This is a genomic window from Aliidongia dinghuensis, assembly GCF_014643535.1.
In the GTDB taxonomy this organism is placed as follows: Bacteria; Pseudomonadota; Alphaproteobacteria; order ATCC43930; family CGMCC-115725; genus Aliidongia; species Aliidongia dinghuensis.
The window spans coordinates 1-115,343 of the sequence record NZ_BMJQ01000015.1; the positions used below are offsets into that span (position 1 = coordinate 1).

At 65.7% G+C, this 115,343-nt stretch carries 86 protein-coding genes and 1 pseudogene (1 of these 87 running past the window's edge); 39 read left to right on the plus strand and 48 right to left on the minus strand.

Annotated features, from left to right (window positions below):
- From IEY58_RS24890 to IEY58_RS24905, 4 genes are all read right to left on the minus strand, one after another.
- The coding region (locus IEY58_RS24890) for a beta strand repeat-containing protein (protein ID WP_189050838.1) at window positions 1–4,721 on the minus strand (4,721 nt) is incomplete at its 3' end.
- Window positions 4,722–5,081: 360 nt separating this feature from the next.
- Entirely contained in the window at window positions 5,082–6,065 is a 984-nt protein-coding gene (locus IEY58_RS24895) for a FecR family protein (RefSeq protein WP_189050840.1), read from the minus strand.
- Between the two features lie 58 nt (window positions 6,066–6,123).
- Complete coding sequence (locus tag IEY58_RS24900) at window positions 6,124–6,675, minus strand: RNA polymerase sigma factor (RefSeq protein ID WP_189050842.1); 552 nt, start codon at window positions 6,673–6,675, stop codon at window positions 6,124–6,126.
- On the minus strand, window positions 6,672–7,418 hold the full coding sequence (locus tag IEY58_RS24905; RefSeq protein ID WP_189050844.1) for an STN domain-containing protein: 747 nt from the start codon (window positions 7,416–7,418) through the stop codon (window positions 6,672–6,674). Before IEY58_RS24905 ends, IEY58_RS24900 begins: the two co-directional genes overlap by 4 nt.
- Before the next feature lie 758 nt (window positions 7,419–8,176).
- Here IEY58_RS24905 and IEY58_RS24910 point away from each other — a divergent pair.
- Entirely contained in the window at window positions 8,177–8,644 is a 468-nt protein-coding gene (locus tag IEY58_RS24910; RefSeq protein ID WP_189050845.1) for a hypothetical protein, read from the plus strand.
- Window positions 8,645–8,976: 332 nt separating this feature from the next.
- Here IEY58_RS24910 and IEY58_RS24915 read toward each other — a convergent pair whose 3' ends face one another.
- The gene (locus IEY58_RS24915; protein WP_189050847.1) at window positions 8,977–12,735 is read right to left on the minus strand and encodes a tetratricopeptide repeat protein; all 3,759 of its coding nucleotides are present in this window, start codon (window positions 12,733–12,735) and stop codon (window positions 8,977–8,979) included.
- Window positions 12,736–12,934: 199 nt separating this feature from the next.
- Window positions 12,935–13,675: a lytic transglycosylase domain-containing protein gene (locus IEY58_RS24920; RefSeq protein ID WP_189050849.1), complete on the minus strand. Its 741-nt coding sequence runs from the start codon at window positions 13,673–13,675 to the stop codon at window positions 12,935–12,937.
- 208 nt (window positions 13,676–13,883) lie between these two features.
- On the opposite strand from IEY58_RS24920, the gene IEY58_RS24925 reads away from it, so the two are divergent.
- The 3 genes from IEY58_RS24925 to IEY58_RS24935 all read left to right on the plus strand — a co-directional run bounded on the left by IEY58_RS24925 (window position 13,884) and on the right by IEY58_RS24935 (window position 15,619).
- Window positions 13,884–14,216 (plus strand): MFS transporter, encoded by a 333-nt coding sequence (locus tag IEY58_RS24925; protein ID WP_189050851.1) that lies wholly within the window; start codon window positions 13,884–13,886, stop codon window positions 14,214–14,216.
- Window positions 14,217–14,286: 70 nt separating this feature from the next.
- Window positions 14,287–14,838: a DUF2867 domain-containing protein gene (locus IEY58_RS24930; protein WP_189050853.1), complete on the plus strand. Its 552-nt coding sequence runs from the start codon at window positions 14,287–14,289 to the stop codon at window positions 14,836–14,838.
- 187 nt (window positions 14,839–15,025) lie between these two features.
- The gene (locus IEY58_RS24935; protein ID WP_189050855.1) at window positions 15,026–15,619 is read left to right on the plus strand and encodes a hypothetical protein; all 594 of its coding nucleotides are present in this window, start codon (window positions 15,026–15,028) and stop codon (window positions 15,617–15,619) included.
- A gap of 46 nt (window positions 15,620–15,665) precedes the next feature.
- Here the strand turns inward: IEY58_RS24935 and pdxR are convergent, their stop codons facing one another.
- On the minus strand, window positions 15,666–17,078 hold the full coding sequence (pdxR, locus tag IEY58_RS24940) for a MocR-like pyridoxine biosynthesis transcription factor PdxR (protein WP_189050857.1): 1,413 nt from the start codon (window positions 17,076–17,078) through the stop codon (window positions 15,666–15,668).
- A 93-nt stretch (window positions 17,079–17,171) separates the two neighbouring features.
- On the opposite strand from pdxR, the gene IEY58_RS24945 reads away from it, so the two are divergent.
- From IEY58_RS24945 to IEY58_RS34900, 8 genes are all read left to right on the plus strand, one after another.
- A complete protein-coding gene (locus IEY58_RS24945; protein WP_189050859.1) occupies window positions 17,172–17,789 on the plus strand; it encodes a nitroreductase family protein in 618 nt (205 codons plus the stop codon).
- A 38-nt stretch (window positions 17,790–17,827) separates the two neighbouring features.
- Complete coding sequence (locus IEY58_RS24950) at window positions 17,828–18,376, plus strand: carboxymuconolactone decarboxylase family protein (RefSeq protein WP_229743936.1); 549 nt, start codon at window positions 17,828–17,830, stop codon at window positions 18,374–18,376.
- 60 nt (window positions 18,377–18,436) lie between these two features.
- On the plus strand, window positions 18,437–18,937 hold the full coding sequence (locus IEY58_RS24955) for a DUF4142 domain-containing protein (protein ID WP_229743937.1): 501 nt from the start codon (window positions 18,437–18,439) through the stop codon (window positions 18,935–18,937).
- A gap of 26 nt (window positions 18,938–18,963) precedes the next feature.
- A complete protein-coding gene (locus IEY58_RS24960; protein ID WP_189050861.1) occupies window positions 18,964–19,296 on the plus strand; it encodes a cupredoxin domain-containing protein in 333 nt (110 codons plus the stop codon).
- Between the two features lie 50 nt (window positions 19,297–19,346).
- Window positions 19,347–20,042 carry a glutathione S-transferase N-terminal domain-containing protein gene (locus tag IEY58_RS24965; RefSeq protein WP_189050863.1) on the plus strand — a complete coding sequence of 232 codons (696 nt, stop codon included), beginning with the start codon at window positions 19,347–19,349 and terminating at the stop codon, window positions 20,040–20,042.
- A 51-nt stretch (window positions 20,043–20,093) separates the two neighbouring features.
- Window positions 20,094–20,525, plus strand: coding sequence for a cupin domain-containing protein (locus IEY58_RS24970; RefSeq protein ID WP_189050865.1), 432 nt, complete (start codon window positions 20,094–20,096; stop codon window positions 20,523–20,525).
- A 129-nt stretch (window positions 20,526–20,654) separates the two neighbouring features.
- A complete protein-coding gene (locus tag IEY58_RS24975; RefSeq protein ID WP_189050867.1) occupies window positions 20,655–21,161 on the plus strand; it encodes a YkgB family protein in 507 nt (168 codons plus the stop codon).
- A gap of 276 nt (window positions 21,162–21,437) precedes the next feature.
- A complete protein-coding gene (locus tag IEY58_RS34900) occupies window positions 21,438–21,683 on the plus strand; it encodes a LysR family transcriptional regulator (protein ID WP_456057531.1) in 246 nt (81 codons plus the stop codon).
- A gap of 106 nt (window positions 21,684–21,789) precedes the next feature.
- Here the strand turns inward: IEY58_RS34900 and IEY58_RS24985 are convergent.
- The 6 genes and pseudogenes from IEY58_RS24985 to IEY58_RS25010 form a co-directional block, all read right to left on the minus strand.
- Window positions 21,790–22,390 (minus strand): annotated as a pseudogene (locus IEY58_RS24985) (transposase); the annotation flags it as partial.
- Between the two features lie 88 nt (window positions 22,391–22,478).
- A complete protein-coding gene (locus IEY58_RS24990) occupies window positions 22,479–23,705 on the minus strand; it encodes an MFS transporter (RefSeq protein ID WP_189050869.1) in 1,227 nt (408 codons plus the stop codon).
- 313 nt (window positions 23,706–24,018) lie between these two features.
- Window positions 24,019–24,399, minus strand: a complete 381-nt coding sequence (locus IEY58_RS24995) for a DUF427 domain-containing protein (protein ID WP_189050871.1) — start codon at window positions 24,397–24,399, stop codon at window positions 24,019–24,021.
- Window positions 24,400–24,425: 26 nt separating this feature from the next.
- A complete protein-coding gene (locus tag IEY58_RS25000; protein ID WP_189050873.1) occupies window positions 24,426–25,172 on the minus strand; it encodes an SDR family NAD(P)-dependent oxidoreductase in 747 nt (248 codons plus the stop codon).
- Window positions 25,173–25,286: 114 nt separating this feature from the next.
- Window positions 25,287–26,027, minus strand: a complete 741-nt coding sequence (locus IEY58_RS25005) for a 3-oxoacyl-ACP reductase family protein (protein WP_189050875.1) — start codon at window positions 26,025–26,027, stop codon at window positions 25,287–25,289.
- Window positions 26,028–26,098: 71 nt separating this feature from the next.
- Entirely contained in the window at window positions 26,099–26,998 is a 900-nt protein-coding gene (locus IEY58_RS25010; RefSeq protein WP_229743938.1) for an alpha/beta fold hydrolase, read from the minus strand.
- Between the two features lie 74 nt (window positions 26,999–27,072).
- Here IEY58_RS25010 and IEY58_RS25015 point away from each other — a divergent pair, with 74 nt between their 5' ends.
- Window positions 27,073–28,014, plus strand: a complete 942-nt coding sequence (locus IEY58_RS25015) for a LysR family transcriptional regulator (RefSeq protein ID WP_189051031.1) — start codon at window positions 27,073–27,075, stop codon at window positions 28,012–28,014.
- Window positions 28,015–28,232: 218 nt separating this feature from the next.
- Here IEY58_RS25015 and IEY58_RS25020 read toward each other — a convergent pair whose 3' ends face one another.
- Window positions 28,233–31,022 carry an ATP-binding protein gene (locus tag IEY58_RS25020; protein WP_189050877.1) on the minus strand — a complete coding sequence of 930 codons (2,790 nt, stop codon included), beginning with the start codon at window positions 31,020–31,022 and terminating at the stop codon, window positions 28,233–28,235.
- Between the two features lie 911 nt (window positions 31,023–31,933).
- Here IEY58_RS25020 and IEY58_RS25025 point away from each other — a divergent pair.
- Window positions 31,934–33,043: an alkene reductase gene (locus tag IEY58_RS25025; protein WP_189050879.1), complete on the plus strand. Its 1,110-nt coding sequence runs from the start codon at window positions 31,934–31,936 to the stop codon at window positions 33,041–33,043.
- 38 nt (window positions 33,044–33,081) lie between these two features.
- Entirely contained in the window at window positions 33,082–34,074 is a 993-nt protein-coding gene (locus IEY58_RS25030; protein WP_189050881.1) for a zinc-dependent alcohol dehydrogenase family protein, read from the plus strand.
- A gap of 93 nt (window positions 34,075–34,167) precedes the next feature.
- Here the strand turns inward: IEY58_RS25030 and IEY58_RS25035 are convergent, their stop codons facing one another.
- Window positions 34,168–35,067, minus strand: a complete 900-nt coding sequence (locus IEY58_RS25035) for a LysR family transcriptional regulator (RefSeq protein ID WP_189050883.1) — start codon at window positions 35,065–35,067, stop codon at window positions 34,168–34,170.
- A gap of 317 nt (window positions 35,068–35,384) precedes the next feature.
- Here IEY58_RS25035 and IEY58_RS25040 point away from each other — a divergent pair, with 317 nt between their 5' ends.
- The 3 genes from IEY58_RS25040 to IEY58_RS25050 all read left to right on the plus strand — a co-directional run bounded on the left by IEY58_RS25040 (window position 35,385) and on the right by IEY58_RS25050 (window position 39,071).
- On the plus strand, window positions 35,385–36,299 hold the full coding sequence (locus IEY58_RS25040) for a LysR family transcriptional regulator (RefSeq protein WP_189050885.1): 915 nt from the start codon (window positions 35,385–35,387) through the stop codon (window positions 36,297–36,299).
- A gap of 88 nt (window positions 36,300–36,387) precedes the next feature.
- A complete protein-coding gene (locus IEY58_RS25045) occupies window positions 36,388–37,944 on the plus strand; it encodes a M81 family metallopeptidase (protein ID WP_189050887.1) in 1,557 nt (518 codons plus the stop codon).
- Complete coding sequence (locus IEY58_RS25050; RefSeq protein ID WP_189050889.1) at window positions 37,941–39,071, plus strand: alanine racemase; 1,131 nt, start codon at window positions 37,941–37,943, stop codon at window positions 39,069–39,071. The genes IEY58_RS25045 and IEY58_RS25050 overlap by 4 nt, the downstream gene beginning before the upstream one ends.
- 21 nt (window positions 39,072–39,092) lie before the next feature.
- Here IEY58_RS25050 and IEY58_RS25055 read toward each other — a convergent pair whose 3' ends face one another.
- From IEY58_RS25055 to IEY58_RS25100, 10 genes are all read right to left on the minus strand, one after another.
- Window positions 39,093–40,064 (minus strand): ornithine cyclodeaminase family protein, encoded by a 972-nt coding sequence (locus IEY58_RS25055; RefSeq protein ID WP_189050891.1) that lies wholly within the window; start codon window positions 40,062–40,064, stop codon window positions 39,093–39,095.
- An 8-nt stretch (window positions 40,065–40,072) separates the two neighbouring features.
- A complete protein-coding gene (locus tag IEY58_RS25060; protein ID WP_189050893.1) occupies window positions 40,073–41,074 on the minus strand; it encodes an ABC transporter ATP-binding protein in 1,002 nt (333 codons plus the stop codon).
- Entirely contained in the window at window positions 41,071–42,072 is a 1,002-nt protein-coding gene (locus tag IEY58_RS25065) for an ABC transporter ATP-binding protein (RefSeq protein ID WP_189050895.1), read from the minus strand. The genes IEY58_RS25060 and IEY58_RS25065 overlap by 4 nt, the downstream gene beginning before the upstream one ends.
- Before the next feature lies 1 nt (window position 42,073).
- The gene (locus IEY58_RS25070) at window positions 42,074–42,970 is read right to left on the minus strand and encodes an ABC transporter permease (protein ID WP_189050896.1); all 897 of its coding nucleotides are present in this window, start codon (window positions 42,968–42,970) and stop codon (window positions 42,074–42,076) included.
- Window positions 42,960–43,907, minus strand: coding sequence for an ABC transporter permease (locus IEY58_RS25075; protein WP_189050897.1), 948 nt, complete (start codon window positions 43,905–43,907; stop codon window positions 42,960–42,962). The genes IEY58_RS25070 and IEY58_RS25075 overlap by 11 nt, the downstream gene beginning before the upstream one ends.
- Before the next feature lie 21 nt (window positions 43,908–43,928).
- Complete coding sequence (locus IEY58_RS25080; protein WP_189050898.1) at window positions 43,929–45,482, minus strand: ABC transporter substrate-binding protein; 1,554 nt, start codon at window positions 45,480–45,482, stop codon at window positions 43,929–43,931.
- 46 nt (window positions 45,483–45,528) lie between these two features.
- Entirely contained in the window at window positions 45,529–46,263 is a 735-nt protein-coding gene (locus IEY58_RS25085; protein ID WP_229743939.1) for a class II aldolase/adducin family protein, read from the minus strand.
- Between the two features lie 222 nt (window positions 46,264–46,485).
- The gene (locus IEY58_RS25090) at window positions 46,486–47,916 is read right to left on the minus strand and encodes an NAD-dependent succinate-semialdehyde dehydrogenase (protein WP_189050900.1); all 1,431 of its coding nucleotides are present in this window, start codon (window positions 47,914–47,916) and stop codon (window positions 46,486–46,488) included.
- A gap of 315 nt (window positions 47,917–48,231) precedes the next feature.
- Window positions 48,232–50,895, minus strand: coding sequence for a hypothetical protein (locus IEY58_RS25095; protein ID WP_189050901.1), 2,664 nt, complete (start codon window positions 50,893–50,895; stop codon window positions 48,232–48,234).
- An 872-nt stretch (window positions 50,896–51,767) separates the two neighbouring features.
- Window positions 51,768–52,787: a GlxA family transcriptional regulator gene (locus IEY58_RS25100; protein ID WP_189050902.1), complete on the minus strand. Its 1,020-nt coding sequence runs from the start codon at window positions 52,785–52,787 to the stop codon at window positions 51,768–51,770.
- A 455-nt stretch (window positions 52,788–53,242) separates the two neighbouring features.
- On the opposite strand from IEY58_RS25100, the gene IEY58_RS25105 reads away from it, so the two are divergent.
- From IEY58_RS25105 to IEY58_RS25145, 9 genes are all read left to right on the plus strand, one after another.
- Window positions 53,243–67,726 (plus strand): DUF4347 domain-containing protein, encoded by a 14,484-nt coding sequence (locus tag IEY58_RS25105; RefSeq protein WP_189050903.1) that lies wholly within the window; start codon window positions 53,243–53,245, stop codon window positions 67,724–67,726.
- Between the two features lie 28 nt (window positions 67,727–67,754).
- The gene (locus tag IEY58_RS25110; RefSeq protein WP_189050904.1) at window positions 67,755–69,407 is read left to right on the plus strand and encodes a TolC family protein; all 1,653 of its coding nucleotides are present in this window, start codon (window positions 67,755–67,757) and stop codon (window positions 69,405–69,407) included.
- A 41-nt stretch (window positions 69,408–69,448) separates the two neighbouring features.
- A complete protein-coding gene (locus IEY58_RS25115) occupies window positions 69,449–70,204 on the plus strand; it encodes an efflux RND transporter periplasmic adaptor subunit (protein ID WP_189050905.1) in 756 nt (251 codons plus the stop codon).
- Complete coding sequence (locus IEY58_RS25120) at window positions 70,201–71,556, plus strand: efflux RND transporter periplasmic adaptor subunit (RefSeq protein ID WP_189050906.1); 1,356 nt, start codon at window positions 70,201–70,203, stop codon at window positions 71,554–71,556. The genes IEY58_RS25115 and IEY58_RS25120 overlap by 4 nt, the downstream gene beginning before the upstream one ends.
- Window positions 71,541–73,706 carry an HlyD family efflux transporter periplasmic adaptor subunit gene (locus IEY58_RS25125; protein ID WP_189050907.1) on the plus strand — a complete coding sequence of 722 codons (2,166 nt, stop codon included), beginning with the start codon at window positions 71,541–71,543 and terminating at the stop codon, window positions 73,704–73,706. The genes IEY58_RS25120 and IEY58_RS25125 overlap by 16 nt, the downstream gene beginning before the upstream one ends.
- A 454-nt stretch (window positions 73,707–74,160) precedes the next feature.
- A complete protein-coding gene (locus IEY58_RS25130; RefSeq protein ID WP_229743940.1) occupies window positions 74,161–74,535 on the plus strand; it encodes an eCIS core domain-containing protein in 375 nt (124 codons plus the stop codon).
- A gap of 542 nt (window positions 74,536–75,077) precedes the next feature.
- Window positions 75,078–76,109, plus strand: coding sequence for a fatty acid desaturase (locus IEY58_RS25135; protein ID WP_189050909.1), 1,032 nt, complete (start codon window positions 75,078–75,080; stop codon window positions 76,107–76,109).
- Window positions 76,110–76,352: 243 nt separating this feature from the next.
- Window positions 76,353–76,562, plus strand: a complete 210-nt coding sequence (locus IEY58_RS25140; RefSeq protein WP_189050910.1) for a cold-shock protein — start codon at window positions 76,353–76,355, stop codon at window positions 76,560–76,562.
- Window positions 76,563–77,010: 448 nt separating this feature from the next.
- On the plus strand, window positions 77,011–77,217 hold the full coding sequence (locus tag IEY58_RS25145) for a DUF6494 family protein (RefSeq protein WP_189050911.1): 207 nt from the start codon (window positions 77,011–77,013) through the stop codon (window positions 77,215–77,217).
- Between the two features lie 438 nt (window positions 77,218–77,655).
- Here IEY58_RS25145 and IEY58_RS25150 read toward each other — a convergent pair whose 3' ends face one another.
- The 3 genes from IEY58_RS25150 to IEY58_RS25160 form a co-directional block, all read right to left on the minus strand.
- A complete protein-coding gene (locus IEY58_RS25150; RefSeq protein ID WP_189050912.1) occupies window positions 77,656–78,012 on the minus strand; it encodes an Mth938-like domain-containing protein in 357 nt (118 codons plus the stop codon).
- A 350-nt stretch (window positions 78,013–78,362) separates the two neighbouring features.
- A complete protein-coding gene (locus tag IEY58_RS25155; protein WP_189050913.1) occupies window positions 78,363–78,758 on the minus strand; it encodes a DUF6197 family protein in 396 nt (131 codons plus the stop codon).
- A gap of 274 nt (window positions 78,759–79,032) precedes the next feature.
- Window positions 79,033–79,179 (minus strand): hypothetical protein, encoded by a 147-nt coding sequence (locus IEY58_RS25160; RefSeq protein ID WP_189050914.1) that lies wholly within the window; start codon window positions 79,177–79,179, stop codon window positions 79,033–79,035.
- A gap of 529 nt (window positions 79,180–79,708) precedes the next feature.
- Here IEY58_RS25160 and IEY58_RS25165 point away from each other — a divergent pair.
- Window positions 79,709–81,184 (plus strand): DEAD/DEAH box helicase family protein, encoded by a 1,476-nt coding sequence (locus tag IEY58_RS25165; RefSeq protein ID WP_189050915.1) that lies wholly within the window; start codon window positions 79,709–79,711, stop codon window positions 81,182–81,184.
- Window positions 81,185–81,537: 353 nt separating this feature from the next.
- Here the strand turns inward: IEY58_RS25165 and IEY58_RS25170 are convergent, their stop codons facing one another.
- The 5 genes from IEY58_RS25170 to IEY58_RS25190 form a co-directional block, all read right to left on the minus strand.
- Complete coding sequence (locus IEY58_RS25170) at window positions 81,538–82,533, minus strand: substrate-binding domain-containing protein (RefSeq protein ID WP_189050916.1); 996 nt, start codon at window positions 82,531–82,533, stop codon at window positions 81,538–81,540.
- A 100-nt stretch (window positions 82,534–82,633) separates the two neighbouring features.
- Complete coding sequence (locus IEY58_RS25175) at window positions 82,634–83,689, minus strand: ABC transporter permease (RefSeq protein ID WP_189050917.1); 1,056 nt, start codon at window positions 83,687–83,689, stop codon at window positions 82,634–82,636.
- Window positions 83,689–85,236, minus strand: a complete 1,548-nt coding sequence (locus tag IEY58_RS25180; protein ID WP_229743941.1) for a sugar ABC transporter ATP-binding protein — start codon at window positions 85,234–85,236, stop codon at window positions 83,689–83,691. Before IEY58_RS25180 ends, IEY58_RS25175 begins: the two co-directional genes overlap by 1 nt.
- A complete protein-coding gene (locus tag IEY58_RS25185) occupies window positions 85,233–86,231 on the minus strand; it encodes a LacI family DNA-binding transcriptional regulator (protein WP_189050918.1) in 999 nt (332 codons plus the stop codon). The genes IEY58_RS25180 and IEY58_RS25185 overlap by 4 nt, the downstream gene beginning before the upstream one ends.
- A gap of 719 nt (window positions 86,232–86,950) precedes the next feature.
- Entirely contained in the window at window positions 86,951–88,363 is a 1,413-nt protein-coding gene (locus IEY58_RS25190) for an amidase (protein WP_189050919.1), read from the minus strand.
- A gap of 113 nt (window positions 88,364–88,476) precedes the next feature.
- Between IEY58_RS25190 and IEY58_RS25195 the strand changes: the two genes are divergently transcribed.
- Window positions 88,477–89,040 (plus strand): TetR/AcrR family transcriptional regulator, encoded by a 564-nt coding sequence (locus IEY58_RS25195; RefSeq protein ID WP_189050920.1) that lies wholly within the window; start codon window positions 88,477–88,479, stop codon window positions 89,038–89,040.
- Between the two features lie 264 nt (window positions 89,041–89,304).
- Here the strand turns inward: IEY58_RS25195 and gyrB are convergent, their stop codons facing one another.
- From gyrB to dnaN, 6 genes are all read right to left on the minus strand, one after another.
- Window positions 89,305–91,779 carry a DNA topoisomerase (ATP-hydrolyzing) subunit B gene (gyrB, locus tag IEY58_RS25200; RefSeq protein WP_189050921.1) on the minus strand — a complete coding sequence of 825 codons (2,475 nt, stop codon included), beginning with the start codon at window positions 91,777–91,779 and terminating at the stop codon, window positions 89,305–89,307.
- Between the two features lie 138 nt (window positions 91,780–91,917).
- Window positions 91,918–93,192: a DNA replication/repair protein RecF gene (recF, locus tag IEY58_RS25205; protein WP_189050922.1), complete on the minus strand. Its 1,275-nt coding sequence runs from the start codon at window positions 93,190–93,192 to the stop codon at window positions 91,918–91,920.
- Window positions 93,193–93,385: 193 nt separating this feature from the next.
- Window positions 93,386–94,120 (minus strand): TerC family protein, encoded by a 735-nt coding sequence (locus IEY58_RS25210; RefSeq protein ID WP_308422452.1) that lies wholly within the window; start codon window positions 94,118–94,120, stop codon window positions 93,386–93,388.
- An 11-nt stretch (window positions 94,121–94,131) separates the two neighbouring features.
- A complete protein-coding gene (locus IEY58_RS25215) occupies window positions 94,132–94,380 on the minus strand; it encodes a hypothetical protein (protein ID WP_189050923.1) in 249 nt (82 codons plus the stop codon).
- Between the two features lie 41 nt (window positions 94,381–94,421).
- Window positions 94,422–94,859 (minus strand): TerB family tellurite resistance protein, encoded by a 438-nt coding sequence (locus tag IEY58_RS25220; RefSeq protein ID WP_189050924.1) that lies wholly within the window; start codon window positions 94,857–94,859, stop codon window positions 94,422–94,424.
- Window positions 94,860–95,184: 325 nt separating this feature from the next.
- On the minus strand, window positions 95,185–96,303 hold the full coding sequence (dnaN, locus tag IEY58_RS25225; protein ID WP_189050925.1) for a DNA polymerase III subunit beta: 1,119 nt from the start codon (window positions 96,301–96,303) through the stop codon (window positions 95,185–95,187).
- Between the two features lie 329 nt (window positions 96,304–96,632).
- On the opposite strand from dnaN, the gene argC reads away from it, so the two are divergent.
- Complete coding sequence (gene argC / locus IEY58_RS25230) at window positions 96,633–97,580, plus strand: N-acetyl-gamma-glutamyl-phosphate reductase (protein WP_189050926.1); 948 nt, start codon at window positions 96,633–96,635, stop codon at window positions 97,578–97,580.
- Window positions 97,581–97,742: 162 nt separating this feature from the next.
- Here argC and dnaA read toward each other — a convergent pair whose 3' ends face one another.
- Complete coding sequence (gene dnaA / locus IEY58_RS25235) at window positions 97,743–99,203, minus strand: chromosomal replication initiator protein DnaA (RefSeq protein ID WP_229743942.1); 1,461 nt, start codon at window positions 99,201–99,203, stop codon at window positions 97,743–97,745.
- 866 nt (window positions 99,204–100,069) lie between these two features.
- Window positions 100,070–100,330: a 30S ribosomal protein S20 gene (rpsT, locus tag IEY58_RS25240; protein WP_189050927.1), complete on the minus strand. Its 261-nt coding sequence runs from the start codon at window positions 100,328–100,330 to the stop codon at window positions 100,070–100,072.
- 401 nt (window positions 100,331–100,731) lie between these two features.
- Between rpsT and IEY58_RS25245 the strand changes: the two genes are divergently transcribed.
- Entirely contained in the window at window positions 100,732–101,730 is a 999-nt protein-coding gene (locus IEY58_RS25245) for an NAD(P)H-quinone oxidoreductase (protein ID WP_229743943.1), read from the plus strand.
- Window positions 101,731–101,916: 186 nt separating this feature from the next.
- Window positions 101,917–102,489, plus strand: a complete 573-nt coding sequence (locus tag IEY58_RS25250; protein ID WP_189050928.1) for a DUF1013 domain-containing protein — start codon at window positions 101,917–101,919, stop codon at window positions 102,487–102,489.
- 146 nt (window positions 102,490–102,635) lie between these two features.
- On the opposite strand, the gene IEY58_RS25255 is transcribed toward IEY58_RS25250, so the two are convergent.
- Window positions 102,636–104,537, minus strand: a complete 1,902-nt coding sequence (locus IEY58_RS25255; RefSeq protein ID WP_189050929.1) for a propionyl-CoA synthetase — start codon at window positions 104,535–104,537, stop codon at window positions 102,636–102,638.
- 168 nt (window positions 104,538–104,705) lie between these two features.
- On the opposite strand from IEY58_RS25255, the gene IEY58_RS25260 reads away from it, so the two are divergent.
- Window positions 104,706–106,352 carry an acyl-CoA synthetase gene (locus IEY58_RS25260; protein WP_189050930.1) on the plus strand — a complete coding sequence of 549 codons (1,647 nt, stop codon included), beginning with the start codon at window positions 104,706–104,708 and terminating at the stop codon, window positions 106,350–106,352.
- Window positions 106,345–107,310, plus strand: a complete 966-nt coding sequence (locus IEY58_RS25265) for a phosphotransferase family protein (protein ID WP_189050931.1) — start codon at window positions 106,345–106,347, stop codon at window positions 107,308–107,310. The genes IEY58_RS25260 and IEY58_RS25265 overlap by 8 nt, the downstream gene beginning before the upstream one ends.
- An 82-nt stretch (window positions 107,311–107,392) precedes the next feature.
- On the opposite strand, the gene IEY58_RS25270 is transcribed toward IEY58_RS25265, so the two are convergent.
- The gene (locus IEY58_RS25270) at window positions 107,393–107,569 is read right to left on the minus strand and encodes a YdcH family protein (RefSeq protein ID WP_189050932.1); all 177 of its coding nucleotides are present in this window, start codon (window positions 107,567–107,569) and stop codon (window positions 107,393–107,395) included.
- Window positions 107,570–107,722: 153 nt separating this feature from the next.
- On the opposite strand from IEY58_RS25270, the gene IEY58_RS25275 reads away from it, so the two are divergent.
- Window positions 107,723–108,325 carry a UbiX family flavin prenyltransferase gene (locus IEY58_RS25275; protein ID WP_189050933.1) on the plus strand — a complete coding sequence of 201 codons (603 nt, stop codon included), beginning with the start codon at window positions 107,723–107,725 and terminating at the stop codon, window positions 108,323–108,325.
- Here the strand turns inward: IEY58_RS25275 and IEY58_RS25280 are convergent.
- Window positions 108,273–108,761 (minus strand): TIGR02444 family protein, encoded by a 489-nt coding sequence (locus IEY58_RS25280; protein WP_189050934.1) that lies wholly within the window; start codon window positions 108,759–108,761, stop codon window positions 108,273–108,275. The genes IEY58_RS25275 and IEY58_RS25280 overlap by 53 nt on opposite strands.
- Window positions 108,762–108,850: 89 nt before the next feature.
- Here IEY58_RS25280 and IEY58_RS25285 point away from each other — a divergent pair, with 89 nt between their 5' ends.
- Window positions 108,851–109,051, plus strand: coding sequence for a YdcH family protein (locus IEY58_RS25285; RefSeq protein ID WP_189050935.1), 201 nt, complete (start codon window positions 108,851–108,853; stop codon window positions 109,049–109,051).
- 254 nt (window positions 109,052–109,305) lie between these two features.
- Here the strand turns inward: IEY58_RS25285 and IEY58_RS25290 are convergent, their stop codons facing one another.
- Together IEY58_RS25290 and IEY58_RS25295 are read right to left on the minus strand one after the other, a co-directional pair.
- Window positions 109,306–109,923 carry a TerC family protein gene (locus tag IEY58_RS25290; RefSeq protein ID WP_189050936.1) on the minus strand — a complete coding sequence of 206 codons (618 nt, stop codon included), beginning with the start codon at window positions 109,921–109,923 and terminating at the stop codon, window positions 109,306–109,308.
- 55 nt (window positions 109,924–109,978) lie between these two features.
- Window positions 109,979–110,482 (minus strand): flavin reductase family protein, encoded by a 504-nt coding sequence (locus IEY58_RS25295; protein WP_189050937.1) that lies wholly within the window; start codon window positions 110,480–110,482, stop codon window positions 109,979–109,981.
- 287 nt (window positions 110,483–110,769) lie between these two features.
- Here IEY58_RS25295 and IEY58_RS25300 point away from each other — a divergent pair, with 287 nt between their 5' ends.
- Entirely contained in the window at window positions 110,770–111,681 is a 912-nt protein-coding gene (locus tag IEY58_RS25300) for a P-loop NTPase family protein (RefSeq protein WP_189050938.1), read from the plus strand.
- A gap of 18 nt (window positions 111,682–111,699) precedes the next feature.
- Here IEY58_RS25300 and IEY58_RS34825 read toward each other — a convergent pair whose 3' ends face one another.
- Both IEY58_RS34825 and IEY58_RS25310 read right to left on the minus strand, forming a co-directional pair.
- Window positions 111,700–111,948 (minus strand): cysteine-rich CWC family protein, encoded by a 249-nt coding sequence (locus tag IEY58_RS34825; protein ID WP_189050939.1) that lies wholly within the window; start codon window positions 111,946–111,948, stop codon window positions 111,700–111,702.
- An 18-nt stretch (window positions 111,949–111,966) separates the two neighbouring features.
- On the minus strand, window positions 111,967–112,575 hold the full coding sequence (locus tag IEY58_RS25310; RefSeq protein ID WP_189050940.1) for a DedA family protein: 609 nt from the start codon (window positions 112,573–112,575) through the stop codon (window positions 111,967–111,969).
- Window positions 112,576–112,884: 309 nt separating this feature from the next.
- Here IEY58_RS25310 and IEY58_RS25315 point away from each other — a divergent pair, with 309 nt between their 5' ends.
- Both IEY58_RS25315 and IEY58_RS25320 read left to right on the plus strand, forming a co-directional pair.
- Window positions 112,885–113,658: an aldolase gene (locus IEY58_RS25315; RefSeq protein WP_189050941.1), complete on the plus strand. Its 774-nt coding sequence runs from the start codon at window positions 112,885–112,887 to the stop codon at window positions 113,656–113,658.
- A 302-nt stretch (window positions 113,659–113,960) separates the two neighbouring features.
- Window positions 113,961–115,343, plus strand: partial view of a DegQ family serine endoprotease gene (locus tag IEY58_RS25320; RefSeq protein WP_229743944.1) — the 5' portion only. It continues 198 nt past the right edge of the window; 1,383 of the gene's 1,581 nt are visible here — the first part of the coding sequence; the start codon lies at window positions 113,961–113,963; its stop codon lies off the right edge, out of view.

Consider the following 115,343-nt stretch of genomic DNA (forward strand, 5'->3'; position numbering starts at 1 on the left):
GTCGGGATCGCGGTCTGGCTGTAGACGAGGCTGTAGAGCCGCGTATCGCCGGTGCTGGCGAAGGTCGCGGTGCCGAAGTTCGCGAGGCCGATCTGCCCGGTCAGGTCGAGCGTGCCGGCGCGGACCGCGAGCGTGCCGTCGGCCGTGGCCAGCACCGGGGTTGCCGACGCGGCGCCGCCGAAATCCACATACGGCGCCACGATCGACACGCGCGTGCCGCCGACGGAAGTCAGCCCCGCCGCCAGGGTCGGGATGGCCGTCGCGCCGGCCGGCAGCGCCACATATTCGGTCGCATCCGAGACGAAGGACCGGCCGAGGCCGATCGAGACGTTGCCGGCGAAGCCGACGGCGACCGCCACGTTCGTCGGACTTGACAGAGACGGGCCGAGCGAGGCGTCGGCCACGGCGACCGGATCGGCGCCGACCACCAGGCTCGCGATCCCCGAACCGTCGAGCCGGTCGACGGCGAACCGCTCGAAGCCGTACGGATTGCCCGCGATCGCCTGGCCGGGTCGGAGCCCGGCCGGCACGAAGGTGCCGGATTGCTGCAGGATGATCCCGCTGGCCCTGGGCGTCGCCGTCCCTTCCAGGTTCCTCTGGGTGTAAAGGGTTCCCATGTTCGCCGCGGACAGCGTCAAGGTGCCGCCACTCGCCTGCGCGGCACCGCCATGGGCGATGAGCGTGCCGTCATAGAGCAGGCCGCCGCCGCCACCGAGCGTGATCGAGCCCGCATTGCTCCAGACCGGCGTCGGTGCGTAAGCGTGTCCCTCGACCTCGCCGGGACTCCCGGCGAGGTCGAAGGTGCCGGCGGCGCCGGACACGTCGATCACCGAGCCGGCTTGGGCGATGACATAGCTCGAGCCATCGAGCACCGAGACGGACCCGCCCGCCAGCACCTTGCCGGTGCGCGGCACGATCTGCCCGGACGCGGTCCAGACGGGTGTCGCCGCAGGATCGAGCAAGGTCGTGCCCGAGGCGTCGAGCACGCTCGCGGCGCCGAGCCAGACCGAGCTCGTGGCCGGCGTGCTGTCGGCCGCGGCACCGGTCAAGGAGATGCTGCCGCCATGGGCGACGATCGTGCCGAGGTCGGTCAGCTGGTCATAGGAGGTGAGCGAGACGGCGGCCCCCGGATCGGCCAGGATGGCGGCGCCCTGACCGAGCAGGAGCGTTCCGGTCACGCCGGCATAGACGGGCGGGGAGATGGTGAAGTTGCCGCCGGCCCCGTTGGTTGTGCTCCAGCCCATGTATCCGGCGGCGGTCAACGAGAAATTGGCGGCCTGGCGATGATAGGGATCGAGCGACCCGACCGACACCAGCGAACCGTCGGGCCGCGCGCCGCCGGCGCCGTAGAGCTTGGTTCCGGTCGGTGCTGCCAGCAGCCCCGGGAGATTCGGGATGAGGTTCCGCTCGCTGACCGTGACGGTGGTGCCGGCCGTCACGGTCGCGTCATAGAGCGCCGTCAGGTTGTAGGCGCCGAAGCCCTGGCTCGAGAAGAAGCTCGCCGGCAGGACGAGCGCATAGGACGGGGCCGACGCCGGATCGCCGCCGATCTGGATGTCCAGCGTCTGCAGCGTCAGCGTGCCGCCGCCGGAAAAGCCGAAGCCGCGCAAGGCGCCACCGAGCGTAATCGTGCCGTGTGTCGGCTGGCTCTGCGGCAGAGGCGGGGTGCCGTAATTGCCGAAGCCGCCGCTGAAGACGTAGGTCTCGAGCGAGATGCTGCCGCCCTTGCCGACCGGGATGCCGTCCACCGCCTCGAGCACCCCGTTCGGCTGGACATAGCCGCCGCTCGACACATCGAGCACGCTGCCGGGCTTGAGATCGATCGCGCCGGTGACGTCGGAGGCCGGCAGCGAATCGACGCCCTGCGGCCCGTCCGAATTGCCCTGGGTGATGATCGAAATGCTGCCGCCGTTGATGGTCGCAGCGCCGGTCTGCTGGCTCAGGCCGAGGCCGGCATCGTTCACCCATTGCCCCGCCGCGCTGAGGGTGACGCCGGAGCCGACCGTGACGTCGCCGGGAAACAGCAGGTCAGGTGTGGCACCGGTGCTGCTTGTGCCAAGGATATAGCTCTTGCCGGTGATGCTGATCGTCCCGCCCGGTGCCGTCAGGTTGGCATTGACCTGCACGGCGCCGCCGGTGAGCGAGATCGAGCCGCCGGGCCGCACCTTGAGCGGGGCGTTGACCGCGAGATTGGTCGTGGCGTTGAAGCTCATCGCGGAGAACCCTGCCGCGTCGAGGATCGGCGCGGACAGGGTCGAGGTGTACAAAATGTTGCTCGGATCGCTCTGCGACAGGGCTTGATAGGCCGGCGTCAGGAGCGAGGTATCCGCGTTGAAACCGGGCGCAATGGCGTCGAGTTGCGTGCCTCGATCGGCGATGACGATGCTCTGTGTCGTGCTGGGTGCATTCCCCTGCACGGCAGCGAATGGATTGACGCCGCCCGCGAGTGAGGTATCGCCGACCGACAACGAGCCGCCCTTTGGCACATCGCCGCCTTGGACTTGATGCAGGCCGGCCTCGGATGACGCGAGAATCTCGCCGTCGAGGATCGTCGCTCCCGTTGTCTCAGCTGACGCGAAGACGTTGAGCGCGCCGCCACTGCCGCCTTGGATATAGTCCGGGACAGTAGTGGTGCCGCTCAGCAGCAGGTTGCCATAGGTCTCCTTGATGCCCCAATGCGCATGATCGACGGTGAACTGCCCGGCGATGCCGACGAAGGTATCGTTCGGATCGGCCTCGGCGATGTCGACCAGGTGGCCCGCGGCATCGACCAGGCGGGTCGTCGCGATGGCGCCGCCCAGATAATGGATATAGCCGCCCGTCAGATTCAGCACCGAGCCCGGCGCGGTGATGACCTCGCCGCCGGCCAGGTTCAGCGTCCCGCCATTGACCAGCATCTGGTCGATGGTGCGCGGCATCTCGTCGACATAGCCTTGCGCATTGATCAGCGGCGAGCCGACCCAGCGCTCGCCGTCCGCGCGCGTCCCGCTGATCGTGCTGTCGAGCACGACCTTCCTGGTGAACAGGAACCCGTTGCGCTGCAAGGGTGCATCGGCGAGGTCGTCGGCCGTCAGCGGCCCGATCGTGACCAGCGTGGCAGACACCGGCAATTGCACGTCCGGCAGACCGGAAACGTCGATCACCGCGCCGCGATCAACATAGACGCGGCCGACGACGTCCCCGTTGATGCTGACTGGCGACGAGACCGGCAATTGCGCCACCACGGATACACCGGCCCCCGGCGCCTCCACGAGCGAGCCATTCGTGAACGTGACCGCGCCGCCGATCAGCGAAATCGTCCCAGAATGGAATGAGGCGTTGGCCGCCTGGGTCGAGGTCGTCGTCTCGCCATCTTCGTCGGGCAGCACCGTCGTCACCGAACCGGGTGCCAGCACCAGCGGGCCGGTCCGAGCCGCGTATGTGATGCTGCCGCCAGTGCTCTCATCCACCGCGCTCAAGACGATGGCGCCGGGCCGCGCGATGCTGGTGGTGACCGCAATGACACCGGCCTGGGTCACGGTGGCACCCAGCATCGTGACGTTGCCGGTGGTGGCCTGGATCAGGCCGGTATTGGTCGCCGCGAAAACCGGGGTCTGGTCGGGCTGCCCAGGGCTATCAACAGCACCGAGGAGCACCGGGCTAAGCCAGGAGTTGCCTGAAACGCCGGTGGAAGCGACGAGTTGGACCCCCATGCCGGCGGCGAGAATGACCTGGCCGTCCGCCGCCTGGATCGTGCCGGCATTGGCAACGTTGGGCGCCGCGAACATCGCGTAGCCGAGGCTGCCCGCCTGGATCTGGGCGCCCGCATCGATGGTGATATTGCCGTAGCTCTGCACGTCCGAAAGCGACGCGCCGGCCACCGACACGCCGCCCGAGCCGAGAAACGGAGCCCCGTTGTTCCCGGGGCCGGTGATGCCGACGGTCAGAAACGCGTTGTTGCTCGCCTGCACGGCCGCGTCATAGGCGGCGCTGCCCGGCACCATCGACGCCAGGTTCACCGGCTCGCCCATGAACGGCAGCGAGGTGACCAGCAGCGTGTTCGTGTTGACCTGGCTGGACCCGCCGAAGATCACGCCGTTGCGGTTGAGGATGTAGACCGAGCCCTCGGCCTTGATTTGGCCCAGGATCTGGCTCGGCACGCCCGAGGGATCGACGATCCGGTTGAGCGCGATCCAGTTGTTGCCGGCCGAGGAATTACCGGCCGTCTGGTCGAAATGGACGGTCGTGTCCTTGCCGACGTTGAACTGAGCCCAGGTCAGGATCGCCTTCTGCGCGGTCTGCTTGACGGTGACGGTGGTCTGCCCGCCGCTCGTCGCCTGGGTCGGCAGGTTGGCATTCTGCCAGAGGCTCGGATCCGTCCCGACATTGGGCGCCACCTGCAGCCCGCCGGCGCCGAGCCCGTTCGGCACCGTGCTCGGCGCGCTCAAGGCCAGGTTGCGGGCAGCGCCCTGGGCCGCTTGCATGGCCTGGATCGCCTGGGTCGCGCGGGCGAGCGAGTTCATCGACTGCTGCGTCGCGGCCGCCGCCTGCTGCGCCGACATGACGGCGCCCGCCGCCGCGTTGGCCGCCGCCGAGGCGGCACCATCCGCCGCGAGAATGTTCCGCGCCTCCGCCGGGGCACCGGCGGCCAGCAGGGTCAGCGCGCTAACGCTCGCCAAAAGCGCCGTCTGGAAAGTGCGGCGAGGACGGAAGACACGCGAAGGCGAAAGAAAAACGGACATGCGGGCTCCTGCGAATGGCCTCGGCGGGCGTCTCATCGGACAATCAGGAATGAAGTATCGGGCAGCGCGGTCACGTCGGGGTCGAAACCGGTTTTGCTGGGAGCGACAGTGCCGAACACCAGAAACGGCACAAAAGGCGGCGAAGCCTTATGGGCGATCGGCCCAGCCACATTGATCCGCTGGCGTGGCGGAGCTCGCCCTCCAGCGATCTTGCTATGGGTCCTGCAACGCAGCTGACGGCAACCATCTCGTCCCCTCTCGTTAAGGTGACGGCATGGCGCGGCACGAGACTGACACGATCGGACAAAAAATTTCGAGCAGGCCGCCGGATGACGCCGGCACGCCCCTTCGGCGCACCGATCAGCTCAACAGAACGATGTCACCGGGAAGATTCGTCGTCCGCAGGCTGAAAGCAGCCTGCAATCTCGGCACGACCTCTTCGATCCGATCGATCCGGAAGTTCGCAAAGACCAGCCGATGCCCGAGCGCATCGTTCATCAGGATGATCCGCCCCCGCCGATAGCGATTGACCTCCGCAACGACATCGGCGAGGGGGGCATGACGGAAGATGAGCAGACCTTGCTGCCACGCCGTGACGACCGAAGCGTCGATCGCAACGACCTGGTCCAGACCTTCCGTGCTGTAGGAGACCTGTTGCAGCGGCTGGAGCGTGACGCTGCTCCCCCGGCGCTCGACCGTGACTTCCCCATCCTGGCACGTCACACAGGCCGACGCATCGAGATAGCGGATGTTGAAGGTCGCGCGGCGAGCGGTGACGCGTCCGTCGCCCGCCGTCACCACCAGCGGCCGTGGCAAGGACACCCCCGTCGCTATCGCCGCTTCGCCCGACACCAACTCGATATGGTCGGCACCAGGCATGGCAGAACCGAGGGAGAGGCTGGTACGGGTATTGAGCTGGACCGAGATACTATCGGCGAGGGCAATGCGTTTCTGCTCGCCCGTCCCCGTCCGATAGTCGCTGCTCAATTCCGCAACGGAAGACCACAGGCCGAGAGGCGGCCGCACGGCCAGGTACGCGACCGATGCCACGGAGGCAGCCGCCGCGCCGCCCAGAAAGGCCCGGCGATGCCATCGGTTCGTCCGGCCAAACGCCATGCCCGGAACCGCATCGCCGCGTTGGCTCATCGCCACTTCCGCGGCCGGCCGCATCACCTTCCAAAGCAGCTTGGCTTCGGAGAATGCCTCCCCATGCGCGGGACTCGTTGTCCGCCAGCGGTCGAACGCCGCCGCATCCGCCGCCGTGGCATCACCCGAGGTGAGGCGTGCCAGCCAGGCATAGGCCTCGCGCTTCAGCACTTCGGCCGTGGGCTCGGTACCGGTCATGTCGCGTCAGCCTTCATCGTGCGGGTCGTCATCGGAGGTCACTTGAAACGCGAGGCCTCTACTTTGATGACGGCTCGGCGGAGCGCGGACCGAACCTCCTGATCACTTTTCGGTCGAGCCGGCTACCGCAATGCTCCAGCGCCACCCGCAGTTCCCGTTCCACCATACGGGCGGAAATCCCAAATCTTTGTGCGATCACGCGATGCGGCAATTCCTGCACCCGTGCCAGAATGAAAATCTCGCGACGCCGAGGTGAAAGCTCATCCAACGCCCGCGCCAGTGCCGCAATTTCCGAACCGGCTTCGGCAATGCGTTCGGGATCGAGCTCGTCTTCTTCACATTGAATCAACCGCTCGACTTCGGAAAGGGTCAGTCGCCGATTTTCGGCGTCGCGACGATCGGCGGCGACATTGAGGGCTGTGCGCAGAAGATAGGCTTCGGGATTACGGATCGACCCGAGAGTGCCGGCGCGCTGAAGATGCAGCCAGGTTTCCTGCAAGGTTTCGGAGGCCAGATCGCTGGAGCCGAGCCGGCGCGAAAGGCGGTTTCTCAATCCCTCGTAACGCTCGATCAGCAGATCGCGCAGCGCCGCCCAACTCGTTTCGGTCATGGCGTCAGACTCGCGTTCCCGGCTGAAATGCAGTCGCCGGTCTGCTGCGGGGAGAGTGGCATGACGAGGATCGTGGCAGGTTGCGGCATGCCGGCAGGCGGCTCCCCGACGGTCAAACGACCAAGCAACCGCACAAGAGAGACGTCCCGTTTTCCATCGCCAGTGCCGCCAAGCAATGCCGATCGTTCGACGGCACCCGACGGACCGATCCAAAGCCGCACGGCCACCCGGTAATAGCCCGGCCTGGTATCGTCATAACGACAGAGGGCTTGCACGACGGCGAGTTGAAGCGCTGCGGAGTAGGGACCATAGCGATCATCCGGGAGATCATCCCCCACCGCAGGAGCCGCGGGCGGCGTGCTGGGAAACGTCGCCACGCGCGCGAGGGTGAGTGCAATGGCGCCCTTGTCCACAGGACGGACGGCAAGCCCCGTCGGCTCCAGCAAACGACGCAGGGCGGCTTCGGGGGCGTACTTGCCGGTGACGGCCGCAGAACGCTTGCCCGCGATCAGGGCGTCATCGGAGACGACCTCGATGCCGGTCGCAACACTAAAGGCATAAAGCGCATCGCCGAGGGATTCGGCCGGAATATCAAAGGATATGGGAACAGCCTGACCCGTTTCCGGGTTCGCCGATGCCGGCATGCCGACGCAGATAGCGACGCAAAAATACGCTGCCGCAAGCTCCCGGGGCCGCAAAGTCGCCGCTGAAATCATCGATCTTAGGATATGACCAAGGCGCATCGTGCTACTGCCGATCGGCCATCACCTGGAGCACCAACCGGGGACATTTGCTCGGCCCATGCAGGTTTCCGAGATGCTTAAGATAGTGAAGGCAAGGAAGCGAACATAGAAACGAAGTGTGACAGCTCTGCGTCCAGGCTCATGATGAATGTAGGTGGTTTAGAGCCAAATCGCGAACCGCGGCCGGTGGCGCAAGTAGTGTTGGTCCCGCTAGAGCGCCGTCGCATTGGCTGGAACCAGCCAGAGCGTGAGTCGCGCTCTCACTATTTGATTGGAGACGGATTCACCCCTCACACCGTCCGGCAGCCGGAAACGTCTGAACACTGCCGAGGAAGCCCCCCCAAATCTGGTGTTGGCGCATCGCGTCATTTCAGCGATTGAGCGAAATGGCCGCAGCCGAAGGGTACCGGGCCACCCGCGAAATCGGGAAGACACGAAAAAGCGCACCTTTAACCAAAGGCGCCTCGCGCTAAGAGATTTGTTTCGTTACAGCATCCGATGATCAAGCGAGGACGGCGCTGCTTTCGGCTGTAACGCGATCGGCCGTCGGTGAAATCAAGTCGCAAGGCCGCCGCCGGAGATTTCTGCGCCATCCAAAGCGCAGAAGGTCAAACCAAATGACATCGTTCGGCAGGTTCAGCGACGGTACGGACCGGCATCGGGTCCCAGCACGTTGTAGCGGTTCCGTACCGTCGGCGCCTGAACCCCAGCCTCCGTCGGACGGTCCGGCCAGTCGACCCGACCGTGTCGGCACAGCCTTGAAAGCGATTTTCCGAAGCTGCATCGACGGCCTCGCCACATACGGCGCGGCCCACCACAGCACTTCCGGAAGCGCCGAATCGGTGCAGGAGATGCTGTTGCGCGCCGAGGCGAAACCCGCCGAAGCCCCGGCAATTCGAATTCCGCCAGGGGCCAAGGGCGCAACAATAATCAGGTTCGACGCTCGATCATCCCCGACCTTGCGGCCGATGAACGCGCGCCCGCGAACCTCGCAAGGCGAGACAGCCCGGCTTCCGGCCCCGTCCCTGCCGCCAACCGCTCCGGCTGGCCGGCTCACAAGACTACGGTTGGTAGGCGCATTCATTCACGCGCGCCTACGCCGGCGGCCGCGCAACCGGCAGACGACGCTCGAATGGGAAGCCCTCGATGATCGAACCCTGAGGGATCTCGGCCTCTACCGGGTCGGCAGCGACCGCTTCGTCATAATCCGATACTACGATGATTGATGGCGCATCCTACTTGACGCGGTTGTAGGGGAACGAAATGCGTGTCCCCGCTCGCAACGGCATCCCGCAGGCTCACTGCCTTCAACTTCGAAATACGAGGCCCAGGCTGACACGGAAAGTGCCCCTAGCCGAGGTTGTTGCCGCAATTGGCGTCCCCAAACTACGAGGGCTTTCACGCTTGGATTGGATTTGGATCATGCACTGGCTTGATCCAACGCTCTACTGAACGGGGATTGAGTTCAGCGTGCCCGGAATCAGCCGGACGTTTTCGGGCACTGGAGCCGTCCCCGAAGTGATGAGTGGCAGAGCCGCGTCGTGCTGACCTTGGACAACTAGGTCAGCGTACGGTCATTCGACCTCCTGGCCTCGCCACCTTCCGCGCCCCCAAGACAAACCCCCAGCGCGCGGTCGGTAGCTTCCGCGACATCCAATGATCGACCCCTCGAATGCAACGAATGCTGCTCGTTTTCCGACATGGTCGAACCGACGGCAGCCAACTCCTTAGCTATCGTGGCTTCCAGCGGGGGCGCGCGCGGGGTCCCGATTGTTTCCCGGAGCGCATCGGCACAGCCGATCAGCTCGAACGCTGCGGGTGCGTCGTCCGTGAGCGCCGCGAGCATGCCGATATCTTCCAATAGAAACGCCAGCGCCCACCGATCGTCGTAGTTGCGATAGCTGCGAAGAGCGTCCGCGTAATGCTTCCGGGCGGATTCGTAATCACGCAGCCCACGCGCCGCGTTGCCCAGATTGTTATGGCAGAGTGCTACCATCCAGGCGTCGCCAACTTCCCGGCTGAAGCTCATTGACCGCTCAAACCAATCACGCGCTTCTTCAAATTGCTTCTGAAAGGCAGCGATCATTCCTAAATTGTTCATCGATATGGCGATCGCCCGGTGGTCGCCGAGTGCGGTCCTCAATTCCATCGCACGCTCATGGAATGCCCGCGATTCCTCGTAATCGCCTCGGTACTCGGCGATGATGCCGAGGTTGGACAGCAAGGCGCCCATGCTCACTTTATCCCCAAGCCGTTCGCGAATGCCCAGGCTCGACACATATTTTTCGACGGCCGTGTCATAGTCACCTCGCTGCGCTGCCACGGTGCCGAGGAGATGCTGAACCCTTCCGACACCGGCCAATTCCTTGGCAGCGTCGAATGAGATCGCGGCGCGCTCAAGTCGGGCAACGGCTTCTTCGAAGCGACCTTGCTTTCGTGCGACCTCCGCAAGCGCGGTTTCACACCATGCTGCCGCCACGGTGTTGCCGAGTCTTCCAGCCAAAACGAGAGCCTGGTTATCGACCTCCTCCGCTCGATGCCAATCGCCGATCAGCTCCAGCACGGAACCCAGCTTGAGCATGACCTCCACGCGCAAATTGTCCTCGAGCAGCGGGACCAGACGCTCGAAATAATCGATTGCCGCCGCATTCGCGTACGCGGCTTGCGCCGCAGCGCCGGCACGCCGAAGGTATTCTCGCTTCTTGGGAACGTTCTCCGTATGCCAATAATGGTGCGCCAGCAAGTCGAGCTGACGGTCGATCGCTTCAGGTCGCGTGCGCTCGATGTATCCGGCGGCACGCTCATGCAGTATCGACCGGAAGCCGAACGGCAGGCTCTCGTAGACGACCTCCTGCGTCATCGAGTGCTTGAAGACGTACGTCCGAGCGGCCTCGACATCCAGGTTCAGAAGGTTTGCTTCGAGCAGCGTCGCGAGTTGTTGTTCGACGTCTTCAAGTTCCCCCAGCTCCGGATAGACGCCAGGCAGCATGGCGGCGGGGAAAACTCGGCCAACGACGCTTGCCACCTTCAGTGCTCTACGGGGCACTTCGCCGACGGTGTCAATGCGACTGAGGATCAGGCTGTGCAGGCTATCGGGCAGTTCGAGCTTGTCCAACGCCGCGTCATCTTGCAGATCGATTCCTCGGCCGAGAATGAAGTTGATCAGTTCCTCGATGTAGAGGGGATTGCCCTGCGCACGGTCGGTGACGCGCTTCACGAGGTCGGCTGGCGGTCCGGAATCCGTTCCGACAATGCGGGAGACCGTCGAGCAAACGAACGCTGCGGCCTGATCCGCATCGAGTTCCCGTAGCGCAACTTCGGAAAAGTACGGCAACGACTCGATGCCAAGTCCCCCGCCTACACTGCCGGTCGGGCGGTACGCTAGAACAAAGAACACCCGAACGTCGTAACTTGCGCGCGCCAGCACCCCGAGCAGGTCTCTCGATAACGTGTCGATCCAGTGGCAATCCTCGAGCACGACGATCAAAGGCGTGTCGCGCGAACACGCGCGCAGGCATTCCAACAGGAGATTCTCGAGCGACGCCTTTCGCAGTTTGGCGTCGAAGCTCGCGGTAAGCTCATTGTCGCGAATCGGCAGGTCGAGAAGCCCGGAGAGCAGCGGCGAACGGGAGGCCAACGAAGGATCGATCGCGAAAAGGCGGCTCTCAAGCGAGCGTATCTGCTCGCGCGTGGGGCTGGCGACGTCAACGTCAAGAAGCGTCATCCAGACGCTGCGCCAAACGAAGTAGCTGATATTGGTGCCGTACGATTGGCACTCTCCCACCGCGACGCGCAGTCGACGCTCGTCCATCCTATGCACGAATTCGCGCAGTAGCCGCGACTTCCCCGCACCCGCTTCGGCAGAAATCCCGACCACCTGGCCACGTCCCTTGAGGCATTCATCGAATCGTGCCTCGAGAAAATCGAGTTCGTCGCGACGACCGACGAGCGGCAATTCGTGAACGGCGTGGGAGCGCGACACGGAACGTTTCGAACCGATCAGTGCAAAGATCGGCAGAGGGTCGGCTCGACCCTTGACGAGGATGGGGGCAAGCGATTTCCACGCAAACGCCTCGCCAGCAGCTGCACGGACTTGTTCGGAGGCATAGATCTCGCCGGGCGGCGCATGGGACATGAGCCGGGCGGCTGTGTTGACCGCGTCCCCGAGACATGTGAACGCCTGCCTCAGCTGATGCCCGTACATACCGCTGCGCAGTCGGCCATAGGTAAGGCCGATCTGGATGTCAGCCACCGCCGTCGTCGCGGACAGCTCCCGCAATTTCAGGGATGCCGCCGCGGCTCGCGCGGCATCATCCTCATGGGCAACCGGCGAACCGAACACCGCACAGAGGTAGGCACCCTTGTCGCCCAGGGAGAGATGAAGCAGGTTACCCCCGAACGACATGACAATGTGCTGCACAGCTCGAATAAAGGTGTCGAGCTTTGCTATTGCCTCCTCGTCGTTGTCGTAGTCGATGCCGCCGAATCGGACGAAGACGGGACAGGCGGGTCGCAGTTCCGCGATGAATTCACCTCGCCTTGCGCGCAGCCGCTCGTAGATTGCCGGCAGCAGCCACTGCCGGACGACCTCGTCGGGAAGCGTGACCAGCCCGGGCGGCTTCGATGACTGGCACACATCCACGCTCATCCGCCGCGCAACACCGAAAGTACTGCCGCTCGTGTGATCGGTCCGGACCTCGACAATCTCGACACGCCCAGCCAGAAGATCGAGCGTGGACTTGTCGAGTATGACTTCGCCCTTGCGAGCGTGATGCTCGGCCTCAGCGAGTGAATCGATCAAACGCCCAGCGAGAACGTCGATACGCTGCACGTCCGGGTCCCCGACGGCGAAGCGCCGCGCGTTTCCCGCCGCGACTGCGATCTTTATCGCCAGCGAAACCCGAGTACCGGATGGCGTGACGACTTCCTGCATGCCCCGCATCGTCTCCTGCATCGCGAGACCGCATGCGGTGGCGCGTGAACCGTCGTCGCCGTCGATCCAGCAGGTGATCGCATCGCCGCTGAAGTAAATGACCTCTCCGCCATACCGGTCGAGATCCGATATCACGGCGTGAAAAACGCCATTCAGGCTCGCGGTGATATGTTCGGCACCGCGTTGGGCGCCAAGCTCATTCGCCAGGGCTTCAGTGAGCGGCGTAAACCCTGAAATGTCGGCGAAGAGCGCCGCACCGTGAACGCGGTCCGGCATCTCGCGCCCGGCAGCAAGCGCACGCCGACGGTCTCCGGGAATGTACGCTTCGGGACTCTCTGCGGCGACCTGAATACCCGTAAGGTCGCTTGTCGGCGCCTTTTGCATGGGTTTCGCCCCGACTCGTCACGTGTTCGAGGCAAGCCCCCAAGGTGGGTCCTGCCCAAATGGGCGTGGGAGGGTAAGTTCCCGCACTCGCGACTGCGCCTCCATTCTGCGCCGATTTACAGACTGAGGTCACCCTGTTGGGCGCTTGGGCGACGGAAATCAACGTCGCCAATGAGGCGAACCGAGCCGCGCAAGGCGTTCAGCGCTCGCTCTGCTCATCGGCGGCGAGGCGCAGAAACTCCTTCGTCATCGCATGGACGCGAGCGAGATATGTCGCCGGATCGTGATCGCCGCAGCGTTCGCCCGGCGCCAGTCGAAATCCACGGTGCGCGAAGTCTGACGCGGGGCCTGCGCCGCAGAGATGGATGATGGCGGCGAGGTCCTGCTTCTGCTGCGAACTCGCGGACGGCATGCGCTCGCGTATGAGAATCGCCGAGGTGGCGCGGTCCAGAAATACGGCCGTGAGTTCGATCGCATGGCTGGGCACGACACGGGTATAGAGGCCGTTGAACCAGCACGAGCGCCAATCATTCCATGCGCCGCTCTCGACGACCGTGTGGCGGCGAATGCAATAGCGCCGCGCCTCGGCGAAGGCCGGGTCGGTCATCTGGTACAAGCCGACGGAGCTCGATGCGGGCTGGTATATCGCGAAAGGATTCGTGGTCAGTCGCCAGCGCCAATAGGTGCGAGCGACCGGATTGCCGGCGGCTTCGACCTGGGCCAGCGCCGCCAGCAGTTCGGGCGTGATGGCCGCAGTGGAATATTCACGGAAGAGCGGCGCGTACTGGCGCCAGGTCTCGGCAGGCATCTTGTTGAGCACGCCGCTCACCGGAAAAAACATTTCCGATGGCTTGCGTATCACCTGATAGACGAGATTCGTAGCCGAGAAGACGGCGAGGGCCACCAACCCGATGGCAATCATGCGCACCGCAGACGGCATGGCGTTCAGTATCCGCCAGGCTCGACGTGCGTCCCGGCGCCACCGTTGGAGCCGACGGCTGAAGGCGTTCCGGCTTCGACGGTTGCGCCCTTTACGGGATGGAACTCTGGACGCGGTCTTCGCCGAAGCTCTCGGCGCCGCCCGTGGTCGAGGTGTCGAGGTGCCCGCCATCCTTGACCAATAGCAGGAAAGCCAACGGTACCGTGTCGTGAATTTCTTGGGGTGCGGCGGCCTCGCGTTCACCGGCGTTGCCCTCGATTTCGCCGTCCAGATGAACCTCGTGCTCGGGCAGCGCGCCATCTATGGGCTCGAAGCGGCGAGCCGTGGCCGGCTCAATGCGCTCTACATGACGAGCATTTTCATCGGCGGCGCGGTCGGCTCGGCAGTGGCCAGCGAAATCCATGCCCTCGGCGGCTGGTTGGCCATCGCCGTCCTGGGCGCGACATTTCCCCTGATCCCGCTGATCTGGTTCGCGTTCCTTTCGCCGGGTGTGAATCGGCACCGAAGGGTAACTGCGGTAAGATTCCGGGCAAGCTCTTGATATACGGCACAAAACGCGTTGAAGTCCCAGGGGCGCAAGTGTCGTAATACTGATTTCGAAGAGAGACAGGATGCGTGCCCACCAAGTAGTCGCGGTTGCTCTGCCTCGCGAATGCGGCATCGCCGCCTGGTCCGATGATGCCGACTTGGCGGACGCTTTCGCGATTGAGCTTGATCCGGCCGATGCCGCGAAAGGCGTCGATCATCTTGCTCGATGCGTCATGGACGATCCGCCCCTTTGGCTTCGAACGCTTCTGCGTATGCGAGACACGTTTGTCGCAGTGTTTGGCATCAAGACCTCGGCTCAGCTCCGTCTCCGGGCGGCGGCCGAGGGGGCGGCTCATATCGATTTCTTTCGCGTCCATTCCCGATCCCAAAGCGAGGTGATCGTGGGCGAGGACGACCGGCATCTGGACTTCCGTGCTTCCATCATGATCCGCGATGGGCGGAATGGCCGCGCTGAACTCGTCGCGACAACTGTGGTCCACTGCCACAATGTATTGGGTCGCACCTACCTTGCCGTGATTGCGCCGTTTCACCGTTTCATTGTCCAGGCAAATCTGAGGCGGGCTTCGGAAAGCAAATGGAAATTGAGCGCTCCGACTATTGCTCCGCACGCGTGACGCATCAGCCTTGGTGGCGGTCTCGCAGGTCCGAGCCAAAAAGCGGTCGGTAAATCTGGTGTCCTGCCTTAGCTGTTTAGTCCCAGTGTGTGATTCCGGCGCAAGAAGTGGAGTTCGGTGATTGACGCTCCTTGGCAATGTCGCAGGTGACGACGGCTAGGCCGACTTCATCGAGGAGCGCTTCGTCATGGACACCATCACTGCCAACCGGCGCCTTGCGGATGCCGAGATGCTCGATATCGAGACCGTCACGGGGAGCCTCGTGCTTCCCTCCAACCAGAAATGGGCCATCCGCTTCAACACTGGCGGAACCGTAACGATCGTGCTCGGCATGAGAGATTACGGGCGCGGATGGTTTTCCGCCTTTTTTGCGAGCCTGGTGGCGGCGCGCCTCGGCATCCCGTTCGGGCGCATCCGCGTCTATTACAGCGCCAACCTCCCGGCCGTTCTGCGAACCCCGGTGCCGCCACCCGTCCGGTTCCGTCGCAGTAAGGTCGGCCCGGTCGCGGGGGCTGCCGCCGACATCATCGAACGGATGTGCGACCACGTGATCGGCAAAGGGCGTTCGGCCTTCGCCGCCATGGCCAGCATCGGCATCCGCGACATCGGCTTCGATCAGTCGACGGGCCGGTTCTTTGTCCTGGATAGAGAGCGGAGCGGCAACATCCTTGATGTGGCCCGGGCCGCTCCGCGCGGAGCGTCCAAATCGATCGAACTCCCGATGAAGTCTCAGGCAGGCGACAGGCGGTCGAACACGGAGACGATACCGTCGGCCGCGTGATTGGCCGCTCCGCGGGCGGGCCGCCCCTCGGTCAGACAGGCCCCGATCAGCTGAACCGACGGATTAATTCGAGGAGCTGATCACAGATTGGAACAAGGTTCCTCGTCGGCGTGGTCGCGACACCCAGCAGAAGCCCAGACTCGGCGCTGTCGGGCGACGCATACCAGGCCGAAAGCGGCGACGGAGACATGCCGAACGTCAACGCTTCGCGTGCCACGGCGACGTCCGGTGTTCCTTTCGGCAATTTCAGCAGCACGGCCAAACCGGAGGCAGCGAGATGATCAGCGCCGACGCGTGATTGAAGGCAATCCAGCAGCGCCTGTCGCTTGGCGGCATAGGCGCGCTTGGTGCGCCGGAGATGGCGCATATAGTGGCCCTCGCGCATGAACTCGGCGATCGCGAATTGCACCACAGGGCCCGGCGGCGGCGCGAGACACGCTGCCACCTCCGTGAACCGAGAGATCAGTTCGACCGGTGCCACCAGAAAGCCGAGCCGAACCGTCGGGCTGATCGTCTTGCTGAACGAGCCGATGTGAATGACGCGCCCATCCCGGTCGAGCGACGCGAGCGCTGGCGCGGCCCTGCCCACCAATTGCAGCTCGCTCAGATAGTCGTCTTCGATCACCCAGACCTGGTTCGCGGCTGCCCACTCGAGCAAACGAAGGCGCCGCTCAAGCGATAGGGTGGGACCAAGTGGCGCCTGCTGACCGGGCGTCACGAGGACGAGCTTGGCATCAGGATAATGGCGCAGCCCATGGTCGATATCGATCCCGTCGCCATCAACCGGGATCGGAGCGAGGGACAGGCGCGCGAGCTCGAGTCCCTTCCTGGACCAGGGGAAGCCCGGGTTCTCGACCCAGGCGGTATGTCCAGCCAGGCCAAGGACGCTGAGCGCCAGGCCGAGCCCTGCGCTGAACCCCCCGGTGACGATGACCTGAGATGGCGAGCAATTGATGCCGCGGGCGATGGCAAGATAGCCCGCGATTTCCCGCCTCAGCTCGAGCTCGCCGCGAGGGTCGGGATAGAAGGGAGGAGCGCTCGCCTCGGCACGGACTGCGTGCGCGCGAATGCGCGCGAATAAGCTTGCTGGAAAGGTTTCGGTCGCCGGGACACCCACTTTGAAGAACGCGGGTCTCCGCGTCATCTCCTGATAGGTCTCCATGAATGAGCCTGAATCCGGCGGCGGCTCGCTCCTTACGACGGTGCGAGGACGCTGTGCGACGCGCGTGCCAGTCGCCCGCGACGCCTCGATCAACTGGGCGGCGGCCAGCTTCTCATAAGCGATCCGCACGGTCCCGCGCGCGACACCGAGTTGGGCCGCGAGATCCTGCCATGAAGGCAAGCGCGCGCCGGGCTCCAGCACGCCGCCATCGATCGCCGCAGCCACCCCCGTTCTGATCTGCTCAGCCAAAGGTATCTTCGCGGTACGGTCGAGATTCAGGTTCAGCGGCTTTCTCATGGTCCAGTAGTACAGGATTTCTTCGCGTTCTTGGTGCTTTTTTCTGATCCAGAACAGGCCATCTTGGGGCTGGTAGGAAGGAGAAAGCCCACCATGACCAACGCCGTCATCGAATGTATCGTGAGCCGCAGCGCGGCCAAGTACTACGACCCTGCCGCCACCTTGAGCGACGACCAAATCCGCGAGCTGGTGCGAATCGGCACCACCGCGCCGACATCCTTTCACTTGCAGAACTGGCGCTTCATCGCCGTACGCACGCCGGAAGCCAAAGCTCGGCTGAGTCCGATCGCTTGGAATCAGCCCGCGATCACCGACGCAGCCGTCACCTTCATCGTCTGCGGCCAGCTGGTCGAGACCAGCGTGATACCACAGCGCCTGGCACCGCTGGTGGAAGCGGGCGTCATGCCGGCAGCGATGGTGCCGGAATGGGAAATCCCCGCACGCAATCTGTATATGGCGTACCCGCAGCGCCGGCGCGACGAGGCCGTGCGCACCGCCAGCTTCGGCGCGGCGGCGATGATCTATGCGGCCCGCTCCCTGGGCCTGGGTTCGACGCCGATGATCGGTTTCGATGCCGACGCAGTGCACCGCGAGTTCGGACTGGCCGAGGACGAAGTGCCGGTCCTGCTCTTGTCCATCGGGGCGGAGCGGCCGGGCAACTGGCCGCAGAAGCCGCGCCGCCCGGTGGCCGACGTGCTGGATCTCGTCTGATCCATATTTGTTTTCAAAACCAGTGACTTACGGAGATTATGATGCCAAGGACCACAGCTCTCAATCTGGAACAGGTGCCGGCCGAATCGCAACCGACTCTCGGTGCGTTCACCAAGAACATCGGGTTCACCCCAAATATGATGGCGACCTTCGCGCAGAGCCCGATCGCGTTCAACGCCTGGGCCACCCTGCTCGGCTCGTTGAGCAAGGCGCTCGACGTGAAGACGCGTGACAGCATCGGCCTCGCTGTCTCCGAAGTGAATGGCTGCAACTACTGCCTGACGGTTCACAGCTTTACGGCCGAGCATATGGCCAAGCTGCCCGCCGATGAAATCATTCTCGCTCGGAAGGGCCATGCCACCGACCGGAAGCGGGACGCCGCCGTCCAGTTTGCGCGCAAAGTCATCGAGACTCGAGGGCAGGTCAGCGACGCCGATCTGAAAGCCGTCCGCGATGCCGGCTACACGGATGCAAACGTGATGGAGATCGTCGCGCTGGTGGCCATGTACTCCCTGACGAACTTCTTCAATAACGTGTTCGATCCCGAGAAGGACTTTCCCGCCGTTACACCGGCCGGCTCGATCTGACCTCCATCAAATCTTTCCATCAGAGAAGCCCAAGCCATGTCTAAGCTTAAGACCGCCCTGTTGACCGCCATCGCGCTGGTTTCGGCCGCCGGCGTCGCCCATGCCCAGGCCGGGCTGAACGACCTCGAGATCGCGCACGCCGCCTACACGGCGGACACCATCGATATCGATTACGCCAAGATCGCGCTCGCCAAGACGAAGAACCCGGAGGTACGCCGCTTCGCCGAACTGATGATCCGCGACCACACGGCGGTGAACGAGGGGGCGGCCGCGCTTCTCGCCAAGCTGAAGGTTCAGCCTAAGGACAATGCGTTCAGCCAGTCGTTGATCTCAGGCGCCGCGGCCAAGAAAACCGAACTCAACGCCCTCGACGGCGTGGCGTTCGACCGCGCCTACGCCGCAAACGAGCTGGCCTACCACCAGGTCGTGAACAAAACCCTCAGCGAGACCTGGATCCCGACCGTCCAGAACGGAGAGGTCAAGGCCTTCCTGACTCAGGCGCTCGTCACTTTCCGCGTTCACGAAGAGCATGCCGGCCACATGGTCGGTGCGCTGAAGTAGCTTAACCTCGGCATCGGAGAGGCGTGATGCTCGACAGACGCCAATTCATGCTGGCGCTGGCGGTTGGGGCTTACGCCCCACCGCTTCGTGCCGAAACGGCCGCACGGCCGATCCACCGGGTTGAGATCAAAGGCTTCGCCTTCGAGCCAGCACGCATCGAAGTGCGCGCCGGCGACACCGTCGAATGGATCAATCGGGATTTCGCCCCGCATACGGCGACGGCGGACAATAACGGATGGGACACCGGCTTACTGAAGAAAGAGGCAACGGGTCGCCTGGTGACGACGCAGCCGGGCGTGCTCAGCTACCACTGCGCGTTCCATCCGCACATGGAAGGCGTGATTATCGTCGTGGCCTAGCGGTCGCGCCGGCGCGGGGTTCCCTCGCACTTCTAGGAAGAAGGAAGAAAGTGACGCTCGATCATCCAATTTTCGTGCGCTGGCCGGCGCAGTACCCCGATCGGCTCCAGCTCTTTTCCCTGCCGACGCCTAACGGAGTGAAGGTCGGCATCATGCTGGAGGAGACGGGCCTCACCTATGAGCCCCACCGGATCGACATCCTGGCGGATGAAAGCCACGACCCGGCCTTTCTGGCACTCAACCCCAACGGCAAGATTCCCGCAATCTACGACCCCGACGGGCCGAGCGGCCGGCCGCTGGCGTTGTTTGAATCGGGCGCGATCCTGATCTATCTCGCCGACAAGACGGGGCAGTTCCTCTCGACCGATCCCAACACGCGCTACGAAACGATCCAGTGGCTGATGTGGCAGATGGGCGGCGTCGGGCCGATGTTCGGCCAAGTCGGCTTCTTCAACAAATTCGCCGGCAAGGCCTATGAGGACAAGCGCCCGCGCGACCGCTACGCAACCGAGTCAGCGCGGCTGCTCGGTGTCCTCGACGAACGGCTCGCGGGCCGCGACTGGGTGATGGGCGCTGACTACAGCATCGCCGATATTTCGCTGCTCGGCTGGGTGCGCAACCTGATCGGCTTTTACGAAGCGCGCGAGCTCGTCGGCTTCGACCGCTTTCTTCATGTGCAGGCGTGGCTCGACCGCGGCCTCGCGCGTCCGGCGGTGCGGCGCGGGCTGGAAGTGACTGCGGGCTAGAGAGGGCCCGCGAAGAACGACGTTCACCCGATACCCAGCGGGGGAAAGCCCATGAAGATCCGAACCATCATCGCCGCCACCTGTGCCGCCCTCGCCTTCTCGATGGCCGGCTCGATGGCCGGCCCCGCCTCCGCCCATGACGGCGAAGCGGAAACCGTCACGAAGAACTTCGAGGCGGCCATTCCCAATATCTCTGGCAAATCGCTGATCGCCGTGGAGGTCGATTACGCGCCGGGCGCAGCCTCTCCGTCACACGCCCACGCGAAGTCGGCTTTCATCTACGCCTATGTGATCTCGGGTGCGATCGAGTCGAAGGTGAATGACGGCGAGACGCGCATCTATCGGGCAGGCGAGAGCTGGTCCGAATCACCGGGCGCGTTCCATTCGATCAGCCGCAATGCGAGCAAGACCGAGCCGGCGAAGCTGCTCGCCGTCTTCGTCCTCGACACCAATGACAAAGCGCTGACCACGCCCGCCAAATAAACCTTCAGACGCACGCGACAGCGCCAAGCATTGGACGCTTGCGCCGTGCTCGACCCGCGAGCGCCGCGGCGGACGGCGGTGAGTCTGCATTTCAGTCAGAGGCACATCCAGCTCAAGAAGAGACTGCAAATGACCAATCTTACAAACCTGACTCGTCTTCAAATCGCTGAACAGGGTGCTGGCTCTCTCAACTTCCTGGCTCTGCTTAGATGGGCTTTGGTCGCTATCTTTCTTTGGTTCGGCGGAATGAAGTTCACTGCATACGAAGCAGCCGGTATCGCTCCGTTTATCGAACACAGTCCGATCATGAGCTGGCTGCACACCCTATTCGGAATTCAAGGGGCAAGCTACGTTATTGGCGTGCTTGAGCTATCCACCGCTGCAGCTCTTATTCTTGGGGCCTTTCAGCCCATTTTTTCCGCATTGGGAGCGGCGATGTCCGCTGCGACCTATCTTATCACGCTCACCTTCTTCTTGAGCACGCCTGGCGTAGCAGAAGCGACGGCGGGCGGATTTCCGGCGATTTCGGCAGCACCGGGCCAGTTCCTTCTTAAGGACCTGGTTCTGTTGGCTGCATCGCTTTCCCTTCTCTTGGCATCTGTACAAGGCCCGTGGCTCAACGTTCAGAAATCATGAGACGGAAATCCTTGGTTTACCAATTGCATCTGCGACGCGGGCATCGGCTACTTCCATTCGTGAAGGGAGAGCCACGCCTCAAGCTTCGTCTGGCCCGAACTTCACGGTGCTGTGCACGAGCACCAGCCCTGGGGATTGCCGGGCCTCGAGCCGCCGGTGCGCGAGGTGCTCGCTGATCCGCTCATTCGGGCCGTCATGCGGAACGGCGGCGTGTCCCTCGCCGCGCTCGAATCGCTCGTCGACGACATCCGACGGCGTAGTCGCCACTGAGCGAAGGTGAACGCAATTACTGACAGGCATCTGATGGAGCCGCGGCATCTACGCTATTTCCTGGCTGTGGCGGAGGAGCTGAACTTCAGCCGTGCCGCTCAGCATCTGCACATCGCCCAGCCGCCTCTGAGCCAGCGGATCCGCCGGCTCGAGGACGAGCTCGGACTCCAGCCGTTCGAGCGCGGCACGGGCACCAAGATCTTCATGAGAGACCTCACTGTTGCGCCCAGATCGACTGCAGCAATGGTCTAGCAGGCCGTTGAACAACTCACGCGCGCCGTGCTGTGAGCGTGGCGTCGTCGCCGTTGTCAAAGGATAGCTCGAATTCGAGGGAGCTATCGTCCTGGAGTTCGGCGGAGGCCTCGCCGGAGACCCGCGTCAGCCGGGCATCGACGATCAGTCCGGAGCGGTTCTCCATCAACCCGTGGCCGATGTAGCGGAGCCTCGCCTCCATGCCCGGCCCCTTGCGGTAGAGCATGGCATCGGGATCGGTCGTGCTGCGATGCGTCTCGTTCGACCGCTTCTGGCCCTTGAAATCGGCTGCGGCGTTGCGGCCGCCTTCGCTCGGGGTGCCGCCCTCCGGCGGGTCCTTCGGCTTGAAGCTCTTCATCGACGCCCAGGCTTCGATCAGCGTGCCGTCCACCGAGAAGTGCTCGCTCGACAGGAGCCGCCTCATCCAGGGGCAAACATCAGGTCTTACACTTGAACAAAAGGTCGAACTCCAGCCGCTCCATCAGCTGGCGCTCGGAACGGATCGAATAGAACGCCTGCAGCAGCTTCTCCGGCGCGATCGACGGCCGGCCGGTGCCGGAATAGAGCGCCGTGAAATCCGCCGACAGCGCCCCCAGCGCCGCATCCGTCAGCACCCGGATCGCCCGCAGCGGATGGTCCGCCCGAACCCGCTGCTCCAGGTCGACATAGGAGAACAGCTCTCCAGACCGCCGATCCGATCCCCGCATCGCTTCCCCTCGACGAGCACCGCCCGTCGAGTGAATCATGGCCTAACTCGGTCGGCTACCGGTTTTTCAACGAGCTGCTAAAGGGCCGTTACCTGAGGGTTCGTTGCGTCTTCACGAAGAAGCCAACGCCAGCGGCGCCCATACTGGCGACTATGCCGGCAAGAACGAAGGCGGCATCGAAGCTGCCGCTATAGCGGATGATAAAGCCGGTGATCAGCGGCGCCAGGATGCCCGCGCAATTCGCGACGAAATGAACGAAGCCTGTGACAGCGCCCACATGCGGAGCGGGGATCAAGTCCAGCACGATCACGAAATACTGGCTTCCCGAAAGATACATGAAAAATACTGCGATCCCCATGATCGCGATCGCCGCCGCCGGGCTCGCAACCAGTCCAGCCAGGGCGACGCCGACCGCGGCGATCGCCAGGCTCGATACCAGAATGAGCTTGCGGGAAAACACTGGATCTCCAGTTCTACTTGCCAGCTTGTCCGAGAGGAGGCCGCCAGTCGCCAACCCTACGGAACCCAGCGCCCAGGGAATTGCGCTGACCAGGCTCATGTCCTGGATCGCCATGTGTTTGGCGGTCACCAAGTAGCTCGGAAACCAGGTGAGAAAGAAGAACAGAAGATAAGAATATCCGAAGAATGCGAAGGCGATCGAGATCATCGCGGATCGTCGGATGAGCCCGACGACAGCAGACGTCGAATGAGAGGAGATATTGGCTTCATCGACCGGCGCCATGGTTTTGCTTATCGGCGTGGTGGTAGAGTTCCACCTGGATGGGAAGCGATTGAAAATCGCCCAAGCGACGCTCCAGAGCAAGCCAAGCGCGGCTATTGCCACGAAGGCGACTTGCCAACTCGTCATCCCCGCTATGAACACGACGAGAGGGCCTGAAATCATCGCGCCGAGAGACGTTCCGGTCGCTCCGAGCGAGATCGCCGTCGCCTGCTGGTGCCGGGGGAACCACCGGCCGATGAGTTTCGTGCTCGTGGCCCCCAATCCACCTTCGCCCATACCGAATAAAACCCGGACCAGCAGGAGCGTCTCCAAGGTTCGGGCAACGGCCGTCAGTCCGCAAAACACCGACCAGACGACCACGCAAGCCAGCAACACCCATTGCGGTTTGAACTTATCGGCCGCCCAGCCGCCGACAAGGCAAAACGCGGCGTAGCCGACCGCGAAACTGCTGAAAACGATACCCAACTCGGCCGGGTCCAGCTTGAGGTCGCGCGCGATGAGAGGGGCCAAGACCGAGAGCGAGGCCCGGTCAAGGTAATTGAGGAGACCGGCCACGAACAAGAACGTCAGCATGAGCCATCGATCCCCTCTGGCGAGATCGAGCGGGCGGACTGAACATGTTTGTGCTTGCGCAGGTCGAGACAACAATGGCGCGTCCTCCACTACGGCGACCGGCGCGAGCGCGAGATGATATCGTTCGGGAAGTGGGAGCAGCAGGTCGATGGCGTTCGGATGTTAGGCCACAAGCACGCTCTCGACCATAGGCCGCCGCGATATCCACCGCGAGGCCAAGCCTTTGCGCCGTTGCCGTCGCGCCAAATGCCCAGGGGTATGACGCCCATCATGAGGTAGGCGCACAAACAAAGTGCGCCCGCCTCGTCGAACTCTAGGCGGCGCCTTCCTCGATCGCGTCGACGCGATCAGGATAGAAAGCGAGATGGTCTTTGATGGCGGAGACGCTGTCGTAGGGCTCCTCGTAGCTCCAGACCGCGTCGAGCGAACGCGTGCCACCCACCGGAATGCTGAAATAGGATGCCTCGCCCTTGTAGGGGCAATAGGTATGGCTCTCGGTTCGGCTGAGTGCCCCCATGTCCACGTCCTCGCGTGGCACATACTGCACCGCGGGATAGCTGGCCTCGCGCAAGGTGAGCGCATGCGTGGTGTCGGCGATGACCTTGCCGGCCAGCGTCACCACGACACGGTTGGGGTTGGGGGTGATCGAGATGGGATGATCAGGGCCGGGAATTTTGATCACGCGCTCGGGCATGATGGGTCCTCCTGCGTTGCGTCGGGTCAGAGCTTCGAACCGCCATCGACCCGCAGCGTGTCGCCAGAGACCCAGCGAGCCGCGTCGGAGGCGAGAAAGGCGATCGCGCCGGCAATGTCCTCCGGCTGGGCGACACGCTTCAGCGCCTGCATCGCCGTCGTCGCGTCGCGTCCTGCTTCGGTCTTGGCGAAGCTTGACATATCCGTCGCCACGACGCCGGGCGCCACGGCGTTGACACGGACGCCCCGGGGGCCCAGCACGGCCGCGAAGTGCTTCACCAGGGTATCTATGGCGCCCTTGGTGGCGGCATAAGCCGACAGTGTGCCAACCGCCGCATGCGCCGCCAGCGAAGAGATGAAGATCACGCTGGAATCCTCGCGCAAGATCGGCAGCAGCTGCTGCACCAGGAAGAACGGTGCGCGAACGTTTACGGCGAACAGGGCGTCGAAGTCCTCGACGGTGGTGTCCTCGATCGAGCTCATTTTGGCGATGCCGGCGTTGGCAACGAGAATGTCGAGCCGTTCGCCAACGATCGCTCGCACCTGGCGGGCCAGATTCGTCGGCCCCTCGGGCGAGGCCAGGTCGGCGCCGATAGCCTGAGCCCGGCCGCCGGCGGTGCGAATTTGCGTCACCACGGCCTCGGCCTCCGCAGCATTCTTGCCATAGTGGACGAGGACCTGGGCCCCGGCTTCGGCAAGGGCCAGGGCGGTCGCCCGACCGATGCCACGCGAGGCGCCGGTGACGAGGGCGGTCTTTCCGTTGCAATTGCTCATGGTCGTGCTCCTTGCGGCGCGAGAGGCTGAAGGTGTCGAGCCGGTCGCGCCCCTAAAGGTTCGAAGAAAAGCTTTTCTGGCGGGCCGGATGATCTCATCCGGCCCTGGCGTGCTCTAGGCGTTGGTGCCGCCATCGACGGTGAGGCTTGCGCCGGTGATGTAGCTGGCCTCGGGGCCGGCAACGAAGGCCACCATGGCAGCGATGTCGTCGACATGGCCGTAGCGCTTTAACGCCGTGTTCTCGGTCTGCGGCGTGGCCCAGTCTCCAGCCGCCGGATTCAGGTCTGTATCGATCGGGCCGGGCTGGATGTTGTTGACGGTAATCCCACGCGGGCCAACTTCACGCGACAGCCCTTGCGTGAACATCTTCACCGCGCCCTTGGTGGCGGAATAGGCGACCAGGCCCGGCGTCATCATCCGCTCGCCGACGCACGAGCCGATATTGATGATGCGGCCGCCAGCGCCCAAATGCTTCAGCGCGGCCTGGGTGGCGACGAACACGCCACGCAGGTTGAGATTGATCACCTGATCCATCTCTTCCAACGTCGCCTCCTCGAACGGCTTGGGGATGGCCGTGCCGGCGTTGTTGACCAGCACGTCGAGCCGACCGAAAGCGGCGACCGCCGCCTCGACCGCCGCGGCGACGGCCTTGGCATCAGTGGCGTCCGCCTGGATGGCGACCGCCTTGCCGCCGGACGCCTCGATGGCCTTGACCACCTCGGCTGCGGCAGCCGCGCCCCGGGCGTAGGTGATGGCTACGCTGGCGCCATCGGCGGCCAGCCGCTTGGCGATCGCCGCGCCGATACCACGCGAACCGCCGGTGACGAGCGCAGCCTTGTTGCTCAGGTTTGCCATGGGATGGCTCCTTTCAAAGGATCAGGGGTTTTCAGGAAGGGAAAGAAGAGGCCGTCGGTCGCGCCGATCGGCTAGCTCCCCAGGAACAAGGTGGCCTCGGCCACGAACAGCTCGGGGTACTGGTAGAAGGACCCGTGGTTGGAGTCCGGGTAGAGGATGAGCTGCGCGTTCGGCAGGGTCTGCTGGAGCACGAATGAATTGTAGGTCGGGATGATCACGTCGTTGCTGCCCTGCACCACCAGGGTCGGCTGACGGATGGTCTTCAGATAATCGAGGTAGCCGTCGACTTCTCGGTAGGCCAGGTACTCGCCGATCGCCGCGAGCTGGGCGTCGATGGTCTGCTGGCCGACCAGCGGATCGCGATCCTGGCGACGAAGCTTGCGCTCCAGGAACGCAAGACCGGCGGCTTGGCTGGCCTCAGATGGCGTGAAATGTACCTTTAGCCACAGGTGCTCGGCCGGCTCATAGGTCCTGCCGAAGATCGACGAGGACTGGCTGGTCGACATGTCCGCACCGCGCAGGCCCGTGCCGACGAGGATCAGCTTGCGCACGAGCTCGGGCGCCTGCACCGCGATCTCCTGCGAGATCATGCCGCCGATCGAGAAGCCCAGAATGTCGACCTCGCTCAGGCCGAGAGCGCGGATGAAGGCGATGGCATTGGCGCCCATCTCCTGAAAGGTGGAGGGCGTCTCACCAGAGCTGCTGGCGACGCCGGCATTATTGAACAGGATCACTTCGCGTGTCCTGGCCAAGCCGTTGGTCACCGCCGGATCCCAATGGTCCAGGGTTCCCTGAAAGTGCTGGTTGAAGACGATCGGCACGCTGCCGGCCTTGCCGAAGCGGCGATAGGCGAAGCGGATGCCATTGGCCTCGACATACTGGGTGGGAGCCGTTTCGTGGATATGTTCGGTCATGACCAGAATTCTTTCTGATGTGCCGCGGCGGGGATTAGCTTCGCCGTTCGCATGCATGAGGTAAGTCGTGCTCGCCTTTGTGAAAAAGACTTTGTAGGCTTCACCCCATACCTAGAAGGCATGGGGTGAACATGGAACTGAGGCATCTTCGGTACTTCATCGCGGTAGTCGAGGAAGGCGGATTGACCGCGGCGGCCGAACGCCGGCTGCATACCTCCCAGCCTTCGCTGAGCCGTCAGATCCGTGATCTGGAGTACGAGGTTGGCGCCCCGCTGCTGACGCGCACGACGCACGGGGTGGAACTCACGCCGGCGGGCCGCGCCTTCCTCGACCATGCACGGCTGGCGGTTGCCCAAGCCAGCACCGCCGTTGAGGCCGCCCGGCGGGCGGCGCGACCGGAGAAGCCAGCCTTCCGCATGGGTTTTCTCATCGGCGAGGAGGTCGATTGGCTGGCCAAGGTGACCCGCGCCTTGGGTGAGGATCTCTCCAGTCTCGAACTGCGTGTCTCGAGCGGCTACTCCCCACAACTTGCCGAGGAGGTGGAGCAGGGCAAGCTCGATGTGGCCATCATCCGCCGGGAGCCGAGGCCGGAACTCGCCTACCGGCTGCTTGGGCGCGAACCCATCGTGGTTGTTCTGCCCAGCGACCACGTTCTGGCGCAGCATTCCGAAATCGACGTGATCGACCTCAAGGCGGAGCCTTTCATAGGCTTCTCTGAGGTTCCCCACATTCTGCGCGATATCGTTGACGGCTATCTGGAGCGGCGCGGGGCGCCCATGACGCCGGCGCAGGTGATCGACAACTTCGCCGTTGGAATCTCGCATGTCGCCTCGACAAGAGGCTTCGCCCTGCTGCCCGCCTACGCGGCGAACTACCTGCCCTGGTCGGTGGTCAGCCGGCCGCTCAAGGGGGAGGCGCCGACTATTGACCTCGTTCTGGGGTATCACCGGGCCAATCGCTCGCCGGTATTGCGAGCGCTGTTGGAACGGCTGAATGAGATCGTTGGAATAGCCGAGAACACGGGGGGATTGCTTCGGACCGCGGACATGGCGGCGCGGCGGCATATGGGCTGAAGGACTCCTGCGCACGACCCTGTTTCCCCTTTTGCGGCTCTGGTCCGATCCATCCACGATGGATCGCGCGCCAGAGAGGCCGAGCACGCGCGGCCGCCCGATCGACCATCGATCGAGCGCAAGGCTCGCAGGTCGGTCGGCACCGGTCGCGTGAGGGATTGGGATATCTTGTGAGCGGGAGCCGCCCGGGCTCCGCTAGGATGTGGCCTGAGAAGCGATCAGGACCATTCAGCAATTAGCTGCCGCGCGACAATGAAATCGCCGGTGTCAAATCCCTCGGAGAAGCGATCGCACGTTGCCGCCAGGGAGTCGCGGGCCTCGGCGACACGACCGTTCCGATGCCATAACCGCGCCAGGCTGGTGGCCGCGCGCAGTTCCCACGACAGGGTCGAACGCTCCTGCGCGAGATCGAGTGAGCGAAGCAGCTTCGACTCGGCGGCGGCGGCCACATCCGCGCCCCCGTGCCAGAGCAGCAATTCGGCATTGACGCGCAGCACTTCGGGCAAGCTCCACAGAGCGTCACCCACATCGTCGTTCGGCTGCGGCATTGGGATTGTTGCAGCCGAGGCCAGTGCGATGATCTCCTGCGCCGTATTCAGGTCCACTCGTGGCTCGAGCGACGATGCGATCAATGCGCCGCGTTCACCGCTTTGCCGTAGTCGCAGGACAAGGGCCCAGCACCGTCTCCACCGGTCCGCCGCAGCGCGGTTCAAGGTCATATCCAGATAGTGCTGGGTCTGCGCGAGGTTGCCGATCCACAGCGATAGCGGGCAGCCCGCAAAGCAGAGAGTATAGTACATCGAGAACCAATGACCGGATTGCTCCGCCGCGGCGATTGCCTCCTGCAGCATGGCTGTCGCCTGATCGGGAAGGCCTTGGAGCCAGAGGATGCGGGTCAGCATGGTCGCCGCGGTGATCTCGTGGCTGACCTGGAATTCGCTATTCAACACATTCCCGGTACGGCGCCCGATCCTCAGCACTTGCTCGGACAGATCTCGGGCAGTCTCCTGGTCGCCGAGATAGTGATGGGTCAGACCCAGGATCCTGCCGCCCAGCAGCCTGGCAGCCTCATCGCCGGACGCGCGCGCGACCGTCGTATATTTTTCCGCAAACACCAACGCCTCGCGATACCGGCCACCGGCGCGCCGCGAAGCCCATAACCCCCAAAGCGCCTGCAACTGGATGGGCACATCGCCCACCTCGTCGGCCAGAACCAAAGCCCGGCCAAAGGCGCGCTCCAGCCGGTCCGCATCGCTCGCCGAGTACCACAGAGCGTGACCGAGCGCGGCCTGCAGTCGCATTTCCATCGCCACATCAGGCTTCGGCAAGCTCGACAGAAACTGTAGGGCCGCTTCGATCCGGTCGCGACACTCCAGGGTCAGCGACAGCCGAAACCAGAGCCGCGCGGAAGCTATCATCAGGTGCAACCCGATCAACAGGTCGCCGCCATCGGAAAAGCACCAATCGAGCGCGGCCCGAATGTCGTCGATCCGCCCAGCGTAGAGCCGCAACCACGCCTTGCCGGCATCCGATTCCCAGTCGGCGGCCGCAGCCTCGAGCAGTCTCAAGTGATGATCTGCGTGCCGCCTTGCCGTCTCCGCCTTGTCGCCGCTGGCCGCGAGCTTCTCGTTTGCGTAGATGCGCGTCGATTCCAGGAGACGGTACTGCACGACGTCACCGGTGCTGTCCGCGGTCAGCATCGACTTAGCGACCAGGTTCGCCATCGCGTCCACAGTGCTCTCTACCGCGGTCGGCGGTCGCAGTACGATCGCGAGAGCCGAATCCAAGGTGAACGTCGTCCGGAATATGGCAATGCCCTGCAGCACCGCCTGTTCGGTCGGCGACAGCAAGTGGTAGCTCCAGTCCAGCGCAGCACGCAGCGTCTGATGACGCGGCAAAGCCAATCGGCGCCCCTGCGTCAACAGGGCGAACATATCGTTCAAACCGCGCGCAAGACCGGGGAGCCCGAAGAATTCCACACGCGCCGCCGCCAGTTCGATGGCGAGCGGAATGCCGTCCAGGCGTCGGCAGATTTCGGCGGCTGTCGGCGCCAGCGCATCATTGAGCGAGAACCCGCCAAAGCCGGCAGTCGTGCGATCAACGAAGAGCTGTACCGCGGCATAACTCATTGCCTCCTCAGCCGACATGTCGTCGTTGACGGGTGGGCACGCCAGCGGCATCAGCCGATGCACGCGTTCTCCTTGTATCCGCAGCGTCTCCCGGCTTGTTACCAGCACATGCGTCCCGACGGTATTCTGGATGACGTGGTCGGCCAGGGCCGCTACCGCTTCGATGACCTGCTCGCAGTTGTCCAGAACGATCAGTAGTCGCCGGTCGCGCAGAAAATCGACGATGGCCGCCATCGGCTCATCGGCGCGCCGCACGATGCCCAGCGCCGATACGACTGCGCTCAAGACCAGCGCGGCATCCTCGACCGGCGCCAGCTCGACGAAGAACACCGCATCGCCAAAGCTCCGGCGCAAGGCTTCGGCCGTTGCCATCGCCAAGGTCGTTTTGCCGATACCGCCAGGCCCCGCAATCGTGACCAGACGTCCGCGCGAGAATTCACGCGATATGAGTTCTATGTTGTCCGTACGGCCGACAATGGCTCTTCCCCGTATCGGCAGATTGGGGCTGGCATCGAACGATGCTCCGTTCGATCCTTGCTCATCCATCCGATCCAATCGCTCGACGCGTGCGGCAAAACAATAGCCGCGGCCAGACACGTTGGTCACGTAAGGGGCGTCCCGCTGATCATCCGCAAGTGCCCTGCGGAGATTTTTGACATGAAATCGCAGGCTGTTTTCGTCGACCGTCACGCCATGCCAGACTCTCTCGAGAATAGCGCGGTTTGAGACGATCTCGCCGGCGTGCTCTACCAGAACAATCAAAAGGTCGAGCGCACGGCCGCCGAGACGTACGGGCTTGCCGTCCTTCTCAAGCCGGCGTTCCGCAGCGAACAGGCGGAACGGGCCGAACGCGAACGTCGAGAAACTGCCGTCGAGCATTCTGGGCCCTTCGCTGGCAAAATCGTGCTGTGGGTCCGTGCTTGGGCGATCCGACGGATCCCGCTGTTCCGCCACCGGGCATGCGACCCTAACATATTGGTGTTGCGGAATTTATCCCGGAGCCAGTACGCGCACCATCCTAAATGCCGTGCGAGCGTCTCGATTCCGATGACCGGAAAATCCAAACTCGGCGAGAGGTACAGTCACCCGGTGGCCAATCCGGCAGAGACTGATGCACGCGGCGATGACGCCGCTAGGCTCACGCCTTCCTCGCAACCCCATGCGGGGTTGGCTCCACCTGTTGCCGCCTCAAAGGAACCGAGGCGGGATCGGCCGGCACAGCGCCATTGTGAACCTTTCAGTTCACACAGCTTGCCGTGCAAGTCCGCTTATTCCAGGGACACGGGACATTAGATGTTGCAGCACGGCACGACGCTGTGATGCCGGGCCGTGGCAAACAATGACGCAGTCGAAAGGTCTTCAAGTGTCCACCAACAAGCCGAGAGTGCCAATCACCGGCGCAACACCTTGGACGACCAATTGACGTAGAGGTCGGGGAGCGGGCGGGCATCAAACGATGTCAGTCGGTCTGCGCTGGCCTGATGTCCCGCCCTGCTCATCGCAGGAATGTTAGCTGAACAAACGAGCCGTGGTGACCCGTCGGCACGCCGGGCTTGATCATCCCAGCGGCCGGCAGGCGGCCGGATGGACGGTCCGCGCATCATCGGCACGGTTGAAACGGCCGGTGGGCCGATCGCCACGCCATCGACGAAGGCGTGAAACGCCTACCGACACCGGAAATTCCCCGGTCGAGACGATGTCGGCGTCCGCCCCGCGGATGAAGGCCTCGATTGGAAAGGTACGTCCCCTCGATCGCTGCCCAGTTTTCTCTCAAGACCTCGGAGACAATCATGTCGAATCTGTTCACGCCGACCAAGGTCGGCCGCTACACCCTCTCTCATCGCGTCGTGCTGGCGCCGATGACCCGCCTGCGCACCATCCAGCCCGGCGACATCCCAAGCCCGATGATGGCCGACTTCTACGGCCAGCGCGCGTCCGAAGGCGGCCTCGAAGTCATCGAAGGCGTCAGCATCTCCATCCCTGCCCGCTCCTACCTGGGGGCGGCGAGCTTCTATCACGACGGGCAGATGGCGGGCTGGAAGGCGGTCGCCGATGCCGTCCACGCCAAGGGCGGCAGGGCCTTCATGCAGCTCATCCACGGCGGCCGGCAGAGCCATGTCGAGATGACCGGCGGCGTCGCCCCGCTCGCCCCCTCGGTCGTCCCGTTCGACGGCGTCGCCGTGACCAAGGACGGCTTCGTGCCGGCCTCGCCGCACCGCGCGATCGAGATCGAGGAGATCCCGGGCCTCATCGAGGAGTTCCGCGTCGCCGCCCAGCGGGCACTCGACGCCGGCTTCGACGGGGTCGAACTCCATGGCGCCAACGGCTACCTGGTCGACCAGTTCATCCAGGACGGCACCAACAAGCGAACGGACGCCTATGGCGGCCCAATCGAGAACCGGGTGCGCTTCCTCAAGGAAGCGGTCGAGGCGCTCATTTCGGTGTGGAGTGCCGACCGCGTCGGCGTGCGCATTTCACCATCGGGCGAATGGGGCGGCATCTCCGACAGCAATCCGGAAGCGACCTTCACTTACGTCGCCAAGCTGCTGAACCAGTACGGCCTCGCCTATCTGCATGTCATCGAGCCGCGCATCAAGGGTGACTCGACGCTGCACGAGGGCCATCCTCCCGTCGCGGTCAAGTATCTTCGCCCGCATTTCTCGGGCCCGATCATCGCCGCCGGCGGCTTCGATCGCGACAGCGCCATGGCGATCGTCGAGGCCGGGGATGCCGACCTGGTCGCCTTCGGCCGCCATTTCTCGTCGAACCCCGACCTGCCGTACCGCCTGAAGCACAACCTGCCGCTCACCCCGTACGTCCGTGACGCCTTCTGGGGCGGCGACGAGCGCGGCTACACGGATTTCCCGGCCTATCAGCAGGAGCTGGCCGAGGCGGTCTAGGCCCGCCTCGCCCCAGCCATTCAACCCAAGGAGCTATCATGTCGCGCACCATCAAGTTCACACGAGCCGGGGAACCGGACGTCCTCGAGTTCGTCGAGACCGTGGTCCCCGCACCCGGTCCGACCGAGGTCCGCATCAAGGTCAAGGCGATCGGCATCAACCGCGCCGAATCCATGTGGCGCCTGGACGATTACATCGAACCGGTCGCCCACTTCCCGGCCATCCTGGGCTACGAGGCCGCCGGCATCGTCGATGCCGTCGGCACGGAGGTTAAGGATTTCGCCGTCGGCGACGCGGTCAACGTCATGCCGTCCTTCTCGATGAACCAGTACGGCACCTATGGCGAGGTCGTCCTGGTGCCGGTCCACGCCGTGGTGAAGCATCCGAAGTCGCTCAGCTTCGCCGAGGCGGCGTCGATCTGGATGATGTTCGTCACCGCCTATGGCGCGCTGGTCGAGGATGCCAAGGTCGGCAAGGGCGATTTCGTGCTGATCCCCGCGGCCTCGAGCAGCGTTGGCCTGGCCGCGATCCAGATCGCCAGCTATGCTGGGGCGACGCCGATCGCGCTCACGCGCACCTCGGCGAAGCGGCAGCAGTTGCTCGACGCCGGCGCCGCCCACGTGATCGCCACGTCCGAGGTCGACCTGGTGCAGGAAGTGATGCGTATCACCGACGGCAAGGGCGCCCGCGTCGCCTTCGACCCGGTCGGCGGCCCGGACTTCCCGAAGCTGATCTCGGCGCTGACGTTCCAGGGCACCGTCTATCTCTACGGTGCGCTCGCCGAGGACGTCACCCCGCTGCCCGTGCTGCAGATGATCGCCAAGATGCCGATCATCAAAGGCCAAAACATCTGGCTGACCAGCGGCGACAAGACGCGCCGCGAGGCTGCCGTGGAATACGTGCTGAAGGGCTTCGAGGTCGGCGCGCTCAAGCCCGTCATCGATCGCACCTTCACGTTCGACGAAATGGTCGAGGTCCACCGCTATCTCGAAGCCAACGGCCAGTTCGGCAAGATCGTCGTCACGGTTTGATGGCTGGTAGCCGGCACCGGGCGCTCATCCCGCCCAGTGCCGGCGGATCGAAACATCGACGGCGCCGGGTAGCCCAGGCGCCGTCGTGCACCGCTACAGTGTCGGCAGGTAAGTGGGGAGATGATCCGCCATGAAATCGATGAACGCCCGCAATCTTGGGAGCGCTTGGCGTCCGGGCGGCCACATCAGGCGGAACACGTTCCGGTCGGTCAGGTAGCGATCCAGCACCGAGACCAGAGTGCCGTCTTCGAGCTGCCGCCGCACCGTAAAGGCCGATAGGCTGGTGAGCCCGATCCCCCGTTCGGCCAGGCCGATCAGCGGCTCCGTGGTGTTGGCGATGAACGACGTCGGCAATGCCAGATCCAGATAGACGCCGTCGCGCATGAGGCGCCAGCTCTCCAGCTTCCCCGCCGTCGACCAGCGATAATGCAGGCAGACATGGGACAGCAGATCCTCCGGCTCCTGCGGCGTGCCATGCTCGGCGAGATAGGCGGGCGAACCCACGATCACGTAGCCGTATTGACCGATGATCTTCGACATCAGCTGGGAGTTGGCCGCCGGCCCCGTCCGCACCACGACATCGAAGCCTTCCTCGATGACATCGACGAGCCGGTCGGAAAATTCGATATCCAGACTGATGTCCGGAAAGGCTTTCGCAAACGCGCTGATGACCGGGGTCAGGAGCATTCCGGCCAGAGGCATGCTGACCCGCAGCCGCCCCTTCGGCCCCTGGGTCACCTGAGCAATCTCGAGTTCCGCCGCCTCGAACTCTTCGACGATCTTCTGGCAGCGATGGAGGAAAATCTCGCCCTCGGTGGTGAGGGTGACGCTCCGCGTGCTGCGATGGAACAGGCGCGCGCCCAGTCCGTCCTCCAGTCTGGCGATCGTCTTGCCGACGGCGGAGGTGGAAACACCCAGCTTGCGCGCAGCAGCCGTGAAGCTGCGCAACTCGCTCACCAGCAGAAACGTGCTCAACGCGTCGAAGCGATCCATGCCTCAGTCCTGTCCAACACTCCTATCCCCCTGCACAGCTTCCCGTTCCGCTATATCCGGGACGGCTTCCCGGGGGTCGAGGAGGTCGTTAGCCACGGGGCTGAGCGCATCAAGTGAATGTGTTTGCCTGCGGGCTCCGGACTCTGCCTTAAACCACGCTGTCGGAACAGCATATGCCCCCGCGCGGAGGCGACCTCGCCCCGCTGGACGGCTGCTGCCCGCCGTCTCCCTTGCCGATGAAGCGTGGTCATACGGAATTTAGGTGCTTATTGTCGTGCGTGCTCGGCGCGGCGGCGCCCCTCGGCACCAGGACGCCTATGGTAGACATTCGCTGGCTCGATGATTTCTTGATGGTCGCGGAGACCCGCAACTTCTCCCGCTCAGCCGAGTTGCTGCATTCGACGCAACCCGCCGTCAGCCGTCGGATCCAATCGCTCGAGGACTGGCTTGGCGCCCGTTTGTTCGACCGCAATAGCCAACCGATTTCGCTGACACCCGAGGGTGAGTTGTTCCGGCCGGCCGCCGAGGAGATTCTCCGGCGCCTCAACCGAGCCCGCGAAGAGGTGCGCACGGCGCACGACCGGGCCCCCAAGATCCTGCGGTTCATCACGACGCACAGTCTCGCGACAACTTTCCTGCCGGCCTGGCTGCGCTCGGTCGAGGACCTGACGGGCGTTGTCGCCATGCGCCTCGAGACGGCCCGGCTCGACGACTGCGTCGCCGCGATGATCGGCGGCCAGAGCGACTTCATGCTGGCCTATACCCATCCGGCCACCCCCCTGCCCCTCGACGCCGAAGGCTTCAAGTCCACCGTGATCGGGCGCGATCGCCTGGTGCCCGTGTCGGCGCCCGACGCTGATGGGCGCCCGCTGCATCCGATCCCGGGCCAGGCGGCCGATCGCAAGAGCGGCTATCTCGCCTACACGCTCTCTTCCGGTTTCGGCCGGATGATCGACCTGTCGCTGCATGGCCGCGAAGGCGCGCTGCATCTGACACGCGTGTTCGAATCCCATCTGGCGGGCGTGCTCAAGATCATGGCGCGGCAAGGGCGCGGGCTCGCCTGGCTCGCCGCACAGGATGCGGCACCCGACATCGACGCCGGAACATTGGTCATCGCCGGCACCGACGACTGGACGATCGATCTCGACGTTCGGATCTTTCGAAACAGCTCGCGGATCTCGCCTGCGGCCGAGCATTTCTGGAAGCATGTCGCAGGGAGCACTATACGCTAACGTCATTGAGCAATCGGGAAAAGGAATTATACGCGCAAACCGCCCTTCCTTAGAGTTCGCATAGTCCAATTTTCTGCCGGTGGATTCTATGCGTGCTCCGCGAATTGCCATTCTGGGCTTCGCCATCGAATGCAACCGTTTTGCGCCGATCTCGACCCGCGAGGATTTCTTGGCTCGCGCGATACTGCCCGGTGATCTGTTGATTGCCGAGGCGCGGAAATCAGCGCCCGCCATGACCCCCGAGATCCCCGCTTTCGTTCGCAGGATGGACACGCTGCGCCCCTGGACGCCCGCCCCGATCCTGTTCGCAAACGCCGAGTCCGGCGGCCCGGTCGACCACGGCTTTTTCGTCGAGATTCTCGAGCGTTTCCGGCAGGACCTCACGGCGGCCTTGCCGCTCGACGGCGTCTACATCTGTGAACACGGCGCCGCCATCACGACGGAGGAGGACGATCCCGACGGCGCTGTGTTCGCGCTGGTCCGCGAGATCGTCGGCCCCGACGTACCGATCGTGGCCACGATCGACCTGCATTCCAACGTGTCGGAGCGCATGGTCGCGGCAGTCGACGCGCTCATCTCCTACCGGCGCAACCCGCACACGGACATGGCCGATCGAGGCGCAGACGCCGCCGCGGCACTCGCGGAGTTGCTGGATGGGGTAAAGACCGCTGTCGCCCACGTCCGCCTACCGATCTGCCCGCCGCCGACCGTGCTCTTGACCGCGCCCGGCGCCGGCCCCTATGCCGACCTGATCGCCGCGGCCGAGGCGACGGCCGCGGCCGACCCGCGACTGCTCAACATCTCGATCGTCGGCGGCTTCGCTTATGGCGACACACCCAAGAACGGCCTGACCGTGCTGGCGACGACCCGCGGCGATGCGGCCCTCGCCCGCCGCACTGCCGCGGGGCTCGCCGCCTACGCCTGGCGCGAGCGTGCGCGCTTCATCCCGCGCCTGACGCCGTTCGACGAGGCGGTGGCGCTCGCCAAGGCGACTGGCGAGCAGCGGGGTCGCCCGCCGGTGCTGCTCGCCGACGTTGCCGACAACCCAGGCGGTGGCGGCCGCGGCAACACGGTCTTCCTGCTGAGGGCCCTGCTCGACGCCGGCGCGCGCAACGTGCTCCTGGGCGTGCTGACCGATCCTGAGCTCGCCGCCGAGGCACATTCTTTGGGCGAGGGCGTCGCCTTCGCCGCCCGCTTCAACCGCGCGGAGCAGGCGACCTATTCGGAACCGTTCGAGGCGCAGGCGACCATCCTGCGGCTTAGCGACGGCAAGGGCGTCGGCCGGCGCGGCCAACTCGCCGGTTGTGCCTTCGACCTCGGCCCCTCGGTTGCACTAGCCATCGACGGCATCGTGCTCATCGTCATCACCCATCGTCACCAGTGCCACGAGCCGGCGTTTTTCGAGCTGTTCGGCCTGAACATCGGCGCCGCCCGCACGGTCGTCCTGAAGTCGCGCGGCCATTTCCGCGCCGCCTTCGACGAGTTCTTCACGCCCGAGCAGATCGTCGAGGTCGATGCCCCCGGCCTGACATCGCCATTGCTGTCGCGCTTCGATTTCAAGAAGCTGCCGCGGCCGGTCGTCCCGCTCGACAGGATCGACGACTGGACGCCCAACGTCCGACTGCTGCAGGGAGGCGCTCGATGAGCCTCGCCACGCTGGAAACGCCCTGCCTGATGCTCGAGACCGGGCGGCTCGACCACAACCTCGGGCGCATGGGCGAACGGGCCCGGGCGCTCGGCGTCCGCCTCCGTCCCCATCTCAAGACTGCGAAATCCTATGATGTCGCGCGCCTCGCCACCGCGGGCGAGTTCGGCGGCATCACCGTCTCGACGCTGGCCGAAGCGGAATATTTCCTGGCCGGCGGCATCACCGACCTGCTCTATGCCGTCGGCATCGTCCCGAGCAAGCTGCCGCGCGCCGCCCGCCTTGTTGAGGCCGGCGCGCACCTGACGCTGATCCTCGATTCCGTCGAGACGGCACGCGCGGTCGCGGCCTTTGCCGATCTGCGCCGGGTCGCCTTCGCGGTGCTGATCGAGATCGACACAGGTGAAGGCCGGTCAGGCGTACTGCCCGAGGCCGCCGACCTCGTCGAGATCGGCACGGCGCTCGAGCAGCCGCCCTATTGCCGGCTGCAGGGCGTCATTACCCATGCCGGCCATTCCTACGCGGCCCGCGATCTCGAGACGGTGGCGCGCATCGCCGAGGCCGAGCGGTCGGGTGCCGTCCGGGCGGCCGAGCGCCTGAGGGCGGCCGGCCTCAGCGTGCCGGTCGTGAGCGTCGGCTCGACCCCGACGGCACTCCATGCCCGGCACCTCAGCGGTGTCACCGAGCTCCGGGCCGGCGTCTATATGTTCGGCGATCTGTTCCAGGCCCAGATCGGCAGCTGCACGCTCGACGATCTCGCCGTCTCCGTGCTCGCCACCGTCACCGGTCATCATCGCGACGCCGGCCACCTGCTGATCGATGCCGGCGCGCTCGCACTCTCCAAGGACCGCAGCACCGCCGACGCGCCGCACGATTACGGCTTCGGCCTGCTCGTCCATGCCGACGGCACACCGTTTGCTCAGGAGCTGAGGATCTTCAAGGTCTACCAGGAGCACGGCCTGGTGCGCGCGGCCGACGGCGCGTTGCCGTTCGACGAGCTGCCGATCGGCGCCCAGGTGCGCGTGCTGCCGAACCATGTCTGCATGACGGCGGCCATGTACGACCGCTATCACCTCGTGAAGAACGGCGCGCTCGCGGGCGAATGGACGCGGACGAACGGCTGGTAGCGGCCGTCCACCCGTCCCGGATCAGGAGAAGGCGATCTCAGTGCCGCGGCCGCCCTCGCCTGCCCGGCGAACCGCCAGCGCCGCCACCGCCAGGTCCTGCAGCGCGATGCCGGTGCTGTCGAAGAGCGTAATGCTCTCTCCCTCCATTCGGCCGGGCAGCCGGCCGGACACGAGGCCGCCGAGCGTGCCGCAGATGTCCTCCGGCCTGAGCAAGCCCAGCCGGACCGCGGTCTGGCACTCGCCGATCGTGACGGCCTGCTCGAGACTGTCGACATAGACCGCGGCACGCGTGACCAGGGCGGAATCGAGTTCCTGCTTGCCGGCAGTATCCGCCCCCACGGCATTGACGTGGGTGCCGGGACGAACCCAGGCCGCGTCGACGAGCGGTGCCTGCCCCGGCGTCGCGGTGACCAGGATATCGGCCGCGCGTACCGTCTCCTCGAGGTCGGCGCCGCGCGCGGCGAGGCCGCGGGCGCGCACCGCTTCGAGGAAGGCTTCGAGCCGGGCCGGCGTCCGGTTCCAGGCGACAACCTCGTCGAGCGACCGCACGCAGCGGATGGCGTCGAGCTGGTAGAGCGCCTGGGTGCCGGTACCGACGATGCCGAGGACCCGCGCGTCGGGCCGCGCGAGATGGCGCGTCGCCAGCGCCGCCGCGGCACCCGTGCGCACGCCGGTCAGATAATTGGCGCCGACCAACGCCGACGGCTGCCCGGTCGCCGGATCGAACAGCAGCGTTGTCGACTGGTGATTAGTGAGATTGCGCTCGGCGTTGCCCTGCCAGTAGCCGCCCGCCTTGAGGCCGAGCGCGCCGGCGGCACGGTCGTAGCCGGTCTTGACGCCGAACACGGCCGAGGGGCTGCCCAGCTTCTCGCGCACCACCGGATAGCTCGCGGCCTCCCCCCGGTCTAGGGCGGCGAATGTTTCCGCGACCGCCTCGATCGCGTCCGACATGGTGACGAGGGCGCGCGCCTCGGACTCGGGGATGATCAGCATGCTTATTCCTAATTCATGAGCGACGAAGCCGCGAAATGGCACGCGGCCGAATGATCCGGACCGACGGCGACCGTCGGCGGCGGGGTCTGGCGGCAGATATCCTGCGCCATCGGGCAGCGCGTATGGAAGCGGCAGCCGGCGGGCGGCGCCAACGCGCTCGGCACGTCGCCCTTGAGCACGACGCGCGTCCGCGGCCGCTCCGGATCGGGCACCGGAATGGCCGACAGCAGCGCCTGCGTATAGGGATGACGCGGCGCCTCGAACAGCGCCTGCGTCGGACCGGATTCGACGACGCGGCCCAGGTACATTACGGCGACCCGATCGGCGACGTTCCTCACGACCGCCAAGTTGTGCGAGATGAACAGGAAGGTAAGCCCGAACTCGCGCTGCAGATCAGCCAGGAGTTGCAGGATCTGCGCCTGGACCGAGACGTCGAGCGCCGAGACCGCCTCGTCGAGCACGATGAAGCGCGGCTTCAAGCTCAGCGCACGGGCGATGCCGATGCGCTGGCGCTGCCCGCCCGAGAACTGGTGCGGATGCTTCTCCGCCGCCGAGGCCGGCAGGCCTACGACCTCGAGCAGCTCGGCGACCCGGCGGCGGCGCTCGGCACCGGCGGCGGCGCGATGGATGTCGAGGGGCTCGGCGATGATGTCGCGCACACGCATCCGCCCGTCGAGCGAGGCCCAGGGGTCCTGGAACACCATGCCGAGGTCGCGGCGGATCTCGGTGAGCGCGCGGCCCTTGAGCGTGAGGAGATCGATGCCGTCGAACTGGACCCGCCCGGCCGTCGCTTCCAGCAGGCGGACGAGCAGCCGCCCCATGGTCGACTTGCCGCAGCCGCTTTCGCCGACGATGCCCATCGTCTCGCCTTGCCGCACCTCGAGATCGACGCCGTCGACGGCGCGCAGCACGGGCCGATCGGCACCGAACAGGCCGGCCCCGAACCGGCTTGGCTGGCTGCCGAAATGCTTGGTCAGCCCCTCGGCCTTCAGCAGGACGGGTCGCATCATGCGGTTTCTCCGGCGGGCTCTCCGACGACCCTCGCTTCGGGAGCGGCGCGCCAGCACGCAGCTTCGTGGCCGGCGTCGAGCATGAAGAATGGCGGCGCCCCGGTGCAGCGGCTGGCAGCGACGGCGCAGCGCGGCTGGAACCGGCAGCCCTCCGGCATGTCGGCGAGTGCCGGGACCGTGCCCGGGATCGGCAGCGGCCGGCAAAGCGGCCCGTCAAGCGGTGGGATTGAGCCCAGGAGTCCTTGGGTATAGGGATGGAACGGCGCCCGGAACAGCGCCTTGACCGGCCCGGTCTCGGCGACCCGTCCGGCATAGAGCACGACGACCCGGTCGGCGAACTCGGCCACCACGCCCAGGTCGTGGGTGATGAGCATGATCGACATCGCGAGCTCCCGGCGCAGGCTGCGCAGCAGGTCGAGGATCTGCGCCTGGACCGTGACGTCGAGCGCGGTCGTCGGCTCGTCGGCGATGAGCAGCTTCGGCTCGCACGCGAGCGCGATCGCGATCATGACGCGCTGGCGCATGCCGCCCGAGAGCTGATGGGGATAATCGCCAAGCCGCTTCGCCGCGGCGGGGATCTCGACCAGCTCGAGAAGCTCGATCGCGCGCCGCTTTGCCTCGGCCCGGCCGGCGCCGCGATGGTGGACGAGCGTCTCGACGATCTGCTCGCCGATCGAGAGCACCGGGTTCAGCGAACTCATCGGCTCCTGAAAGATCATGGCGATCCGGTCGCCACGGATGCGACGCATCTCCGCCTCGCTGAGGGCCAGCAGGTCCGCACCCGCGAAGCGGACCGTACCCGCCGTCACACGGACGGTCTCGGGCAGAAGGCGCATCGTCGAGAGCGCGGTCATGCTCTTGCCCGAGCCGGACTCGCCGACGACGCCCACGACCTCGCCGGCGCCGATCGAGAAGGAGACGCGATCGAGAATCCGGAGGTGGCCCACCTCCGTCGTGAGCCCGTCGATTTCGAGCAGGGGCTTTACGGCTGCGGTCATATCAGCGGCCCTCGAGCTTGAGGCGCGGATCGAGCACGTCGCGCAGCCCGTCGCCGATCAGGTTCACGCCCAGCACGGTCACCGCGATCACGAGCCCAGGAAACAGCGAGATCCAGGGCGCCGACGGGATATAGTTGCGGCCGTCCGCAATGATATTGCCCCAGCTGGGCGTGGGCGGCGGTGGACCGACGCCGACGAAGCTCAGCACCGCCTCGGCCAGGATCGAGACGGCGAAAATGAAAGTCATCTGCACGATGAGCGGGGCCAGGCAGTTCGGCAGCACGTGACGCAGGATGATGCGCAGGTGGCCGGCGCCGGCGACACGCGCCGCATCGATATATTCCATGCGGCGCACGACCAGCACGGCGGCGCGCACGATGCGCGCCGTGCGCGGGGCATAGGTGACAGCGAGCGCGATCACGACGTCGCCGATCGACGGCCCCAGCACGGAGGCGAGCGCGATCGCGAGCAGTACGCCCGGGAAGGCCATGAGCGCGTCCATCGCCCGCATCAGCGGATTGTCGAGCCGGGAGAAATAGCCGGCGCCGACGCCGATGATCACGCCAAGCACTGTCGAGCTGAGCATGGCCAGCACGCCGATGGCGAGCGACGTGCGCCCGCCGTAGAGCACGCGGCTCAGCACATCGCGGCCGAAATTGTCGGTCCCCATCAGGTGAACGGCGTTGGGCGCGCCCAGGCGATAGTGGAAGTCGTTCTTGAGCGGCGAATAGGGTGCGATCAGGTCGGCCGCCACGGTCGCCAGCACCACGACCAGCAGCAGGACGGCGCCGGTCACGAACAGCCGGTGGCCCAAAAGCCGGCGGAGCATGGGATGGCGCCCGAGGAAGCCCAGCGGCTTCGCCGCCGCGGGGGCCGAGAGGACCGTTTCAACGCTCATGGGCCACCCGCGGGTCGAAGACGCCATAGAGCAGGTCGACGGCGATATTCACGAGCACCATGAACAATCCCACAATCAGGATGCCGCCCTGGATCACCGGCAGGTCGCGGCGCAGTACGGCATCGATGATCAGCCGCCCGACACCCGGAATCGCGAAAACGGATTCGATCACCACCGCGCCGCTGAACAGGATGCCGATGCTGATGCCGAGCACGGTCAGCACCGGCACGCCGATGTTGAGCAGCGCGTGCTTGAGGATGACGATGCGGCCGGGCAGCCCCTTGGCCCAAGCCGTGCGGATGTAGTCCTGGCTCAGCACCTCGAGCAGGCTGGACCGCGTCATGCGCGCGAGCAGGCCCACCTGGGTGATGGCGAGTGCCGCCGCCGGCAAGGTGGTCGTGTGCAGCCAGCCCATGGGGCTGTCGGTGAACGGCACGAAGCCGCCTGTCGGGAACCAGCCGAGCGCCACCGAGAACACGTAAATCGCGACCAGACCCAGCCAGAAGTCCGGCAGCGACAGGCCGACGAGCGCACTCGTCATGACCGCCTGGTCGATCCAGCTGTTGCGCTTCAGCGCTGCGACCGTGCCGCTGCCGACGCCGAGCAGCAGGGTCAGGACCAGGGCGAAGCCGGTCAGCGACAGGGTGATCGGCAGGCGCTCCAAGATCGCCGTGGCGACGCTGCGGTTGAGCAGGAGCGACTGGCCAAGATCGCCTGAGAGCAGGTTGCGGTACCAGTGCAGCGCCTGCATCCAGACCGGCTGGTCGAGCCCGAGGTCGGCGCGGATGTGGGCGAGCTCCTCCGGGCTGGCGCTCGGGCCGGCGAGCTCGGCCGCCGCATCGCCCGGCACCAGCCAGATCAGCACGAAGGCGATCAGCGACACGAGCAGGAGCACCGGCACGGCACTCGCCAGGCGCTTGATAAGAATGCGTGACATGGCTGTTCCCGCCCGACCCGGCTACTTGAACCAGACGTCCCACATCCGGGGGATGCGGAACGGCTTGTAGTTGGCGACGTTCGCCCGCGTCGCCTGGTAGATGCCGAGGTCGCCGAGCTTGATCGCGTAGACCTGGTCGATGAGGCGCTGCTGGAAGGCGGCGAACGCCGCCTTGCGGTCGTCGAGCGAGGGCGAGGAATTGAGCTTGTCGGCGTCCGCCTCGAGCTCGCTATCGACATGCTGCTGCCAATTGTCCTTGCCGGTGAAGAAGGTCGTGGTGCTGTACGGTCCCTCCCACGGCTCGACGCCGATGAAGATCGGGAACATGTTCCAACCGACGGGCTTCTGCCGCATGGCGATCGAGGTCGGCCAGTCGGCCACCTGCAGCTTGACGTTGATGCCGACCGCCTGGAGCTGCTGGCTCGCCACGACCGAGGCGTCGTTGTCGTTCTTGAAGCTGTTGTCGGTGACGAGCGTGAACGGCTCGCCCTTGTAGCCGGCCTCCTTCAGGAGCCGCTTGGCCAGCTCCGGGTCATTGAGGTTGTACTTGTCCTTGCCGACGTCGCCCGCGAAATATTCCGTGCCCGGGTGCTGCCAGCCGTGCGTGAGCCGGAACAGCCCGTCGGTCGCGATCGCCATGATCTCCTCGTTGCCGAGTGCTGCGCGCACCGCCTCGCGGAACTTGAGGTTCTTGGTCGGCCCGTCGTTGGCGTTGAGGAAGAAGACCTGAAAGGCCCAGGGCATCATCTGGTAGAGCTTGACGTTCTGGTCGGTCTTGAGCCGCTCCGCGTCGGCGACGGCGAGCTGTTCCAGCGCCTGGACCTCGCCGGTCTGCAGCGCCGCGGCGCGGGCGCCCGATTCCGGCATGAAACGGAAGGTGACCGTGTCGAAATAAGGCGTCTTCTTGCCGCCGAAGCCGTCCGGCCCAGAGAACTGGCCGTTCGGCACATAGCCATCGAAGCGCTTCAGCTTGACGTAGCTGTCCGGCTTGTATTCGACGAACTGGTAGGGGCCGGTGCCGATGAGCGCGATCTTGTTCGGCTCCTTCGCCGCCTCCTCGGCCGGCATGATCACCATCGGCGCGCGCGGCGTGCTGATGAAATCGAGGAACGCCGGCACCGGCTGCTTCAGATGGACCACGACGGTATAGGGGTCGGGCACGTCGATGCCGGAGACGGTCGCGAGCAGCTGGGCCGAGGCGCCGACCTTGGCATAGCGCTCGAGCGACGCCTTCACGTCGACGCCGGTCATCTCCTTGCCGTTATGGAACTTGACGCCCTTGCGCAGGTGGAACGTGTAGGTTTGCAGATCGGGTGAGGTCGTCTCGTCCGTGGCGAGTTCCGGGATCACCGCACCGGTCTCGCCGCGTGTATAGAGCGTCTCGAAGACATGCATCGTGATGTTGCGCGCGGCCTGGGCGAAGGTCGTCATCGCGTCGAGGCTCGGCGGCTGCGCCTGCTGGGCCACGACGACGTCACCGCCGCGGGTTTGCGCCAGGACCGGCGTGCCGAGCGTGAGCAGGGCAGCCGCCAGCGCCGCGACGCCGAACCGGCGCCGGTCAATGTTTGCCTTCATCTCGCAATCCCTGTTGCTAGTCAGACTTTATCGTTTCGTCGACCGGTCAGGTCGCATAGTCCGGCTCTTCCCGGTCGAGCATCCGGCGCCAGGCGTCGAGATGCAGGCGCGCATCGAACCGCTCGCCCCAAGGGCCGGTGTAGCGATCGCGCAGATCATCCCGCAGGACCGCGAGCGGCAGGCCGGCGGCCGTCGCGGTCATCTGGTACATGCAGGTCCGCTCGGCCATGTAGAGCTCGTCGAAGGCCTCGTGGATCGATGGGCCGACGACCGTGACACCGTGATTGGCCATCAGCAGGATCGTGCGCTCACCCAGCACGCGCGCCACACGCTCGCCCTCGTCGTCGCTCAGCACCGGCCCGTTGTGCGTGTCGTCGTAGGCGATCCGGTCATAGAGCGTCAGGCTGTTCTGATGGGCGAGCTCGAGCTTGCCGCCCTTCGCCATCGAGAGCGCGGTCAGGTATTGCGGATGGACATGCAGGATGCAGGTCGCCTGCGGATGGTTCAGATGAATCTTGGCATGGATGTGGAACGCCACTTTGCGCAGCTCGCCCGCGCCTTTCAGCACCCGCCCCTCGAGGTCGCAGAGGATAAGCTTGCTCGCGGTGATCTCGCGAAAATGCAAACCGCGAGGATTGATCAGGAACAGGTCGCGGCTACCCGGCAACATGACGCTGTTGTGATTGGCAATCTGCTCGTTCATGCCGAGCCGCGCGAGAACACGGAATACGGCGGCGAGGTCGCACCGCGCCTGCCACTCATCCTCTGCCGAGACTGTCAAGCCCAGGGGCATCGTTCGACACCTCTCTCCCAATCTTCGAGTGATCGATCGTAGAGGCAGCCTGCCAATGCGGGGAAATGAGTAATGCGGATCGGGTGATGCGTCCTTCGTATCTTGCCCGCCTGCCCGTTTGCCCCTCCCCCGCTGCCGGCAACGCAGGTCGTTACGGCCGGAGTATTCCAACCGCGCGGAAGCTGCTCGCCAGACATTGGGCGCGCCCGGTCAGGCTTGATGGACGAACTTGGTGCTGAGATAGGCATCGAGCCCTTCCGTACCGCCTTCGCTCCCGTAGCCGCTCTCCTTGACGCCGCCGAACGGCGTCTCCGGAACATTGATCGCATAGGTATTGATGCCGACGAGCCCGCATTCCAGCGCATCCGCGACCGCCGTAGCGGTTCGGACGGAGGTGGTGAAGGCATAGGCCGCCAAGGCATAGGCAAGACCGTTCGCCTCGGCGATCACCGTGTCGAAATCGTCGAACCGCCGGGTGAGAATCACTGGGCCGAACGGCTCTTCGCTCATGATCTGAGCCGCCATCGGCACGTCGGTGAGCACGGTCGGCTGCCAGAAGAAGCCGCGATTGCCGATCCGGCCGCCGCCGGCCGCAAGCCGGGCTCCGCGGTCGAGCGCGTCGCCGATGAGGCGATCCATCGCCGCCATCCGCCGGGGATTGGCGAGCGGCCCCATCTGGGTTGCCGGATCGAGCCCGTTGCCGACCACCAACTCATTGGCCAGTTCCGACACGCGGTCGACGAAACGGTCGTGGATGCTCGAATGGACGAAGAAGCGCGTCGGGGCAGCACACACCTGCCCGGCATTGCGGAACTTGCCGGCGATGGTGAGCCTTGCCGCCTCATCGACGGCCGCATCGTCGAACACGATCACCGGCCCATGCCCGCCCAGCTCCATCGTCGCACGCTTCGCACCCGTCGCGGCGAGCCCGGCCAATTGCTTGCCGACGGCTGTGGAGCCGGTGAACGAGATCTTGCGAATGACATCGGAGGCAATCAGGCGGGTCGAGATTTCGGCGGGGACGCCGAACACGACATTAAGAACCCCCTTGGGCAGCCCAGCGTCATCGAACGCGCGGGCGATTGCCAGGCACGTGGCCGGCGTCTCCTCCGACGGCTTGATGATGCAGGAGCAGCCGGCAGCAAGTGCCGCCGCGATCTTGCGCGTCGGCGTGGTGGCGGGAAAATTCCACGGCGAGAAGGCGGCAACCGGGCCGATCGGCTCCCGCAGGACCAGGTAGCGCGATCCGTCGGCTCGTGGCGGTATGATGCGACCGTAGCTGCGCCGGCCTTCTTCGGCGCACCAGTCGATATTGTCCGCGGCAGCCAGCACCTCAAGCCTCGCCTCGGCCAGCACCTTGCCTTCCTCGAGCGTCAACAGCGTCGCGATATGTTCGACACGCTCGCGGACCAGTTCGGCGGCGCGGCGCAATAGCCGGGCTCGATCATAGGCCGACGTCTTGCGCCACAGGGCGTAACCGCGCCGCGCCGCTTCCAGCGCACGATCGAGGTCCGCCGGAGAGGCGTGCGGCAGGTGCGCAAGCACTTCCTCGGTCGCAGGATTGATCACGGGACTGGTGTCACGCCCATCAACCGGCAGCCAACAGCCATCGATGAACAGAAGCGGCGCATCGTAAGACATTTGACGGAACTACTTTCGCGACGGGGAACAGTTTTGCTGTCGCCGAGTAGTACATCGTCATCGTGTCGGAGATGAAATGACTAATCCTGATTGACCGATGCAGCATCCGCATCCGCATCTGCACCTTCGTGCTTCAATCGCCGACGGTGGCCGGGGCCGGGCTGTCGAATGATCTAAAGAACTCGGCAAACTGGCTTTAGACACGTGACCCAAACCTGGGTATGGCACTGTCCGCTTCCGAGAAGTTTCCCCCGTCCAGGAAAGACCGCCATGGGCACACCGCCGCCCTGCCGCTGCCCGGCTTCCATACGGCTATCATGGCGCCGTCGCCTGCACATGAGCGACGGCGTTTCCGGCCGAGCCGACAGCAAGCCTGGGGCCAACGGAATAGCTCAGCCCGACATCCTGGGTACCGGTGAATGTCGCGCTCGGGTTGCCGTTATCGAAAAAGCCATCGGCCGTATCGTAGCCGTCCATGCCCACGACGGCATTCCCGACCAGGGTCACGACACCGCTATCCCAGGTGACGCCGGGGATGGCGATGGAAATGTGATGGATGCGGCGATAGCGGTCTTCAGCGGCCGTGACAGAGCTCCGCGAGCCGCCCTGCAAGTCGAAATCCGAGATGATGTCCTCGAAGGAGACTTGGTTGTAGGCAATCGTGCTCGCGCCGGCTTTCCCGCCGCCGACCCACGCGGCGATCCCGTAATGGGTGGCGTCGGTGGCATTGTCGCCGAAACCGGCGATGTAGTTGTGTTCGACGACCGTCTGATAGGCATTCCTCACCACGATCGCATCGCCCTGATCGCCAGCACCGGTCACACTATAGACGCTGTTGGCCACGACGGACCATGACGCGCCGTTCTGCAGATAGATCGCGGCGGAGCCCGTTATGGACGGCGCCATGGAAAAGAAATTGTTTTGCAGCCAGCCGGCCGTGGCGACGCCGCCATCGCCGTTCGGGTCGGCATCGCTCACCTCGAAGCCGCGGCCGCCGGAGTTCGAGATCCAGCTATAGAGGATCGCGTTATTGGCCAGGCTGCCCCGGCTGACATAGGTTTGGCCATCGGCGCCATAGGCGGACAGCAGGATGCCCTGCGCTTCGGTGTTGCTGACCGTGACATTGTAAATGACGCTGCCGCTGGCGCGGAGAATGATGCCGGCCGTGCTGCCGGGCACCGGCGTGGCACTTGTCGGGACGGGACCTTGCACAGTCAGATTCTCGATGGTGATCGGATCGTCGGCGGTGCCGGACGAAATCAGATACGAATTCGATGCCAGGATGGCCGGCATGGTTTCTGAGCCCGGTGACGGTTCGGATGACGGTGCTACCTGTTGCATGATGGTGCTGTTGACGCCGCTATAGACATGACCGCCATAGAGCCGCACCGCACGGTCGAGCAGGCAGGTGTTGGACGAGGGATCGCCGACGAAAAGCACGGGGGCGCCGGGCGGGACGCGTCTGATGGCCTCGTTGATCGTCTTCGCGTCGCTCGTCGTATTGGTGCATTGGATGACGGCCGACCCGGCATAGGACGGCGTCGTCGGGATGTGGCTTATCAGCTTGGCATCGACCGCATCGGTGGCCGGATCGGGTTTTTGGTGGGTCGAGGGCCCGACGGCTTGGCCATTCAAGGTGAGGGAGGATTGCGGCAGGTTTTCGCTGATATCGATCAGCGGCTGCGCCCATGGCGCCTCGCGATTCCCTGATGATGTGATGTTGAGGGTGGTATAGGGGAAATAGACATCGTAGCGGATGCCCGTGTCGTTCTTGCCCATGCCGTCCAGCCTGTTCTGCGAAACGACGACGTTGCTGGTGTTGTAGATGCCGGCGATGACATCGAGATAAGTGTGCTGGCGCGCGGCATAGTCGGGGTCGGACGGCGCATCGGCGAAGCTGACGACGTTATTGGAAATCGTCGTCGTGCCCGGCAGGTTGCCGGCACAGACTTCGATACCGTAGCCGCTCGAAGCCGGCCGGGTTTGTCCGCAGAATTGCGTCGCATCCTGCGCGCCGCCATAGCCGAAACCGGCGATTCTGTTGCCGTCGATCTCCGTCATCCAAGTATTGGCGACCATCAGGCCGTTGCCCGGATATCCGGCACCGTCGAAGCTCCGGATTGTATTGTCCAGGATCCACCACCCGGCGCTGACTTCCAGATCGGCGCCGTTATGGGCGACCCGTCCATTAGACGGCATCGCAATGGTATTGCCGACGAAGCGCCCATCCGTCCCGGCCGGACCTTCATTCGGGCAGTCGTTCCTGCCGTCGACCTGGAACCCGTCCCCGCCGGTATTTTCGATCGTATTGTTCACATAGGTGTCGTTCACCATCGACCAGCTGCAGGGGAGATACTGATTGTAAAAGGTGTAGCCGGTCTCGAAGATGCCCGCGCCGGACATGTCGCGGATCGTGACATTGTTGACTTGGATGCCTCCGGCACGCACGACCAGCCCCTTGTCACCGGTCGGAGACGACGAGGCGGAGGCTGGGCCGGTTCCGCGGATCGTCAGATTGGTGATCGTAAGCTGCCAGTCCGCAATGGGGGACGGTGCCCGGTTGACATAGGATTGCGTCGCGAGCACGGCATTGTACCAGCCGGTGGCCGCCGGTGTCCGTGCCTGCTGCAATACGGTGCCGGGCGCGCCGCTATAGCTGTGACCTTGGACCAGGACGATGGTCTGATTGATCAGGCAGGTATTGGAACGGCGGTCGCCTTTGAAGACGAAGCCGGTATTGGCATAGCCCTGTGTGACCGCATTTTGGATCGCGGCATTGATGACAGCGGCATCTGATGGCGTGTTGCTGCATTGGATTTCGAGCAGACCGGAGCCGGCCGGCGCCGCAAGACAAGGAACGCTATAAAGCGTCACTCCAAGCAAAACACCTGACGCTCCGAAAGCAATTATAAAATATTTCCTCAATTTAACTGCTGAATAAAAATTCATAAACAAGGACGCCCAACGAAATTTATTCAAATCGGCTCTCCTTTGCAAATTATTAAAATGTCCTTGTGCGTAAAATTAATAGGAAATAGGCGATATCTTTGCTAGGCGGCAAAACGTCTGGCGCTGGGGGCTATGCGCCAACCTGTCATCGTCATGGCCGTGCTTGTCACGGCCATCCACGTCGAGCCGATACATTGCTCTTACAAGACAGAGGCAGCTTCCCGACGTGGATCCCAGTGAAGCACACGGGGATGACGTTCTCTTTAAACGCTGACAATTCGCCACCATATCGCCAAGCCTTTTGCTGTTATACCGGGTTCGTCTGAGAATCCGAAAGCGAACGGCTCAGATCATCAACCTGCTTCATCAACGGCCTCCGTCGTATAGAAGAAGCGGCGATGGTGCCGGAAGCTCACCACCGGCCCCATAGCTTCCTCCCCGCCGCTGAACCCTTGGATTTCGGCGGCCCCTTACCGCTGCCCATCAACTGCTGCCCCTTGGAACGCCTTCACGTCTTTCGCACATGCGCTTTCTGAACGAAGGGCCGCTTACAGGCCCCGTGCTCAGTCCACCGAATAGCGCAAATGGGTGCAAAGGAGCCGATAGCCGGGGGCCGCCCACGCCCGCAGCGGTCGGTCAGTCAGGACGTCGCTTTGGTCTACCGCAAGGAGACATCGGTATTGTTCGATACCAACGGAGGTCCTGGTACCAACAAAAATACCAGCAAGCTTGCTCCGTGCAGAACCCGCCTCCAAAGAGGATGTAGTACCCTCTCGAACGACGATTTCGCCTGCTCCAAGAGAGGGATTTTGTCTGAATCACCATATCGAAAGCGATGATGCTGACCCAACGAGTTCATGACAATGCAGATGCAAAAGTCCGACCCGGACTTTCGTGAATACCTAGCGCGTCATATCGGCCGCGTCTTGCGGCGACATCGGACGCGCCCGCCCGAACCGTTTGCGGTAATCGCCCGGCGTGACGCCGACGCGCCGCTGAAACGCCCGGTGCAAACTGTCGAGACTGCCGAAGCCGACCCGCTCCGCCACGCGCGCCAGGGGCCAGTCGGAGGATTCCAGCAGCACCCTCGCCCGGTCCACTCTCGCCGCTTCCACGAAGGCCGCCGGCGTCATGGCGGTCTCTTTGCGGAAAAGCCGCGAAAAGGTCCGCTCCGTCATGCCGGCCCGTTCGGCAAGCCTGGGCAGGCTCAGGTCGCCAGAGGGGTCCATACAGATTTCGGCGATCAGCCCGCGCAACCTGGGTGTCGCCGCCGCCTGCATTTTCAGGCCGACGCTGTACTGGCTCTGCCCACCGGCCCGGTGCATGAACAGCACCAGATAGCGCGCGACCGTCAGTGCTGTCTCGGGGCCGTGATCCGCCTCCACGAAAGACAGGCACAGGTCGATGCCGGCCGTGACGCCGGCCGAGGTGTAAAGCGGCGGCTCGGCCACATAGATGGCGTCCGGCTCTACTTGCACGGCCGGACGGAACGCGCGCAAGGCATCGCAGTTGTCCCAGTGGGTCGTCGCGCGCCGCCCGTCCAAAAGTCCGGCGGCGGCCAGGATGAACGCACCGGTACAGACGCTGCCGATCCGGCGGGTGGAGCCGATCCGGCTCTGCAGCCATTCGGGCAGGCCGCTTGCGTAGGCGGTACAGATGCTGTCGTCGCTGCCGCCGCCGACAAGCACGGTATCGAGTTCATCCGGCAGCATCGAAAGCGGGAGCGAGCCGGCGAGTTTAACCCCTGAATTGGTGACGATTTCACCACCCTGAGGCGAGGCCAGCATGACCTCATAGGCCCCGGCGACCGCAAATCGATTGACCATGGAAAAGACCTCCAGCGGACCGACGAGGTCGAGCGACTGAACGCCGTCATAGCCGATAAGGGCGATTTTGCGATTCGGAGGTGCGGGAAAGGACATGGCGTAATCTGCGATAGATTTGACGGTTACGCCAGCCCCCTCGTTGCTTAGAATATCAGCGCCAACGTTTTGAATCCACATTGACCTGCAGAGACCGAGAGCTTTACCCAGAAGCCCCAATCAGAGAACAGCTTCTAAGTGGTCGAGTGTTACGTCCTTGTGAAGGCTCCAGAAAGATAAGAGTTCTTTAATGAATTGGTGAATTCGAAAAGTCTCTGAGAAATTTCTCTATGGGCAGTGATTCTCGTTGCGGTGGACCTCAATCTGTATCAGTTTGCGCCTTGAAGTCTCCACCGGGAGAGGTGGACTACTTGAGTACGCCAATCTTTCCAAAAGAAACTCTGCCCGCGCTCTCTTTCGCTCTGTGAGCCTGGGTATTGAATTGCGACGCATACAGTCTTAACGGGTAACCCGGTCGGTAAAACCGGCGGCGCGGCACTTCAAAGGGGTGGTTTATGAAGCTTGTTCTCGAAGCGCGCCATCTGTTCGATGGCAGCGTGCATGCCGTCGCCAAGCACGCGGCCGATACGGCCGATCACGATCATAGCCATCCCGCCGATCATACCCATTCGACCGAAAGCCATTCGGATCCGGCGCCCATCGCGCCCGCCGCGGTGTCTTATGCGGACGTGCCGGCACTAGCCCCCAATCCCACGGCCAACGAAATTCTGTTCGTCGATCCGCGCGTCGCCAACTGGCAGTCGTTGGCGTCTTCGGTGAAAAGCAACGTACAGGTCGTGGTGATCGACCCGACCAAGGACGGCATCGACCAGGTGACGGCCGCGTTGCAGGGACGCAGTGCGCTCACCTCGATTCAATTCCTGACCTATGGCCAGCCGGGTCAGCTGGAGCTGGGCAGCGGCACCGTAACCACCGCCAGCCTGTCGAGCCATGCGGCGGAAGTCGCGTCCTGGGGCGATCACCTGGCGCCGGGCGCCGACATCGAATTCTGGGGCTGCAACGTGGCCCAGGGCAGCGTCGGCCAGGGGTTCGTCGATACGGTCCACACGCTCACTGGTGCCACCGTCGGCGCCTCCACCGATGCGACCGGCGCCGCCGCCCTCGGCGGCAACTGGGTGCTCGAAGACACGACCGGCCCGCTCCATCGCGCCGTATTCTCCGATGCGGCGATGGCCGCCTACAGCAACGTCCTGGACAGCGCGGTGCCGACCGTGACGATCACGGCCGGCACGGGTACGACCACGTCCGGCACGACCGGGGACGTGCTGCTCGGCGATACCTTCACCGAGACGGTCAGCTTCACCAATACCAATGCCGGCACCAAGGCCGGCTTCGGCCCGATCATCGAGCTGTTCGTGCCGACCGTGACCGCAACGGATCCGGAGACGGCGACGCTCAGCAGCGCCACCTATCTCGGCCAGGTCGTGACGGAGCATGCGCTGACGCTGACCACCGACCCGGCCAATCACGGCACCCAGATCGGCGCCTACGATCCCTTCGTGCTCGATACGAGCGGCAAGGCGACCTGGATCGCGGCGCCGAGCGGGTTCAAGGCCGGCGACACGATGTTCGATCTGGTCCTGCCGTTCGGCAGCTTCACGGTCGGGCAGCCGACGGCCGACATAACCCTCAATTTCACGCTCGACCCGACGTCGGCGCTCACCAGCCACACGACTGGCACGAAGACCGGCAGCACGCTTAATATCGCCGCGACCGGCGTGTTCGAATTCGGCAACGACGCGCTCAACAACCCGTCGACCGATCCCTCGATCGTCGGCGCCACCGTCAGCTCCTCCACGACCGTCAGCCTGGTCAACATCCAGGGGACGACCGACCTGCACGAGAGCGAGACCGCGACGGGCCCGAACAATCCGTTCAACTACGTCGTCACGATCACGCCGGCGCCGGTCGTGGCGGCGTCGGACCCGATCAACACCGGCACCCTGACCTTCCGCCTGCCGGGCGATGTCGACTATAGCGGCGGCACGGTCCTGGTGCTGGACCACAACGGCAACCCGATCGCCGGCGACCACGGCACGTTCACCGGCACGCTCGGTACTCCAGGCGGCACGATCACCGTGTCGCTCGGGAGCCTGACCCAGGTGGCCACCATCAAGATCCCGGTCTACGTGCCGGAGAAGGATTCGAGCGGCGCCACGATCCTGACCGCCGGCAACGGCTACCAGCGGACGATCCAGACCAGCCCGAATTTCCACTTCGCCGGCTCCTGGGAGCCGCCTGCCAGCAACTACGCCCGTGCCGACGGCACCGAGGCGGTGACCGAGGACGGTGCGACCCCCGTCACCTTCACCGCCAAGGCGCTTGCCATCCAGGTAGTGGACAGCAACGGCGGTTCCGCCGCCGGCAACGGCACGCTGGTGCTGCCGCCCAATGCCGGTTCGGACGTCACCGAGACGATCAATTTCCAGGTCTCCGACTATGTCTCGCTCAGCAACCTCGTCATCAAGGACGTGCTGGGCGACGGCTTCGCGCTCGATCCCTCGTTCACGCCGACCCTGACCGTCAACAACCCGACGAGCGCCAACGGCACGTTCACCGGCGACTTCGGCGCCGCCACCGGCCAGACGACCGATACGATCAGCAGCCAGACCGTGGCGCTCGCCGGCACAGGCGCCAATTGGAACTACCTGCGCACGGACACGAGCGGCAACGGCACGACGGCGATCAATTTCATGATCGGCGCGCTGATGGCCGAGTCGCTGGCCGGCCACCTCAGCGCCGCCACCTCGGGCACGATCACCTTCAAGGTGAAGACGCTCGACCAATATACCGAGACCAACAGCGGCGGCAGCCTGCGCGAAAAGGACTTCGCGACCAACACCATCGATTCGACCGGCACCAGCGCCGCCGTCACGGCGACCAGCGACTCGGGCACGACCACGGACGGTTCGTCCCTGACGGACGTCGTGCCGAACAACGCGCTGGCGCTCAGCATCGTCGACGTGAACGGCGTGTCGTCGAACGGCAGCGGCGGCATCAAGGCGGGCGATACCGTCACCTACGAGCTGACCTACACGCTAACGGCCGGCGAGGATTTCGGCAACCTCAACCTCGGCGCCTACCTGCCGCTGCCGGTCTTCCAGACGACGGATCCGACGGGGGATGGCACCAACGCCCTTTTCACTACCGGCGACGGCTTGACGGCCGGGACGTACAAGCTCACCACCTCGATCGGCGGCGTCTCGATCCAAGGGGTCTCTACAAACGGAACCGCGAACGACGTCTTCTTCAACCTCGGTTCGAACAACGATCCGTCGAACACGACCGGCCAGACGATCAAGATCGATTTTGCGGTCACGGCCGAGAACAAGCCGTTCGCCGACGGGCTGTTCCTGACCACCCAGGGCAACAGCCAGAACTTCGACGCCCATGCCGCGACGACGGCGATCACCGCCAATGCGATCCAGCAGCTCCAGCTGCTGCAGCCGGAGCTGGTGACCAAGACCGGCGTCGTCTCCGTGGTCGGGAACACCGGCTCCACCACCAAGGGCACCTATAGCCCCGACGCGTCGAATTCCTCGGCGACCTGGACGAGCCAGTCCGGCAATCCGAACACGCAGTTCGCGCCGGCCGGGACCCCGGTCGGCAATCCGTTCGGCACCGGCAATCCGCTGTCATCCGACGACATGAACGTCACCGGTGTCGACGGCGGCGACTTGGCGCGCATCGTCTCGACCGTCGAGAACGACGGCCATGCCACGGCCTTCGACGTCACGGTGAACGGCACCCTGCCGAGCGGCTATACGGCCTCGAACGTAACGAATTTCGCCGTCTACGACTCCAGCGGCAATCAGCTTGCCTATAGCGGCAGCACCGCGAACTATTTCTCCTCGACCGGCATCACGCTCACGAACGGCGTGGCGGCCGGCCAATCCGTCTATGTCGTCTACGATCTGAGGGTGTCGACCAGCCAGGCCGTCGGCGAGACCCTGACGGCCGCTTCCTCGGTGGTGAACTGGGCCAACCACGCGGGCGGCGTCGCGGCCGGGGAGGGCTTCGTCACCTCCGGCACGCCGGTCGGCGAAATCGCGGCCGATCTTGCCGACAATGCGACCATCGGCATCCTCGCGCCGTCGATCGCCAAGACCGTCATCGCGGGCAACGATACTGCCTCCGGCGAGCCGGTGGCCCTGCCGACCGTAGTGCTGGGCGAGACCATCACCTACCAGCTGGTGCTGACCGTTCCCGAGGGCGCCGTCACCAACAATGGCGCCGACGTGACGTTCACGGACGTGCTGCCGGCCGGCACGACCTTCGTCGGCACGCCGACCATCACCTACGACGGCAATATCGTGCTCACCGGCGGCCCGGCGTCGGGGGGTGCCATCACTGTCGACCAGAACGGCCAGACGCTGACGTTCCACCTGGGCACGGCGATCACCAATTCGCTGGCCGACGCCACCGACACGATTACCGTCACCTATCAGGTCAAGGTCAACACGACCAACACGCCGGCCAACGGGGCGACCTTCACCAACGCCGCCTCGCTGCAGTACGGCGGGACCGCGATCGCGGGCACGTCGGCGACCGTCACCGAGCTCAACCCGAACGTGACCGAGACGATCGGCGTCAAGGATCACGCGACCGGCGGTGCCGTCACGAACATCTACAGCGGCGAGGTGCTCGACTACACGGTGTCGCTGGCGAACGCGAGCGGTGCCGCGCCGGCCAACAATCTGACGTTCTACGTCGAAGTGCCGACGACCGCGGACCTGACCGGCCTGACCAGCCTCGTCGCGCAAAACGGCGGGACGATCACCGACAACGGCGCGGGCGGCAGCGGCGAGGTCCTGAAGATCACCCTCCCGGGTCTCGCGGCCGGTGCGACCGCCAATTTCACCTTCGAGGCAACGGTCCGGAACAACCTGGCCGCCGGCACGAGCATCGTCGTCGACACGCCGACCGGCACGGCGCTCTCGGGCGGGCCCGCCGCCAACGGCAGCTACAACTCGCTGCCGACGGCCGTCGACACGGGCCACAGCTACTCCTCCAGCGCCTCGAACACCGAGACCGTGGCGCAGCTCACGGCAAACCTCGGCATCATCGGCGAAGCGAACAACACCAGCGGCGGCGGCACGGGGCTCTATGGCACTGCCGTCAGCAGCGTCAACGCGACCGTCGGCGACATCATCCGCTATTCGGCGACCGTCCAGCTGCCCGAAGGACAGCAGAGCGATCTCCAAGTGACCGTGAACCTGCCGCCCGGCATGATTTTCCAGAACGACAGCTCGATCACGGTCGAGTTCGTCAGCCCCAACGGCTCCATCACTACGGTCGATTTCGGCAGTGCCGCCAGCGTCACCGGTGGAACCAGCTTCAACCCGTTTACGGCGAAGGCGACGTTCAACCTTCCCGCCAGCCAGATCGTGGTCAACCCCGACGGCACCGTCACGTTCAACCTCGGCCAAATAAACGACAACGAAGGCTCCGCGCTGCCCGATTTCGCCATCGTTCAGTTCAACGCGATCGTGGCCAACCAGGCGTCGAACGTCGACCATACGACCCTGGCCGCGAACGCGGCCGTCGGCCCCGAGGCGTCGGAAGGTTCCCCGTCCGCCAACGCGACCGTCACGGCAGAAGAGCCGCACGTCACCTTGACCAAGGGCGTGACCTCGATCGTCACCAGCGGCGGCGTCACGACCGTCACCTATACCGAGACGCTCACCAACACCGGCGACGCTACGGCCTATAACGTCATCCTCGACGACCCGGACGCCGGCACCAACGTCGGCACGATCGCCAACCTGACCGCCACCGGCGCCCTCACCGTTACGAGCGGGAACGGCACCCACGACCTGCACGCCACCGGCAGCCTGGCGGCGGGTGGCACCGAGACCTTCACCTATACCGAGACGGTCACCACGCCGTCGAATGGCGTTGCCGACACGACCGCGACCGTGACCTACGCCAGCCTGTCGAATGCCACGACCGGCGGCGAGACCCTGGCGGGCAGCGCCACCGGCGCTTCGGGCTCCGCCACCGGTAGCCGCGACGGCACGACCACCCCGGCCTCGCTCAACAACTACAACGCGCAAGTGACCCTGGGGCTGGGCGTGGTCGAGGGCAACGTCTGGAACGACGTGGGCTCGCCGCTGAACACGGCGCACCAGGCGCTCGGTTCGACGGCGGACAGCGAGCTCGCGGGGGTCACCGTATCGGGCGCCTGGACCGGCGGCAGCTCGTCGGTCACGACCGACGGCAGCGGCAATTTCTTCATCCTGCTGCCCGATATGCCGGGCCTCAACCAGAAGGTCTCGACGCCGACCTCGATCGGCAGCGAGACACTGGTCTACGACACGACCAACAGTGCCACCTTCCATCATACGGAAACGGGCCTTTCGGCCGCCAACTCGACGCTGAACGTCACGCCCAACGCGAGCACGCCGGTCACCGGCTATAATTTCGCCTATCGCCTGCCCGACACGGCACCGACGCTCAGCACCTGGGGCAATACGTCGCCGACCGGGACGGTCGTCACCGACGTCATCGGCGGGCCGGCCGTCGTGCTGGGCACGGGCGGCGCGGGGGTGTCGGACAGCGAGATCGATGCGCTCGTCGGGGCCGGCGCCGGAAACTATAACGGCACGGTCCTGACCGTGAACCGCAATGGCGGGGCCAATGCCAACGACGTCTTCGGCGGCGCCGGCACCTCGGGCAGCGGGCTGTTCTTCACCGGAACGGCCGTCGATTATAACGGCACGCAGATCGGCACATTCACCCAATCCGGCGGGACGCTGACGATCACGTTCAATTCCGTCTCCGGTGCCACCTCGACCGACGTTCGGAACGTCCTGAACAATCTGACCTATGCCAACACCGGCTCGGCCAATCAGCTCACCAGCGGCATCCTGCTCAATGCCACGCTGTCGGACCATAATACCGAGACGGGCACTGTCGCCGGCAACGCATTCCAGGGCACGGGTGGGGTCAAGACCAGCACCGCCGTCCAGGTGCTGGTCGATCTGGCACCGACGCCCGCCACGGCGGGTTTCATCGAACCGAACAATACGGCGGCCTCCGGTGCGGCCGTCACGCTCGCGCCGAACGTGGTCCTGACCGATGCGGCCAACCTGTCCCAGGCCGTGCTCACGATCACCACCAACCATCAGGCCGGCGAGGACGTACTCACCTTCACGCCGAACGCCGGTACGTTCGGCGATATCCAGGGCACTTTCGTCAGCGCGACGGGCATCCTGACGCTCACCTCGGCGGGCGGCGCCACGGTGGCCCAATGGCAGGCGGCGCTGCGGTCGGTGCAATATTACGACGGCACCGACATGCCCCACACCGGCACGCGCACGATCACCATCCAGACGACCGACCGCACCGGCGGCGGCACGATCTCGGCCACTCTTGCCACGGTGACCGTGACGCCGACGAACGACTCGCCGGTGCTGACGCTGGTTTCGCACGACAGCTTCCCGACGGCGACCGAGACGGCGACGGCCACGCCGCCGTCGTCCGGCACGGTCGGCACGCTGGTCTCGTCGCTGATCGCCGGCAGCAACATTACCGATACCGATGCGAACGGTCAGTATCCGGGCGACGGCACCGCAAGCCTGCCCACCGGCATCGCCATCACCCAGGCCGACACGAGTGCCGGGACCTGGTGGTATTCGACCGACAACGGCGCCCATTGGACCGAGTTCGCCGGGACGGGCACGACCGGGACGGCGCTCAACGGCAGCAATGCCCTGCATCTGAACTCGACCGCGATGGTCTATTTCGCGCCGGCCGCCGGCGCGAACGGCGCGGTCGATACGGCGTTGACGTTCCGGGCCTGGGATCAGTTCGACACGACGCTCAATGCGGGCGTGGTCAATGGCGCCGTGACCAACCTGCCGACCGACGGCATTTCGGGCGCGCTCGGCACCGGCATCAACACGCAAGCCTCGGCCTATTCGGCCAACCAGCAGGTCCTGTCGCTCGCGATCACCGGCAGCCAGACGGTCACCTATACCGAGCCGAACGGCCCCAACCTGCCCGGCTCGGCGATCGCGGCCGATGCCGGCCTGGTGCTGACCACGACCGACGCGATCAATTCCGCGACGGTCGCGCTGTCCGGCGGCCATCCCGAGGATACGCTGACCTTCACGAACGACGGCCTGACCATGGGCAACATCACCGGCAGCTACGCCAATGGCGTCCTGACGCTGAGTTCCATCGGCCATAGTGCGACGGCGGCGCAGTTCCAGGCGGCGATCGACGCGGTCAAGTTCTACGACACGAGCGATACGCCGATCACCGGCAACCGGACCGTGACGGTCGCCGTGGTCGATGGCACGCAAGGGCCCCGGACGATCGCCTCGACCACCGCGGCCGTCATCGCCGGAAACGACTCGCCGATCCTGAACGGTCACGCCGTGACGCTCACGCCGGGCACGGAAAATCAGCTGTCGGCCCCGACCAGCGGCACGGTGGGGACCCAGATCTCGGCGCTGATCGGCGGCGGCAACCTGACCGATACGGACGGCGCCAACAGCAGCCACGGCCAGCCGCTGGGCGCGCTCGGCATCGCCGTCACGGCGGCCGACACGAGCGAAGGCAATTGGTGGTTCTCGCTCGACGGCGGCCACACCTGGACCGAATTCGCCGGGACGGGCACGACCGGAACCGCGCTGAACGGCCTCAATGCGCTGCATCTGGCGTCCAACGTGGTCGGCGGCGTCGATCAGACCCAGATCTATTTCCAGCCGACCGTGACCAACGCGAATGGCGTCATCGCCAATGCGCTGACCTTCCGTGGCTGGGATCAGTTCGACACCATCGCCGACCCTACCGTGGTCAGCGGGGCGGTCACGACCCTGCCGACCGACTCGGCGTTCGGTACCGGAACGAACACCCAGGCCTCGGCCTATTCTTCGGCGACCCAGACGCTGCCGATCGTCATCACCGCGACCGGCGGGGCGACCTATACCGAGGTCAACGGACCGGATACCGGCACCGCCGCCGTCATCGTCGATCCTACGGCCGTCCTGACCGCGACGACCGATACCTTTACGTCGGCGACGGTCTCGATCACCAATTTCCAGCCTGAGGATCATCTGGTCTTCACGAATAACGGCTCGACGATGGGCAACGTCACGGGCAGCTACAACTCCTCGACCGGCACCTTGACGCTGACGTCTGCCGGCGGGGTCAGCGCGGCGCAGATGCAGGCGGCACTGGACGCCGTCACCTATTACGACTCGAGCGATACGCCGGTCACGACCACCCGCAACGTCACCATCTCCGCCCACGACAGCACCGCCGGCTCGGACGTCGCCGTGGCGACGACGACTGTGACAGTCGTCGCGACAAACGACTCGCCGATACTGACGCCGGTTCCGCACGACAGCATCGCGACCGGAACGGAGAACAGCGGGACCGCCCCGGTGAACGGAACGACCGTCGGCACGCTGGTCTCGTCGCTGATCGGCGGCCATGTGACCGATCCGGACGGTGCCAACGCCCATGACGGCGCCACGCCGGGCTTGCTCGGCATCGCCATCACCCAGGCCGACACGACGGCCGGGACCTGGTGGTATTCGACCGACAATGGCGCCCATTGGACCGAATTCGCCGGGACGGGCACGACCGGGACGGCGCTCAACGGCGCCAATGCCCTGCATCTGGTGGCCGATGCCAACACCATGATCTATTTCGCGCCGGCCGCCGGCGCGAACGGCGCGGTCGACACCGCCCTGACCTATCGCGCCTGGGATCAGTATTTCAACCCGACAACCGGCTCCGTGTCGGCTAACGGCTTGGTCTCGACCTTGCCGACCGATAGTTCGTTCGGTACCGGGACCAACACCAACGCCTCGGCCTATTCGGCCAGCCAGCAGGTCCTGTCGCTCGCGATCACCGGCAGCCAGACGGTCGCCTATATCGAGCCGAACGGCCCCAACCTGCCCAGCTCGGCGATCGCGGCCGATGCCGGCCTGGTGCTGACGACCAGCGACGCGATCACGTCCGCGACGGTCACGCTGTCCGGCGGCCATGCCGAGGATACGCTGGTCTTCACGAACGACGGCCTGACCATGGGCAACATCACCGGCAGCTACGCCAACGGCGTCCTGACCCTGAGTTCGGCCGGCAATACCGCCACGGCGGCGCAGTTCCAGGCGGCGATCGACGCAGTCGGGTTCTACGACAAGAGCGATACGCCGATCACCGGCAACCGGACCGTGACGGTCGCCGTCGTCGACGGCACGCAAGGCGCCCGGACGATCGCGTCCACCACGGTGACCGTGACGCCGACGAACGACTCGCCGGTGCTGACGCCGGTTTCGCACGACAGCTTCCCGACGGCGACTGAGACGGCGACGGCCACGCCGCCGTCGTCCGGCACGGTCGGCACGCTGGTCTCGTCGCTGATCGCCGGCAGCAACATTACCGATACCGATGCGAACGGTCAGTATCCGGGCGACAGCACCGCAAGCCTGCCCACCGGCATCGCCATCACCCAGGCCGACACGAGTGCCGGGACCTGGTGGTATTCGACCGACAATGGCGCCCATTGGACCGAGTTCGCCGGGACGGGCACGACCGGGACCGCGCTCAACGGCAGCAATGCCCTGCATCTGAACGCGACCGCGATGGTCTATTTCGCGCCGGCCGCCGGCGCGAACGGCGCGGTCGATACCGCGTTGACGTTCCGGGCCTGGGATCAGTTCGACACGACGCTCAATGCGGGCGTGGTCAACGGCGCGGTGACCAACCTGCCGACCGACGGCATTTCGGGCGCGCTCGGCACCGGCATCAATACGCAAGCCTCGGCCTATTCGGCCAACCAGCAGGTCCTGTCGCTCGCGATCACCGGCAACCAGACGGTCACCTATACCGAGCCGAACGGCCCCAACCTGCCCGGCTCGGCGATCGCGGCCGATGCCGGCCTGGTGCTGACCACGACCGACGCGATCACGTCCGCAACGGTCACGCTGTCTGGCGGCCATGCCGAGGATACGCTGGTCTTCGCGAACGACGGCCTGACCATGGGCAACATCACCGGCAGCTACGCCAATGGCGTCCTGACGCTGAGTTCCATCGGCCATAGTGCGACGGCGGCGCAGTTCCAGGCGGCGATCGACGCGGTCAAGTTCTACGACACGAGCGATACGCCGATCACCGGCAACCGGACCGTGACGGTCGCCGTGGTCGACGGCACGCAAGGCCCCCGGACGATCGCCTCGACCACCGTGGCCGTCCATGCCGCGAACGACTCGCCGGTGCTGACGCCCAATCCGTCGCTCACCGTCGCCACCGCGACCGAGAACGGCCCGGTCCCGACCGGTGCCGTCGGGACCCTGGTCTCCTCGCTGATCGGCGGCGTGACCGACCCGGACGGCGCCAACGCCCACGACGGCGCCACGCCGGGGTTGCTGGGCATCGCCATCACCCAGACCGACACGACCGAAGGCACCTGGTACTACACGACCGACAATGGTGCCCATTGGACGGCCTTCGCCGGTACCGGCCTCCCCGCGATTTCCGGCACCAACGCCCTGCATCTGGTGGCCGACGCCAATACGCGGATCTTCTTCCAATCGACCGCCGGCAGCCAGAGCAGCACGGTCGACACCGCGCTGACCTTCCGTGGCTGGGATCAGTTCGACGGGGCCGCCAACGGCTCGCTCGCGGCCTTGCCGACCGACAGCGCGTTCGGCACCGGGATCAACACCCTCGCGTCGGCCTACTCGGCGGCCGTCCAGACGGTGCCGCTGACCATCGCGGCCGGCGGCGCCGTCACCTTCAACGAGCCGAACGACACGCCGGCCTCCGCCGTCGCGGTCGCGGTGAACAGCGGCCTGATCCTGACCAGCGGCGACACGTTCACCGGCGCCACGGTCCAGATCACCGGCAATTTCAAGCCGGGCGAAGATGTGTTGAAGGCCGCGTCGCTCGGCGTGTTCACACCGGGAACCTACGACAGCACAACCGGCACGCTGAGCTTCACCGGCACCGGCACGGCCGCCCAGTTGCAGGCGGCGTTGCAGGCGGTGATGTTCTACGACAGCAGCGATACGCCGATCACGGCGGCGACGCGGACGATCACGATCACGGGGCACGACGCGACGACGAATACCGATCGGACGCTGTCGATCTCGACGGCGACGGTCACGGCCTCGAACGATTCGCCGGTGCTGCACGGCACGTCGGTTTCGCTCACCCACGCGACGGAAGACGGGGGAGCGCCGGTTGGCGCCGTCGGCACGTTGGTGTCGGCGCTGACCGGCAACGGCAACGTGACCGATACGGACGGCGCCAACGCCCATGACGGCGCCACGCCGGGATTGACCGGCATCGCCATCACCCAGGCCGATACGACCGAGGGCACCTGGTACTATACGACCGACAATGGCACCCATTGGACGGCCTTCGCCGGGACCGGCCTGCCTACGATTTCCGCGACCAACGCGCTGCACTTGGTCGCCGATGGCAATACGCGGATCTATTTCCAACCGACCGCCGATTGGAACGGCGCCATCCCCGCTGCGCTGACCATTCGCGGCTGGGACCAGTTCGACGGGGCCGCCAATGGCTCGCTCTCGGCCTTGCCGACCGACGGGACGCTGGGCGCCGGGATCAACACCCGTTCCTCCGCCTACTCGTCGGCAACGCAAACGCTGCAACTGGTCGGCGATCCGGTCAATGACGCGCCCATCGCCACCGGCAGCTCGGTCTTGCTGGCGACGACCGAGGATACGAGCAATCCGCCGGGAGATACGGTGGCGCATCTGTTCGGCGGCAATTTCTCCGACACGGCCGACCAGCAGCAGACGGCGGCCAATCCAACCGGCTCGGTCGCGAATACCCTGGCCGGCGTCGCGATCACCGGCAATGCAGCAACGGCCGGTCAGGGCGTCTGGCAATATTCGACCGACAATGGCGCCCATTGGACGTCGATCGCAACGACCGGGCTCAGCGACACCAGCGCGATCGTGCTGCCGCAATCGGCGGAGCTGCGCTTCGTGCCGGTCGCGGACTTCAATGGCGTCCCGGGTGGCTTGACCACGCGCCTGATCGACAGCTCGACCGAGACGGTGACCACCGGCGTGACCGGCCTCTCGCTTGCGTCCGACACCACGGCCCATCTGGGCGTCGATGTGTCGGGCGTCCATGATGGTGGCAGCACGGCGGTCAGTGCTGCGACGGTGGCGCTCAGCACCTCGGTGACGGCGGTGAACGACGCGCCGATCGCGAGCGGCAGTGCCACGCTGGCCTCGCCGCTCGAAGACGGCAATCCGGCGGGCACCAGCATCGCCTCGTTGCTGGGCCAGACCACGATCAACTACTCCGACGCGGCCGACACGGTCACGACGGCTGTGTCGGGCGGCTCGGTCGGGACCCCGTCGGCCGGCATCGCGATCACGGGCAACGCGGCGACGGCGGCGCAGGGCACCTATCAATATTCGACCGACAACGGCACGACCTGGATCTCGATCCCGGTGAGCGGCCTCAGCGACAGCAATGCCCTGGTCATTCCGAACTCGGCCGAGCTGCGTTTCGTGCCGACCGCCGACTATAATGGCGCCGTCGGCAGCCTGACCGCCCATGTCTCGGACGGCACCAACCTCCCGACCACCGGGACGCACGACATCAGTGCGACCGAAGGCGGCACCGGCGGCTTTTCCGCCGGTACGATCACGATCGGCACATCGGTCACGGCCGTCAACGACGCGCCCATCGCCAGCGGCAGCGCCTCGCTGCCGGCCGTCTCCCAGGACGCGCGGAGCATTCCGGGCGAGACGGTCTCCCAGCTGTTCGGCGGCAACTTCTCCGATACGGCCGACCAGCAGCGGACGACCGCCAACCCGACCGGCTCGGTGGCGAATACCCTGGCCGGCATCGCGATCACCGGCAATGCCGCGGCGGGCCAGGGCACCTACGAATACTCGGCCGACGGCGTTACCTGGATCGCGGTCCCGACCAATGTCAGCGACAGCAACGCCATCATCGTGCCCGTCACGGGCAGCATCCGCTTCGTGCCCATTCAGACGTTCCACGGCACGCCCGGCGGCCTGACCGTCCATCTGATCGACAACTCGTCCGGCGCGCTGACGCAAATCTCGACAGGGGTCGATGCCTCGCATGTCGGCGGCTCGACCGCCATCAGCTTGGCGCCCGTCGTGCTGACGACCAGTGTGACCGAAGGCGGCGGCAATGCGATCCTGTCGACGACATCGGTCTTCGCGGCGGTCACCGACACGACGACCAGCAGTTCGACCACCGCTGTCGACAAGCCGCCGACGGACGATCTCGGCACCGCGCCGGTCGCGAACCACGAGACGACCACCGACGACTTCTTGCAACGGCCGATCATCCCCCAGGTGTGGCTGATCGGTTCGGTCGGCAACAGGTTCGTGATCGCCGAGCAGCAGGCGATCATCGCGATCCCCTCGAACCTGTTCGAGGACAGCTATCCGGGCGCCCAATTGGAGTTCGATGCCCGCAATCCCGCCGGCGGCGCACTGCCGTCCTGGCTGCAGTTCGATGCGCGCAACCTGACCTTCACCGGCACGCCGCCGGCGTCGGCCCATGGCGCGGTCGACGTCCTGATCGTGGCGAAGGACCAGTTCGGCAACGAGGCAACGGCCAGCTTCCGGATCCTGGTCGGCCGCGAGACGCAAGATCTGCAACATCTCGTGGAGCCGAACTCGCCGCCACCGGAGGACGTCGGCCAAACGACGGCGTCCAAAGGCAACCAGCCTACCCCGCCCAACGAGGCGGCCCCGGGGCGACGGCCCCATACCGCCAGCGTCCCGCACGATCGTCATGCCGACCTCGGCCATGCCCATGGCGGTACGGTCGACGGCTTGTTTGCGTCACTCGCTCAACCGGCGAACGGCGTACGGCATGGACACAGTGCCTTCTCGGCGCAATTGCGCGAGGCCGGTCCGATCGGAAGACTTTCACAAGCGAGGCAATTGCTGGACACGATCGCGAAGACCGTGACGTCGAAGCCGACCGCCTGACCCCATCTCCCTGAAAGAATGGCAGATCATGAAGAATGTTGACGGCGTACGCCGTGAGTTTGCGCGCCCGGAGACCAAGCACATGCGGTTGCAGCGCCGATTGCGGACGACCCGGCAGGCAAGTCTTTTCGCTCTGTCGGCTACCGTGCTCGGCGCCTGCACCGTCACGCCCGAACCGATCACCCCGGCCCAGCATTTCGAACGGGCTCAGCAGGACTACCAGACGCTTTATGCGAACTATGTCCCGCTGACCGAGCCGCTGACGCTGGCCAACGCCATCGCACGTTCGCTGAAATATAATTACGACGCGCAGCTGTCGAAGACCGAGATCACGCTGCAGGAGAAGCAACTCGACCTGGCCATGGCGCAGATGCTGCCGCGCGTTGCCGCCAACGCCGGCTATAGCTGGCGCAACAACGACAATGCCGCCGAAAGCGTGTCCGAGGTGACGAGGCAGCGGTCGCTCGAATCCTCCTTCTCGGAAGAGCCGGCACACAGTACGGCCGGCCTCGAGCTGTCCTGGAACATGCTGGATCTGGGCGTCAGCTATTTCCAGGCGAAACAGCAGGGCTACCGCGCCTATGTCGCGGTCGAGCGCCGTCGCAAGGTGATCGATGGCATCGTCAAAGGCGTGCAGGAGGCCTACTGGAAGGCTGTCGCCGCCGATCGGCTGCTGCCGCGCCTCAACCCGCTTCTGGCGGAAGCCCAGCGCATCCTGAACGCGTCGCGCGAAGCCAGCGCCAAGCGGCTCGAGCCGCCGCTGCAGGCGCTCGATTTCCAACAGAACATGCTCCAGGTCATCGGCCAGCTGCAGCGCATGCAGACCGATCTGAACTCGGCCCGCATCCAGCTGGCGTCGCTCATCGCCGTGCCGGTCGATGCGCCCTACGCGCTCGCCGGCATGGACGTGGCGCTGCAGCCGCCCAGCGGTCCGGTCGATCCGCGCAAGCTCGAGGCGCTGAGCCTGGCACTCCGTCCGGAGCTGCGCGAGGAAGCGTACCAGGAAAAGATCGACCAGCAGGACGTCTACAAGGAAATGATCAAGATGATGCCGGGCATCGGCCTGCTCGGCAGCATCAACTACGATACCAACAAATATCTGTTCAATCCGAGCTGGGGGCAGCTCGGCGCTCAGGTCACCTTCAACCTGGTCAACCTGATCGAAGGACCGAAGGCGATCGAAGCGGCCAAGGTCTCGGTCGAGGTGTCGCGCACCCGCCGGCTGGCACTCAGCGTGGCGATCCTGACCCAGGTCAATCTCAGCTATCAGGAATATCTGGCGGCGTCGCAGGATCTGGGAATTTCCAAACAGATCGACGACGTGGAGCAGCAGATCCATGTCGCTTCGGACAATGCGTCGGCCGCCAAGACGCAATCGGATGCCGATCGGGTTCGCCGCGAACTGGCGACCATGGTGGCGGAACTGGGGTATGACCGGTCGATCGCCCAGGTCCATAGCGCGCTGGTCAATCTCTATACCGCCGTCGGCGTCGACCTGGTGCCGCCCTCGGTCGAGACGGACGACCTGACGGCACTCAGCCAGCATGTCGCCCTCGCGATCTCAGGTTGGGAAGCCGGCAAGCTGCCGGATACCGAAATCCCGGCGCCATCGCCGAAGACCCCGGATGCCGCCCCGGCCACATCCGCCGCCATCTCCATGGCGAGTGCAACCACCGAATGAACCAGCTTTTGAAGCATAGTGTGAGCTTGAAGGTGGCCGTAGTGGCCGCCCTCATCCTCGCCGGGCCGGCCTTCGCAGCCGGCTCGGATCCGGGGAAGCCGGTGGCCGAACCGGCCGCCCGGGACATCCGCGTCCAGGTCGTTGCCGAGACCAGCGCCACCATCGGCGCACCGATGGCCGGCCGGCTCAGCCAGTTTCCGCTGAAGGACGGTGAGCGCTTCACCCAGGGACAGGTACTGGCCCGCTTCTTCTGCGCCGAAAAGGAGGGGGCGCTCGGCCATGCCCGCGCCCTGCTCGAGGGCAAACGCCAAGTCTTTTCCAACAGGCAGAAGCTGCACAATCTCGGCAGTTCCAGCGACGTCGAATTCTCGGTCGCCGAGGCCGAACTCCAGGAAGCCGCCGCCGACCTGCAGACCGCGCAGGCGATGGTCGATGCCTGCGTCGTCGTGGCGCCGTTCGCGGGCCGCGTGGCCGGCATCTTCACCCATAATTTCCAGTTCGTCGGTGCCGGCGCGCCGCTGCTCGAGATCCTGAGCGACAAGGATCTCGATCTCGAACTGATCGTTCCGTCACTCTGGTTGACCTGGCTGAAGCCCGGCATGCCGTTCGACGTGGCCATCGACGAGACCGGCCAGACCTATGCGGCCAAGATCATCCGGCTTTCGGGCAAGGTCGATGCGATCAGCCGCTCGATCAAGATCTACGGCAAGATCAACAATCCGGCTGACGCGCTGCTGCCTGGCATGAGCGGCCGTGCACTCTTGTCGCCGCCGGCAACCGCGGCCGCGGCGCCGTGAGCGCGCCCAACTCGGCCCTGAACTACCAACTGCTGCGGCTGGGCGCCTTGCTGCAGTTGGAGCAGCGGGCACGGACCGCGGGCCGCAGGGAACTCGAATTCCTGATGGTCAACGACACGGCGACCGTCGTGTCCTATCAGCAGGCCGTGCTGTGGCGGAAGAACCCCGCCGGCAGCAGTCCACTGGTGCTGTCGGGGGTCGCCGTGGCCGAGCCCGGCGCGCCCTATCGGATGTGGCTCGATCGGGTCATCGATACGATCGTCCAGGGCGAACAGGCGGCGATCCTTCATAGCCTGACCCCGGTCGACCCGCCGGAGGCGCTCGCGCAAGAATGGCCGGAATGGTTTCCGTCCCATGCGCTCTGGTGCCCGCTGACCCGGCGCGAGGGCGAACTTGTCGGCGGGCTCCTGTTCGGCCGAACCGATCCCTGGCTTGACGGCGACCGTCAACTGATCGAGATGCTGTCAGGGTCCTATGCCCAAAGCCTGATCCTGAGCGACACGGCCCGACCGACCGGCCTGTCGCGCTGGGCCCGCCTGCGCCGCCGCCCGGCGCTGATCAGCATCGCCGCGGCCCTGGCATTGGTGGCCTTGGCGCCGACACGCCAGTCCGTGCTGGCGCCGGCCGAAATCGTGCCGGTCAACCCGGCCCCGGTCCGCGCGCCGTTCGAAGGCGTCGTCGATGCCCTGCGCGTCGCACCGAATGAGCCCGTCCACGCCGGCCAACCTCTCGTCTCACTCGATCGGACCCAGCTCGCGACGCGCCTTGCCGTGACGCAGAAGGCGCTCGACATGGCGCGCGAGGAATATGCCGACACCGCCCAGGCCGCGATGAGCGATGAGAAATCCAAAGGCAAGCTCGCGATCCTGGCCAGCAAGGTCGATCAGCAGCAGGCCGAACTCTCCTACGACAAGGATCAGCTCGATCGTGCCGACGTCGCAGCACCGGCCGACGGTATCGCCGTCTTCGACGACAGCAACGAGTGGTCCGGCAAACCGGTGACGCTGGGCGAGCGCATCATGCTGATCGCCTCGCCGACCGACACCCAGCTCGAAATCCAGGTCCCCGCCGCCGATGTCGTGACCTTCGACATGGGCTCGGAAGTCGTGTTCTTCAGCAATCTGGCGCCCGACAGCCCGTCGCGCGGCGTGCTGACCTTCGCCAGCTATTCGAGCGCGGCCACGCCGGACGGCGTCCTGTCCTACGCGTTCCGCGCCAAGCTCGACCCCGGGGACGCGCCGCTGCGCCTCGGCCTCAAGGGGACCGCCAAGATCTATGGCCCGCGCCGGCCGCTCGTACTGTGGCTACTGCGCCGACCCATCCAGCTGGGGCGGGAATGGCTGTCGCTCTAGACGCATCGCCCCCGGCGCGCACCGAGCCGGCCGGCGTCGCGCAGATGGGGCCGGTGTCCCTACCGCCCCTGCGAGAAGATCTGAAGCTGCTGCCGGGCGCGTCGACCGCCGACGGCAGCCCAACCTGGACGCTGCATGACCCGGCGCGCCATCGCTTTATCCGCATCGGCTGGTTGGAATTCGAGATCCTGGCGCGCTGGGGCCTGGGCCAGAGCGAGGCTGTAGCGCAATCGATCTGTGCCGAAACGACGATCCGGGCGACCCAGAACGACGTGCTGGACGTGCTGCGTTTCGCCCATAAGGCCGGGCTGCTGATCCCGCTAGGCCAGAAGAGCATCGACCGCCTGATTGGCGAGATCGACGGCCAGAAACTGTCGGCCTCGAGCTGGCTGCTCAAGAACTACCTGTTCATCAAGATCCGCCTGGTCAATCCCGACCGGTTCCTGGGCGCCGTGCTGCCGTTCGTCCGCTGGATGTTCACGCCCGGCTTCGCGGTGACGCTGGGCCTGCTTGCGGTGCTGGGCTTCTATCTGATCGGCCGGCAATGGGAGGCCTATACCCACAGCCTGCTGCATCTGTTTTCGCTCGAAGGCGCATTCGAGGTCGGCGTGGCGCTGTCCGCCGCCAAGGTGATCCACGAGCTGGGTCACGGGCTGATGAGCAAGCGGTTCGGCTGTCGCGTGCCGGCGATGGGTGTCGCCTTGCTGGTCATGTGGCCGGTGCTGTGGACCGATACCAACGACGCCTGGCGCCTGACCGACCGGCGCAGGCGGCTGGCGATCGATGCCGCCGGCATGCTGGCCGAGATCATGCTGGCGGTCGTGGCCTCACTCGCCTGGTCGGTGCTGCCGGACGGGCCGATCCGGACCGGCGCCTTTCTGCTGTCAAGCTCGACCTGGGTGCTGACCGTGCTGATCAACGTCAATCCGCTGATGCGCTTTGACGGCTATTTCCTGCTGTCCGACCTGATCGACGTCCCGAATCTGCAGGAGCGCGGCTTCGCCATCGGTCGCTGGTGGTTGCGCGAGCGGCTGTTCGGCCTGGGCGTACCGGTCCCTGAGAAATTTCCACGGCACAAGCAGCGCATCCTGACGATCTACGCGCTGTCGGCGCTGGTCTATCGCTTCTCGCTGTTCCTGGGTATCGCCGTCGTCGTCTATCACATGGCGTTCAAGGCGCTCGGCCTGTTCCTGTTCGGCGTCGAGATCTGGTGGTTCATCGCACGACCGATCCTGGGCGAGTTGTGCGTCTGGAAGGATGCCTTGAAGACCGTTCGAATGAACCGGCGGCTGGTCACGACGGTCGCCATCGCCGGTCTGGCGTCGCTGCTGCTGGTTCTGCCTTGGCGCAGCGACTTGACCGCACCCGCCCTGTTGCGCGCCGAGCATCAGACCGTCCTTTACGCGGCCGAACCCGGGCAACTGGCCAAGCTTGTCCATAACGGCGACCGGGTTGCCGAGGGCGATACGATCTTCGTGCTGCAATCGCCGACCATCGCGTTCCACAAGGCCTCGGCCGAGGCGGCGCTCGCCGGCATCGAAGCGCGTATGAAAGGTCAGGCGTTCGACCCCGAAGAGGCGGCCTCGCTGGGTGTGGGTTGGCAGGAACTGCAAGGGGCCGTGGCGACATTGGACCAGGTCAAGGCGCAGGAAGCGGTCCTGACCCTGCGCGCGCCCTTCACCGGCACCATCACGGACGTACCGCCGACGCTGCGGCTGGGGGAATGGCTGCAGCGGCGCGAGGCGCTCGGCATGCTGGTGGATCCGTCGAAGATGATGGTCGAGGCCTATGTCGGCGAGGCCGATCTGGCCCGCATCCATCCTGGTGCCGACGCGAAATTCTATCCGGAAAACGGAGACGATCCGGTCGAGCTGACGGTGGCCAGCGTCGCCACCGCCTCGGTCCGCGTGCTGGATACGATCGATCTCGCCTCGATCTATGGCGGCGGCATCGCCGTGCGCAAGGACACTGCCAACAAGCTGCAGCCCGAAAGCGCGATCTATCGGGCCGTCCTGACGCCGAAGCAACCGGGCCCGGGTCTGCCGAAACGCCTGCGCGGCACCGTCAATATCGACGCCGACCGCACCAGCCTGATCGCCCGCCTCTATCGTCGGGCCATGTCCGTAATAATCCGCGAAGGCGGGCTCTAGCTTTCCCGCTCGCCATTCGATGGCCGGGCTTGCTCCTAACTTATTGGCCTGGCGCGAACTCTTGTCGTTCGGATGATTCCGCCCGAACGGAAAGCGCGCCGGCTCAAAAGCTGAGAATCACCCTCGTGAACTCATAGGAATTTTCGGTCCATATCGACACCGGACCGCTCCTGTGTCCGCTCGATCACGATGCGATGGGCGATGACCTCGGCCTGCAACCCCGGCCAGCTGGCCGCCCGATGAAGCAACAGAGTTCCGGCCGAGGCCGGTCCAAGCTCGGGAGCAAGCTCACACCAATGCAAATCGGCGCGGGGTCCCGGCGCCGCGCCGCTTCACAAGTGGCCGGTTGCTGAGCGCACCAGGGGGCCTCGCGTGTGAATTGAGCCCCCAAGAACCCTTGCAAGCAACGGCCGGCAAGCCAAAATAGCGCCACCTCATGGAAAGGCCCCCGCACATGGCTGGTCCCAGCAGCACGTCAAAAGATTCCCCGACGCAACAGGCCATCACTCCCGCGGCCAAGCCGGGCGTCGCCCTACCCCCAGGGCTGAAGGGCGGCATCGAAACCCTCTCGGGTGTGTCGATGGCCGACGTCACGGTGCATTACAACTCGCCCCTGCCGGCCGCTTTGAACGCCCATGCCTTCGCGCGGGGGACCGAAATCCATGTCGCCCCTGGCCAGGAACGGCACCTGGCCCACGAGGCCTGGCATATCGTTCAGCAGAAGCAGGGCGCCATCAAGCCCCGGCTCCATGCCAACAGCGACGCGGATCTCTCGAAGGAAGCGGATGTGATGGGCGCCAAGGCCGTAACCTTGGGCGACCGACTCTAGATCCCGCCCCTGATTTAAGCCGTGAACAGACAAGCGCGTCGGCACGCCGCAGCGGGAGCTAGACGATCTGCTCGGAAGGGCGGACCGCCGACCGCCTGTCTTGCCTGCGGGATCGACTTCCCGACCCGGCTGGCCTACCTCCGCCACGTCACCAACGACCACGGCATCGCGCGGAGGCATCCCAGTTCCCCGTCGCCACGATTCCGGATCGTTGGGCGCAACCCAAATTGGCTAGCGTACTGCCGCCGTCCGGCCGCGCTCAGATCTCCAATTGTCGCCCGATCTCGATGAGTGCGAGCGAGAAATTAAAATATAGACCGACCTGGCCTTGTATTTCGAGAGCTCATCGGCGAGACAACGGCCGAGGGCAAGGCCACGCCTCAGTGTCATGAGCGGCAATTATTTATCGACAATTAACACTTTCTCGCCGATAACAGTCGATGGGAGGATGATCAGAAGAATATTCTGTCGCCTTGCCCGCTGGTTCCCAAAGCGCTGACTGAATTGCCATTTCGGCTGCGCACGCCAAGGCTTGTTCATACATGTTGAGTTCCCAGTCCGGCGCCGAGATTTCGGCGGCGGGTGACGCGTCCCGAGCGTTGCGGCAAGTCGTTGCGCCCTATGCCAAGCCGGAAACCAGGCGCGGCATCCTGCAACTGCTGAATACCGGCCTCCCGTTCCTGGCCCTCATGGCGGTCATGTTCCGGGTCCTTGAATACAGCTCGGCGGCGGCGCTGGCGCTGGTGCCCGCGGCAGCCGTGCTCCTGGTCCGCCTGTTCATCATCCAGCACGATTGCGGGCACGCCTCGTTCTTCGCGCCGCGCTGGGCGAATGACCTGCTCGGCCGGGTTCTGGGCGTGCTGACCCTGACGCCGTACGAATACTGGCGCAGGAGCCACGCGACCCACCACGCCACGTCCGGCAATTTGGACCGGCGCGGTGTCGGCGACATCACGACCCTTACCGTGCGCGAGTATCTCGCTCTTTCGCGGTCTCGCCGCTTCGCTTATCGGCTCTATCGGCATCCGCTCGTGATGTTCGGGGTGGGACCCACCTACCAGTTCCTGATCCGCCACCGCATCCCCGATGGCCATCCGCGTCGGCAGTTCCGGGAGTGGTGCAGCGTGTTCGGCACCAATGCGGCCATCGCGGCGGTCGTCGGCGCGGCGGCGCTGACAATCGGGCTGAAGCCGCTCCTGCTCGGCTATCTGCCGGTCATCCTGCTGGCCGCCACGATCGGCATGTGGCTGTTCTACGTCCAGCACCAGTTCGAGGACACCTACTGGGAGACCTCGGCGCGCTGGAACTACCAGGCGGCGGCGCTGGAAGGATGTTCCTTCTATGACCTGCCGAGCGTGCTGCACTGGATGACGGGATATATCGGCTTCCACCACATCCATCATCTCTCGAGCCGGGTCCCGAACTATCGCCTGCGCGAATGCCACGAGCGGAACCCCGAACTCCATGCGGCCAAACGCGTCACTCTCCGGGACAGCCTGAAATGCACGCGCTTGGCGCTGTGGGACGAGGACGCCCGCAAGCTCGTGGGATTTGGCCAGGCCCGAGGTGCCTGAATAAATTCGACGAGCCCTCGCCGCTCGCACGACGATCGCCCAGGAGCGACTGGACGCCGCGACGGCCCGTGCCGCCATGCCGGTCGTGCCGCCGCGGCGAAAGACGGCGAGCGAATGCCTGTCGTATCGATTCAAGCTTGATGTCCGACTGTGGACCCGGGCTAGATCATCTCTCATATTGCTCGGATCGGGAGCGCCCGACGCTCAGTGCGCGGGAACGCCACCCAAAACAGGAAGAAGCAGATGGCCAACGGCACCGTGAAGTGGTTCAACTCGACGAAGGGTTACGGGTTCATCCAGCCGGACAGTGGCGGGGCCGACGTGTTCGTCCATATCAGCGCGGTCGAGCGTTCGGGCCTGAACGGCCTGAACGACGGGCAGAAGGTGTCGTTCGACGAGGAGCGCGACCCCAAGAAGGGCAAGACCTCGGCGGTGAACCTCAAGCTTCTCTGAGCTTCGCGACGACATCGGGCGCATGCCCGGGCACGCAGCTCAGGAATTTGCCCTCTCGGGTATCCGGTCCGTCATGTTCCAGGCTGGTCGTCGATGGCGTTCGGCGACAACTGGGCGGGCCGCGAGCGGGAGACCGCGGCGCCCTCTTCGGCAAGGCGTTCCGGCACCGCCGCTGATAACGCGTCCCTGACTTTGTGACGGCACCGCTGGGACGCCTGCGGCGGGTCGCCCGATGGCAGCCGAGCGCTGACCAGCGCCGCTCGCAGCGCGATTTCGCGGGACACCGATCAAGGCGTTAAACTACGGAACCCAGCGAGGCGATCGGCAGGGTCCCGACGGCCGATATGCAGGTCGCACACCGCGGCGGGCGTCCTCGGGAGAAACGCCGAGCTCCACCATGCTCGGGGTAGCAACGGACCCGCTTTCGGTCCTGGACGGGGAGAGAGCGATGGACGAAGACCGGCTCAACATGGAAATACGCAAGTTTCTCAAGATCGTCGGCATCACGTCGCAACGTGAGATCGAACTCGCGATCCGCCGGGCGATCGCAACCGGCCAGATCACGGGCAGCGAAACGCTTTCCGCCACGATGGTACTGACCATTCCCGCGATCGGTCTTGCGCACCAGATTGACGGCACGCTCGGACTCGCGTGAAGCGGTCGTCCGCCGCCCTCGTGGCTGCGCAGCGGCAGAAAAGCGACGTTACGCGGGCTGGCCACATCAGTGGGCGTTTTGGCGTCTGACGCTTGGCCTGTGGCACCGTGAAATTGCGGTGGGCGACTCGCAGTGAAGCGAGCGCTTGCCTATCTCACTGTAAGAGCGCCGCGCTGGGTGAGGATGCCGAGCGAGTAGACCAACCCCTTGAAGTCCGGGGAATCCAAGGGTCCCCGGCACTCGTCGTCATCGGCAGCTACCGGGTGTAACGCCCCGGCGCGCATTGGGGATCGGGAGGCGCGAACCGTCATCGGGACGGATGCCCGGTCACCGCATCGCCGGCGGTGCGGCTTGGCCTGCCGAAGCCACCGACGCTGGTGGACGGGACGCGCTTGAAGGGCCCGGGTGCGCTGCTGCCGACGGCCGTCCAGCGACGCTTCAGCAGGTCACGTGGATCAGCCCGACCTTGTGGCCCCGGCTTCGGTTGAACGATTTGATCGCCTCCGGCGTCGGCTGCAACGTGACCTTGCACCCCTTCTTCTTGAAGAAGTCGCTGGCTTCCGGGGACAGATGCACATTGCCCGCATGGCCGGCGCCGATGACGAGGAGGTCGCAGCCCTTCTCGAAGACGAACTTGGCCTCGTCTTTCGAGATGACGTGCGACGTCCCGTAGTACTTCTTCGACAGCTTCTTCTTGCGCTTTTCCACGGCGCCGGAGAGACGGATGATCACATCGTGGCCGTAGCTCTTTCCGTCTATCGTGACGGCGCCGAACTCGCTGCCGTCGATCTTCATGGCCCTACCCTCCGCTTGCCGATGCGACTGGACGACGGGGCGCGGCGAAAGCGGGCTTCGCCCTGCCCCGCTCGTCGCAGGAAGTCAGTGCCGGGTGAGGAGCCGCAGCGGCTTCCTGATTGTTGTCATGTGGGCTCGGGGCGCCCTCGGATCCACTGCTCGGTCGGCCTATTCACTCGCTCCACAGGGGCGTGACCGCATAAGCAGGCGCCTCGGCCTGTTCCGGAGCATTATTGGGTGGGGATTCGAGGTCGCCGGATCCGGCATTTGATCGTCTGGGCTGAAAGCCTACACCGCCAAGGCGGCAACACGCGGCCGCCCCGGCGGCCCATCACCGAAGCGGAATAAATTCAAGCGAGGCCGACTTCAAGGGGAGCAGGCCAGGCGAAAGACTCAGGCGACCAGCGATATCGGGGCGCCGAAGGCGACATTGCCATGCGTAGATTTTGGCGCGTCCGGTGCAGGACAGCGAGAACCGTCGCATGCGTCGTGGCGGGATGGTCGTTGAACGCGTCGATGCTTTCGTAGCGTCCCCCCGTCACCTGCGCGACGGCCTGGAGAATGGGCGCTTCGAGTGCCGGCGCGGCATCTTCCGCCCACAGCGCGCCCCAAAGGCATCGTCGTCCGTCGCTGGAGAGCGCGAAGAACTTGCACCAGCGGTCTTCGGTCGCGATCAACGCGATGACCTTGTCCAGCTTCTCGAGCGCGTTGTTCCGCTCGCAAAACCGATCGTCATCGACGGGCATGGCTTCCTCCGTGACCTCGCGGCACCCGTCAGGGGAGCTGGGAGTTCGGCGGTTCGCGCTTCCCAATAGCCCATGCGCGCCGGGGCGTTACACGCGGTAGCTAGCGATGGCAACGAGTGCCGCGGCCCCCTTCATTCCACGGACGTACAGGCGCCGGTCCACTCGCTTGGGGCGCTCTATCAATAGATATGCAGACGCTCCCTCCAAAGCGAGGTCTCCCAGATACGACATCGCTACGGGGATGGCCCCTTGCGCTATGGACTGCTTCACAGCGTCAGTCCAAGTCCGCCTCGGCCGTCGACGAAACTCGTTTGGGGGTGAACAGGCGTGGATCTGCCAAGGCATTGACGACGACCGTCTTGATTTCCGTACGATCGGAGATATTCACCAGCCTCGCGTATTCCCTTCCGTCGATCCCCATGTAGATATCCGCGACCCGCCAATATCCAGAGCGCCCATGAACGCTGCTGCTTGCCGGACGAAAAACCTGGCCGACCCTGAATGTCTTATTCCTCATACGGGGCGATTCATTTCTTTGACTCGGTCGAAACTGGAAATCGAAATATAAAGCCCGTTCCTCGCGGCGTGTAATTCGACTATTCGTAACAAGTGCTCGCATGCCTTCAAAGAAAACGCTCCCACAGCATGACCTCGATAATCCCAGCGACCGAATGGGAAACCATCGTCGCGCGTCGCAACCGTGGCGAATCTGTGACCTTTAGCGCCCGCGGATACGGGTGCAGCCTCGGCACCATCTACGGCATCCTTAAGAAAGCGGCCGAGTCACAACCGTCCAATGAGGGCGCTCCGACGTCGGGGCCACCCGTGCGGCACTGCTGCGACAACCGAAGCTCTCGTTGGATGTTGCACCGGCCGCAGTCGAGCCGATCCGAGAAATCCCGCGCATCGATCCCCCAGGGCCGCCGACCCCGACGGCGTTACGGAGTGACATGACGATCCCGTCTGCGATCACTGCGGTTGAAAACCTTTCGGCCGGACCCGGCGGGAGTCGGTTTTTCGTTCCTCGCCCCCATCAGGTCGAGGCCCGCGACGCCATCGTCCGAGCTCGCCTCGAGGGACGCCCCGGCTTCCTGCTCGGCGACCTGACCGGCTTGGGGAAGACCCTGTCCGTTTGGCTCGCCGTCGCCGCGATGCCCGACGACGAGGTCCTCATCGTCTGCCCGAAAGGCGCGATGCCGCAATGGCGCCGGACCATCCTGCTGTCGGGCGCCGCCGTGAAGTCGGTCACCATCATCAACTATGAGCGCACGAAGTCTTTGCTCACGCCGCTTGCCGCGAGCCTGAAGCGCTCCGTTCGCGCGAAAAACAATGAGCTGGCGAAGCTCGGAATCCCCAAGCGAACCTGGCCCGTCGTCGTCTTCGACGAGAGCCATCGCCTGAGGAACCCGGCGTCGCAGCAGAGCATCACGTGCCGCCGCGTCGCCGACGCGGCGTCGTTTGCCGTCTACCTGAGCGCCACGGCAGGGCAATCGCCGCACGAGCTGTCCTACCTGGGCAAGCTCCTTGGCCACGCGGTGGGCGGCGCGACCGACACGATCGGCGGCTTCCGCGATCTGATGAAGCGCCTCCGCATCGGAAAGGCGAAGGGACGCTGGAAGAACTGGACCTGGGAACCCAACGATCGCGACCGCAACGTGATGGCCGACATCCTCTATAGGGGAGCGGACGCGATCGGCATGCGGCGGCGGCCGAGCGACATCGTCGGTTGGCCGGAGGTGCAGCGTGAGTTGGCCCCGACGGCGCTCGATGGTCCAGCCAGACGACTGTACGAGGCGAAATGGCGAGAGTTCCGCCGGGAGCTCGGCCTGGTGGGCGGCAGCACGCGCACGCCGACCGGGCGGGTCGTCGACATCCGGTTCCGGCAGAAAGCCAGCCTGTTGCGGGTGTCGGGTACCGTCGAGTTCGTGAAAGACCTGCTCGACGAGGAACACCAGGTCGCGGTGTCCGTGGCCTTTTTGGAGACGGGGGCGGCCCTCGCGGAGAAGCTGGCCGCGGACGGTCGCCGCGTGGGCCAGATCAATGGAGAGCGCGACGGAGATGCCAACGAGGCGGCGCGGGTCGCATTTCAGACGGGCGAGCTCGACGTCGTCATCTTCACGGTGACCGAGTCGATCTCGTTGCACCGGGACGAAATGCCGGGCGGCGGGAAGGACCGGTCCCTGGTCATCCACGACATGCGCCACAGCGGCATTCAGCTTCAGCAGATCGAAGGTCGATGCCATCGCGACGGCCAGCAGGCGACGATCTACTACGCGTTCGCCGAAGGCACCGTGGAGGAGAAGGTGGTGGCACGCGTCATCGGTCGGATGGCATCGATGGATGGCATGGCTGGCGACGACACCCATATGCTGGACGATATCGCTCGGATCATCGATGAACTTGCCGCGGATAGGACCGCCGATTGAGGGACCCAGTGATACTGTCCAGGTTTGCGCGTGGGCGCCACGAACCGCGGCGGCTCACCCGATCACGCCTCGCAATCCGGCGGACGTGCACTTTGGGCTCGCAACCCATTTAGCTGGCTGCTGCCTTCGGCCGACATGGCTGGAGAGCGGTAACGGACATTAAGCTTGCGACGAGGGCGGGCCGGTAGCGGAATGGCCGCTTCGGCGATGGCGACGGAAGAAGCGGATGTTAGCGTGAGATCAGCCCGACCCGCCAACCGCAGCGCCCTCGGGGTCCACAACAGCCAGGAACACGATCAAAAAGGTCGAGCGGAAACCAATCTGGCTTCCGCCCTCGCTCCCGTCGATCGGGGCTATTTCCCCATCAGACTCCTTGCGTTCTCGGATGTAATCGCCGTGGTTTCCACGGTGACGACCGGCTCGACCTTCGTGGCGCAGTCGAGGAGGATCGATTTGGCCATGGCGATCGCTTCCTTGGCACCGGTCGGATAGGTGAACGTCGCCGCCCATTCTCCCTCGGCGACAGCCCGGATGCCGCCGGCCGGACCGGGCAACCCGTCGGTGCCGATGATCTTGATCTGCCCTTCCTTGCCGGCACCCTTTGCCGCGAGCCGTGCGCCGGCAGCCATCATGTCATTGCTCGCATAGACCATCTTGATGTCCGGATGGGCCTGGATCATGGCGGCGAAGGCCGTCTGCGCCTTGTCCGGTAGCCAGTCGGCGGCCTGCTCGGCCACGACCTCGATCTTGGGATTCTCCTTAACGCCAGCCTTGAAGCCGTTCAGCCGTTCGACGGCCGGCGTCGAACTGGGCAAACCCTCCAGAACGGCGACCTGCCCGCCGCTCGGCAGCAGCTTCGTCGCCGTGTATTTGCCCGCCGTCAGCGCGATCTTGTAATTGTCGCCGCCGATGAAGGCTGTGTAATCCTTGCCCGGCTCCCCGACGGTCTTGCGGTCGAGCTCGATGACGGGAATGCCGGCCTTCATGGCACGCTGAACAGCCGGCGTGAGCGGCGCGGCCTCGAAGGGCGAGATCAGCAGCAGGTCGACCTTCTGGGTGATGAAATTGTCGACCTGCGAGGTCTGCGTGTTCACGTTGCCGGCGCCGTCGGCGATCTGCAGCTTGAAATTCGGCACGGCCTTGGCGGCGGCAGTCAGCTCGTCGTTGACGTGCTGGCGATAGGGCTCGGCATTGTTCGCCTGGGAAAAACCGATCACGAACTCGTCGGTCTTGGAGCAGGCCTTGACCAGGGGATCGGCCGCCTCCGCCGCAGTGCCGAGCGTGAGCAACGGCGCGCCGAGCAAAAGGATCCGAAATGCCGCCCGCTTGAATACGACGTGGCTTGCCATGGAGCATCCTCCCGTTTCGTGCCTTGAGGCACGATCGTTGATCATTGTCCTTCCAGCGGTTGGAAACAGCCGAGGATGAAAGGTCCGTTCGCCATCAGCTTCAGCGGAGCAATCCCTCGCGACGACGGACGAGGGATTGCAGCACGGCCGCAAGCACGATGATTGCGGCCGTCGAGAGCAATTGCAGGGCCGGCGTGATGTTGTTGAGCTGCAGGACATTGGCGAGCGCGCCCAGCATGATCGTGCCGGCGACGGTCCCGATCATCGAGCCCGCGCCGCCGAACAGGCTGGTGCCGCCGATCACCACCGCCGCGATCGCCGTCAGCTCGTAACCGGCGCCGTCGTTGGCGCTGCCGAAATTGAACTGGCCCGCATGCACGATCCCGGCGAGCGCCGAGGCGAAGCCGGTAATGGCATAGACAGCGATCTTGACACCCGTGACCGGCACGCCGGAGAGACGCGCCGCGCGCTCGTTGCCGCCGACCGCAAAGACGTAGCGGCCAAAGCGGGTCGTGTTGAGCACGAGAGTGGCGACGGCCGCGAAACCCACGAACACGATGGTCGCGACCGGCACGACATTGTCGAACAGGCGTTCGCCCAGGATGGCGAAGACCGGCGGGGCGAGGCCCGGTCCGTCGCCATAGGAAATGTTGATGTACTGGTTGCCCGAGACGACGAGAGCCAGTCCGCGGGCCGCCTGCAGGCCGGCCAGCGTCACGATGAAAGCCTCGAGCCGGAACCGCGTCGAGATCGTGCCCTGGATGGCGCCGAACGCGATTCCCGCCAGCAAGACCAGGAAAATCGTCGGCGCCAGCCCGAAGCCGCCGTTGATCATCATGGTCGCCGTGACGACGCTGGACAGGCCCAGGAGCGCGCCAACCGACAGATCGATCCCGGCCGTGACGATGACGAAGGTCATGCCGATGGCGATGATGCCGGTCTCGGACACGGCGCGCACGATGTTGGCGATGTTGTCGGGCGCCAGAAAGAGAATTTCACCGTGCCGGCGCGGCGAAAAGATGATCCCGCCGATCGCGACGATGACGAGGCCGATCAGGCTCTGGAACCGCACCAGCAGCGCCAGGGGATCGCGCCGTTTCGCCGCCGACTTGTCGCGCGCCGGCGTCTGTTGTTCGGTGGTAGGCAAGCTGGACATCAGGCGGCCTTCCCATTTGCTGCGGCGAGCACGGTGTGCTCGTCGACCTTGCCGCGGAATTCCGCCACGTTCCGGCCTTCGCGCAGCACGACGATGCGGTCGCAGAGGCCGATCAGCTCGGGCATTTCGCTCGACGCGACGAGGATGCCGAGGCCTTGCGCCGCGAGGGCTGCGAGCCGCGCGTAGATTTCCGCCTTGGCGCCGACATCGACGCCGCGCGTCGGTTCATCGAGCAGCAGCAGGCGCGGATTGCCGAGGATTTCCTTGGCCAGGACCACCTTCTGCTGATTGCCGCCGGACAACGCGCCGACGGCGATCGCCGGATTCCGTGGGCGGATGTCGAATTGCCCGAGCGACTGGGCCACCGCCAGCGCTTCGCGCGCCGCCGACATCAAGCCGCCCGGGGAGACGCGCTCCAGGACCGACATGACGAGATTCCGGCCGACGCTCATGCGCAGCATGAGGCCGCTGCCGCGCCGATCGTCGGTGACGAAGGCGATGCCGGCCTTGCGCGCCGCGCGAATGGACCTGAGATGGGCCGGGCGGCCGTCGATCTCGACCGTGCCGAACCACGCCCCGGCGAGCCCGGTGCCGTAGAGTGCCGACAGCAATTCGGTCCGCCCGGCGCCCATGACGCCGGCGAGACCGACGATCTCGCCGGCATGAACATCGAGCGAGATCGCCTCGGGGCACTGCCAGCCGGCACGGCGCCGGGCAGGCCGGAACCCGGCATCCTTGAGATGCAGCAGCCGGCGCCCGATGGCCGTCGCCCGCACGGGGTAGAGCTCGTCTGCCGGCCGCCCGACCAGGAGGCTGACCAGCTCGCTCTGGGGCGCGTCCGGTTTCGTGACGCCGACGATCCGCCCATCGCGCATGACCGTGACCCGGTCGGCGATCTGCGGCACTTCCTCCAGCCGGTGAGAGATATAGACGATGCCGACCCCGTTGGCGCTGAGCCGGCGCATGATCGCGAACAATCTGTCCACTTCGCCGACCGTCAGCGCCGCCGTGGGCTCATCCATGACAAGCGCGCGCGAGGCATAGGCGAGAGCCTTGACGATCGCGACGACCTGGCGATGGCCGATCGACAGGTCTCCGACCAGGCGTTCGACATCGATGTCGAGCTCGATCGAGGCCAGCCGTTTGCGCGCCTCCCGGCGCATGGCCGCGACATCGAGAAATCCGCCCGGCCGCAGGATCTCGCGACCGAGGAACAGGTTGGCGGCGACGTCGAGGCTCGGGACGAGGTCGAGTTCCTGGAAGATGGTCGCGATGCCGGCGGCCTGGGCCTCACGCGGGTTGGCGAGCCGCACCGGCGTGCCATCGATCATCAGCGTGCCCGCATCGGGCGCGTGCACACCGGACAGGATGTTCATCAAGGTCGATTTGCCGGCGCCGTTCTCGCCCAGCAGCGCATGGATCTCGCCACTGTTCAGTTCGAAATCGACGCCGCGCAGCGCCTGAACCCCGCCGAAATGCTTGGTCACGCCCTTCATCGCAAGCAGCGGCGGCCTCATGCCAGGCTCGGTCGTGCCGGGCTCTGTCATACCAGGCTCCGGCACGATGCGCGCAGGCGCAGGGTCGGCTCCAATCGCACGGACCGGCGGATGCCGTTCGGTGATGCGATCCGTTCCACCAGCAGGGCCGCGGCCTGGCGTCCGAGCTCGTTGCAGGGCTGCTCGACGAGCGTGAGCCGAGGCTCGAAGAAATCGGCCCATTCGAAATCGTCGATGCCGACCAGCGACAGGTCGTCCGGCACGGCGAGACCCAGTTCCCGCACCGCCCGCATGACGCCGATCGTCGCCAAGTTGTTGCCGGTGATGATCACCGAAGGTGGCAGTGCCTGCGACAGCAAACGATAGGTGGCTGCGGCCGCTGAGGCCGTCGTCGCAGTGCCCGTCACGACGGCATCCGGCCTGACGCGGATGCCTACGGCCTGGAGGGCTGCGTGGAACCCCGCGATGCGCTCGACGGTCGTGGCAAATCCGGGCTGGCCGGCCACAAACCCGATATTCCGGTGCCCGAGCGAAACGACGTGATGGACGAGCGCCTGCATCGCCTTGAAATTGTCGACCCCGATCTGGTCGAAGCGCGGATCGGCCATCCGGTCGATGAGGACGCAGGGCACGCCGCGCTCGGCCAGATAGTCGAGAGCCGGTCCCGGAGCGGCGGACGGGGCAAAGATGATGCCGTCGACCCGTCGCTGGTGCAGGGCGCGGATGACCGCGATCTCCTTCTCCGGATCGTCCTGCGTGTCGGAGAGGAACACCATGAGCCCGAGCCGGGCGCATTCCGCTTCGACCGCGCAGATGATGTCGCTGAAATAGGGATTGGACAGCGCGGAAATCGCCAAGCCGACGCTGCTGGTCGAAGCCAGTTTCAGAGAGCGCGCCAGCGTGTTCGGGAAATAGCCGACCGCCGCGATCGCGTCGTTCACCAGCTTGGCTTTGCCCGGCGAAACATAGCGCGTTCCGTTTACGACATGAGAGGCCGTCGAGACGGAGACGCCCGCCATCCGCGCAACTTCAGCGAGGGTCGTCATGGCGGATCGCGCGACGACGGGACCACGATTCAAGCGTTCGCACGCTCTCTTCCCCCCTTTGACGATTCCTCCGAAGTGCGGCCGCCATTCGGCCCGGCAACCGCATTTGCACTGAAAACTATCCTCATCGAAACGTTTGCGCAATCGATTCGATGGAGGATCGATGCCGGAAGCACGATGCCCCGTCGCGGCTCAACTCCGAATCAGCCGTGAATGAGGCGCGCCGCGCGAGCAGCCGTCCGACGGAACGTCCGCCTTCGAGACGCCCAGATCGGCGGACGACGACCCCAAAGGGCGCTCTGCCGCCCGGCCGCTCTTCGGCTTGAACGGGCCGAGGGCGGAACAGCAGGTTTATGGCAGCTGACAGCGAAAAGCAGACGTCTGCCGAGGCGATTGGCGCTGTAAGGGCTGTCAGAACGGCAAGATCGCTTCTGCGGATGAGCGATTTGCGGCTGGCGTCGCTGGATAACGCCGTGGCAGGTTCAAATCTCGGGCCCGCAAGCAGCGATACTTGCAGCTCGTCGAGCGGCGGATTCCTCGGCTGCGCAAAATTGGTTGAGCCCAGGGAATTCACCCCGGGCTCACAGCGAAAAATTTATTGTGAGGGGTACTCGTCCGTCGAAATGAACGTGGCGTAGATTCCGAGGGCGGGCGCCTTGCGCCCGATACTACCGCCTTCTTATTGGCGCCAAACAAGCAAAATTGTCGGCATTACTTCCTCATCGGAGGTCCGGGTGGAGGTTGCGAACCGGGCTCACTCCTTCCAGCAGCGAAGCCAGGTGCAGGATCGTGGACTCCGCCAGCCACTTGCCGACGAACTGCACGTTGATCGGCAGCCCTTCCTTGCTCGTGCCGAACCGCATCGACAGGCCGGGAAGCCCGGTGACGTTGAGCGGCACGGTCGCACCCTGGAGATAGGTGGCGTCCACGGTCTGGCCGTTGATGGTGAACTCCGTTTGGCCATGCTTGTGGGCCGGCAGCGGCAGCACTGGAGTGAGCAGCGCGTCGTAGCGCGTGAAGTAGTCGGCATAACCGTCCCGCAGCCGCTCCGCCGCCTGCTCGGCGTCGATGTAGTCCTCCATCGACGTGTCGGGCAGCGCGAGCATGGTCTTGGCCATCTTGTAGAGCTCGTCCTGGCTGCGTCCGGCGGTGGCTTCCGCGAACGCGGGCTTCATTTCCATCACGTGAAGTCTGTTGAACACGTCGAGGGCGAAGTCGCGTTCGAGCGCCGGGATGCGCACCGGCTCCACGAAACAGCCGACGCCCTTGAGCGCCTCGGCGGCCGCCTTCACCGTAGCAGCGACCTCGGGGTCCACCGGCCCGAAGCCGGGCTCGACCAGCCAGCCTACCCGGAGCTGACGATGGGGCGAGCGCCCGGCTCCGGCATCGAACTGGACGGTACTCGTGGCGAAGGCATCCAGGCCGTCAGGTCCGGCGAGTTGCGAGAACGCGAGCACCAGGTCGCGGACAGTGCGCGCCATCGGACCCACATGCCAGAAGCGACGCGGCACGCGCGGCCAGATGCCCGTCATCGGCACGCGACCATGCGTCGCCTTGAGGGAGACGATGCCGGTTTGCGCCGCCGGTCCGCGCACCGAGATGGCGAGATCGGTGCCAAGACCGATCGGCGACATGCCCGCGGCGATCGCCGCCGATTCACCGCCGCTCGAGCCGCCCGGCGTGCGCTCGAGATCCCAGGGGTTGTTCGACCTGCCGCTGAGCAGATTGTCGCTTTCGATCCAGTAGGAGAATTCGGGAAGGTTCGTCTTCGCGAGCAGGATACCGCCCGCCTTCCTCATGCGCGCCACGCTGGTCGCGTCGGTGTCGGGAACGCGCCCCTTGAAGATCGGCGAACCACGCTGGGTCAGCACCCCTGCGGTATCGATCGAATCCTTCACCGTGAAGGGGACGCCGTGCAGCGGGCCGAGCTCCTCGCCCGCCAGCACCGCTGCCTCCGCCGCCTTCGCGGCTTTGAGCACGCCGTCGGCGACTGTGACGATCGCGTTGATCTTGGGGTTCACCGCATCGATGCGATCGAGGTGCGCCTGCACGACCTCGACCGGCGAGACCTCCTGGGTGCGGATCAGTTCGGCCAGCTTGGTCGCGTCGAAAAAGATGATCTCTTTGCTCATGGCTGCATCTCCTACCTAGCACTTGGTAGGCCGGAGATGGGGCTTTTATTTCCTCGATCAAGCCCTACCTAACACATGGTAGACTGATGAGCGTTGACGGTTAAGGTATTGAGATGAGCATAAACTCCAAGGAAGCGATCCTGGCGGCCGCCAGACAGAGTGCGCAGGCGCACGGCTACGGCGGGCTGAATTTTCGCGATCTCGCCGAGGAGGTCGGTATCAAGGCCGCGAGCATCTACCATCATTTCCCGAGCAAGGCCGACCTCGGCGCAGCGGTGGCGCGGCGCTATTGGGAGGACACAATGGGCGATCTCGACGCCATGCTGATGGAAACATCCGATCCGGTCGGCTGTTTGCGCCGGTACCCGCAAATTTTTCGTAGGTCGCTTGAGAGCGGGAATCGGCTTTGCCTCTGCAGTTTCATGTCTGCCGAATACGACGACCTTCCGGACCCGGTGAAAAAGGAGGTCCAGGCCTTTGCTGATGTGAACGTGGCTTGGCTGAGCAAGGTGCTTTCCGCTGCCGGCGTGGTCGGTCCCGAGGAAAGCGAACAACGGGCTCGCGCCATTTTCTCTGCCGTCGCCGGCGCTCAGCTCATGGCGAGGAGTCGCGCGGACATCTCGCTGTTTGACGCGTTGATCGAAAGCTATCGCGTGGTGGGGCTTCTGTTGGCGTAGAAAGGGGGATCTTCCTAGCCGATGCGAGCATATAGGCCTGGGCACCCAAGCTCTTGCTCATGCTCCGCCGAGACCTTGGCGAACGAGTTGCCGACGTTCGTGACTGCCATGAATGTCCGCTCACAGGACGGGCTCGATAAGCGACGAACGACAACACAGGGCGCTCTGCCGCCCGGCCGATCTTCAGCTTTGACGGGCCGAGAGCGGACTGGCAGCTTTCGGGAATTGCGAAGAGTAAAGCCTGGCCCTCGTCACAAAAGAGGTTCAAACGTCCAGGTTCGACACGTTGAGCGCGTTCGACTGGATGAAGTCGCGCCGGGGCTCGACGATGTCGCCCATCAGCGTGGAGAACGCCTCCTCAGCCGAATCCTCGTGGCTGACCTTGACCTGCAGCAGCGCGCGTGCGTTCGGGTCGAGCGTCGTTTCCCAGAGCTGGTCCGGGTTCATTTCGCCCAAGCCTTTGTAGCGCTGGACCTCGACGCCCTTGCGGCCGAACTCGACGACCGTGTCGAGCAGCTTGGTCGGGCCCGGGATCCTGGTCTCCGTGTCGCGCGCCTGCAGTGTCGCGGGTGCCGCGAAGGTGCCCAGGAGATAAGGCCGCTGCTCGTCGAGCCGGCGGGCTTCCTGGCTCTTGGCCGAGATCGGGTCGATCACGAAGCGCTGCTGCAGCCCGCGCACGACGCGGCTGAAGCCGACGCCCTCGCCCTCGACGACCGCGGCTGCCCAGGGTTCCTCGCCCTCCTCGGCAAGCTGACCCAGACGGCGCGCGGTCTCGGCCGCGGCCTTGGCCGCCTGCTCCGGATCGGAGAACGCGCCAGGCGCGAACAGGCCGGCCATGGCCGCCTGCTCGACCAGGTCCTTGCTGCCGATCTTGCGCGCGAGCGGCTCGACCCAGCTGCGGCAGGCCCTGGCCCGGTCGACGAGATCGCGCAGGTCGTTGCCGCCGCGCTGCTGGCCGTCGGCCTGCACCAGCACCGCGCCGTTCAAGCCGGAGGTGATTGAATATTCGTCGAGCGCCGCGTCGTCCTTCAGATAGACCGCCTGCGACGAACCGCGCTTCGCCCGATAGAGCGGCGGCTGGGCGATGTAGAGATAGCCGCGGTCGACGACCTCGCGCATCTGGCGGAAGAAGAAGGTCAGGAGAAGCGTGCGGATGTGGCTGCCGTCCACATCGGCGTCCGTCATGATGATGATCTTGTGATAGCGCGTCTTTTCGGCATTGAAATCGTCAGGCCCGATACCGGTGCCGAGTGCCGTGATAAGCGTGCCGATCTCCTGGCTCGACAGCATCTTGTCGAAGCGCGCACGCTCGACATTCAGGATCTTGCCCCGGAGCGGCAGGATCGCCTGGAACTTGCGGTTGCGGCCCTGCTTTGCCGAGCCGCCGGCGCTGTCGCCCTCGACCAGGAAGATCTCGGACTGCGCCGGATCGCGCTCCTGGCAGTCGGCGAGCTTGCCCGGCAGGTTGGCGAAGTCGAGCGCGCCCTTGCGCCGGGTGAGCTCGCGCGCCTTCCGGGCCGCCTCGCGCGCGGCCGCCGCCTCGACCGCCTTGGCGATGACGCGCTTCGCGTCGGCCGGATGCTCCTCGAACCATTGCTGCAGCTTGTCGCCGACGATCGCCTCGACCACCGGGCGCACCTCGGACGAGACCAGCTTGTCCTTGGTCTGCGACGAGAATTTCGGGTCCGGCACCTTGACCGAAAGCACGCAGGTGAGCCCCTCGCGCGCATCGTCGCCGGTCAGCGCCACCTTCTCCTTCTTCGCGATGCCGCTTTCGAGCGCATAGGCGTTGATGGTGCGGGTCAAGGCACCGCGGAAGCCCGCGAGATGCGTGCCGCCGTCGCGCTGCGGGATGTTGTTGGTAAAGCACAGCATCGACTCGTGGTAGGAGTCGGTCCATTGCATCGCAACCTCGACCGTGATGCCGTCGCGCTCGCCCGCGACCACGATCGCCGGCGTATGCAGCGGCTGCTTCGCCTTGTCGAGATAGGCGACAAACGCCTCGAGCCCGCCCTCGTAGAACATGGTGACGGCCTTGGGCTCGGCCGTGCGCGCATCGGTCAGCACGAGCGTGACACCGGAATTGAGGAACGCGAGCTCGCGCAGGCGGTGCTCCAGGGTCGCGTAGTCGAACTCGGTCTTGGTGAAGGTCTCGGTCGACGGCAGGAACGTCACCTCCGTGCCGGTGCGCGGCTCGCCGGCGCGCTTGCTGTCGGCCGGCATCATCGGCGCCTGGCCCACGATCTCGAGCGGCGAGACCGCATCGCCGTGCTCGAAGCTCATGGCGTGCTCCTGCCCGCCGCGCCAGATGCGCAGGTCGAGCCGGCTCGACAGCGCGTTCACCACCGACACGCCGACGCCGTGCAGGCCGCCCGACACCTTGTAGGAATTCTGGTCGAACTTACCGCCGGCATGGAGCTGGGTCATGATGACCTCGGCGGCCGACACGCCCTCCTCCTTGTGCACGTCGGTCGGGATGCCGCGGCCGTTGTCGCGCACGGTCACCGAGCCCTCGGGATTGAGCGTCACCTCAACCGTGTCGCACCAGCCGGCGAGCGCCTCGTCGATCGCATTGTCAACAACCTCGTAGACCATGTGGTGCAGGCCCGAGCCGTCGTCGGTGTCGCCGATATACATGCCCGGCCGCTTGCGCACCGCGTCGAGGCCGCGCAGCACCTTGATCTGGTCTGCGCCGTACTGCTCGGCCGACGGGTCTTGATGGGGAACGGGCTCACTCATGGTCGCTATTCTCTTTGAGGCTCTTTGGACGCCACCGGCCGGGAGGGCATGGGACGTCGAAGGGATAGGCTGGAACGAAATTCGGGCGAGGCCGGGGCAAAGATGCCTGCGGAAGCCGGCGATCGACAAACTCAGCGATCAGGCATGAGGCGCATCATGCTGGATCATGCCGTCGGCGACGGTCAGGAAGTCGGCGCGGCCGCCGAGCTCGGCGAACAGCTCGCGGTCGGTGCCGGTCAGCCACGCCTGGCTGCCCAGCGCCTCGATCTCATCGAACAAGGCCCGCCGGCGCGTCCGGTCGAGATGGGCCGCAACCTCGTCGAGCAGCAGGACCGGCGCCGTGCCCTTGGCCCCGGTCTGCAACCGCGCATGGGCCAGCACGATCGCGATCAGCAGCGCCTTCTGCTCGCCGGTCGAGCATTCGGCCGCGATGGCGCCCTTGGCCGCGTGGCGCACCTTGAGGTCGGTGCGGTGCGGGCCGACCGCAGCCCCGCCGATCTCGGCATCGAGCCGGCGGTGGGCCGCGAGCTCCGCCTTGAGCCGATCCTCGACAGCGAGCGCCGGCATCTCGTCGAGCCAGCCCTCGATGCCGCCGTCGAGCCCGAGCCGCGGCGCCGGGAAGGCGCCCGGCTGACCGACGGTCGCCGGGCGCATCGTGGCAGGCCGGGCCGCGGCGGCATCGAGCCGTTCCGTGATCTCGCGGCGGGCGGCCGCGATGGCGACGCCCTCGCGTGCCAGCGTCTCCTCCAGCACGGCGAGCCATTGCGGATCGGCCCCGCCGGCGCGCAACAGCTTCGCCCGTTCGCGCAGCGCCCGCTCATAGGCGGCGAGGCGCTCGGCATGGTCCGGGTGATAGCCGAACACCAGCCGGTCGAGGAAGCGGCGGCGCGGCGACGCCCCTTCCTGGAACAGCCGGTCCATCTGCGGCGTCAGCCAGACGAGATTGAGATAACCCGCGAGCCCGGCCTGCCCCTTGAGCGCCTGGCCGTCGACCCGGACGAGGCGCCGGTCGCCCGACTCGCTCGAGCCGTCGCGCCCGGTACCAATCGCGACCAGCCCGTCCGGCGTCGCGAGCCGGGCCGCGACCGCCCAGGGATGCGCGCCACCTGGATCCTCGCCGTCCGGTTCGCCCCCGGTGAGTTCCGGCCGCCGGTCGATCTCGGCCAGACGCGCCCGGCGCAGCCCGCGCCCCGGCGCCAGGAACGAGACTGCTTCGAGCAGATTGGTCTTGCCGGCGCCGTTCGGGCCGGTCAGCACGACCGCCCGCGCATCGACCTCGAGCCGGGCCGACGCGTATGAGCGGAAATCGGTGAGGTCGAGCCTGAGCACAGCCACCGGCGCGCCGTTCGCAGGACACGCGGCGGGAGCGGCCTCGACCGGAGTCGAGGGCAATCCGGCGATACCGTCGGGCATCAAGGCATTGTCCAATCGAGGGGCGGGGTCACTGGACGACGGCGGGTGCACGGATACAGGCGGGCAGTCTCGGATCAATGCAAACTCTGATCAAGGCTTGGGGGAACCCCGCAGGAATCCGTCTTGCTCCGCCCGGTCATCGGCACGGACTCGAATCACGCGAGATTACACTGCCCGCCCCCGGATCAGAAGCTTAATCGCGCGCGCGTGCACGCGAGGGCCCCGCTGAGCCCCGCTGGCGCGCGGCGAGCTGGTTCAGGCTCTCGACGGCGATCGAGAAGCCCATGGCCACATAGATATACCCCTTGGGCACATGGAAGCCCGCACCATCGGCGACGAGCGTCGTGCCGATCAGCAGAAGGAAGCTCAGCCCCAGCATCCTCACGGTCGGATGGCGATTGATGAAGCCCGATACCGGCCCCGACGCGCCCAGCATGACGAGCATGGCGAGCACCATGGCCGTGGCCATGATCCAGAGCTCGCCGGCCATGCCGACCGCGGTCACGACGCTGTCGATCGAAAAGACGACGTCGAGCAGAACGATCTGCAGGAGGATGCCGACGAAGCTCGCTCGGGCATGGGTCCGCGACGCCTCGCTCCCCTCGCCCTCCAGCCGATGATGGATCTCGGTCGTGCCCTTGTAGATGAGGAACAGGCCGCCGGCGACGAGCACCAGGTCGTGCCAGGACACCGGATGGTCGCCCACGCTAAACAGCGTCGCCGTCAGCCCCATGAGCCAGGCGATGGACGCGAGCAGCGCCAGCCGGGCGATGAGCGCCAGGCCGAGGCCGATGAGGCGCGCCGATGCCCGTTCGGCCGGCGGCAGCCGGCCGGCGAGGATCGCCACGAACAGCAGATTGTCGATGCCAAGGACGATCTCCATCGCCGTCAGGCTGAGGAGGCTCGCCCAAAGCTGCGGGTCGGTCACGAACGTTATCCTTAAGGTTGCTTTCGGTGATCCAGCTCGGCGTGCAGCCCGCCGATCCAATGCGGCCGGCGCAGTGGCGGCAGGTCCTCGGCCAGCAGCAAGAGGCCGAGCGGCAGCATCCACAGCCCGAGCACCGGCAGAATGCTGAGCAGGCCGCCGACGACCAGCGCCACGCCGGCCGGCAGCCGGGCCCAGCGCGAGCCGGGCCGGCGCAGCCAATGCAACGGACGGCTGAGGCGATCCGGCAGACGGTCGATCATCAGATCAATCCGCCGGTCGACTGCTGGGTCGGGCGAAGGCGTCACGCGTCGAGTCCCGCCACATGCGCCGCCCGCGGGCCGAGCGCCACGCGGATGAGCCGCAGGATCTGCAGCTCCCGGTGGTGCAGGTGATCGTCCGACACCGCGATCAGCTCAGCGAGCTCGCGCACGAGCCGCGCCGGCGCCCGGCCGGCCAAGGCTTCGAGGCTGGCGACCGCGGCCGCGACGCCCATCGGCTCGCCGAGCTGGCGCAGCCGGCCCTCGAAGATGTCCATGACCTCGGCCTCGGCGAAGGCAGCGAGCAGCCCGTGCTGCTTCAGGAAATCGAGGAATTGGCGACGCTCGGCCGGCTCGACCCAGCCGTCAGCGCGGGCAACCAGCGCCGCAGCGGTGACAAGCGCGTCCAGCAGCTCTTCCTCGCGATAATCCTGATGCGCCCGGCTCAGGTCCGACGGGCTGCGGTCACGATGCGTCGACATCAAGGGGGAACTCCTCTCGTTGGGGACGCCCCTTGCTCCGGCGCATCGCGAACGCCCCGGACCAGTCGATTCGAGAGAGAGGAGTGCTGGGTTTGGATCCTCGGGCCCACGACATCGACCGGTCTCGCGCGCCCAAAGCGCCGGAGACTCGGGGGTGATCCGACATCGCGAGGTTGGCCGACAACCGAAGTCGGCGTCCTCGCCAGAGGGGCCCGGATCAATTCTTGACGCTCGTCACGTGGGCCCGCGCCCGGCGCCCGTCAAGACCCTGAAACGAAAGAGGCCCCGTTGCCGGGGCCTCTTTGCAGATCTACGCCATGGGCGCTCAGACGCGCATCGGCATCAGCACGTAGAGCGCCGAATGGTCGCGCGCATCGCGCAGGATGGTGGGCGACGCCGCGTCCGCCATCACGAACTGCGCATCCTCGCCCTCGATCTGCTGGGCGATGTCCAGAAGATAGCGCGAGTTGAAACCGATCTCGATCGGCGAGTGCTGATAGCCGACCTCGATCTCTTCCGACGCCGTGCCGTTCTCGGGGCTGGTCGCCGACAGCACGAGGCTGCCCTGGTCGAGCGCCAGCTTCACCGCCCGGCTCTTCTCGGTCGAGATGGTCGAGACGCGGTCGACCGCCTCGGCGAACAGCTTGGTCGCGACGTCGAGGATCTTGTCGTTGCCGGCCGGGATGACCCGGTCATAGTCCGGGAACGTGCCGTCGATCAGCTTCGAGGTCAAAACACCGTCGCCGAAATCGAAGCGGATCTTGGTCTCGGAGAGTTCGATGCGCACCGCCTGGTCGGTCTCGTCCAGGAGCTTGCGCAACTCCTGCACCGTCTTGCGCGGCACGATCACGCCCGGCATGCCCTTCGCCCCCTCGGGCAACGGCACGTCGACGCGCGCCAGGCGATGGCCGTCGGTCGCGACCGCGCGCAGCACGTCGACCTCGGCACTCTGCGCCGCGTGCAGGTAGATGCCGTTCAGGTAGTAGCGCGTTTCCTCGGTCGAGATCGCGAAACGCGTCCGGTCGATCAGGCCCTTAAGATCGTTCGCCGCGAGCAGGAACTCATGCGCGAGCGGGCCACCGGACATGACCGGGTAGTCTTCCGCCGGCAGGCAGGCGAGCGTGAAGGTCGAGCGCCCGGAGCGGAGCGTCAAGGCGCCGCGGTCGCCGCTCGCGTCGAGCTCGACCTGGGCACCGTCCTTGAGCTTGCGCACGATGTCGTAGAGCGTGTGCGCCGGGGCCGTAGTCTTGCCCTCGCGCGCGACCTGGGCCGGCACGACCTCGACCACCTCGAGGTCCATGTCGGTCGCCGAGAGACTGAGGCGCCCGCTTTCCGCGCGCAGCAGCACGTTCGACAGGATGGGAATGGTATTCCGGCGCTCGACGACGCTCTGGACGTGGCCGAGGGCGCGCAGCAGCGCCGCGCGTTCAATCGTGATCTTCATGGTGTCTGGAATCGTACCAAGGGGCGCCCATTAGCCGAGGTTACTACAGACGGACCAGAAAGCGGACCGACCCGTCGGTATCGGCCCTTGCGGCCGTTCCCCACGGACGGTTCGTATAACATAGTTTTTGCGGCCGGCGCATGCGGATTGCATGCGGGCGGCCCCGGGTTTGCCGTGATCGCGGCCGGTGATGAGCGCTTGGGACACAGCATGGTTGCGGTCCGCGATGTGGTCCCGGGGGTGAAGGTTGATAATATGCCTGTCATCGAGTGCGGCTTAACGTCCGACTCGGGACGATCCTCCACCGGGAAATTCGCGGGATCAGCGCCATGACCACACGACCGACGGTATTCATCGATGGCGAAGCGGGCACGACGGGACTCGAGATCCATCGACGCCTGGCCGGCCGCACCGATATCGAGATCGTCAGCCTGCCGGCAGACTCGCGCAAGGATCCGGCCGCACGCCGCCGGGTGCTGAACGAGGTCGACCTCGCGATCCTGTGTCTGCCCGACGACGCCTCGCGCGAGGCGGCTGCCATGGCCGAGGGCGGCCCGACCCGCCTGCTCGATGCGTCCACCGCGTTCCGCACCCATCCGGACTGGGTCTATGGTTTCGCCGAGCTGGCACCCGGCCATGCCGAGCGCATCGCGGCTGCGAAGCGCGTTTCCAATCCCGGCTGCTATCCGACCGGGGGCATCGCGCTGCTGCGCCCGCTCGTCGAGGCCCAAGTGCTGGGCGACGATTATCCGGTCTCGGTCCATGCCACCTCGGGCTATTCCGGCGGCGGCAAGAAACTGATCGAATCCTACGAGAGCAATCCGCCGGGCGAGGACGCGAGCGCGCTCCGCTATTACGGCCTCAATCTCGAGCACAAGCACGTGCCGGAGCTGCAGGTGCACAGCCGCCTCGCCCACCGGCCGATCTTCCTGCCGTCAGTCGGCGCGTGGCGCCAGGGCATGCTGGTGGCCATACCGCTCCATCTCCGCGCACTGGCGAAGCCGGTGGCGGGCCCCGACCTGCACCGGATCCTCGACGACTACTATCGCGGCCAGCGCCTGGTGCGCGTGCTGCCGTACGTCGAGACGAGCAAGGGCAGCCTCGGCCATCTCGATATCGAGGTGCTGAACGGCACGGACATGCTGGAGTTGTTCGTGTTCGCCCATCCGGGCCACGGCCAGGCGACGCTGGTGGCACGCCTCGACAACCTCGGCAAGGGCGCCTCCGGCGCCGCGGTCCAGAACATGGACCTGATGCTGGGGCTGGCGCGGGCTTAGCCGCCCGCGCCTCCTGCGGTAAAAAATCGTCATCTCCCCGGGCTTGTCCCGGGGATCCACGCCGCGCCGCGCGCACATCGCCTGAAACAGGGTCTCAGGCCCAACCGCGTGGATGGCCGGGTCACGCCCGGCCATGACGGGAAGAGAGCGGGCAGGAGACCCTCAGCTCTCCAGCATGCGCCGCAAAAGGTCGATGTCCTCGCCGAGCGCGCGGTCCTCGGCCAGGAGCTCCTCGATCTTACGCACGGCATGCATGACGGTCGTGTGGTCGCGGCCGCCGAACTTGCGGCCGATCTCGGGCAGCGAGCGCGGCGTCAGCTGCTTGCAGAGATACATCGCGACCTGGCGCGGGCGTGCCACGGCGCGGGCGCGACGGGCCGAATGCATGTCGGCCAAGCGAATGTTGAAATGCTCGGCGACCCGCTTCTGGATCTCCTCGATCGTGATCCGGCGGTCGTTCGCGCGCAGCAGGTCGTGCAGCACGTCCTGGGCGCTTTCGAGCGTGATCGAGCGGCCGACCAGCTGGGCGTGGGCGGTGATGCGGGTCAGCGCCCCTTCGAGCTCGCGCACGTTCGACGTGATCTTGTGCGCCAGGAACTCGAGCACCTTGGCCGGCACCTGGGCCTGCTTCTGCTCCGCCTTCGCCTGCAGGATGCCGAGGCGGAGCTCGTAGGTCGTCGGATGGATGTCGGCGACCAGGCCCCAGCCGAGCCGCGACTTCATCCGCTCTTCCATGCCTTCGAGATCGGACGGCGACTTGTCGGCCGAGATGATCACCTGGCGGTTCTGGTCGACCAGCGCGTTGAAGGTGTGGAAGAACTCCTCCTGCGTCGAGTCCTTGCCGCTGATGAACTGCACGTCGTCGATCATCAGCACGTCCACGGAGCGGAACTGCTCCTTGAACGCCATCGTGTCCTTGAACCGCAGCGCCTTGATGAACTGATACATGAACTTCTCGGCCGAGAGGTAGATCACCCTCCGGCTGGAATCATGCCGCCTGATGTGCCAGGCGATCGCATGCATCAGATGGGTCTTGCCGAGACCGACGCCGCCATAAAGGAAGAGCGGGTTGAACGGTGCGGCCCGGTTGCCCGACACGGCCGATTCTGCGACCCGGCGGGCCGCCGCATGCGCAAGCTCGTTCGGCTTGCCGACGACGAAATTCTCGAAAGTGAAGCGGGGGTCGAGCGGCGCCGAGATCTCGCGATCGTCCGCCGCGTCGCCGACCGGGGTCACGGTCGCGGCGGCACCGGCACGGCCGGCTTCCTCCGCGGGCTCGCTCAGACGCGGCTCGGGCTCTGCCGACGCGACGAGGGCCGGCTCGGCGACGAGCGCTGCCGCGGCGACGCGCCGGTCGCCGACGACGATCTCGACCACGTTCACATTCTTGTTCTCGCCGGACCAGAGCGCCTGGATGCGGTCGGCGTAGTGGGCCACGACCCAGTCGCGCAGGAAGCGGGTCGGCACCTCGATCCGGATGGCGTCGCCCACCATGTCGGCGAGGCTCAGCGACGACAGCCAGCTGCGGTAGGCCGCCTCGCCGAACTCGTCGCGCAGCCGGCCGCGCACGCGCTGCCACTGGGCCGCGAGCGGACCGTCGATCTCGGAAATCTCGACGGTCACCTGCGGCACATCCCGCCCGGCACGAGGCCCCGGGCCGCATGGTGTCCAGTCACAATCATCATCGCGCTTCGAGCCAACACCCGCACCGCCCAGCCCATCTCGCAGATTGAAACCCGGTGACGCTCCGGTGGCCCCAGCTTCTCCCGAGCACGGGCGCACTGGTCCATCGGGGTCCAAGGCTCCGACAGGCCGCGCGGGCCGGCGGCGAGAAGTTGCTCGTCACCATCACGTCGCTGGTGGTCAAAATCCAACCCTCGGGGGTCCGACCAGCGAACCGCAAACGGAGCGCTGGATTTTGATCACCAAACCGACACTTTACTGACACGAAACCGTAACAGTGGGTTGTACCCATGCGGCGGTTTCGCATCTGGAGACGACCCGCCCGGCGCCGTAAAACGGCGCACCGGCAAACCGGCTCCAAAGATACGTTACAACGGCGATACGGCCCGATCAGCAGGCAAGCCTGCATCGCTACCGCATCTCCAGAAGAAATGTGTCCCCCATTACCCCAAGTTGCCGGCCGTTTCGGACCGACCACCCACGATCACTGCAATTTTACAAGTAATTCTCGATAGATTTACAGTATCGCACCGAGGCAATACCGCAAAACCTTCCCATCCGCCCTCACCACGCGCGGAACATCGAAAACTCCGCCCACGCGCCCTGCGGCGACAAGGCTTGAGAAGATTACCGATGGGTGACGCTGCTGGCAACGGGATCGTATGCGGAACGCGCGAATATTTTCGCTATACGATCGAAGTAAAGACAGTCAGCCGTCTTTACTTCGATCGCAAGGCAATCGAGTGGCAAGCCCCGTTGGATGACCGGCCCGCTGCAAGGGGGCCGGCCCGACGCGAGAGGTCGAGTTAGAGTGCGGCGATCCGGGCGTTCAAGCGCGACAGCTTGCGCGCGACCGTGTTCTTGTGCAGCACGCCCTTCTGCGCACCGCGCTGCAGCTCCGGCTGGGCCGCGAGGAAAGCCGCCTTGGCGTCGTCCTTGTTGCCGGACGCAATCGCCAACTCGACCTTCTTGACGAAGGTACGGATGCGGCCGATGCGGGCACGATTGACCTCGGTCCGCCGGAGGGTCTGGCGGAAACGCTTCTCAGCGGACTTGTGATTGGCCATGGGGAAACGCGCTCTCGGTGAAACGAAACTGTCAACGGGGTGGCGGGTTATAGCGGTCGGCCCACGGCGCGTCAAGCAACAGACGGCCGCACGCGTCCGAAGACCCGTCACGGAGGGCGCGGTTTCTAACGCCGAAACCGGCGGAAGACAAGCACTCAGAAGCAGGCGCGACCCTGACCAGCACCGACGGCATGAGCCGGATGCATGCGGCTCGTCCATGACCATTCGGTGACGGCAGGGCGATGACGGCAGGGTGGCGATGGCCGGGCGGCGATGGCTGGGCGGCGATGGCGGCGGCCGCTGGACCCACGACAGCCGGGACGGCATCATGGACGCCATCCATGCCCGCGAACGCCCTGGCGTCGCCCGCATCTCCCGCTCCCGTGACGAAAGCCCCTGCCATGACCGCTCTGCCTCAGACGATGACCGCGATCGAGATTGCCACGCCGGGCGAGGCCGATGTGCTCCGCCCCTCCGCGCGGCCGGTGCCGGCGCCCGCGGCGGGCGAGGTGCTGATCAAGGTCGCGGCCGCCGGCGTCAACCGGCCCGATGTGCTGCAGCGCCAAGGTCACTACGCGCCGCCGCCGGGCGCGACAGACATCCCAGGGCTCGAGGTCGCCGGCACGGTCGTGGCCCTGGGCTTCGGCGCCCATCACCTCAATGTAGGCGACCAGGTCTGCGCGCTGCTCGCGGGCGGCGGCTATGCCGAATATTGCGCCGTGCCGGCGGTGCAATGCCTGCCCGTCCCGGCCGGCCTTTCGTTCGAGGAGGCGGCCGGCCTGCCCGAGACCTTCTTCACGGTGTGGAGCAATCTCGTCGACCGGGCCCATTTCACGCCCGGCAAGACCGTGCTCATCCACGGCGGCACGAGCGGCATCGGCACGACCGCGATCCAGCTGGTGAAAGCGCTCGGCGGGCGGGCCTTCGCCACCGCCGGCAGCTACGACAAGGCCCATGCCTGCGAGAGGCTCGGCGCCGAGCGCGGCATCAACTACCAGCTCGAGGATTTCGTCCAGATCACGAAGGAACTGACGCACGGTCACGGCGTCGACATCATCCTCGACATGGTTGCGGGCGACTATGTCGCCCGCAATCTCCAGGCCGCGGCGGTCGACGGCGTCATCGTCAATATCGCGTTCCTCCGGGGCGCCAAGGTCGAGATCGACATCAACCTGGTGATGCGCAAGCGCCTGACCCTGACCGGCTCGACGCTCCGCCCGCGCTCGCCGGCGGAAAAGGGCGCCATCGCGGAGGCGCTGCACGCCCGTGTCTGGCCGCTCATCGCCTCCGGGGCGATCAAGCCGGTCCTCTACAAGACCTTCCCGCTCGCCCACGCCGACGAGGCGCACCGCCTGATGGAGAGCGGCGCGCACATCGGCAAGATCGTGCTGACCGTGTGAGAAGGCATGAGAAAAAATCACGACGCTGGGCGGGCTAGCGGGATCGGGCCTGTCCCGGCGCTTCCATCGCCGGGCCCGGTCGACTATATAAGCGGCATATCGTCATTTTTATGCATGTCGTAACCGGCACCCCGCTCCCGCGAGCGACCGCCGGCCGGTTCGCACGTCGCGAGGAGAAATAGAAGCATGCCGCTGCCCCTGATGCCCAAGGCCACCGCCGTGTGGCTCGTCGAGCATACCTCGCTGTCGTTCGACCAGATCGCGGCGTTCTGCGGCCTGCATGCGCTCGAGGTCCAGGCGATCGCCGACGGTGAAGTCGCGACCATGATGCAGGGCCTGGACCCTGTCGCGAACGGCCAGATCACCAAGGCCGAGATCGCCCGCTGCGAGGCCGACCCGGCGCTGCGCCTCAGGCTCGCGTCCGGCGCCCATCCCGTGCCGGCAACGAAGCACAAGGGCCCGAAATACACGCCGATCTCGAAGCGCCAGGACAAGCCCGACGCCATCGCCTGGATCCTGAAGAACCATCCGGAACTGTCGGACGCGCAGATCTCCCGCCTTATCGGCACGACCAAGCCGACCATCGCCGCGATCCGCGACCGCTCGCACTGGAACTCGCCCAACATCAAGCCGCGCAACCCGGTCGCGATCGGCCTCTGCAGCCAGGCGGACTTCGAGGCCCAGCTCGTCATCGCACGCAAGCAGAACCCGCACGCGGTCCGCGCCGAGCCGCTCCTGACCGAGATCGACGAGATCTAAGCAAAAACGAACCCTCGCCCGCTTGCGGGAGAGGGTAGCGAGCGTGAGCGAGCCGGGTGAGGGTCGACGAACCGCACGACCCTCCCCCTTCCCAGCCTCACGGCTGGGCCCCTTCCCTCTCCCGCGAGCGGGCGAGGAGTTTTCCCCTAAAACCCCGCCTCTTTCAGCGCATCGGCGATCTCGTCGAGTGCCGCCGGGTCGTCGATGGTGGGCGGGACCGTGACCGGCTTGCGGTCGGCGAGCCCGCGCATCGCCTGGCGCAGGATCTTGCCCGAGCGGGTCTTGGGCAGGCGGTTCACGACCAGCGTCCGCTTGAAGCCGGCGATCGGGCCGATCCGGTCGCGGACGAGCTGGCCCACCTCGCGCTCGATCGCATCGTCGGGTCGCGCAACGCCGGCCTTCAACACGACGAAGCCCACCGGCACCTGGCCCTTGAGCTCGTCCGCAACGCCGATCACGGCGCATTCGGCGACGTCCGGATGCGCCGCCACGACCTCCTCCATCGCCCCGGTCGACAGCCGATGGGCCGCGACATTGATGATGTCGTCGGTCCGCGTCATGACGAAGATATAGCCGTCCTCGTCGATGAAGCCCGCGTCGCCGGTCTGGTAATAGCCGGGAAAGGCCGTGAGGTACGACGCGACATAGCGGTCGTCCGCCTGCCAGAGCGTCGGCAGCGCGCCCGGCGGCAGCGGCAGCCGGACCGCGAGGTTGCCGATCTCGCCGGGCTTCGCGGGCTGGCCCGCCTCGTCGAGCACGCGCACGTCCCAGCCGGGCACGGCCTTGGTCGGCGAGCCGGGCTTGACCGGCAGCCGCGCGATGCCGAGGCAGTTGGCCGCGATCGGCCAGCCGGTCTCGGTCTGCCACCAATGATCGATCACCGGCAGGCCGAGCTGCGTCTCGGCCCAGGCGAGCGTCGGCGGATCGCAGCGCTCGCCGGCCAGGAACAGGGCGCGAAAGGCGCCGAGCGGCGCCTTTCTGATGAAGGCGCCGTCCGGGTCCTCGCGCCGGATCGCACGGAACGCGGTCGGCGCGGTGAACAGCACATGGACGCCGTGCTCGCGCACCACGCGCCAGAAGGCGCCTGCGTCGGGCGTGCCGATCGGCTTGCCCTCGTAAAGCACGGAGATGCAGCCGCGGATGAGCGGCCCATAGACGATATAGCTGTGGCCGACGACCCAGCCGACGTCGGACGCGGTGAACATGGTCTCGCCGGGTGCGAGCCCGAAGATGTTGCCCATGCTCCAATGGAGCGCCACCGCATAGCCGCCGTGGTCGCGCACGACGCCCTTCGGAACGCCGGTCGTGCCTGAGGTATAGAGGATATAGAGCGGGTCGGTCGCCGCCGTGTCGGCGCAGGGCACGGGCTCGGCCGCCGCAACCGCTTCAGCCCAATCGAGATCGCGGCCCGGCACGAGATCGCAGCCGAGCTCCGGCCGCTGGAAGACCAGGCAGTGCGCCGGCTTCGCCGCCGCGCGCTCGATCGCGGCATCCAGGAGCGGCTTGTAGGGAATGCGCTTCGCCCCCTCGATGCCGCAGGAGGCCGACAGGATCAGCTTCGGCTTCGCGTCGTCGATGCGGGTCGCCAGCTCGTTCGCGGCGAAGCCACCGAACACGACGGAATGGACGGCGCCGAGCCGCGCGCAAGCGAGCATGGCCATCGCCGCCTCGGGCACCATCGGCATGTAGATCACGACCCGGTCGCCCGGTCCCACGCCCAGGTGCCGGATGGCGCCGGCGAGCCGGGCGACGCGCTCGGTCAGGTCACGATAGGTGTAGCGCTCAATCCGGCCGGTGACCGGGCTGTCGTAGACGAGCGCCGTCTGCCCGCCGCGCCCGGCCGCGACGTGCCGGTCGAGCGCGTTGTAGCAGATGTTGATCCGCCCGCCCGAGAACCAGCGATAGAACGGCGGCCGGCGCGCGTCGAGCACCCGGTCCCACGGCCGGGTCCAGACAAGGTCGCGGGCGGCCTCGCCCCAGAAGCCTTCGGGATCGCCGAGCGCGCGGGCGCAAAGGGCGTCGAAGCGGGCGGCCGCGTCGTCAGTCATCGGTGATCCCTCCTGGCTTCCCCAGCGCTTTTTGCGGCGCGGCGGTTCTTGTCGTTGCATCGAACGGTAGCCCCTGCCGGCCAACCCGTCACGCCCCTTGCGGCCCATGACCGGTTCGGCGGATCATGCCCGCATGGCCTTGATTCTGCTCGAACGGACCTTCCCGACATGCAGCCCGTCGCTTCGCCCTATGCCCGTGATCTGGATCAAAATCCGGCGAATTTTACCGCGCTGACGCCGCTCGGATTCCTGGAGCGCGCCGCCGCGGTGCATCCCGACCGGCTGGCGATCGTGCACGGCGTCCGGCGCCAGACCTGGCGCGAGACCGCCGAGCGCTGCCGGCGGCTCGCCTCGGCACTCAACATGCGCGGCATCGGCCGCGGCGACACGGTTGCGATCATGGCGCCCAACATCCCGGAAGTGGTCGAGGCGCATCACGGCGTGCCGATGGCCGGCGCGGTGCTGAATGCGCTCAACATCCGGCTCGACGCGCCGACCATCGCCTTCATGCTGACCCATGGCGAGGCGAAGCTGCTCATCACCGACCGGGAGTTCTCGGGCGTCATCTCGGCGGCACTCGCCCAGATGACCGGGCCGAAGCCGCTCGTGGTGGACATCGACGACCCGCTGGCCGAGGGCGGCCAGTTGATCGGCGAGCTCGACTACGAGGCGTTTCTGGCCGAGGGCGATCCGGCCTTTCCCGGCCTGCCGGTCACGGACGAATGGGACGCGATCTCGCTCAATTACACGAGCGGCACGACCGGCAACCCCAAGGGCGTCGTCTATCACCATCGCGGCGCCTACCTGAACGCCATCGGCAACATCATGGTCTGGGGCCTGGCCGGGCATCCCACATATCTCTGGACCCTGCCGATGTTCCACTGCAACGGCTGGTGTTTTCCCTGGACCATCACGGCCTTGGCCGGGACCCATGTCTGCCTGCGCCGGGTCGAGGCCGGCGCCATCCTGGACGCGATCGAGCGGCATGGCGTCACGCATCTCTGCGGCGCGCCCATCATCATGACCATGCTGCTGAACACGCCGAACAAGCTCACGGAGCAAGGCCGGCGCATCGAGATGATGACAGCCGCAGCACCGCCGCCCGCCGCCGTAATCGAGGGCATGGAGCGCATGGGCTTCCACATCACCCATGTCTACGGCCTGACCGAGGTCTATGGCCCCGCCGTCGTGTGCGACTGGCACGATGATTGGGACACGCTGCCGCCGGCCGAGCGCGCTCGGCTCAAGGCGCGCCAGGGCGTGCGCTACCCGGTCCTGGACGGGCTGATGGTCGCCAATCCGGAGACCCTGGAGCCGGTGCCGGCCGATGCCGAGACCATGGGCGAGGTCTTCATGCGCGGCAACATCGTCATGAAGGGGTATCTCAAGAACCCGAAAGCAAGCGAGGCCGCGTTCAAGGGCGGCTGGTTCCACACTGGCGACCTGGGCGTGTTGCACCCGGACGGCTATATCGAGCTTAAGGACCGTTCCAAGGACATCATCATCTCAGGCGGCGAGAATATCTCGACCATCGAGGTCGAGAGCGTGCTCTATCGCCACCCGGCCGTGCTCGAGGCAGCCGTCGTCGCCAAGCCGGACGAGAAATGGGGCGAGACCCCGTGCGCCTTCGTGACACTGAAGGAAGGCGCCGACGCCACCGAGGCCGAGATCATCCAGTTCTGCCGCGAGCATCTCGCCCGTTTCAAGATCCCGAAGACGGTCGTGTTCGGCCCGCTGCCCAAGACCTCGACCGGCAAGATCCAGAAATTCGTGCTGCGCGACCGCGCCAAAGGAGGCGGGAGCGCCGATGCCTGACGCGCGCCTGCTGCCGCCGACCGAGGTCGGGCCGGACGAGTTCCTGGCGGCCGCCATCGCCGAGACGGCGCTCGGCGGAGCGGCGGCCGGCGTGCGCCGGTTCGACGGCAGCGCCCGGCATTTCGTGTTCGACGTGCAATTGACCGACGGACGGCGGGCCGTCGTGCGCCTGGGCCTGCCCGAGCACCGCACCGGCATCCGCGATGCGGCCCTCTGGTCGGAGCGGCTCAGGCCCTTGGGCATTCCCATGCCGCGCATCCTGGCGCGCGATTTCACCTCCGAGTTCCCGTCGCTGATCCTGGAGCGGCTCGAGGGCGATCCGCTGCTCCACCATGTCGACCGCCTGAAGCTGCCGCATCTGGGCTTGATCGCCGGCCGGCTCGCCGAGATGCAGCACAAGGTCGCGGGCCTCGGCAGCGCCGGCCGCTACGGCTGGGCGACCGAGGCGGAGGCCGCCCCCTACGTCCGCTGGTCGGACGTGCTGGCCCAGGACTTGGCCGAGGCGCGCGGCGCCATCCAGGCCGCCGACCTGATGGACGAGGCGATCGTCGACGCGGTCGAGCGCCGCTTTGCCCGCGCAGCGCCCGCCCTCGACCGCATCCCGGCCGTGGCGTTCATGGCGGAGCCCGCGACGCGCGACGGGATCGTGACCGAGACCGGGCGACTCTCCGGCCTCGTCGACGTCGACCGTATGGGCTGGGGCGACCCGCGTGTCGCCATCGCCCGCACGCTCTTCGACCTCATGGACGCGGACAAGCCGACGGGCTTCGCCGAGGCTTGGCTGGCGCTCACCGGCGCCCGTGCCGATGCCACCTTCTGGCTCTATGTGGCGTTCGCCGGGGTGACGGCGATGGCCGAGTACGGCGACAGGCGGCAGTTCCGCATCGCCGACCGCGACCGGATCGACCGGCTGATGGCCCGCGTGCTCGCCCGGCTCGATCGGCCGGACGGGCTTTAAGACCAGGATGTGACGGAGCCCATGAAAAAGGCCGGGTTTATTGTCGAACCCGGCCTTCCTTCATCCTTTTGTCGCTCGATCGTCACATCATCTGTTGACGGGACAGTTCGGCGATCGCGTCTTTAATTCGCAGTTTCTCGCGCTTCCATTCCGCTACCTTCAGCTCGTCAGGCAGGGAACGGGTCGTCTCCTTGGCGATAGCTTGCTTGAGGTTGGCGTGTTTATCACGGAGTGCCCGGATGTGATCTTCAACAGCCATAGATGCCTCTCCTAGAAGCGTTGTCGCACGAGTGCGCCATAAAACCGTAATCCCATCGATGCCGGTCTCCAAGCGTTCGATTCGGGCAAGTTGAGGTAATAGTCTTACGGCTTTTCTGGATTTCGCGGTGCATCCGAGCTAGTTCAAGCGCTTATGGAAAAAACGCCCCAGCGACTCATTATTGCTATAACCGGCGCCTCCGGCGTGCGCTACGGCGTGCGCCTCCTGGAGCTCTTGAAGCCGCTCCCGATCGAGACCCATCTGGTGCTCTCGCGCACTGCCGAGGTGACGCTCGCCTACGAGACCGGGCACAAGGTCGCAGACGTGCACGCGCTCGCCGACCATTGGTATCCGGCGACCGACATGGCGGCCGCGATCTCGTCCGGCTCGTTCCGCACCCGTGGCATGATCATCGCGCCCTGCTCGGTCCGCTCCATGTCCGAGATCGCGACGGGCGTCACGACCAGCCTCGTCACCCGCGCCGCCGACGTGGTGCTGAAGGAGCGCCGGCGGTTGGTCCTGATGGTGCGCGAGACGCCGCTCCACACCGGGCACCTGCGCACGATGACCCAGCTGTCGGAGATGGGCGCCATCATCGCGCCGCCGGTGCCGGCGTTCTATGCCCAGCCCGCGAGCCTCGAAGCGATGGTCGACCATAGCCTCGGCCGCGTGCTCGACCTGTTCGACATCGACGCGGGCAGCGTCACGCGCTGGGGCGAGGGTCCGACGCCGCGGCCGCCACGAGCGCGGGCGTGAACGCCCGGGCCGCGGCCGGCCCGGCATAGCGTTCGAGATTGATGAGCCCCAGCGCCGGCGAGGGCTCGCCCAGGGGCCGGTCGGGCAGTGCCGCCAGCAGCCGGCGCTGCTCGACCCGTTCGGCATCGAGCTCGGCCGCCTTGATCCGCTCGCGCAGCTCCGTCGCCAGGCTGTCGCCCTTGAGGAAGCGCCTGACTGCGCGGAGCGGCGCCACCACCCGGGTGCGCCAGGGCTCGAGCGCCGCATCGAGTGCCGGAAAGTCCTCGTCCGTGAGGGCGAGCCCCCGCACGGTCCCGGCCCAGAGGCAGAGCAGGACGAGATTGACGTCGAGGCCGGCACCGTCCTGCAGATCGAGGCAGAGCGCCGAGGTGTCCTCGTAGAGCCTGTGGGCGAACCCCCAGAAGTCGCTCGCCTGCCCCTCGAAATCCGAGCCCATCGGCCCCTCCCCTGGCCCGCGCCAGCCTGCTATAGTCCCGGCCCCGCGTCGTCGGGTGCCCCCGTCAGAGATTGTCGACACGAGTGCCTATGGACCTCGACAACGAAGCCATCAAGCAGAAGCTCGCCGCCCTGGTGAGCGAACATCGCGATCTCGACGCGCTGATCGCCCATGTGGCGGACTCCGCCGAAGATCAGTTGCAGATTCAACGTCTGAAGAAACGCAAGCTCGCCCTCAAGGACATGATCGCGCGGCTGGAAAGCCTGCTGTTGCCCGACATTATCGCGTAAAGCCGTAAAATAATTCCCGTCGCCGCCGCGGAGGCGAGAACCCAGGGCAAGCGACCGGCGAGCGGCCGTTTTGCGTGCATAACGGAGCTTCCATCTCCCTTCCGTCATGGCCGGGCTTGACCTGGCCATCCACGCCTTTGCGCAAAACGCTCACCCCGGTCACGGGATCGCCAAGCGGCGGCGCGTGGATCCCCGGGGTCAAGCCAGGGGAGGACGAAGACTGGCAGACGTGGGGTTCGCTTCGACCAACCAGCTCAATCCATCGGCATGTAGGGCCTGACTTCGTGCCAGCCCTGCCAGATCATGCTGAAGGCCACATAGGTGATGATGCCGAGGCCGATCCAGACGATCCAGGGGAAGCGGCCGATCATGCGGGCGACCAGCTGCGAGGCCATGCCCATGAGCCCGACCGAGAGCGTCAGGCCCGCGACGAGCACCCAGAGATGCTCGCGCGCCGTGCCAGCAACCGCCAGCACGTTGTCGAGCGACATGGAGATGTCGGCGACGACAATCTGGAGGAGCGCTTGCGCCAAGGTCTTGCTCTTGGGCTCGCCGCAATCGCCGGACGGGCAATGGCCCTTGCCGCACGCCTCGCGGAACATCTTCCAGGCGACCCAGAGCAGGAGGAAGCCGCCGGCGAGTGTCAGCCCGATGACCGCGAGCAGCTGCACCGTCACGACGGCGAACAGGATGCGGAGCGCGGTCGCCGCCAGGATGCCGAGCAGGATCGCCTTGCCACGCTGCCCCTGCGGCAGGCCGGCCGCCGCCATGCCGACAACGATGGCATTGTCCCCGGCGAGCGTGATGTCGATGAGCACGACCTGCAGCAGCGCCGAAAGTGCTGTGAGGTCTATCCAGGCGGGCAATGTCATGGCCGCGCAGATATGGGCACGAGCGCCCTACGCCGCCAGCCTTGGATTCCGAAGGTCAGCGTAGCGCCAGCAATGCTTCCAGGTCGTGGAAGCTGCCGTAGCTGCCACCGAGATAGCACAAGGGTTCGCCCACGCCGATGCGCTGGGCCACGACCTCGCCCAGGAAGATCGAATGGGTCGAGCCGTCGAAGGTCTGGACGACCCGGCAGTCGAAGCCGACGAGGGCACTTTTCAGGATCGGCGCGCCGGTTTGGAGCACGTCCCAATCGCCGGTGGAGAAGCGCGCCTCGCCAATCTCGGCCCCGCTGAACCGCTCGGCCAGCGCGTGATCGTCGGCGGTCAGCACGTTGATCGCGAACAGGCCGGACGAGACGATGGCGTCATGGGCCGAGCCCTGCCGGTTGACGCAGCAGAGCAGCGTCGGCGGCGTCGCCGAGACGGAACAGACCGCCGTCGCGGTCAGGCCGCGCCGCTGCCCGTCGGCCAGTGTCGTGATGATCGTGACGCCGGCAGTAAGGCGCCGCATGCCCGTCTTGTAGAGTTCCGGCTCGATTGCCATCCAGCGGCCCCAGAAAACTTATCCAAAACTTATCCAAAACTTACCCAACGTTACGCCCTTGGATATAGGGCAAATCGGCCCCCCTGGCGACATTGGAACTGGCGGCAGGGCACATGCCGGACATGCCCGCAGGTCGGTGCCGCGGGCGGCTATCTGCTGCATCAGTAATCCGCCCGAGGCGCCATCATCCAAAGGGATCCCAATGTCCGTCGCGAGACGGATTGTTAAGCGGCCTCTGAGAGATTAGGGATAGTAATTCCCGATCGGTCTCTCGCGAGTGTCCGCCGATGCGCCTCAAGTTCCTTTCCGCCGATGACCCGCGTGAAGCCGCCTTCCGGGCGGCAGTCCAGCTCGGCCCTTCGGCCGTCCTGGTCGAGAACGAGGCGAATGCGGACGGCAGCTTCGCCGGCCTGATCGACGGTGCGGCGGAGCGTCCGGCTCTGGACCCGATCGAGGTGGTCGAGGACGCGCTCAATTTCCACGATGCGCCGCCACGCCTCGTCCTGCGCCTGATCGAGCGCAAGGTGCGCAAGGCGGACGCACTGCATCTGCTGGAAAGCGGGCTCAAGGCGCTCCTGAAATTCTCGGCCCTGCCCCATGCGGCGCGCGCCCGGCTGATGCTGGTCGGCCCGCCGGCCGCCGGCAAGACCACGCTCGTCGGCAAGCTCGCAGCGCGCGGCACGACGCCGGTCGCACGCGTGCTGACGACGGATATCCATCGACCGGGCGGCGTCGAGCAGCTGGCCGAGTTCGTGGCCGTACTCGGCATCGATCCCGAGCGGGTCGATCCCACGGCGCCCGGCTTTACGGCGTCTGACCTCACGGTGCCGGAGAGCGGGCCGCTGCTGATCGACACCGCGGGGCTCGATGCCGCCGACACGGCCGGCTTTGCGGCACTCGGCCGGCTGGCGGAGCAGACCGGGGCCGAGCCGATGCTGGCGCTGCCGGCGATGCTGGATGCGAGCGAGGCGCGACTGTTCGCGCAAGCGGCGCTCGCCATCGGTGCCAAGCGCGTCGTCGTCACGCGCCTCGACATCGCCCCGCGCCTGGGCGCGCTCATTGCCGCGGCCGACGCCGGGCTCGCCGTCTCGGCCGGCAGCATCACCCAGCATTTCGCGTTCGGCCTGAAGCCGCTGACCGCGACCGTGCTCGCCCACCACATCCTGGAACTGGCCGCCGAGAAGGCGCGGCCGGAATAGGGTCCGTCGGGACCAGATTCAGGCGGACGGGCCGCGGTCCGTCCCGGGCAACAGTTCAGCCAAGCAGCGCGGGCAGAGGCACGCGGGTGTGCCTGATGCCGGTTCCTTAGGGACCGGCCCCCTAGGCACTGGCCCTTGCGGGACTGGCCCTTTCGGGACTGGTAGGCGCGCCGGCAATTCCATGCACCAGCAATCGCCCGCCGGCCGGCAGGTCATGGCGGCGCCGCAGCGCGGGCAGGTCGTGGTGTCAGGCGCACTGCCGGTCATGCGGCGCAGGGCCCCTCGTTACGACCGCCGATCCGTCGGCAGCAGGGCGAGCCGGCGGGCGCGGCGCGAGCGCCAGCGGGTGACGAGCAGGATCGTCAGCACCGCGACCGCGAAAATGCCGAGGGCGCTGAGCTCGATCGCCAGCGCATATTGGCCGAGCAGCCGGCCGATCGCATGCCCGAATAGATATCCGATGCCGACGAAGCTCGCGGCCCAGATGCCCGCGCCGACGAAGTTCAGCACCATGAAGCGTGGGGTCGACAGTTCCGACAGCCCGATCGCGGCCGAGGAGAAATTGCGGATGCCGTAGATGAAGCGGAAGGTCAGGATGAACAGTATGTCCCAGCGCTCGAGCCAGCGGTGCACCATGTCGATGCCGTGCTTCCAGTCCGGAAACTTGCGCAGGAGGAACGGCCCCGCCTTGCGTCCGAGGAAGAACCAGCATTGGTCGCCGAGATAGGAGCCGCACCAGGCGGCAGCCCCCAGCTTGTAGGGATCGATCGTGCCGCTGGCCGCCACGGCGGCCGCCAGCAGGACGAAGGTTTCGCCCTCGAGGAAGGTCCAGACGATCGTCAGCAAGTAGAAATAGTCGCGGTACTCGGCGATATACCGCTGAACCTCTTCCATCCGGAAAGTCGCTCCCCAAAACTAACCCGTCGCACCCTTGCCGGATGTCGATGCTGATCCTGGCGATCGGGTTCTCCGCCGCACGTTTCCGACACCCGCTCCCCGCGAGGAGCATGACCCGAACGCCCAGCGAAGCGCATACATCCGCCGACAGCGCAGCTTTTTCAAGCCCGCTTGCCCGCATTTGCCCAATTACGACACGGCCCCCAATTACGACATGGGTTGCCATTGGCACCCGATTTCCTTTCATCAGACGACAGGCATACGATGCCTCGTGTCAACAAAAGCTTGCGAGAGGGCCAGCCCGTCATGTCGAAGGAAACGTTTTCTGCGTCGCGCTCGTGGCATGCGCCGGTCGCGGACCCGGTCGCCCGTGCCCGGATCGACCTCGCGGCGGCACTCCGCTGGGCCGCGAAGCTCGGGTTCGGCGAGGGTATCTGCAACCATTTCAGCCTGGCGCTGCCCGGCGGCGACCGCTACCTGATCAACCCGTTCGGCGTACATTGGGCAGAGATGCGGGCGAGCCATCTCCTCATGCTCGACCGCGACGGCCGGATCGTCGAGGGCGCCGGCGAAGTCGAGGCAACGGCGTTCCACATCCATTCCCGCCTGCATCACGCCCATGATCGGGCAACCGCCGTGCTGCACACCCATATGCCGCACGCGACCGCGCTCACGCTCATCGAGGGCGGGCGGCTCGCCATGGCCCATCAGAACGCGCTCCGCTTCTGGGACGCGATCGCCTATGACGACGACTACAACGGCCTGGCGCTCGCCCAGGACGAGGGCGACCGGCTGGCCGCGTCCTTGGGCCAGGCCCGCATCCTGTTCCTCGCCAATCACGGCGTGGTCACCGTCGGGCCGAACCTCGCCGAAGCGTTCGATGATCTCTATTACCTGGAGCGCGCGGCCGAACTGCAGGTGCTGGCGCTCTCGACCGGCCGGCCGCTGAAGCTCGTCGCCGACGAGGTCGCCCGACGCACGGCCGCAGATTTTGCGCGCGACCGGCCCGCCTATGCCCACGCCCATTTCGAATCGATAAAGCGCCTGCTCGATGCCGAGGATCCGAGCTATCGGGACTGAGACCGCGACGCGCCCCCTCTCTCGCCGTGGACGGCCGGACCCGGCCATCCCCGTGGTAATACCATACGACTTGGCGCAAACTGATGCGCATGCGCCGCCGCATGGATCGACGAGAGAGGGCGAGGCCTGCCCCCTCGGCAACAGGGCCCTGCGCAACATGACCCCGCACAACATGACAAAGATTTAATGTCGCAGCAGGGTCCTCGTTACGTGGCCTGGACCATCTTCCATGCTGAGGCGTTCATCTTCGCGAGAACGCAAGACCGATTTCACCGCTTGTCCGCCAAGGAGGCATCTTCGCCGTGACTGTCAGAGAGCCCACCCCGCGTCGCCGCCCGTTCGGCCGGACGCTTTTCCTCCTGGGCCTGTCGACCAGCCTCGCCTTCGGGCCGTTGGCCCCCGCCTTCGCTCAGGCGCCGATTTCCGCTCCCATGTCGCAGGATCTGCCGAGCTTCTCGCCGATCGTGGACAAGGTGCTGCCCGCCGTCGTCAACATCTCGGTCATCCAGAAGCCGGGCTCGGGCGGCGGCGACGAGCAGGCAGACCAGGGCGACGATGAGAATGACGAGGACCAGGGCCCGCAGCTTCAGGGTCCGGGCCAGGGCACGCCGTTCGACGAGTTCCTGCGCCGCTTCTTCGAGCAGCAGCAGCAAGGCCGCCACGGCGTGCCGCACGTCACGCCGAACGCCCAGAAGGTGATCTCGCTCGGCTCCGGCTTCATCGTCGATCCGACAGGCTATGTCGTCACCAACAACCACGTGGTGGGGGATGCGGAGAAGGTGACCGTCACTTTCGCCGACGACAGCCAGCATCCGGCCAAGATCATCGGCAAGGACCAGAAGAGCGATCTCGCCCTCCTCAAGATCGACGCGCCGAAGCCGCTGCCCTACGTCAAGCTCGGCGACAGCGACCAGGCCAAGGTCGGCGACTGGGTCATCGCCGTCGGCAACCCGTTCGGGCTCGGCGGCACGGTGACCAAGGGCATCGTGTCGGCGCGCGGCCGGCCGATCGCCGATTCGAACTATGTCGACTTCCTGCAGATCGACGCGTCGATCAACCGCGGCAATTCCGGCGGCCCGACCTTCAACATGCAGGGCGAGGTCATCGGCATCAACACGGCGATCTTCTCGCCGAACGGCGGTTCGGTCGGCATCGGCTTCGCGATCCCGTCCAATTCCGCGAAGAACGTGATCGAGGCGCTCAAGAAGTCGGGCCACGTCGATCGCGGCTGGCTCGGCGTGCAGATCCAGGAAGTGACGCCCGAGATCGCGAACTCGCTGGGGCTCGACCAGAACCATCCGACGGGCGCGCTCGTCTCGTCCGTGTCCGACAACAGCCCGGCCTCCAAGGCCGGCGTCAAGGTCGGCGACGTGATCGAGAAGTTCAACGGCAAGACGGTCGAGAAGATGCGCGACCTGCCGCGCGTCGTGGCCGAGACCCCGATCGGCACCAAGGTCGACCTGGGCGTGTTCCGCAAGGGCGAGCACCAGACGCTCTCGACCACGATCGAAAAGCTCGACGACAGCAAGGTCGCCTCGATCGACCCGCAGACCGGCGAGGAACGGCCGGGCCGCGCGCCCTCGCTCGGCCTGACGCTCTCGACCTTGAACCCGGACATTCGCAAGCGCCTGTCCATCCCCAAGGACGTGAACGGCGTGCTGGTGTCGCGGGTCAAGGACGGCAGC

What these genes read in the sequence shown, in the direction of transcription:
- IEY58_RS25185 (WP_189050918.1), bottom strand. Translation starts at nt 86,231, where the DNA reads ATGACGACCCTCGCTGAAGTTGCGCGGATGGCGGGCGTCTCCGTCTCG.
- IEY58_RS34825 (WP_189050939.1), bottom strand. Translation starts at nt 111,948, where the DNA reads ATGACCGGCAGTGCGCCTGACACCACGACCTGCCCGCGCTGCGGCGCC.
- IEY58_RS24950 (WP_229743936.1), top strand. Translation starts at nt 17,828, where the DNA reads ATGATGCCAAGGACCACAGCTCTCAATCTGGAACAGGTGCCGGCCGAA.
- IEY58_RS24920 (WP_189050849.1), bottom strand. Translation starts at nt 13,675, where the DNA reads ATGCCGTCTGCGGTGCGCATGATTGCCATCGGGTTGGTGGCCCTCGCC.
- IEY58_RS24990 (WP_189050869.1), bottom strand. Translation starts at nt 23,705, where the DNA reads ATGCTGACGTTCTTGTTCGTGGCCGGTCTCCTCAATTACCTTGACCGG.
- IEY58_RS25165 (WP_189050915.1), top strand. Translation starts at nt 79,709, where the DNA reads ATGACGATCCCGTCTGCGATCACTGCGGTTGAAAACCTTTCGGCCGGA.
- IEY58_RS25015 (WP_189051031.1), top strand. Translation starts at nt 27,073, where the DNA reads ATGGAACTGAGGCATCTTCGGTACTTCATCGCGGTAGTCGAGGAAGGC.
- IEY58_RS25030 (WP_189050881.1), top strand. Translation starts at nt 33,082, where the DNA reads ATGTCGCGCACCATCAAGTTCACACGAGCCGGGGAACCGGACGTCCTC.
- IEY58_RS25190 (WP_189050919.1), bottom strand. Translation starts at nt 88,363, where the DNA reads ATGAGCAAAGAGATCATCTTTTTCGACGCGACCAAGCTGGCCGAACTG.
- IEY58_RS25315 (WP_189050941.1), top strand. Translation starts at nt 112,885, where the DNA reads ATGTCGAAGGAAACGTTTTCTGCGTCGCGCTCGTGGCATGCGCCGGTC.
- IEY58_RS25265 (WP_189050931.1), top strand. Translation starts at nt 106,345, where the DNA reads ATGCCTGACGCGCGCCTGCTGCCGCCGACCGAGGTCGGGCCGGACGAG.
- IEY58_RS25045 (WP_189050887.1), top strand. Translation starts at nt 36,388, where the DNA reads ATGCGTGCTCCGCGAATTGCCATTCTGGGCTTCGCCATCGAATGCAAC.
- IEY58_RS25105 (WP_189050903.1), top strand. Translation starts at nt 53,243, where the DNA reads ATGAAGCTTGTTCTCGAAGCGCGCCATCTGTTCGATGGCAGCGTGCAT.
- IEY58_RS25010 (WP_229743938.1), bottom strand. Translation starts at nt 26,998, where the DNA reads ATGCATGCGAACGGCGAAGCTAATCCCCGCCGCGGCACATCAGAAAGA.
- IEY58_RS25035 (WP_189050883.1), bottom strand. Translation starts at nt 35,067, where the DNA reads ATGGATCGCTTCGACGCGTTGAGCACGTTTCTGCTGGTGAGCGAGTTG.
- IEY58_RS25245 (WP_229743943.1), top strand. Translation starts at nt 100,732, where the DNA reads ATGACCGCTCTGCCTCAGACGATGACCGCGATCGAGATTGCCACGCCG.
- IEY58_RS25195 (WP_189050920.1), top strand. Translation starts at nt 88,477, where the DNA reads ATGAGCATAAACTCCAAGGAAGCGATCCTGGCGGCCGCCAGACAGAGT.
- IEY58_RS25075 (WP_189050897.1), bottom strand. Translation starts at nt 43,907, where the DNA reads ATGTCACGCATTCTTATCAAGCGCCTGGCGAGTGCCGTGCCGGTGCTC.
- IEY58_RS25150 (WP_189050912.1), bottom strand. Translation starts at nt 78,012, where the DNA reads ATGAAGATCGACGGCAGCGAGTTCGGCGCCGTCACGATAGACGGAAAG.
- IEY58_RS25160 (WP_189050914.1), bottom strand. Translation starts at nt 79,179, where the DNA reads ATGGGGATCGACGGAAGGGAATACGCGAGGCTGGTGAATATCTCCGAT.
- IEY58_RS24945 (WP_189050859.1), top strand. Translation starts at nt 17,172, where the DNA reads ATGACCAACGCCGTCATCGAATGTATCGTGAGCCGCAGCGCGGCCAAG.
- IEY58_RS25090 (WP_189050900.1), bottom strand. Translation starts at nt 47,916, where the DNA reads ATGTCTTACGATGCGCCGCTTCTGTTCATCGATGGCTGTTGGCTGCCG.
- IEY58_RS24960 (WP_189050861.1), top strand. Translation starts at nt 18,964, where the DNA reads ATGCTCGACAGACGCCAATTCATGCTGGCGCTGGCGGTTGGGGCTTAC.
- IEY58_RS25155 (WP_189050913.1), bottom strand. Translation starts at nt 78,758, where the DNA reads ATGCCCGTCGATGACGATCGGTTTTGCGAGCGGAACAACGCGCTCGAG.
- IEY58_RS25285 (WP_189050935.1), top strand. Translation starts at nt 108,851, where the DNA reads ATGGACCTCGACAACGAAGCCATCAAGCAGAAGCTCGCCGCCCTGGTG.
- IEY58_RS25065 (WP_189050895.1), bottom strand. Translation starts at nt 42,072, where the DNA reads ATGACCGCAGCCGTAAAGCCCCTGCTCGAAATCGACGGGCTCACGACG.
- IEY58_RS24895 (WP_189050840.1), bottom strand. Translation starts at nt 6,065, where the DNA reads ATGACCGGTACCGAGCCCACGGCCGAAGTGCTGAAGCGCGAGGCCTAT.
- recF (WP_189050922.1), bottom strand. Translation starts at nt 93,192, where the DNA reads ATGCCCGACGGTATCGCCGGATTGCCCTCGACTCCGGTCGAGGCCGCT.
- rpsT (WP_189050927.1), bottom strand. Translation starts at nt 100,330, where the DNA reads ATGGCCAATCACAAGTCCGCTGAGAAGCGTTTCCGCCAGACCCTCCGG.
- argC (WP_189050926.1), top strand. Translation starts at nt 96,633, where the DNA reads ATGACCACACGACCGACGGTATTCATCGATGGCGAAGCGGGCACGACG.
- IEY58_RS25060 (WP_189050893.1), bottom strand. Translation starts at nt 41,074, where the DNA reads ATGATGCGACCCGTCCTGCTGAAGGCCGAGGGGCTGACCAAGCATTTC.
- IEY58_RS25220 (WP_189050924.1), bottom strand. Translation starts at nt 94,859, where the DNA reads ATGTCGACGCATCGTGACCGCAGCCCGTCGGACCTGAGCCGGGCGCAT.
- IEY58_RS24900 (WP_189050842.1), bottom strand. Translation starts at nt 6,675, where the DNA reads ATGACCGAAACGAGTTGGGCGGCGCTGCGCGATCTGCTGATCGAGCGT.
- IEY58_RS25310 (WP_189050940.1), bottom strand. Translation starts at nt 112,575, where the DNA reads ATGGAAGAGGTTCAGCGGTATATCGCCGAGTACCGCGACTATTTCTAC.
- IEY58_RS25215 (WP_189050923.1), bottom strand. Translation starts at nt 94,380, where the DNA reads ATGATCGACCGTCTGCCGGATCGCCTCAGCCGTCCGTTGCATTGGCTG.
- IEY58_RS24935 (WP_189050855.1), top strand. Translation starts at nt 15,026, where the DNA reads ATGGACACCATCACTGCCAACCGGCGCCTTGCGGATGCCGAGATGCTC.
- IEY58_RS24930 (WP_189050853.1), top strand. Translation starts at nt 14,287, where the DNA reads ATGCGTGCCCACCAAGTAGTCGCGGTTGCTCTGCCTCGCGAATGCGGC.
- IEY58_RS25005 (WP_189050875.1), bottom strand. Translation starts at nt 26,027, where the DNA reads ATGGCAAACCTGAGCAACAAGGCTGCGCTCGTCACCGGCGGTTCGCGT.
- IEY58_RS25025 (WP_189050879.1), top strand. Translation starts at nt 31,934, where the DNA reads ATGTCGAATCTGTTCACGCCGACCAAGGTCGGCCGCTACACCCTCTCT.
- IEY58_RS24915 (WP_189050847.1), bottom strand. Translation starts at nt 12,735, where the DNA reads ATGCAAAAGGCGCCGACAAGCGACCTTACGGGTATTCAGGTCGCCGCA.
- IEY58_RS25125 (WP_189050907.1), top strand. Translation starts at nt 71,541, where the DNA reads ATGGCTGTCGCTCTAGACGCATCGCCCCCGGCGCGCACCGAGCCGGCC.
- IEY58_RS25260 (WP_189050930.1), top strand. Translation starts at nt 104,706, where the DNA reads ATGCAGCCCGTCGCTTCGCCCTATGCCCGTGATCTGGATCAAAATCCG.
- IEY58_RS25270 (WP_189050932.1), bottom strand. Translation starts at nt 107,569, where the DNA reads ATGGCTGTTGAAGATCACATCCGGGCACTCCGTGATAAACACGCCAAC.
- IEY58_RS24905 (WP_189050844.1), bottom strand. Translation starts at nt 7,418, where the DNA reads ATGCGCCTTGGTCATATCCTAAGATCGATGATTTCAGCGGCGACTTTG.
- IEY58_RS25070 (WP_189050896.1), bottom strand. Translation starts at nt 42,970, where the DNA reads ATGAGCGTTGAAACGGTCCTCTCGGCCCCCGCGGCGGCGAAGCCGCTG.
- IEY58_RS25110 (WP_189050904.1), top strand. Translation starts at nt 67,755, where the DNA reads ATGAAGAATGTTGACGGCGTACGCCGTGAGTTTGCGCGCCCGGAGACC.
- IEY58_RS25055 (WP_189050891.1), bottom strand. Translation starts at nt 40,064, where the DNA reads ATGCTGATCATCCCCGAGTCCGAGGCGCGCGCCCTCGTCACCATGTCG.
- IEY58_RS24975 (WP_189050867.1), top strand. Translation starts at nt 20,655, where the DNA reads ATGACCAATCTTACAAACCTGACTCGTCTTCAAATCGCTGAACAGGGT.
- IEY58_RS25170 (WP_189050916.1), bottom strand. Translation starts at nt 82,533, where the DNA reads ATGGCAAGCCACGTCGTATTCAAGCGGGCGGCATTTCGGATCCTTTTG.
- IEY58_RS24970 (WP_189050865.1), top strand. Translation starts at nt 20,094, where the DNA reads ATGAAGATCCGAACCATCATCGCCGCCACCTGTGCCGCCCTCGCCTTC.
- IEY58_RS25180 (WP_229743941.1), bottom strand. Translation starts at nt 85,236, where the DNA reads ATGACAGAGCCCGGCACGACCGAGCCTGGCATGAGGCCGCCGCTGCTT.
- IEY58_RS25020 (WP_189050877.1), bottom strand. Translation starts at nt 31,022, where the DNA reads ATGCTCGACGGCAGTTTCTCGACGTTCGCGTTCGGCCCGTTCCGCCTG.
- IEY58_RS25290 (WP_189050936.1), bottom strand. Translation starts at nt 109,923, where the DNA reads ATGACATTGCCCGCCTGGATAGACCTCACAGCACTTTCGGCGCTGCTG.
- IEY58_RS25000 (WP_189050873.1), bottom strand. Translation starts at nt 25,172, where the DNA reads ATGAGCAATTGCAACGGAAAGACCGCCCTCGTCACCGGCGCCTCGCGT.
- IEY58_RS25145 (WP_189050911.1), top strand. Translation starts at nt 77,011, where the DNA reads ATGGACGAAGACCGGCTCAACATGGAAATACGCAAGTTTCTCAAGATC.
- IEY58_RS24995 (WP_189050871.1), bottom strand. Translation starts at nt 24,399, where the DNA reads ATGCCCGAGCGCGTGATCAAAATTCCCGGCCCTGATCATCCCATCTCG.
- IEY58_RS25175 (WP_189050917.1), bottom strand. Translation starts at nt 83,689, where the DNA reads ATGTCCAGCTTGCCTACCACCGAACAACAGACGCCGGCGCGCGACAAG.
- IEY58_RS25300 (WP_189050938.1), top strand. Translation starts at nt 110,770, where the DNA reads ATGCGCCTCAAGTTCCTTTCCGCCGATGACCCGCGTGAAGCCGCCTTC.
- gyrB (WP_189050921.1), bottom strand. Translation starts at nt 91,779, where the DNA reads ATGAGTGAGCCCGTTCCCCATCAAGACCCGTCGGCCGAGCAGTACGGC.
- dnaN (WP_189050925.1), bottom strand. Translation starts at nt 96,303, where the DNA reads ATGAAGATCACGATTGAACGCGCGGCGCTGCTGCGCGCCCTCGGCCAC.
- IEY58_RS25140 (WP_189050910.1), top strand. Translation starts at nt 76,353, where the DNA reads ATGGCCAACGGCACCGTGAAGTGGTTCAACTCGACGAAGGGTTACGGG.
- IEY58_RS25255 (WP_189050929.1), bottom strand. Translation starts at nt 104,537, where the DNA reads ATGACTGACGACGCGGCCGCCCGCTTCGACGCCCTTTGCGCCCGCGCG.
- IEY58_RS25100 (WP_189050902.1), bottom strand. Translation starts at nt 52,787, where the DNA reads ATGTCCTTTCCCGCACCTCCGAATCGCAAAATCGCCCTTATCGGCTAT.
- pdxR (WP_189050857.1), bottom strand. Translation starts at nt 17,078, where the DNA reads ATGAGAAAGCCGCTGAACCTGAATCTCGACCGTACCGCGAAGATACCT.
- IEY58_RS25295 (WP_189050937.1), bottom strand. Translation starts at nt 110,482, where the DNA reads ATGGCAATCGAGCCGGAACTCTACAAGACGGGCATGCGGCGCCTTACT.
- IEY58_RS25135 (WP_189050909.1), top strand. Translation starts at nt 75,078, where the DNA reads ATGTTGAGTTCCCAGTCCGGCGCCGAGATTTCGGCGGCGGGTGACGCG.
- IEY58_RS25250 (WP_189050928.1), top strand. Translation starts at nt 101,917, where the DNA reads ATGCCGCTGCCCCTGATGCCCAAGGCCACCGCCGTGTGGCTCGTCGAG.
- IEY58_RS25130 (WP_229743940.1), top strand. Translation starts at nt 74,161, where the DNA reads ATGGCTGGTCCCAGCAGCACGTCAAAAGATTCCCCGACGCAACAGGCC.
- IEY58_RS25280 (WP_189050934.1), bottom strand. Translation starts at nt 108,761, where the DNA reads ATGGGCTCGGATTTCGAGGGGCAGGCGAGCGACTTCTGGGGGTTCGCC.
- IEY58_RS25080 (WP_189050898.1), bottom strand. Translation starts at nt 45,482, where the DNA reads ATGAAGGCAAACATTGACCGGCGCCGGTTCGGCGTCGCGGCGCTGGCG.
- IEY58_RS25040 (WP_189050885.1), top strand. Translation starts at nt 35,385, where the DNA reads ATGGTAGACATTCGCTGGCTCGATGATTTCTTGATGGTCGCGGAGACC.
- IEY58_RS25050 (WP_189050889.1), top strand. Translation starts at nt 37,941, where the DNA reads ATGAGCCTCGCCACGCTGGAAACGCCCTGCCTGATGCTCGAGACCGGG.
- IEY58_RS25275 (WP_189050933.1), top strand. Translation starts at nt 107,723, where the DNA reads ATGGAAAAAACGCCCCAGCGACTCATTATTGCTATAACCGGCGCCTCC.